We start from the raw sequence: 115,343 nt of genomic DNA on the forward strand, positions 1-115,343 counted from the left end.
GAGTGACACCTGCAACGCGGGGGCGGCGGTTGCATAGAAAATGTTTGTTTAACCGGGCAGATCTCAGCGGCTTAGCATGAAAATCCGCCACAAATAAAATATTGAGACAATAATATAGCAACAGATTAAATAATTACGCAGCACAATAAATTGCAAAAAAAGAAGCTATCACGCTGGCATTGAATTATCTCTATGAAATTGTTAGATTCACGCCAAATATTTACGCACCCCCTCCCGTTTTACTCGTTCAGGTCATAATGGAAAAAATACCTGTTCAATACCATGGCGTTGTGCAATACACATTTATAAGGAAATTTTATGTTTGATATCTACAAACCTATAATAAAGAAACTGGTTGTCGGCCTTGGCAAAATCGCCATCTTTTTCCTGGTCGTGCACTATTCTCTGCCCTACCTCGAACATATGCTGGGTGCGCGCCTGGACAGCATTCATACCTATTTCCCGTGGGTAATGGGTGCATCCTTAGCGTGGGTAATCCTTCGGTTGTTGCTGAATATTGTGACCAACTATGGTTTCAAGGATGGTATCCCACAATTTTCCAACGGAATAGCCGCCAACATTCGCTATCCGCTCAGAGATGACGCCGATGCGCTGGTGGTGAAGTTATCCGGGTTGATGGATATCTGTGATACCAGAAACAACCGCGCCGATCATGCCAGATCCTACCTCAACAGCCGCGAGGCCTACGACGTCAACATAGAGCCCAACAAAAAAGGCATTATTGATAATTCCGCGTTCGACTATCTGATGCTGAGCTATGACATCGAAAAACGCAGCGAATTGATCGAATTTATTGGCAAATTACTTCAGTCCTTACCGGAAGAAAACAGACCGGAAGCCACATCGGCCTACGGTGAAGCACTGGCTATTCTGGATAAATTTTCGGCGGTAACAGAAACACAGTTGGAAAAGCATCACGAAACTACCCTTCCCTACGTCGCCTTCAATTTACAACGTGCTGCCATGCTGGTCCGGTGGGGCTTCACCTGTAATATGATCAATGAAGAGGAGTGGGATCTGTTTAAAGCAGAAATTCACGCGGCCTATCAGACCTATTTCGGCGATACCGGTTTCGGCAAATTTACCTACGATTACCTGATTGCGGTTTATCTGTTCCACGCCAAAGATAATCTCGATATGGTTCGTGAACGCTTGTACGGGTTAACAGAATTACAGAAAAACAACTATCTCGATTTGTCATGGGAAGCGATCAACGCCCTTTCCAGCGCCAAATAATTAGCTGTTAATAGCCAATACCCTGTTCCAGAATTTGGAATAGGGTTTATTACCTATTCCCCTCAACCACCTGCCGCGCCATTATTACCTTATAAAGGCACTCCATCGCCTTACCCTCTAGAACATTGTGTACAGCCTTTACCTCTTATGTGAGATATAAAAACATGCCACTGCCCATTTCAAACGATACCATCCCCCTACTATCCCCAATATCTCCCCCTTCAGCACAAACCCCTTGTGCGACGCTTATAAAGGAAGCCATGAAGTCACTCCTGTCTTTTCAATTCGGTGATTTCCGCGCCAGGATTGTGGAAATATTCCGAGTGTTGACAGACACCCACGGTGAAAAGCTCACGTGCTCACAGCTTAATCTTCAGTTGGATGCGCTGTTTAGCAAAGAAGAGGGATGGACACACTTGAAAGGGACATCCACATATACCACCGTAGAGCAAACCGTCTATCGCAGCAGGCAGATCGAGGACACCACCTACCTGATAACTGCACCAGCCCACGATCTACTCGACGACCGTAGCAATGAAGCAATACGATCGGGTGGCCATTCAGCCGCCGCACTGTTGGAAGAAATAAAAAAAGAATTTACAAGAGGCAATGTAAAAACCTTAATGCCTATCGCACAAAGTAATCCGCTCGGATGCTTTGGGCTACGCGGCCACTTTGTGCTATGTGAGGTCGATATTCACGAGGGAAAAATCCAGACAATAACCCTGCATGACCCTAAAGCAGGATTAATTGATGGTTTTTATAAGGGTGACAAGCACCTTAATAGGCAGTTTCTCAACCATGAAAGTCTTGGGTTGGACAAAAAAGGTATCCTCACCGCACAGCATCACGGGCATCAGCACCTCTTGAATGGCAATGACTGTGGCCGTTATACCCTTTATTACGTGGACACCATTGTAAAGACCGGCTCTTTAACGCAAGCATCAGCAAAAGAGGCTATGGCATTTTTCACAGCACGGCGTTAAATACACTTACACGTCATTCGCTTGACCATGATTTGCGCAATGCAAATCAACCATGACAGCGCAATGTTTGCATACCAAAAACCCTAACTCTGCTATGGGATTGCAGTTTTCCCCTCGAACCAATAGTGGTATAACACCTTTATAGTGCTGTTATACCATTAAATAATAATATCTTTTTTTATTGTCACGTCAGGGGAATAATTATGGCTGCATCTGATTCCGCGCAGCAGCAAAGCAAACCCGCGTCAGCGCCCATTTCAGGTATCGCCCTGTTGGTAGCCAGCGCTTTCTTTATGGAGTTTCTCGATGGTACGGTGATCGCCACCGCATTGCCCGATATGGCGCGCTCGTTCGGCGTTTCTGCCGTTGACCTTAATATTGGTATTACGGCTTATCTGTTAACGCTGGCGGCGCTGATTCCTGCCAGCGGTTGGGTTGCGGAGCGTTTTGGTGCCAGAACCGTTTTCAGTGCGGCTTTGGCGATATTTACCTTTTCATCATTGCTATGCGGCCTGGCGGAATCCGCAACGCAGTTTGTGTTGTTACGCGTGGTGCAAGGCATTGGCGGTGCCATGATGGTGCCAGTTGGTCGTCTGGTGGTATTGAGAACCACGCCCAAAGACCAACTGATCAAGGCGATCGCCACGCTCACCTGGCCCGCACTGGTGGCACCGATCATCGGGCCGCCGCTGGGAGGGTTCATCACCTCCTACGCCAGTTGGCACTGGATTTTTTTTCTCAACGTGCCCTTGGGGATTATCGCCATTATTATCGCACTGCGTTTAATGCCGAATCAGAAACCGACAGAGAAGCTGCCGTTTGATGGTCGGGGCTTTCTCTCCACCGGGATCACCATGCTGTGCCTGGTTTCCGGGTTGGAAATGCTCAGCCAGCAGCAGAGTCACCCGGCTTATGCCTTTGCCGTCATCGCTGCCGGCATGCTCGCCCTGCTTTGGGCGATAAAACACCTGCGCACCGCGTCTACACCGCTGATTCGCCTCGACGCATTGAGCGTTCCCACCTTCCGCATCACCATGCGCGGAGGATTTGTTTTACGCGCCACCATCAGTTCCGTTCCCTTCCTGCTGCCACTGATGTTTCAGGTTGGATTTGGGATGGATGCCTTTCACGCTGGCGCATTGGTGTTGGCAGTTTTTGCCGGTAACCTGGCGATGAAACCCGCGACAACACCGCTGATCCGCTATTTTGGCTTTAAAAACTTGCTGATTGGTAACGGTATTCTGTGCGTACTGTCATTGTTAGGCTGCGCACTGTTAAGCCCCGATACACCGCAAATGGTCACATTGGTGGTGCTGTTTTTGGGCGGCCTGTTTCGTTCCATGCAATTCACCGGAATCAGTTCATTGGCCTTCGCTGATGTTCCCGCGCAAGAAATGAGCTCAGCCAACACGCTTTTCAGTACCTCGTTGCAGTTGGCTAATGGCCTCGGTATCACGCTCGGCGCGCTGTGCATTCGCTCGGGTGCCTGGCTCAGCGAGACGTTTATGCTGCCCGCCATACCAGGAATCAGTTTTCGCATCGGGTTTGCCCTGATTGCGCTGATTACCGCGCTGGCACTGTGGGATATCATCAAGTTAAGTGCGGACGCGGGCAACAATGTTTCTCGCAAAACTAAATGATTGACCTGCCAGCGAGCCTCTGGTTTTCCATATTGCGCTAGTTTTCGCCGTATTGATTGTTGTGGCCAATTAACGTTGGCCAACTATCAAAAAACGCGCCACATCCACAGTTTCCGTACGGAATAACGGAAATCATCTATTATTCATTTTAAGTATTAAAAAAGCTCTTTTTTTGGCCGATAGTGACTTCAAGGGTTTGTGTTCTGTGCGCATAAAGATAAGCTCGATGCAGTAGCGGGCAATGGCTAAAGCATCGATAACCAGCGGTTGCTGGGCCAGACGTCGCGTGCCTCAAAGCCCAACGCGTTGAGATTGCACATTAATATGTTAAGTGGCTGTTTTGTCAGAAATATTTTACTGACATTTTTATCTTTTTCGCTTTATTTCAAAGTGACGTGTTGGCATTAAATACTGCCAGTAATGAATATATAAAGGAGTTATATTGTGGTTATTCCAGATATTCAGACTCAAAATCTACATGGCGCCACTTTTCAACCTAACGTCTCTACCGTTGATGTGATCAAATCACCCAATGCGGTTGCGGCAGTCAATACTGAAAGTAAAACCGGATCGTCATCTACTGGCTCAGATCCTTCAGATACCTTCTCTCCGGCCAACAGCACCAAGGTGACCCTCTCTTCTGACAAGGCGCGCGCTGCCCGAGGCGATTCGGCTGAGAGAAAGCCGGCCGAGCATCAGAATGATGATGAAGAGGCTGCGGCGGGCAATGACTATTCACTGAGCATGACAGGCATTCCTCTGTTCGGTGGGAAGCTGGTTTCAGTGATCAAATACCCTGATGGTCAATCAGAAATGTTTGATACCCGGACGGGAAAACGTATTTCTCAACAAGACCTTGCATTGATCGGTGTGCTGCACGGTGTTGATCCCGAGGAGATACTGAATTTTGAGAGTAATGAATCTTACAGCGGGCTTACGGCCGCTGAAGTCTATCAGCGTATTCAAGAGTTGCTCGGCAAGGAAAACGGAAGCGACGTGTAATATCAATGACGGCTCAGGGCCCGCGCTGATATCTGCCTTGTCCGCGCGGGCTGCCGTATAACGTGATGAGGTTAATCCTGTACGTGACAGCAGGGGCACATATGCACCTCAGCGGCGCTGATTGCCGTGACGCCCGCACAATCCCACTCTACGCGCACCGCTTGTCCTTCAGGGAGTGAATGGTGCAGATATTTGCTGACCGCGTCCTCGGTCACTCCCGTTATCTGTTCCGTTGCCAGTAGCGTATCCCCGACATAGACGCGTGCCACCGCATGAGCCGGTTTTTTTTCATCACCTTGTAGCTGATACAGATGATTCACCGTTAATTTGATACTCGCCATCACGCGCCTTCCTGAGGGCTGGCGGTATCGTCATCCAGGCTGGGGTAATCGGTGTAGCCTGTTCGATCGCTGGTATAAATCGTTTGTGCGTTCAACGCATTGAGCGGCGCACCGAGGCGTAAGCGTTGCACCAGATCGGGGTTAGCGATGTACCACCGTCCAAACGACACGGCATCTGCGCCGCCTTCATCCAACAGCGCCTGTGCCGAGGCTAGCGTCAAACCATCATTGGCAATATAGGCACCGGTAAAATGCTTACGCACCAACGGGCCATAAAGCGTGCTACCCGCAATATCTTCACGGCCAAAGATAAAGGCCAAACGCCGTGTATCCAGCTGTTGGGCCACATAGGTAAACAGCGCCGCCGGATCGGAGTCCTTCATGGAGTGCGTATTGGACATCAGGTTCAGGTGCACGCCAACTCGGCCAGCGGGCCAGACGGTAAGCACCGCATCCACCGCGTCGAGCAGAAAACGTGCGCGGTTTTCAATGTTGCCACCGTAGCGGTCCGTCCGCTGGTTTGAGCCATCGTGCAGGAACTGATCGAGCAGGTAACCATTGGCTGCGTGTATTTCCACACCGTCAAAGCCAGCGCGTTTGGCATTGGCGGCCGCCTGACGGAAATCCTCAACAATATCAGGGATCTCATTGGTTTCCAGCGCGCGTGGTACTTCGTAGCTCTTATAGGGGCGAAGCGTAGCGACGTGGCCCTCCGGTGCAATCGCACTCGGCGCAACCGGCAGTTTCCCATCAAGGTAGACAGGATCGGAGATACGTCCGACATGCCACAATTGCAGGACAATTTTCCCACCGGCAGCGTGCACACCGGCGGTAATACGTGCCCAACCGGCAATCTGTTCATCAGACCAGATACCCGGCGTATTCGGATAGCCTACACCCTGCGCTGAGATAGAGGTGGCTTCACTGATGATCAGTCCTGCATTGGCGCGCTGTACGTAGTATTCCAGCATCAGCGGCCCAGGCGTTCTTTCGTTAAAGGCTTTCATGCGCGTTAACGGAGCCATCACAATACGGTTAGGCAGCGTCAGTTCGCCGATAGCGACGGGCTCGAATAGATTCGGCATAGCATTTTCCTTTCTCAGAAACCGGCCTCAAAGCTGGTTTAGGCAACCCTACTGTGTCTGGTGTTTTATCACGGCACTCATGTCCGATTCGCAGCAAATAGTGCGAGACAGATCACATTATAGAGGCAAAGTGCCCGTTTGGAGCCGCGATTATCCACGACGAGGATGAGAAGCATCGAAGGGGAAAATGAGTGAACAACAAAGCGTAAATTCGAATACTTTTTCTGGGTTGACACCCTTTCTCGCGTTTTCCTGTCAACCCCGCAATTATTGGTAGCATTAATCGCCACCGCATGCCTTTTTTTCCCTTAAAGACGCTTTCGAACAGGCTGCTTTTTAATGCTATTTATTGCATTTTCCTCCTTCCCCCTATTGATATTCAACCCCCACCAGGCGTAGATTTAGCGCCGATTCCATCATAACGGGCGCGCCCTGTTTATGACAGACGGAAGGCCCTCGCTCTGCGTCGGTTCGCAGGGGTAAATGCTTTCCAAAAAGACGCACAATCGGAATCGTTGCAGGCGTATGTTTGCTGGAGATGACAATCAGTGAAGTATTTTTTTATGGGTATCTCATTCATGCTGATGGTGTGGGCGGGTACTTTTATGCTGATGATTTAGTGACAGGTCATCGCGAGTTCGATACCAAACAGCATAAATAAATAAAATCGAAAAAAGAAATGAATAAGGGCTGAGTGAAGAATCACTCAGCCCATTTTGTTGGCGTCGTTGGTAAGAAAAATCAGAAAGAGAAACCGGGAACAAAAAGCAGAATACCGCCGCTTATCGCCAGCCAGGGGCCAAACGCCAGCGGCTGCTCGAAATCGCCACCGCGCCGCCATCGCCACAGACAGGTCATCACCAAGCCACCCAGCGCCGCTAACAGCACCAGTTGCGGCAGCGCTTGCCATCCAAGCCAGGCACCGAGTGCCGCCAGCAGTTTGAAATCGCCCACCCCCAACGCATCTTTGCCCGTCAGGGTTTTAAACAGCCAGTAGACCACCCACAGGGCAAGATATCCGGCCATGGCACCAATAACGGCACTCTCCAGTGGCACAAAGGCGTCACTGAGATTGATGAACAATCCGAGCCATAACAGCGGCAGCGTCAAGGCATCCGGCAGCAGCAACGTCTCGGCATCAATCGCCGCCAGCGCGATGAGAAAGGCAAGCAGTGTCAATGCCCCCAGCAACGATATCCCCGGCGGCCACAGGCTGCCGGCTGCCACAAACAAGAGCCCGGTTGCCGCTTCCACCAGCGGATAGCGCCAGGCGATAGGCTGATGACAGCAGCGACTGCGCCCGCGCAGCACCAGCCACCCCAGCACCGGCACGTTATAACGCAGCGCAATCGGCTGGTGGCAACGCGGGCAGTGGGAGCGCGGCCACCACAGATCGTAGCGAGCCTGCGCAACCTGCACGTCGCCGTCAGCGCTCAACGCGGCGTCATCGCGCCACTGCATTTCCAACATGACAGGCAGGCGATGAATCACCACATTCAGAAAACTACCAATAACCAGCCCCAATACCAAAAGCGCGCTGCACCAGAGCAGAGGATACGCTTCCGAAAACGCTACCAGTTGTTCCACGCCGTGCCTCGCATATCATCATCCTCGTAATGGTTGGCATCGCCTTTGCGCGCTATGGTTTCACACGCCACAAGCAGCAACAACCGGTAAAACATCCGCACATGCAAGCTTGTGCACGCGTACGCAGTTAAAGCGCCAAACGCCCCTGGAAACGCAACAAACGGCCACCTTGCGCATCGGCATTACCCTGCGTGGACAAGATGCGTCCAATCGCTTGCGGCATGGCATCACCGCTCGCCAGCCGCCCATCAAACTGGTATTCCCCGCTGGCAGCCAGACTTCCTTTGCCGGTAATTTGTACATGAGGCGATTGCTGGCGTAGCGCCATTTCCAACCGCCCTTCGTGGCAATTGAGCTGCACCTGGGGCTGAGCCAGCGCAACCGTGCCAAGCGGCGTGCCTAATGCAGCATCCTGCCAGTTCAACGTTGCCGACAGCGATTGGCATCCACGCGGATCGATAACCGCTTGTTGCAGTCGCAACTGCACGTTCCCTTGTGCGCTGACCGGGACAATCAGCGGCAATTTATGCACCACGTAAGCCGCCGGTACAGACACCTGCCACTGGAAAAGTTGCGCCTGCTGCCAGCCCCGGATCACGCCTTTACCGCTCGGCCCGTCGGGGCTATCGAACGTCAGCGCCAGCGCGGGCATCAGGTCAGAGAAGGTGACATCCCAGCTCACCGCGCCCACATTGCTACCGCGCCAGCGAACCACATCAACCTGCCCGTGCCAGACGGTGCCGCTAACACCGTTAACCGCCAGATCCGGCGGTAGCCATCGCGTCAACAGCCGCGCGGGGGCATCCAGCGCCAGGAAAAACAGATAGCCCAGCATCAGTAACAGGGCACCCAGCGCTTTCATTTTGAACGCTAGCCCCCTGTTTGCGTCAGTGTGGAGAGCATTAGCTTTCATTAACACGCTCCATCACCAGTTTGCTGATATCAACCCTGCCGGGCGCACCGTCCACGGCATTCACATCAAGCTGGAGCACGCTCACACCCAACTGTTCCATCTCACCCAACCACTGCATCAGCAAGGTGAAATCACTGCGCTCCAGCGTCACCGCTACCTGATTACCTTGCGGTTGCAGCCGTGCCGCTTTCAAGCCGTAACGGCTACTGCTTTGCGAAATCAGCACCGGCAAGCTGACATGACGCGACTCCTCGGTCGCTGATGTCGAGGGTGCTGCCGCCTGTGCGATACGCGGGGCTTGCTGGCGCAGCCAGGCGACCGTTTGTTGCTCCCTGACCAGGGTGCGCTGCCACTGCTCGCTGCGCTGCTGCCAGGGTTGCCACAGCAGGAAATAGCAGACGGCCAGCGCCAACGCGCTGCCCGCCAGCATCAGCAGCCGACGCTCACGCGGCGTAATGCTGAGCCAATAGCGGTGCCACTGCGTCATAACGGCGTTTCTCATGGCTGCCCCTTTAACGTCATCTGTGCTTCCACGCGTGCGCCATTCTGGCGAATTTCACCGTGTTGGATCTGGTAATAGGTTTCAGCCTGTTGCTGGAACTGTTCCAGTTCGGGATAAGCCGGTGCGCTGTAAGCCAGACGAATCTCCCGCCGGTTGCCGTCATAGGCCAGCGTGCTCAGGCGTATATCCTGATTTTCGCCCAGCAGCGCCTGTAAGCGGTTCATTGATTGCAACAGGCGCGGCGTATCGCGCTCGCCGCCTGCCTGCTGTAAATGCTGTTGCATCTGCGCCCGAGGATTCACCACCTGGGTTTCTGCGGGGAATATCTGGCGATAAACACGCACACTCTCTTGCTGCCAGTAGGTCGCTTGTTGATACAGTTGGTAATGCTGCCAGACAGCATCCGCCAGCAGCAACAGCAAATAGCAGCCAGCCAGCGCCGCCACCCCGCGCCAGGCATTCCAGCCGTTGCGCCATGCTCTCGCCGGTGCGAATTCCCCCTGATCCAGCCCTAAAGCCGACAGCCTCGGTGCCTGTGCAGCCAATTGCAGCAGCGGTGTGGCGGGTTGAGACGCCCAGATGCCAACGGAAGGTACCGGATGGCTGTAGCTGTCACCGTGCAGAACCGACATCTCTTGGTCAGTGTCATTCCCCGCTGCATCGGGTTCGTCATCGGGGTTGGCCTGTGGCAATGCGGCCAACAACGCGGCATGCCAGCTCTGCTCCGCCGCCAAACCCTCACCGGTTGTGTGGCGAAACAGCCACAGATCGCGGTGGCAGAGTGCGCTGAGACCAGAGATCGGCAGAGGCAGTGCCATCACATCCGGCAGTATGATGTCCGGTTTGATGGCCAGCGCGTCGCACAGCGCTATCCAGTGCGCCATCTTGCTCTTTGCGACGACAGCAACCGTAGCACGATCGCCTTCCCATGCCAGTACGGCGCAGTGTACGGTTTCCACATCAACCGCCAGACGCTCTTCCAGCATAAACGGCAGCGCCTGCTGTAGCTGGCGGCGGGCCTGTCGGGCAATGGTCAGCGAGTGAAACGTCACGGCGGTCGTCGGCACCAGCACGGTGGCAGAGTGAATACCGGGATACCCTGCCAGCAGCTCACGCAATTGCGCTACGCCGCCCTGCCCTTGCGTTACAACGCGTGCCTCACGGCCGTGCGCGATCAGCCATTCAACATCCGTGTCATCCCCCGCCAGTCGCAGGATCAGACGCGGCTTGTCAGAAGCCCGCACGCGGTCATTCGTCTGACGTGAAGAAGCCAGCGCGCGGCCGGGCAATATGCGTTGAAAATTAAACGTGTTCATACTGTTCCTGTTCATGGATTCACCGTGCGGTAACCGCCTGAGTACCGTCGTACCACGGACACCGTTTTTCCATCCCGATGCAGCAGGCTGGTTTGATAGACGTCGCCACTGTCACCCATGCGAACCCGCATATGGGCAAAAAACCAATCACTTCTCGCCACCAACACCCGCTGCGCGCTGCTTTTGTTTATCGAGGGAAAACCGTCTTGCGATAAAAACGCCGTGCCGCTCTGCCATCCCGCCACAGGGCGCTGCTGCAACAACATTTTTGCCTGCTCTGCGTTTAGCGTGTTGAGAAACAATGCGGAGAGCAGCGGTGCCTGATAGTCCCGCAAAGTATTAATATTTATCTGCAACTTTTGCGTCGGCAGTGCGCAGACGAACGGCAGCAGGCGCTGGTAAAGCGCAGCATCCACCCCTTGCACCATGCGCAATTCACTGATATCCACCATCGACTGGTTGGCCGCACGGTAGGGATCAGGCAATGCCATATAGGTTTCATCTTCAGCCCCGTTCGCCATCGGCTGGCTGTCTTCGTCGATCCAATCGCGCACCGCCGCCACAATGGTCACCGCCTGTGCCGGATCGACCCCGAGATTGATCAGCAGCCAGCGGAACACCAGCGCGGGATACGGCGTGCTGACCGCCGTGCTGTCGTCGCTGATGGTTTGGTTAATAGCATTCAGGTTGAAACACGCCAGCCCATCCTGCACATAGCCGAGGATCTCCCCGCCCTCAACCGGAAACTGACGTCCGCGCTGCGCCCAGCTTTGCGACAGCGTGGTGCGTTCCGGCGTGATCAGCGCATCACGCAGGATCACCTTACCGACAAAAGCCTCCGCACCAAGGGCATACCATTTAGCCTGCTGGTGCCCCAACTGGCGCTCGGTGCGCATAAACACCTTGCCTTGTCGTTCAGCGATGCTGGCGGCAACCGTGACCATCAGCGCCAGGATCAGCAATACCACCAACAAGGCGACACCGCGCTGGCGCGACCTCATGTTTTCTCTCCCGGCGCGATAAGGAACAGGCGTGACACTTCACCGTAATCGCGCAGCGTTACAATCACTTCAATCCCCTGCGGTAACTGCGAGGCGTTGCCCCACGATTTCTGCCAGCCGTTACTGCCGTAAAAACGTAAGCGAAAGCCCTCCACCTGGGTCAATATCGCTTTCTGCTCCGGCTTTTCACCGGGAATAGGATCGACGTAGCGATAAAACAGCCGCTCCAGTTGGTTATCACGCAAGCGATACGCCACGCCCTGTAATTCGCTGCGCGGTAAAATACCCAGCGGGTTAAGCCAGCCATTGCGAGTGAAACGCAGGTAGTCGTCCTCACTTTGCATCTGCTTGCTGCCGGTAAAAAAGAACGCGGCGCTGCCTCGACCATGGCGAGCAATGATGTGTGAAAGATCGTCTTCTACCTGACCAAACGCCCGCTGTAACTCCGACAATCGCTGCGCTTTGCGTGCTGAAATTTCATCGTTACGCATTACACCGTTCAGTATCTGGAATGCGCTAACGCTCAGCGCGGCAAAAATGCCGATAGCCAGCAGCATCTCTACCAGTGTAAAACCGCGCTGTGCACGCAACGGTATTGCTGTTACACCGTCAAGGCGGGCCGTTTCGCCCTTCATTGTTTCACCACATAACTGCGCAGCACGGCATCGGCCGCACTGCTGTTTTTGTCACGCCGCACTTCAACATCCAGCGCGCGAAACTGCGCATCACCGGTTTCAACGCCTTGCCAACGCCAAAACCAGCGCTCACCGCCCAGCGAACTGACACCGCTGACCCAGCGCGTTTCCGGCCAGCGTTTCTCCAGCTTTAACTGTACCTGCTGGTTTTCTGCCACCCAGCCGGCGAAGGTTTTCAGTTCCAAACGGTTCAGGGTGCTGACCTGGTAAATAGCCGTCCTCATCACGGCCAGCCCCGCCAACGCAAACACCGTCAACGCCACCATCACCTCGAGCAGCGTCATACCGCGCTGCGGTTTCATAACCGCGCCCCCTGAATATTTGTGCGTTTTTCTGGCGCATCCTGCGACGTCATGATGTTGCCGACGGCATCCACCTGCACCCAGGCGTTCTGCGTTTTCGGCTCGGCATTGAACACCAGACGAAACGGCGTCACTTCCCCGCCGGGCAAAATCAGGATGTCAGGCTCATCGTCACGCCCGTTAGACACCTCTTCGTGGGCATTGCGTTTCAGCGCTTTTTTACTTTTGATATCTTGCAGTTCAAGGCGCAAGCGTGCGGGTAACGTTGCTGAAGGCGTGATGCTTTGTGGTCGCCAGGGCTGCCAGTGATAGCCCAAAAACTGATCGCTGTGTGAGCGTGACGTCTCGCCACCGTCATTCGGCAATAATTCAATAAACTGCCACCGATTCTGAGAAATACGCACGCCAAGCACATGCTCGTTCAGTTGGCTCTCTTCCACGGCAAAATCGAGCTGCGCGCGGAAATAGGCCATCTGCCAGGCGCTGTCGCTCTGCCTGTCGGAAGGAAAGGCCATCATCACCAGGCTGGCAGCAATCCCTGCCAGCAGAGCAACCAACATCATCTCCAGTAGTGTGAACCCGCGTTGCTGTTCCATCCTGCCCTACCTTGCGTGACCCACGCTATTTGCCACCGATGTTCCAATTGCCGATATCGTCTTCGGTGCCCGGCATGCCATCCGGCCCCAGAGAGAAGATATCCAGTTTGCCGTGCTTACCCGGATTCAGCAGTTGATAATCCGCGCCCCAAGGATCTTGCGGCAAACGACGGATATAGCCGTCCGGCTGGTAATTCTTCGGTTCAGGCTGGATCACCGGTTTCTTCACCAATGCGGTCAATCCCTGCTCCGTCGATGGGTAGCGCTGGTTATCCAGACGATACATATCCAATGCGCTTTCGAGCGCCACAATGTCACTCACCGCTTTCTGGCGATCGGCTTTGTCTTTGTTCCCCATCAGGCTGGGCACCACCATGCTCGCCAGCACCCCGAGGATCACAATCACCACCATGATCTCCAGCAGCGTAAACCCCTGCTGAGCCGGACGACGCCGCCTTGACTGACGGTGGGTAGGGTTATGTTGTTGCATATTGTCTTCCTTATTCCTTACCCCCTTGAACGGGGATTACGTTACATGCTCATCATGGTATTCAGTTGCAACAGCGGCTGAAGGATGGCCAGCACGATAAACAGCACCACGGCGGCCATCGTCACCACCAACAGCGGTTCGAACAGCCCGAGCGCCATGGACATCTGCGCGTTGAACTCCCTGTCCTGATTATCCGCCGCCCGTTCCAGCATGCTGTCCAGCTCGCCGCTGCGTTCACCGCTGGCGATCATGTGGCGCATCATCGGTGGAAACAGTGCCGTTTGTTCCAGCGCCTTGTGCAGGCTGACACCCTCGCGCACTGCCTCTGTCGCTTGCGACAGGCGATGGCGCGCATAATCATTGCTCATTACATCGCCGCTGATGCGCATCGCCTGCAACAGCGGCACCGCGCTGGCGTTCAGAATGCTGAGCGTGCGCGCATAGCGCGCGGTATTGAGGCCACGCAGGATACGCCCGATCACTGGCACGCCGAGCTGGCGACGGTGATATGCCAGGCGACGCGTTTCCTGCTTGAGCAACGCGCGTGCGACCAGGGCACCGACCACCAGTGCAATGGCAATCCACGGCCCGGCGCTGCGCACCATATCGCTCAGGCCCATCAGCACACGGGTTGACAGCGGCAGCACCTGTTTCATGTGAATAAACTGCTCGACCACCTTCGGCACCACGACAGACAGCAAAATGCTGACCACGGCAATGGCCACCACCGTCAATACGCAGGGGTAGATCAATGCCTGCTGAATACGGCTGCGCATCTGCTGGCGCTGTTCGGTGTAATCCGCTAACCGGTTCAATACCGTATCCAGGTGACCCGAGGTTTCGCCTGCGGCGACCATGGCGCAATAGAGACGGGTAAAACAGCCGGGAAACGCTTTCATCGCCTCCGCCAGTGAATGCCCTTCCATCACCTTGCTGCGCACGCCGCTCATCAGGTTGCTCAACGCCGGCTTTTCACTCTGACGCGCCACCGCATCCAGTGCCTCTTCCAGCGGCAGCGCTGCGGCTACCAGCGTTGCCAACTGGCGCGTCAACAGCGCCAAATCCGCCGCGCTGATACGCGTGGTGCGGCGCAGCGAAAAACGCGGTGTCGCGGATGTGCCGTCGCTGCCTTGCCCCTCGCTTAACGCCAATGGCGTCATGCCGCGCTCGCGCAGTAGCTGTCGCGCGTGGCGAGCAGAGTCAGCCTCCTGACTGCCGCGACAGCGTTTTCCGTGCTCGTCCAATGCCTGATAGTGAAACAGCGCCATCTCACTCCTCCTGCGTTACTCGAATTACCTCTTCCCAGGTGGTCAAACCGGCCAACACCTTGTTGATGCCGTCCTGGCGGATGGTGAGACGTTCCGGCCCCAGCAGGCGGGCAATCGCCAGTTCACCGTCGCCACGGTGGATGGCGGCGCGAACGTCGTCATTCACCAGTAAAAGTTCATGGATCCCGGTACGGCCCCGGTAGCCGGTAAAGTTGCACTGTGTGCACCCAACGGCCCGATACACCGTGCTGTGCGGCGTAATGCCCATTTGCTGCGCCTGCACGGCATCAATCGGGTGTGCTTCACGGCAGTCAGGACACAGGGTGCGCACCAGTCGCTGCGCCAGCACCGCCAGCAGCGAGGTGGACAGCAGAAATGGCTCGATGCCCATATCCTGCAAGCGTGACAGCGCCCCCAGCGCGCTGTTGGTGTGCAAGGTGGAGAGCACCAGATGGCCGGTCAGTGAGGCCTGCACCGCTATCTGGGCGGTTTCGCCATCACGGATTTCACCGACCAGTACCACGTCCGGGTCCTGGCGCAAGATAGCGCGCAGGCCGCGCGCAAAGGTCATGTCCACCTTGGTGTTGACCTGCGTCTGTCCGATGCCTTCCAGTTCATACTCGATAGGGTCTTCCACCGTCATGATGTTGCGCTCGGTGGCATTCAAACGGCTCAGCGCCGCATACAGCGTGGTACTCTTTCCTGAACCGGTCGGACCGGTCACCAGAATGATGCCGTGCGGACGGTTGATCAGTGCGTCAATCTGTTGCCGCAACGCTTGCGACATCCCCAGCGCGGCGAGATCGAGCTGAACGCTGTTCTTGTCGAGCAGACGCAGCACCACGCGTTCACCATGGCTGGAGGGCAAGGTGGAGACACGCACATCGACGGCGCGTCCGCCAATGCGCAGCGCCATGCGGCCATCCTGTGGAATACGCTTTTCGGCGATATCCAGACGTGCCATGACTTTGATACGCGACACCAGCAGTGACGCCAGCTTGCGCTGCGGGCGCAGAATCTCGCGCAGCACGCCATCCACGCGAAAGCGAATCAGCAGGTGGCGTTCGTAGGTTTCAATATGAATATCCGAGGCTTTGTTTTTGATGGCTTCGGTCAGCATGGCGTTGATCAGACGGATAATCGGCGCGTCATCGTCAGCGTCCAGCAAATCGTCGCTGTCCGGTAACTCTTCCACCAAGGTGTAGAAATCCATCTCGTTGCCAATATCTTCCATCAGACGCCGCGCTTCATCGGAATCGCGCTGATAGCAGACGATCAGTTGCCGCTCGAACTCTTGCGCACTGACGCGCGCCACGGTGAAAGCGCTGCCCGCCACACGGCGCGCTTCCATCAATGCGGTTGCCGTCGTTGCCGCATCACACATCAGGCTGTGCTGCTGCGTTGCGCCATCCTGTAACAGCAGGATGTGATGGGTGCGCGCGTAGGCAAACGGCAGGAGTGGCCGCCATTCCGGCATGCTGGCGTTAAGCTCGCTCATCGGCCACCCGTGGGGTAGAGCGCGGTAATGGCGGTTTTCACCTGAAGGAAGGTGTGGGTGTTACCGCTGCCAGGTAAGCGCAACTGTTTGTCATGCAGCAGGTTATCGCGATTATCTCCTTCACGTTGCTGCCCGCGCTCTTCGCTGAATGAGCGGTATTTATCGCTGGACGCCGTCTGATACTGCTGGCGATCGCGGATGATGGTGGGGCGAATAAACAGCATCAGGTTACGTTTTTTGACCTGTTTGCTGTTGGAGCGGAACAGCGCACCAATCACCGGGATATCGCCCAATATCGGCACGCGTGACGCGCTCTCGGTGGTGCTCTTGTCCAGCAGGCCGCCTACCACTACTGTTTCGCCGTTGCCTACCAGCACCGCGTTGCTTACCGTGCGGGTGTTAAAGGTCACGCCCAATTCGGAACTGCTGCTGGAGGCGGAATCCGCCACGCTGGAGACCTCTTGTTCGATCTCCATCAGTACCGAATCCCCCTCGTTGATCTGCGGTTTGACCTTGAGTTTTATCCCAACCGTTTTGCGCTCAACGGTGTTGAAGATACGATCGCTGGCCGTGGTCTGCGATCCCGCCAGCACCGGCACTTCCTGGCCGACGTTGAAGTTGGCTTCCATGTTGTCCAGCGTGACAATGCTTGGCGTCGCCAGAATGTCGTTTTTGCTGTCGCTGGAAATGGCGGTCAGCAACATCGACCAGTTGCCCTGGTAGAATCCTGCCGCCAGACCGTTAACGCCGCCGAGCGCCGTACCCAGCGCGGTGGGGATGGTGCCATCTTTGCGGTATTGATCCACGCCGGTCACCACGGTGGAAAGCGGCAGTCCGGTGTTGGTGAACTGCGTCATTCCGGCGTGTTTATTCCCCCACTGAATGCCGAGATTAAGGCCATCGGCGTCCTGCACTTCGGCAATGATCGCCTCTACCAGCACCTGTGGACGGCGAATATCGAGGCGGTTGATCACCTGTTCCAGATCGCGCATCACATCCGGCGCGGCATTGACGATCAAGGCATTGGTCTGTTCATGCGACTTGATAGAGATATCGCGGCGCAGCGCGGTCCCCGGCTGCGTCGTTTGCTGATCTTTTTGCAAGCTGTCGCTGACGCCGGTAAGCACCTCCACTAAATCCGCGGCCTTGGCAAACTTGAGATAAATCACCTTGGTGTTACCCTGCGCCGCCTGCTGCCTGTCGAGCTGTTTGATCATGGCGATCACCCGTTCGCGCGATTTGGGTTCGCCGCGCACCAGCACCGCGTTGGTGCGCTCGTCGGCCACCACGTTGGCGGTCATCGCGCCCGGCAGCGCGGTTTTTTCATCAGACTTATTCAGCTCATTGACCAGTTTCACCACTTCGGCAGAAGAGGCATAGGAGAGCGGCACCGTCACCACGTTGCGATCGCCGGTGCGGTCGACGCGCTCAACAATCTCCATCAGGCGTTTCACTACCGCTGCGCGACCGGTCATCAGCAACACGTTAGACGGCTCGTAATGCACCACGCTGCCAGAGCCTGCATTGTCGTTGAGCTGGCGTAGCAGCGGTGCTAAATCACGCGCGGCAACGTTGTTCACCGGCACCACGCGCGTCACCACTTCATCACCGATACCCGGCTGCTTGTCCGTCGCGACCGGTATCGATGAGGTTTTGGCATCTTTGGCGGCAATCACCTTTAGCACACCGTTATCCATCGGCACCACGGCAAAACCGTACACGTCCAGCACGCTGAGGAAGAACTGGTAATACTGCTCTTCGTTCATCATGTCGTAGCTGCGCACCGTGATAGACCCGCGCACTGCGGGATCGATGATCACGGTTTTATTCAGATTCTTACTGACGGTATTGATGAACTCCTGAATATCCGTCCCTTTAAAGCTGGCAGAAAATTCCGCGCCCCAGCACCAGGCAGAAACCATCATCAGAAGGCCCGCCCCCGCCAACCGCAAGCCTGTCATCCGCCGCCCTTTGCTAAAAACACGTTGCGCCACCTGTTCGTCTCCCATTACGGCTCATCTCTGCCCGCGTGCTGTTCACTCTCATCGTCCGCCGCCCCATCAAGGGTCAGCGTAATATCCTGGCGCTGTCCGTCGCGCTCTATTGTCAACGTCAATTCGCTCAACTGCGGCAGTTGCGCCATGGCTTGCTGCCCTTGCTCCGCATCACGCAAATCCATGCCGTTAAGCGCCACCGCCAGATCGTTGTCATGCAGCCCCAGGCGGTAGAACAGTTCGGTTTTTTTCCCCGGATTCAGGCGATAGCCCGCCAGCGCGTTGTCTTTCATCTGCGGGGCGATCGAGAGGTATTCCATCACCTTCATCGGTTCTGATTTCAACGAATTACGCACTGTACTCAGCGCCGCCGCGGGCGGCTTGGACGCGCTGCTGCTGTTACTGCTGGCTGCGCCAACTTCATCACGGTACAGGTAGAGCGCTTCATAACGCCCCTGGTGTTCAAGTACGATACGATCGGCAGAGATGGTCACAATCCGGGCTTCATAGCCGGGAACGGCGTCACCGACGCCACGGCTGAATTGCCGACCATCTTTGGCGATAATCACTATGGCGCGATCGGTCTGTCGGCTTGCCAGAATGCCGGTCACGGTCAATTGCAGGGAAGAAACGGGGATATCCCCCGCCAATACGCCTTCTGGCACAGGCTTGAGTGAGGTAGCACTGGGAGAGCGACCGAACAGCGTATACACGGTGGTTTGTGACGGCGTTGACGTGGCATGCGCCGGTGAGAGCGAGACGGTGTTCGCGACAGGTTGCGCAGGCAGCCACACGCGCCAGGTCCAGACGGCGAGCTGTTGGCAAATCAGCAATAACAGCAGCCCCATCATCCCGAGCCTGAGCCAGGAGGAAGGCAGGCGCGCGCCGATAGACAGTAAACCTTGTACGCGTTGTTGTATCACCTGAGACATTCTCCTTTCCCCACGCCGGAGAGGCGTGGGGAATAGCGTTACACTACGGCGTTACTGCGTTGCTGCATCACGCGTGATGGTTTGCGAACCCGTCGTGGTGATGGTCTCGTCGTTCACGCTGTCTTTCAGCTTGACGTTAGACACCCCTTCACCGAAGCTCCAGGCCTGTGCACCACTCAATACGTTATCAAACGTGACGTTTTTGAACTGGCTGTCATGCAGGAAGCCAATGGCCGTCGCTTTGACGTTGCGGAACTTCACATCTTCAAAATCGAAGTTCTTATGATACGCGTCGCGGCCTAGATCAAACCCATACGCGGTATCCATTGCTGCCTGAGTCATACCATCCACCGCGATGCTGCTCTTCTTGTTGGAGCCATCGATAGTGATGTTGTACACGGTGATATCACGGAACTGGGCCGGTTCTTTGGCTGGCAGGGTATCGTTGGTATCCGCGCTGTAAGCGATGGTGAAAATAAACGGCTCGTTGCCGCCGATATCTTTCATCGCGTTATCACGGAACAGCACGTCACGCGCACCACCGCCGTAATACGGACGGCTCTTCATGCGCAGACCCACGTCAGTCAGGTACATAACGTTGTTTTCAGCCACAATCTTCTCGATCCAGGCACCGGTATGGCTTCCTGCAACCACCGCACCGTGACCTTCACGGAAGTAGTTGTTGAAGATCCAGGCACCGCTTTGGGCTTTCTGACCAAACTCAGCCACACCTGCACCATAACCTGCGGCGAAGTTGACGCTGTCATCCCCGGTATCGAAGAAGTTGTTATAAACCATGACGTTTTGGCTGTTACCGAACTCAATACCATCGGCGTTGTTGCCGTCATAGGTTTTGTGTTGCAGCCCGTGCATTACCACGTTTTCTGATTCCAACGCCATCACACCGTGATAGGCCGGGTTCAGCACCGTCAAGCCGCCGACATAGAGGTTGCTTACGCCACGCAGCGTCATCATGGATGAGCGGCGGTTTTTGTAGGCATCTTCCAGCGCCACACCTTCATCGACGGCAGCTTGCGTCTGGTTTTTCGCCAGAATACCGTCATCTTTGACTTTGCTGGCGCTACTGGCACGAATTTGCGGCAGTGCGTTGCCCATTTCATCGGTGAAGGTCGCCGCAGGTTTACTGGTGCTCAGCCCTGCCACCCAACCATTACCATCAATGCTGCCTTTACCCACGATACGGATATTTTTGAATGTTCCCGCTTCCGTATGACCGTGATCGTTAGCTTCCAGCACGTTAAGCAGAGAGGGAGGACGTTTGGTCAGCATCTCGCCTTGAATGCGGTACGGGTAAAGGTAATAGCCTTTCGCTACCGGATAATCCGCCGGATTTTCGGAGCCGAGCAGTTTGGTGCCTTCCGCAATTTCAAAGGTCATGTCGCTGTGCAGGAACAACGCACCGGTCTTGAAGACCCCGCCCCCACTCAGCAGCACCTTACATCCTTGCGGATACGCCTGAATGGTGCAGGAATCGATCGCTTGTTGAATGACCGCAGTAGCTAGCGTTGTACCATTGTCTGCCGCGCCTTCTACTTTCACGTCAATCACATGCGGCGTTTTGCTGGTGCGTTGCGTGAGGGTTTCACTGTCGACCGACTCTTTGCCATCGGCATAGACGGTACGCACCGTAAACTTATATTCGGTATCCGGTTTCAAACCGTCCGTGCTGTCGGCAGTGAAGTTGTGGAACTTGACGCGCACGTGCCAGTTATCCGCATCAAATTTGCTGTAAAAGTTATCGATGTACGGTTTGGCAGGCGAGTGTTTATCCTGGTTTTCCAGCGTGCTGCCGAGCAGTTTGCCGTTCATGTACACGTTATAGTCTTTGATCTCGCCGCTCGCGGTCGTGGGCTTTTCCCACGCCAGCGAGATAGAGCTGTCATCAAAGGCCAGCGTCGGCACCTGCAATTTCTGCGGTGCAGCGGAGCGGTCAACCGGCGTAGTGGTATGGCTGGAGTTATTATCACAGCCCGCTAACAGCCCCCCCAATACCAAGGTGGCGCACAACGTTAATCGGGTTCTGGGTAAAAATTGCGTCATAAAATCATTTCCCATGTAATAGTAAATATTAACTAGTGAATATTAACTGTTCTATTGCTAGCCTTGAAAACAGTGTTGAAAACCATCCCTGGCGAATAATCAGTCAGGCAGCGATATTGACAATTTTCCTGCGCCCGCATTTTCCAAAACATATTTTTCGACGGCTGCGATAGATTTACCCACGGCATAGGTATAAGGCGGTTCCCAATCAATATCATTGGTACAGGTTTCCAATGCCCAGTTTCCTGGTGCTTTACCTGCACTCTCCGCAGCGGTTTTTTCTTGTTCTTGCAATGCTGTGCATTTTTCAATGGCTACCTGGTTCAGGTTTTTAGCTTGTGCGCCATTAAACCAGGAGCCGTTATCTTTAAACTTGCTGCCTTTATAGGCACCAATAATGGTACTTTCCTCTGCACCCGCCCCTTGGAAATTAAACACGTTCCCTTCAGATAAAATAGAAGAGGCAAAACCCATACCGATGGAATAGAGAATCGGATAATCAGCATCGGTGGCACCACGGTGGTAGTTATTCACCAGATGCACCTGGCCAAAACGCACGCGCGGTGCACGTTGGGTTAAATTGCTCCACAGGTTGCCTTCAAAGGTAATGCGGTATTCGCCTTCATCGCTGTCACCTGACCCGATAATGGTAGTTTTATCGTGCTCTTCGAAAACGTTATAAGAGATGGTCAGGTAATCCGCGCCATCCTCAATATCCAGCAAACCGTCATGACGTTGAATGTGTTTACCAAACAGCACCGGCTCTTTGCTGTCTGGGTGCTCGCCGTCGGTAAAGGTACAGTGATCGATCCAGACATTTTTACTGGCATTGATAGAGACCGCGTCGTAACGCGCGTTCCAGTTACCTGATGCGCCATCACCGGCATCCCAGGCGGGTGCAAAGTCACGCGGTGCCTGGAAGGTAATATTACGGATAATGATGTTGCTGTTATCCGTCTTGTTGAAGGTATGGCTCAGGGTATTGATTGACAGATAACCCTCTTCCAGCTTTGCATCTTGTCCTACGCCCAAAATGGTGGTGTTGGGCGGCACCTGGAACTGGATCTGCGCTTTCTGGTTGTTGGCATACTGCGAGCGCTGGCCGTTCTGTTTTTTCAACAGCGTGAGTTCGGCTTGCGCCGTTACCGCCTCTGCACCACCGGCATTGATCGTCGCTTGCAACTGCGCCAGATAATCCTTATCGAACGCCTTTACATACAGGTCAAAATCAAAGGTGGTTTTATTGGGCTTGGTTTTGTAATAGGTGGCGTCCGCGTAGGTACCATTGCCCAAATCATCACCACGAATAGTGCCAACCCAATAGATAATTTTAGGCTCCAGCTTGGCAGCCAGTTCCGCCGTGGCATCTCCGGCAAGGTAATTCGGGCTGCGTGTATTGCTTAACGCCTCTTTCAGTTCCTGACGAGAACTCACGACGTAAATACTTTCCGCCCGCGCCCCTTCACCACCGGTTGTGGCCGCTGCGGTACCATCCACATCCTTATACTGTGCCGTCCAACCGAACGGTGCAGTTTTAACCGGTAGCGTTTCATCAGCCAGTTCGGTATGCGATGAACTGTTATCGCATCCGGTTAAAAATAAAGAAGACAATGCGACACAGAGAACGCTATAACGGAAACGCCGACTATTTTTGACTGACATAAAGTTTTATCCCTCAGTATTGTGACAAAAAAAGGCAACATAATGCCCTGCGGCTTTTTTTCACCGCATATAAAAATTATTCTTTAGATTCTTTGATATATTTTAATTATTTAGATAAAAAAACACCCTGACCAAGGGTCACCATGGCTTGTAGTTGTTAAATTTTATTTAACGTAAAAATTACTTACATTTTTACATGCAAATTTTTCACATCATTTATTGACCGCCATGTAGAAAATCACACAAAAGAAACGATATACCTTTATTAATAAAACACTATTTCATTAGCGGAGTCATTAAAGCATATCTGCGCCTTTTTTTTGAGACTGAGTTCAAGGTTTCATTAGTAGTGCAAAGGTAAATTATGACTTTTTCATGAAATCCAATTTCCGTCACAGAACCATCAGGTAAAAGCATTTAGCGCTGTTAATTTGCCATAAAATCGGGCATGTAAAGAAACCCTCAAGCCACATCTGTTGTGCATGCCGCCGTTGTCGCCCGTCTCGCATCTTGCCTGACGCGCAGCGGCACATGTTGACTGTAATAAGGAAAATCCCTCGTGGAACCGATAGCCAGCCCTCGCCTTGCGCCACGTATGCCCCTGACAGCGACCTATGCGATGCCGGGATATCTGTTGGCGACCTATGCGTTATTGCTGCTATCACTGGGGTGGTTTGCTCACCAACGCTGGATAGAAAGGCCCACGAGCGTTGTGGCATCGGCCACCCCAGCGCAACCGCACAGCGAAAATCCACCGAGCGAGAATACGCCGCCATTGGCACCCGCCGTTGCCCCGCCGCCGCCGCCAGCCGATCCGGCCCCCTCCCCAACGGTAACGCCAAAACCGGCCAAAGTAGAGAAGGGTCAGGTGCCGCCGCTGAGTTACAGCGCGCACGTGTTCACCTCGGATCCGTCCCGGCGCAGCGTGACGCTCAATGGGGTGCGTTATCAGGAAGGAGAGAGTCCGATGGAAGGGTTGGTTATCGAACAGATTCAGCAGGACATCACGTTATTCGATGCCAACGGCGAGATTTTCATTCTGGATGCGCTGTCCGACTGGCCGGGCGGCGATATCAAAGAGGTGGGCGCTGAGTAGCGCCCGGCGACGTAATGAGAAGCGTATTACCTGAAATCTTTTCTGATGAAGTCAAGAAACGGGGCCAGTGAGCGGTTGAACTCTGAACACTGCGCCTCTTTAGGCGTGCCATCCTGCAATAACCCTTGATACAGGTTTTCGCTGCGCGCGGCCAACGGCGTGAAATGAGCAGTGCTCCACCCTTTTTGCTGCGCCACGGCCAACGCGGCGCGTTGAAGCGTACCATCATCAGGAATATCACTGCGACTACATTGGGATTTCAAATAACGGCTTGCCGCCACCAACGACGCAATTTGATTCAGTTGTTCGGCGGTACTGACTGAAGACACCGACGATACCGGCGTACTGGAGCGCGTCGGTGCCTGGCAACCGACCAGCGTAATGCACAACAAGGTGACTGCTGAAAACGTCAACAAAGGGGACCGCATGACTACTCTCATCTTTTGTTGTAATGAAAACCGGAGGAGGAGTGTAGCAAAACCGCCCGCGAGATGGCGTAACGCCAAACCCACTTTGCTCACAAAATGAAAAAAAAGAGACGGGATGCGCAAAGGAAGCTCCCCGGCTGACACCGGGGAGAAAGAGGACAGGACTGTCAGGCTACCGATGATTTTCCGGCAGAGAGAAGCCCATCAGCACGAAACATGGCCTTGATACCGCGCACCGCCTGACGAATACGATCCTGATTTTCAATCAACGCGAAGCGAACGTGCGTATCGCCGTAATCACCAAAACCGATGCCGGGAGAGACGCACACTTTTGCCTCCGCCAGCAACCGTTTGGCAAATTCCAGTGAGCCAAGATGCGCATAAGGTTCAGGGATCTTCGCCCAGACGTACATGGACGCTTTGGGTTCATCCACCATCCATCCCGCTTCATGTAGCCCTTTTACCAACACATTACGGCGTTGACGGTATTGCTCGGCAATATCGCGCACGCACTGCTGATCCCCTTCCAGTGCCGCAATGGCGGCGACTTGCAACGGCGTAAAGGTGCCGTAGTCGTGATAACTTTTAATGCGCGCCAGTGCATTGACCAGCTCTTTATTGCCCACCATAAAGCCGATGCGCCACCCAGCCATGTTGTAACTCTTGGACAAGGTAAAGAATTCAACGGCGATATCCTTCGCACCTGGGACTTGCATGATCGACGGGGCTTTCCAACCGTCGTACACGATGTCAGCATAGGCCAAATCATGTATCACTAGCACGTTATACTGCTTCGCCAGCGCCACTACGCGCTCGAAGAAATCCAGCTCAACACACTGCGCGGTTGGGTTTGAAGGGAAGCCCAGAATCATCATTTTGGGTTTGGGAATACTTTCGCGGATGGCTCTTTCCAGTTCGTTGAAGAAATCAACGCCCTCCACCAGCGGCACAGAACGCACTTGTGCGCCCGCGATCACCGCGCCGTAAATATGAATGGGGTAGCTGGGATTCGGTACCAACACCGTGTCACCGTGATCCAGCGTTGCCAGCATCAGGTGTGCCAACCCCTCTTTGGAGCCAATGGTGACAATGGCTTCACTTTCCGGATCGATCTCAACGCCATAGCGTTCGTCATACCAACGCGAAATGGCCCGGCGTAAACGCGGAATACCGCGTGATGTGGAATAGCCGTGGGTATCATCCCGCTGTGCTACCGTACACAGTTTCTCGACGATGTGCGGCGGTGTCGGCCCATCCGGGTTACCCATACTGAAGTCAATGATGTCCTCGCCACGACGACGGGCGGCCATTTTCAGCTCAGCGGTAATGTTAAATACATACGGGGGAAGACGATCGATGCGCGCAAAGCGGCGCGGAGAATTGGAATCAGCCATAACATCCTCAAGATACGTGAGCGCCCGGACCATCCGAGCGACGCTTAGCCCTTGTGGGCTAATGGTTACGCTATCGTAGAAATTGTTGGCTGTCGAGAGTGCGAACAAGAAAAATGTAAAGTGAGATCGCCTATCACCAAATTTTATGCTGACATTTGCCATAACCCTTCACGGTTCAGCATATTGTTTCAAAGCATCGCAGATATTTCCCATTACTTTTTTTTGTTATCAACGCGATGGTATGAGTAACCTGAATAAGGCTCCAATAGCCGTTGAAAAATAATGACGCACTGCATTATTAGTGGGCCCAACTTTATGGCATTGCGCCAAAATGAAGCAGACAATAAAAAGTAAAAACCACTTAAAAAACAACAAAATAAAAAGAATAAGAAAACAGTATGGCCGTGCTTTTTTATAAAAAACCGAGGAAATAACAAAATAACGCACAACGCAGACCAAAAAACCAACTTAAAAAGCAATCACTTTATTTAATCGCCAAAAAAACCCACCACTACGACATATTACTCTAAAAACATCGCCATATTGACAATAAAAAGCCTATGAATATTATCAAAGGTAATCAGCTGTTATCCAGATAACAATCACTGACGCGCCTGATAGCGATTTATCATTTATTACGTCAAAATTTTAATGAGGAACAATAATGGATATCAAAAAGCCCTATTTGCTTTTTCTTGGTGATGCGCACGATCAGTTAGCCGCCAAGGTCGCTATCGGCATCAAGCAGTGGCACCCCGAATATTGTGTGGGTCAATACCGCATGGCGGACTGCCACGCGGATTGCGGCCTGCCCGATCTGGATATCGCCGCAGCACGCGCCGCCGGAGCACAAACCCTGGTGATTGGCGTGGCCAACCGTGGCGGCATTATCTCTCAACAGTGGATCGCCATTCTGCGTGAAGCGTTGGAAAGCGGTATGGATCTCGCCGCCGGGCTGCACAACAAACTTGCTGACGTGCCTGAATTGCGCGAGCTGGCGGCGAAACTGGGGCGTTCGTTGTTTGACGTGCGCCATCCAACGGAAACCTACCCGGTGGCAAACGGCCGCAAGCGCAGCGGCAAACGCCTGTTGCCCGTCGGCACCGATTGCTCCTGTGGCAAAATGTACACGGCGCTGGCTATCGAAAAAGAGATTCTGGCAAGCGGCGGCAAAGCAACGTTCCGCGCAACCGGCCAGACCGGCATTCTGATCAGCGGTGCGGGCGTCAGTATTGATGCTGTGGTTTCTGACTTTATCGCGGGAGCGGTTGAAGTATTGGCACCCGCCAATGATGCGGATCACTGGGATGTGATTGAAGGTCAGGGCTCACTGTTCCATCCGTCCTTTGCGGGCGTGACCACCGGGATTATTCACGGTGCACAACCGGATGCGCTGGTACTGTGCCATGAGCCGACACGCAAAACCATGCGTGGCGTTGACTACCCGATCCCCGATCTGGCGGCCTGCATGGCGCTCAACCTGTCAATGGCGCGGCTGACTAACCCTAACGCCCGCTTTGTGGGCATCTCGGTAAATACTTCCGCGCTGGATGAGGACGCCGCCCTCTCTCTGCTGGCAACCATTGAAGCCGAATTCGGCCTGCCGGCGGTTGATCCGGTGCGTCACGGTGTGGGCCGTATCGTTGAAGCGTTGGCCAGCCTATGACCGAACTTACCTTATCTCGTGAAAGCTGGCCGCTGCGTGAAGTGTTTACCATTTCGCGCGGTAGCAAACGACAGGCCGATGTGGTGGTTGCCGCCCTCCGCGCCGGTGAGATTACCGGCTACGGTGAGTGCCTGCCTTACGCGCGCTACGGTGAATCGGTCGAGAGCGTCACTGAGCAAATCGCATCGCTTGAGAGCGACTTGCGCAACGGGCTGGACAGACTCACGCTGCAATCTCGCTTGCCTGCGGGAGCCGCACGCAACGCGCTCGACTGCGCCCTGTGGGATTTGGAGTGCAAGCTGTATCGTCAGCGCATCTGGCAACGGCTCACTGTGCCGACGCCTCACACGCTGGAAACCGCCTATACCCTGTCGCTGGACACGCCAGAGCACATGCGCCAGGCGGCAGAGAAGCAGGCACACCGCCCGTTGCTGAAGCTGAAGCTGGCCGATCGGCACGATCTGGAACGGGTCGCCGCCGTGCGGGCGGGTGCCCCCTCAGCGCGCCTGATCGTGGATGCCAACGAAGGATGGGATGAAGCGCTTTACACCCATCTGGTGCCGGAGCTGGTCAAACTCGGCGTTACCATGATTGAGCAACCGATGCCCGCCGGAAAAGATGAAGCGCTGGCATCGCTGCCCCGCCCCATCCCGATCTGTGCCGATGAATCCTGTCACGACAGCCATTCGCTGGCTGCACTGGTGGGGCGCTACGACATGATTAACATCAAACTGGATAAAGCTGGCGGCTTAACCGAAGCGCTGCGTCTGCGTGATGAAGCAGTCAAGCTCGGGCTAAAAATTATGGTAGGCTGCATGGTCAGTACGTCGTTGGCGATGGCACCTGCGTTTATCGTGGCGCAGGGGGCTGATGTTGTTGATTTGGATGGTCCGCTGTTGCTGCAACGCGATCGCGATAACGGGCTGGACTACCAAGGCAGCATCATCAACCCGCCTTCAGCCGCGCTCTGGGGTTAGTGCTGATTCGCGTGTGGTCTGACATGCACTTTCACGGTCAGGCCATTTACCTTGTTTAGGAGTGTTGTAATGCAACGTATTGTGTATGTTGACGGTCAGTATGTAGAAGAGCAGGACGCCAAGGTTTCCGTTTTTGACCGCGGTTTTTTGTTCGCCGACGCCGTCTACGAAGTGACTGCGGTCATCAATGGGAAGCTGGCTGAATATGACGGCCACATCACGCGCTTGCAGCGTTCCTGCCGTGAACTGGCACTGCAACTGCCGGTCTCTATTGATGAGTTGAAAAAGGTCCATTTGGCGCTGATCGACAAAAATCAGCTGCACGAAGGGGCTATCTATTTACAACTCAGCCGCGGCAACGCGGGCGATCGCGATTTTCATTTTCCCGGTGCGGAAGTGAAATCCACGCTGGTGCTGTTTACTCAGGCGCGTTCGGTTATCGATAACCCGAAAGCGGAAACCGGCCTGCACGTCGTGACCTGCCCGGACATTCGCTGGCACCGCCGTGATATCAAGACCGTCAGCCTGCTGGCGGCCTGTCTGGCAAAAGAAGTGGCACACAGCAAAGGCGCGGATGACGCGTTTCTGGTGGAAAACGGGTTTATCACCGAAGGCAGTTCCTGTAACTGCTATATCGTGCTGGCCGACAACACCGTGGTAACACGCCAACTGAGCAATGACATTTTGCACGGTATTACCCGTCAGTCACTGCTTGAACTCGCCGCCAGGGACAATATCGCACTGGAAGAACGCCCGTTCACGCCGGAAGAGGCCTACCACGCCAGCGAGATTTTCCTCAGTTCAGCCACCACCTTTGTACTGCCGGTGGTTTCACTGGATGGCAAAACCATCGGCACCGGCAAACCCGGTCCGATCGCCAAACGACTGCGGGAAATCTACATTGCGCGGGTGAAAGCACAGGTCGAGTAACCGCGTTATTCAAACTAACGTCAAAGTCACTTGCCCCCTCGTCATCCTCGGTTTTCCCTCCTCGTCATCCTCGGCGAAAGCCGGGGATCTCTGGCAGAATAAATGCGTTTCGTCTGGCAGAGATTCCCGCCTTCGCGGGAATGACGGGGGTGGCGGGAATCTCGGGGTGGCGGAAATGACGCTGGGCGTTTTTGTTATTCCGGCAACAAGGTATTGTCCGAAGCATTTTCCAGCACCATCTTCTGCGGGGATGCCAGCGGGATGCTGGCAGTACGCAGGCGCTTGATAATTTCAAACAACAAGTCGCTTTTTGCCCCCGCGACCATGCGGGGACTGGGAACATAACCGGTCACACTCAGCACCATCCCGGTCGGCGTAAGCTGGCTAAAGGTTACCGAAGGCGCGGGCGTTTCCAGAATGGACTCATGATCGCCATAAGCACTGAGCAGGATATCCCGAATGATTTCAGGATCGGCATCCAGCGGGAAGGTTAAGGCCAACGTTGCCACCCCCATCGCATTCCCCATGGTGATATTGCGTACGTTTTGCGAGATAAACTGCGAATTCGGCACGATCACCGTGGAGCGATCGCCGAGTTGAATTTCCGTTGCGCGCACATTGATACGCCGGATATCCCCTTCTACCCCACTGATGTTAACCAAATCCCCAACTTTGACCGGACGCTCGGTAAGCAAAATCAGCCCAGAGATAAAGTTTTTAACGATCTCTTGCAGACCAAAACCGATCCCGACCGACAGTGCGCTGACAATCCACGCCAGCTTGTTCCACTGGATCCCTAACGCAGCCAGCGTCAACAGAATAAGCAGGATATAACCGATATTGGTAAACAGGGTGACCAGCGAGGCGCGAATCCCCTTTTCCAGCGTGGTCTTCGGCAGAAAATCATCTTCTAACCAACGCCGGGATGAACGCAACACATAGATGCCAATCACCAGACACGCCGCGGCGTTCACCAGATTGGCCGGGACGATGCTTAATGACTCCAGCCCCTTTCCGCCCCAGATTTCCACCGATTTTTGCAACAACTCGATCGGTGTCGTAGTGCCAAAAGTGCCGTTTAGCAACGCCACGGCACCCATCAGAATCAGAAAGACTTTCCCGCACACCGAGACCAGAGAGGTAGCCTGCGCCAGATGGCGATCGTCCAGATTCAGAGAGCGTTTAATACGTCGTCCGCTGGCGGTATTCGGCGAAAAAATGCTTTCACTGAGATCGGTCACCAGGGTTATCAGCAGATACAGGCAGGAAAGCACCATACCCACCCATATCAGCTCATAAATCAAGAAACGCGCCAGCGAGATATAGCCAATCGCCAGGGAAATCAGCACGGCAATCGCCGTTAGCAACGTAGCCAAATGCACCAGCCCTGACAGCGTGGAGCGCACTTCCGGCTGTTCGCCGGCTTCTACCATCTGCCGTCGCACCTGATTGCTGCGCAGCGCAATGGCTCCGACGGTTAACGCCAGCGCCAATGCAGACAGCCCGTTCCCAACGATGGTGACGGCAACGGAGGTGCCCACCGTGGTGTTAAGCTGTTCAAGCATGCCAAACACAAACATCAGGCTGGCGGCAATAATCGGGAACGGGTCCATCGCCTTGGCAACCGGATTAGCCATGGCAGGCAAACGCCAGGATGGACGGTGATTGGAAAGAAATGCCCGACCCAGCCCGGCAATCATGGCGCTAAACACGGCAAGTCGCACCAGATTATCGAGAAAACTCCCGATGGCGACCGGTATATCGCCAGGGCGCACCAACGTATAGTCCAGCAAATTAGCGGCAAGCCCGATGGTAGTGACGGAAGAGAGCACGGTAGCAGAGGCAAGGAAACTGCGGCGCAATCGCCCTTCCGGCAACCAGCGGATCCCGGCGCGTGCCAGATATTTCTCCAGTAGCCGCTGGCCCGCCGTGGCTAACGCCAGCGCCAACAGCAGATAAAACAGCGTTCCGTACCGCCAGTCGGGCTCCCAGGTCGCACTCAAGGTGTCGCTGAGCTGCGACTGAAATTGCGTCAACCGCTTTTCATCCTCGTCCTGAGACGCCAGCAACGGGGACCAGAAACGCCCCCCCAGAATGCTGCCCGAGTTAAGCGCCAGTTGCGTTTTTAGCGCATTGCGACGCAGCGTAACGATCTGCGCCGAAAGATTGAGGGCACCGGTACGAATCGCCTGAATCTGTTCCAGTTGTGCATCCAGTTTGGTTTTTTGCACATTCAAACTGGCACGTTTACGCGTGACCTCGCTGGTTTCCGTTATCGCCGCACCCGGCTCCGGGGCAGGTCCCAGCACATCCACCTGCGCCTGAAGCTGTGCCTGAAGCGGTGCCAACGCGGTTGCGAGATCGTTGGTGTTGCCGATCAACTGCTGCACGGCGTCATTCAATTCGCCGTATTTACTGTCACTGGCGGCGTTGGAGACCTGCTGCTTGATGCCATCCAACTGCTTTTGCAGTTTGGCGACTTCACTGTCTACATTGATTTTTGCGGCGGCAGCCACATCCACAGGCGTGGTGTTTTCAGCGGCCGTAGCCGGTAGCGAGGTGCACAACAGAGCAAATAATGCGGCAAAAATGACGGGAAGCCATACCTGCACGGCTCGTTGTGGCACTCGCATCAAAAGGTTTCGTTGCATCAATAGGGCTCTTCTCTTGGCAATTGTCAGACCTGCATGTGCTTAATACACAATAGATTGCCGTTGTACGCAAGGGGGATGTGTCAGCGCCGTAACGCCGTATGTGGGCAGATAAGGTTACAGCCTTATGAGTCAAAAGTTATCGACGACTAAGCATAGGGGAAAAAAAGAAAGAGAAATATATCACTCCAAAGAGTGGACTCACATCAATTAATATTGGTACACAACACAACAAGAAGAAACAATTAAGAATTTGATTACACTGAAAATACACTCCCCCATACCATAATCATAAAAACAAAGTGTTAGCAAATTTTTTCTATTAAGGGGCAAAAATAATTTTTGTCATCCTTTTTTAAAAAATCTAGTGGAGTAAACAATGAAAAAGCATTGCTTTGTTCATTTATCCCATCCCCAAAAAAAGCAAAATAATAATATTCGGTTGCTCCCCCAGGATGGAGCAGTGACAATATATAACGTTGTCTTAAAGATGCCTCTATTACGCTTGCTGTTAATCACAGCATTTTGCGTAAACGCCTCAGTGGCTCTCGCTGACGGTTCTGGTGCTGACAACCCTTTCCCGATTGATGGCTACGGAGGCAACGCGGGCGTAGGTGGTGGTGGTGGACGATTTGGCGCAGGGGGGCTGGGTACCGGTGCAGTAGGTTCTGGTGGCGACGGTTTGAGCAATGGGAATGGCGGTGCTGGCAGCGCAGGCCGTGCCGCATCCGGTGGTACGGCCGGGAGTGCGGGCACTGGCGGTGTATCGGGCACATCGATTAATCCTCAAGGAACTGCCGGTGGAAATGGCGGAAACTCCGTGTGCGGTGGCTGTTCGGGACCTATTGGTGCGGGCGGCGGTGGCGGTGGCGGTGATGGCTTGGTTGGTTCAATAAACGGTATTTCTGCCGTTATTCGCGGAGGAAATGGCGGGAACGGGGGTAACGCCACTGATGACGGAGGCAGTGCTGGCGCCGATGGCGGCGGTGGCGGCGGTGCCGGTGCGGGAGCAGTCATTATCGGAGGAGGAACAATGAGTTCCTCAAACAATATCTTCGGGGGCCGAGGGGGAAATGGCGGAAACGCATTTGCTCAAGGCGGTGCCGGGTTAGCTGGTGAGGGTGGTTCCGCGATTCGCGCACAAAACGTTACTCTCAATATCGGAAATCATGCGATTACCGGTGGTAATGGTGGCAATGGCGGTAATGGCGGCACGCCCAGCTTTAACCGGGGAAGGCGTGGCGCGAATGGCGGCGCAGGCATTAACGCGGAGAGCGCCACCATAACTAATAGCGGGACGATCACTGGCGGTAATGCAGGGACGGCAGGCAGTTTCCCCACAAGCGCCCTTCCTGTCGGAGGATTCGGCATTACCGGAAAGAATATCAACATTATTAATAATAACAACATTCAAGGTGGCTTTAATACAGATGGTTTAACCCGGGCAAATTCAGTTTATTTCACCGAAGGCAGCAATAGACTGGAATTGCAATATAATTGGTTTTTTAATGGCAATATTTCTGCTAATTCAGGCACCACTAACACATTCTTATTAGGGGGCACGACCAGCGACCTGGCGACCAACACCGCGGGGGTTCAACAATCGACCATCTTTGATGTCTCGCAATTCGGCAACAAATTCCAAAACTTCTCCAGTTTTTACAAAACCGGCTCAAGTACCTGGAGACTAATAAACACCACAACGGCCAATACGCCATGGACGCTGGCGGCAGGCATTTTGCAAATTGCCGCAGATGGCGCACTGGGTAGCACGGCAGGCACCCTGACACTTGATGGCGGTACGCTGCAATTCACCAGTAACGCCACCTTGTCGGCAGCAAGAGCGGTGAACATCACTGACGCAGACAGTGTTTTTGATACCCAGAATAACGCTGTTACCATCAACAGCACCATCACGGGAAACTCCCTGACCAAAAATGGCAGCGGCGTACTGACGCTTACCGGTGCCAATACCTATAATGGCACCGCCATCAATCAAGGTACCTTGGAGGTAGGCGGCAATGCAGGTTCAATCAGCGGTAATACGTCTGTTGCCAATAATGCATTACTTTCTTTCAACCGCTCCGGCACGCTGACCTACAGTGGCTTGATTTCTGGCGATGGCGCGCTTCGCAACACAGGCACAGGCACCGTCATACTGACGGGAAATAGCACTTATACTGGCGGTACCACGCTCTCTGGCGGCACGTTGCAATTAGGTAATGGCACAACATCAGGTTCCATCACCGGCAACATCATCAATAACGCAACGCTAGCTTTTAACCGCAGCAATGCGATTAACTATAGCGATATTATTTCCGGTAGCGGTGCAATCAGTCAAAACGGTAGTGGCACGACGACGCTGAGTGGCAACAATAGCTATAGCGGCAACACTTCTGTGAGTAATGGCAGCCTGTATATCAACGGTAACCAGACCAGCGCCACCGGAACAACCACAGTCAGTAATGGCGCAACGCTGGGTGGCAATGGCATTATTGGCGGCTCTGTCACCGTGGCGAATGGCGGTATCTTATCACCCGGTGCGGCCTCTGGAAGTGTTGGAACCCTGACAATTAACGGGAATCTCAATCTTAACAACACCTCGGTACTCAACTACACCTTGGGTGAAGCAGGCGTCATCAACGGCAGCAACAATGATTTGACCGTGGTTAACGGCAATCTCACGCTGGATGGTCTACTTAACGTCACTGAAACCGTTCCCGGTGCATTTACCCCAGGTCTTTATCGCCTTATCAATTACAGCGGCACATTAACCAATAACCAACTGAATCTTGGAACTCTCCCTGAGACGAGTGGCATGTTTATTCAGACATCCGTTGCCAATCAAGTCAATTTGATCAACAGCGCAGGACTCACACTGAATTTTTGGGACGGTGGCGCACTGGCCAATAAAAACGACGGCGTTGTTAATGGAGGAAATGGTATCTGGCAGGCTTCTACGCCCGGCAGTAACGATAACTGGACCCTCGATACGGGCACGATTAACACCCACTGGAGCAACGCTGCGTTTGCCATCTTCACGGCGGACCCCGGAATAGTCACCATTGATAACAGTGAAGGACAGGTTATCGCAGCGGGAATGCAGTTTGCGTCAGACGGTTATACCCTCAATGGCGCAGCGCTAACGTTAGTTGAAAGCGAAGCCGGTTCAGGAGAAACCATTATTGAAGTCGGCGATCATACCTCAGCAGGTGCCGGTTATGTTGCCACCATTGATGCCCTGTTGCAGGGGGCAACCACGTTAGTGAAGAGCGATCTGGGCACATTGATATTAAACGGACTCAATACCTATTCCGGCGGTACGGCGATCGAAGGCGGCACTCTGCAAGTCAGTACAGACAGTAACCTCGGTACCTTGGCGAGTAGCCTCAGCATGAACACCGGAACCCTCGCCACAACCGGGAGTTTTTCCTCAACCCGAGCAGTCACGCTGAGCATTGGCGGCGGCACATTTGCTGTAGCACCCACGACGACACTGACACTGAGTGGCGCTATCGGCGGTTCAGGCTCACTCACCAAAGACGGAAGCGGCACGCTGGCACTTACAGGAGCAAGCAACTATACAGGCCAAACCGATATCTTGAACGGTACGCTACAGCTAGGTAACGGTCTTGGCACAGGCTCCATTAGCAGTAATGTTGATATAGACACCAATGGCGTGCTGGCATTCAATCGTAACAACAGCCTCCTGTATGCCGGTATTATTTCGGGTAGCGGTCAGGTCAATCAACGCGGTAGTGGTGTTACCCTCCTGACAGGAGAGAATACTTACACTGGCATCACCACTGTCACTGCCGGAACGCTACAACTCGGTAATAACGGCAGCACCGGCTCAATAGCAAGCGATGTCAATGTGGCGAGCGGTGGCACACTGGCGTTTCAACGCAGCAATTTACTTACCTATGGAGGCAACATCTCAGGTAATGGCGCTGTATCTCAAACCGGTTCAGGAAATACGGTATTAACGGGCAGCAACACCTATCTGGGAGCAACCAACGTCACTGCCGGTGGGCTGTATATCAATGGCGATCAAACCGCAGCCACGGGCATCACCACGGTCAACAACGGCGCCACACTCGGCGGCACCGGTATTATCGGCGGTGATGTCACCATTGTCGACGGCGCTACCCTGTCCCCCGGCGCGGTGGGAGGGATCATTGATAAGCTGACCATCAATGGCAATCTCACGTTGAGCAGTGGTTCAATACTCGATTACAACTTCGGATTACCTTATGAAGTGGGGGGCCCCCTTAACGATCTGGTGGCAGTCAACGGGGATCTGGTTCTGGATGGGACCATCAACGTCACGGCCACGACAGGAGGCTCATTTGGTCCCGGTATCTATCGCGTCATTGATTACACAGGAACGTTGACCAATAACGGCCTGGAGCTCGGTGACATCCCTCCCGGCAGGGTTGAGTATGTGCAAACGTCGGTGGCGAATCAGGTAAACCTGGTGGATACCACTGGTCTGACGCTGAACATGTGGGACGGCGGCGCGGTAGGTAATAAAAATAACGGTGAAGTCAATGGCGGTAGCGGTGTCTGGCAAACCGCTACCGTGGGTAACGATAACTGGACGGTTTCCGATGGCATATTAAACGCCCCCTGGCAGGACGGCGCTTTTGCCATTTTTCAGGCGGAAGCAGGCGCTGTTACGATAGATAATAGCCTGGGTCAGGTTACCTCATCGGGGATGCAGTTCGCCTCTAATGGCTACGTTTTGAATGGCGCTGCGTTGTCGCTGGTAGAAACCGAAACCGGCTCAGGGCAGACCACGGTGCGAGTAGGCAATGGTAGCCTGCCAGGAGCAGCCTACACAGCCACCATTGATGCCATCTTGCAAGGCGACGTGCAGTTGGTGAAAGCCGATCTCGGCACACTGGTACTTAACGGATCCAACACCTATACCGGGGGCACGGCAATCAACGGCGGTACGCTGCGTATCACGAGCGACAGCAACCTTGGTCAGTCCGATGGGGGGTTATCTTTTAATGGAGGTACGCTCGCCACTGACGCTACGATGGCCACATCACGCGCGATCCAATTGAACGCCCTCGGCGGCACAATCGACATCGCCCTCGCCTCCCCGTTAACTACAAGCGGTATTATTTCAGGTGCAGGAACCCTGACCAAAATCGGTACCGGTTTACTTGCACTGACAGGAGAGAACACTTACACCGGAAATACGGCACTTAACCTGGGGACATTACAGATTGGCGATGGCGGCAGCACCGGTTCAATCGTCAGCAATGTGATCAACAAAGCTACGTTGGCGTTTAATCGTAACAACACGCTCGTCTACGATGGCGTTATTTCCGGCACCGGCGTGGTCAACCAAGTGGGTACCGGCTCCACCGTATTGACAGCAAACAATACCTACAGTGGCCTCACCACAATCTCTTCTGGGACTCTGCAACTGGGCAATGGCGGTAGCACAGGCTCACTCGCCAGCAACGTTAACAACAATGGAGTATTTGCATTCAATCGTAGCAATACGTTGATTTTCAACAACACCATCACCGGTAGTGGTTCAGTTGATCAACGAGGCAATGGCACCACCGTTTTAACAGGATCCAATAGCTATCTCGGCAACACGCTGATTTCCGCCGGTACGTTACAACTGGGCAACGGTGGCAGCACGGGCTCAATTCTTGGCAACGTAGAGAATTCGGGCACACTTGCCTTTAATCGCAGTGACGATTATTTCTTTGACGGCCTTATTTCTGGCAGCGGCGGAATACGGCTATTCGGCACCGGTATCGCCACGCTGACGGCCAATAATACCTACTCAGGTTCAACCGTTGTAGAAGCAGGTACACTGCAAGCAGGCGCTCTGAACGTATTCAGCCCAGATTCCATCATCACGGTCGGGCAATCGGCCACGTTGGCACTCGATGGGCTAAGCCAAATCATCGCCGGGCTCAATAATGCTGGCACGGTAAACATGACCGACGGCAGTGGTCCCAGCGCAACGCTGACAGTTAAAGGCGATTATGTTGGGAGTGGCGGGATCATTGTGGTCAATACGCAGCTCAGCGGTGATGCCTCCCCCTCCGATCGCCTGATCATTGATGGCGGTAACGCCTCAGGCAATACTTCACTTCTGGTGAAAACAGGCAATAGTTTGGGTGGGCTGACCAACAAAGGCGTTGCCCTGGTACAAACTGAAAATGGCGGCACGACCAGTGCGAGTGCTTTTCAACTTGATCCCAACTCCGACGGATATAACAGTACAGGAATATTGAACGTTGGCGCGTATAACTACAGTTTAAAACGCGGTGGTGATGGCGGCGAAGCGCAAGATTGGTATTTGGTTTCGCTACTTTCGCCTGTGGTTGGTTCATACCTGCAAGAACGCCAATCGGCGATGGCGATGCATAAACATACGTTGCACGACAGGCAGTGGCAGGTGCCGGGGCAAGAAGATTCGTATACCTGGTTACGCATGGAGGGCTCAATGGTTCAACACGATGGTGTTGATAACCAGGAAACGGAAGACAGGCGCTGGGTGCTACACGGCGGGAGTGACATCGCACGTTTCAGCGACGGGCACGACGGCAGCATTCGGGTTGGGCTGATGGCGCAATATGGCACCAGTTCCGGCAACAGTGAGGATGAGGTATCACGTTCATCCCACAGCGTTAAAGGCTACAGCGCAGGGATCTATAGCACCTGGTTTGCTCACCACGATCCGCAAACCGGCCCCTATATTGATACCTGGTTGATGCATGGGCGATTTGACAACGACGTGACAGGCCAGGGACAGCGTACCGAGAGTTATCGCTCACGCAATACAACAATGTCCATTGAGAGCGGATATAAACTCAAGATGGCTGAATCACCCACGGCACGGTATTACCTGGAGCCACAGGCTCAGATCATTTATTCCCTGTATCGCGCAAAAGATCACACAACGGCCAGCGGCTCCGTAGCATCCGATATGTCTGATAATAATGCCACTACACGTTTGGGGGTCCGGTTTTATGAAGACAGACTGGACAAGAATGGACAAACGTTGATGCAGGGGTTCATAGAAGCCAACTGGTGGCATGGGCCATCATCACAAACCATGCGCATGGATGAAACGACAGTACGGGAACCGATGCCTGCCGATCGGGCCGAATTCAAATTTGGCGTGAAAGGAAATGTGATGCATAACCTGAGTGTGACGGGCGCTGTCGGCGTAGATACCAATATGTCATCTTATAAGGCAGGACGGGTCTCACTCGGTGTGAATTATTCCTGGTAATCGCTCGCCGTTATCATCAGCGGTCATGATAACGGCTTTCCGACATAGCGTACTGAATGATGGACTCGCCAATGGAACTGTACAGTGATTCACCGTACGGCAGAAAATCAGGCGCAATGCGTTGACTCACTGAGGCGTGTGGGTATAATCCAGCCCACTATGGTTATCCACCATAGTGACATCGCAATATATGCGCCCTTAGCTCAGTTGGATAGAGCAACGGCCTTCTAAGCCGTAGGTCACAGGTTCGAGCCCTGTAGGGCGTACCATTTCGAAGTAAACAGACGTCAAGCGACGTCTTTTTTTATTCCTAAAATTCAGTGAATTAGCTATAAACTCGCTGTTTTCAGTCAACCAGACTCTACCGACATCTACGTACATCAAGTAGGATTTATTGGTATAAGTGATGGTACAAGCCCGTTCAATGAATTCTTATACCAACAGCCAGCGTATGCCGACACCTCAATATGGAGATCTGCTATGCCACTCACCGATGTAAAAGTCAGAAGTGCCAAACCAGAAGACAAGGCTTATAAACTTACCGATGGTGAAGGGATGCATCTGATGGTGTAAGTATCCCGGTAAACCGAACCATGCACTTTTAGAGATTTTCGCTACATGTAATCTTCTACAGCAAGGCTCCTCAACCATAAACCTGTACTATATATCTCCCGTGTCCAAGCATATCGCAGGGAATGCGGTGAATATGGCCCTTTTAATCCAGCAAGCACAGTTTGCGATCGTCATCAATTCATCGTGCTTTTTAGGCTAGGTTTATCGAACAGTGCTCTTGGCAGGCGTATTACGCTGGCGATGCACTGTGCCAAAATCCTCAATCAAGCCACTAAGGCGCTGCGCTTGTTAGCTCCCTAGCGGATTTCTATGGCATAGAAATCCGCTAGGGAGCATAGAAGTCTATCGGTGACAGAATACGTTCTCTGGAGATATTGCTATCGGTTGTATTTTCATTAATGCACTCCTCCATACTGATGGAGTGATCTCGAAAAATAGACCATGAATTATCGAACTCAATGAAGAGGGGTCTCTTTTAATTTGTCACCATCGAGCTCTCTGTCGCTCGCCCAAACACATTGCCCCACTAACTCGCCCCACGGTATTGGGTGAGTTGGTGGAGCGAGGCATGGGGCAGAAGAAGGTGGCCGCGTTGCGACCATGCGCCGGAAGGTATACCTCCCGGCTTGAATGGCTGTCCTTTAATCTACTGCACTATCGCCATCTTTCCTACGTTGCCTGTTGAGATAGCGTGAAGGCCAGATCGCTTCAGGACGTGTATGCAAGGCTTCTGCAATTAATCGTTCTCCCTTAGGCCAATGGCGCAATAGCGTATTTCCCAAAGTAGATGATGCCAGCCCGGCCTGTCGGGAAACTGCTGCCAGTGTTGTGCCCTTCTTTTTTAAACCAGCGATGATATCTGCCGGATGCCAATCTTGTTGTGCCATCGAAAGCTCCTTAGGTTGATGCCCGGCCAGCGTCAGTGAAATTGCTTATCTGACTAAGGCGTAGTATTTAGGCACTTCCGTTGTAGCATTCGCTAAGCGGTATTTTCTTGAGAGTTACTAAAGAGGGAAAACCGGGGTATTACTGATAGCTGATGTAAAAATAGCATCTCTCCCGCGTCCCACCATCACTGGCTTATGGTGGGACGCGGGAGATAAAAGCGGGCTCAAAATCATCAAACGAAGCCGAGGGCAGGCGAATTTATAACCGCTGGCTTAGATGCTTTGCCGGAACCTGGCTCTGGTGCAATATCGCCAATATCAGGATATCTGAACCTTCAGCAATGTAGTAAATCATATGGCTAACATGTGGGAAGCTGTATATTTCTTCATCGAATTCTTCGGTGCGGTTTTGCCCCATAGTTGGCATTTCAGCTAAGCGAATTAGCACTGTTCTTAGGCGAGCCAGGTAGTCTTTTGATTGCTTGGAACCCCAGTTCTTTAGGGTGTAATCACGGATACTGATAAGATCGCGTTGCGCTTCGCCAGTTAACCGGTAACTCACGCTTTAATCCTTATATTGATCCATTAATTCATCGAAAAACGCGTCGCCATCAACGACATTTCCTGCATCGGCATCATTGCGAGCACGCTGAATTTTGGCCTTTAGCAGTTGCAGCTTCATCGCTTCCATATGCTCATAATCTTCAACGGAAACGACGACAGCAACGGGTTTGCCGTTGCGGCTGATCTGTACTGGTTCTCGCTGTGCTTTGAGCAACATATCACCAAACTGAGTTTTGGCCTCATTGGCTGTGAGAGTATGCATGACATCACCAAATCGCATGAATCGTTCGATTCGTTCATTGTAGCTTTTGTCTAATTATTAGTCACCCTCTTTTGTCCTATAAAAGGCCACCCAACCTATCCGTTGATAGGTCGCGGTGTTGAGCACTGCATTCCGGCGTTGTATCGGCAATTACAGGCGGTAAACTGAGCAGAAGTAGCCTCCTATTGAGGAACCCGATAGGTCAGGATAGCTACACTGCTGCGGATAACATCCAGAGTCCGCGCTAATGAAAAAAGCCAACAAAACCACCTTCCCGCACGATGCGACATTTAAGCAGTTTTTGACGCATCCGGTGTCCGCCCGAGATTTTATACAACTGCATTTACCTGAAAAGCTGTTGGCGCTTTGCGATCTCACCACCTTGAAGCTGGAGTCCGACTCGTTTGTTGAGGACGACTTAAGAGCGTTTTACAGTGATGTGCTTTACAGCCTACAGACCTGCGTAGGAGCAGGGTATGTTCATGTGCTGATTGAGCACCAGAGCAAGCCGGACAAGCAGATGGCATTCAGGCTGATGCGCTACGCGATTGCCGCGATGCAGCGGCACCTTGATGCGGGAAACAAGAAACTGCCTCTGGTGATCCCGATACTGTTTTATGTGGGCAAGCCGAGCCCTTGCCCGAACTCCACCAACTGGCTACAACTGTTCGACGATCCGGCTTTAGCCAGGCAGCTATACAGTGAAGATTTCCCGCTGGTTGCTGTGACGATCATACCCGATGAGGACATCATGCAGCATCGCAGTATGGCCGCGCTGACACTGATACAAAAGCACATTCGCGAACGGGATTTGTCTGACTTGATGGACCGACTGGTAACGATTATGCTGACGACTAACATGACCAGACAACAGGTCATATCGCTGATAAATTACATGGTACAGGCAGGCAACACATCAAATGCTGAAGCTTATGTAAGGCAACTGGCACAACGTGTGCCGCAACATGGAGATGAACTGATGACCATAGCGGAACAGTTGGAACAGAAAGGTATTGAAAAAGGTATCGAGAAGGGTGGGCGCGAAGCAACGTTGAAAATAGCCAAAGCCATGCTGCAAAAAGGAATGGATTTCGCCACTATCATGGAAATGACGGGGCTATCTAAAGAGGACTTGGCTAAATTCGGCCATTGATACGCATTCTACTGGCGCATCTTTTACCGCCCAGAGGCGGCCTCTGCACTATGTGCAAAGGCTAATCTCAACCCTGTTCATTCAAGCTTCATCGAACAAACACACAGTCGCCCTCTAAAAGACTCCCCCTATCTGCCGCCTTCACAAAATCAGCCCACCATTGCATCAAGGGGCGGAGTTGTTCCAGATAGTCGCTGCGGTTATAGGCGCGGCGCACCTCGTTTTTATCCACATGGGCCAGTGCAGCCTCAATCACGTCGGGTGGATTTCCACTAACGAATGGAAGATAGCCGTGAATTGGATTACCGAACATTTAAACGCCTTCGAACCACAAACTGATTCATCTGAGCTCAATTCCCAGAATCAGAAGACCTGGGATAGCTGGTTTGACGGTGAAGATATAACGCACGATTTCATTCCGGAACGAGAACAACCAGACGCACAAACCAGAGATGACAACTGACACTCATGTCTTATCGTCTCCCTACCCTGCAACACCTTAACGTCGACACAAAACGACATGTTGGTATAAATGTTGGTATAAAATTTATCGAACACGATTTATTCATTTAAATTCAATGTAATGAATAGCCAATTCGAATCCTGTAGGCCACCTAATAAAAACCAATCAAATGACTACGCTCGGATGTCCTAACGGGTGCTATAGCAATCATAACGGACATGACGCTTCCCATGAAACTAACAGAATTCAACGGAACAAGAATCTGCGTGCTTGCCGACGATATGAACAACAGCGAATCGATTGAAATCGCTTTAATAGTGAATTAATTTTCGCTTACCCTTGTGTTACCGTCACTCGCAACACATAAGAAAAAGAATGCCACTAAAAATCACGGTTCTTCTTGAAAATCGTCGAGGGAAAGATTCCCAATTAATAGCTAAAGCTGGATTAAGCCTGCTGATTCAAGACCAAGATACCACCGTGCTCTTCACCAAAAATAAAGAAACTGTCTCTTGATATTGATTATTCTCCCTACCGAATGCAATTCTCTCGTACTCCATTGGACATTAGCCAATCGATAATGTGGTCTGGAGAGATTCATATAAACAAACCGCATGCCTATGGCGTATTAGCAGGAACACCAGACTCGCCTGATTATATTCAGGATGAAGGTGTGCTGATTTATAAATCTTCGCGAGGATTAGTGATTGTAACGGGCTGCGGGCACCGGGGAATTGGTGGGATTGTAGAACACTGTAAAAATATTACTGGCATCAACCAGGTTTACGCGTTGATCGGTGGTTTTCATCTTCGATGCGCTTCGCCCTCTACATTGCTCAGCACGAAGAAACTGATTGCCGAACAGCGAATCGAGAAAGTCATGGGTTGTCACTGTACCGGATTATGGGGACGACTGTGGATACCAAACATGACATCGCCAATGACGGGCGATGTCATTTATCTAGACTGATTGAATAAAGCGCACGCGCTCTGGAGCCTCAGCGCTTTAGCCAGCGTTCAAAATCGTCTTTCCAGTCAGGATGCCAGCGAGACAGTGCCGGACGGTTCTCAAGCATGTCCTGACAGGCCCAGAGAATACGTTTTGCATCTGTCTCGCAGCTGACGGCGTTATCGGGGCAAATAATATAGAAATCACCGTGTTCAAACCGGGGAACAAAGTAGTCAATGACCTGTGCCGCCGTCCATGCTTCATCAGGCTTGATCCCTTTGCGTTCGTCCATGCCGGGGTCATTCATAGCTGTCCACGTGTAACCCGGAACCAGTAAATGCGCGGTTAACCTGCTCCCGGTATCCATCAGTAACTGGTGTGATAATTGCTCTGTCAGTACCTTCACGGCAGCTTTTGAGGCATTGTAGGCGGCAAACCCAGGTGGCGTGGTAATGCCTTCCTTTGACCCCAGATTCACCACCGCACCGCGCTCCTTCATCTTAAGCATCTCTGGAAGGAACAGATGCTGGGTGGCCACGATTGAGGTTAGGTTAACGGCCATCTGATGTCGCCACCGATCAGGCGAATCGCAGGCACCTGCGGCAACTTTGGCACCGGCATTATTGAAAAGCAGATTAACTTTTCCGTAGGTACTGTAAGCCGTTTTGTGCAGTTGTCTCAGGTCCTCCTCCCGGGTGACATCACCGATGACCAATGTAATTTCAGTGTCAAGTTCATCGGCCAGCACCTGAAGAGCTTCCCGATCGCGGTCGAACAGGCAAAGCTTCATGCCCTGATGTGCAAACTCGCGTGCCGCTGCTGCGCCAATCCCCCTTGCGGCTCCCGTAATCACGGCAACGTTTTCTGATTTAATGACTTTTTCATTCATGATTAACTCCGTCGTGTGATGTAGACAGAAAGGGACATCAGGATAAGCGCAAGAAGGGAAAAACCCGCACCAACCCAACCGGTAGAAATCCAACTTCCTCCAGAGGCGATAACCAAACCACCTGCGGCTGCGCCCAGGGCGTTTGAAATATTGAAAGCGCTGTGCGTCAGCGATGAGGCCAGTGTCTGGGCCTCACCGGCAATGTCCATCATATGCGACTGGAGCGCAGGCACGAGAGCAAACCCGCCCCCCAGCAAAAACAGCACCATGAGCGTCGGCAGTTGTAGGGAGCCCGTCAGAGAAAACAGAACCAGAAAAACCACATTCCATATAATGATGCCAAAGATCGATGGGATAAGCGCTCTGTCGGCTAGTCGCCCTCCGATAATATTACCGGCAACCATACCCGCCCCCCAGAGAATCAGGATCCAGGGTACGGCTGACAAAGAGAAGCCAGCCATTTCGGTCAGCGCGGGGGTGATAAAGCTGTATACTGCAAACATACCCGCAAAACTGACTGAAGCCACCGCAAACGTCATCAGTATCTGGGGGCTACGCAGCGCCCCAAGCTCTTTAACGGGAGATGCAGTACCATCAGCAGCAATGGAGGGAACGCACAGCGAAACGATTGCTGCCGTCAGCACCAGTCCCGCAAACACGCCCCAGAAAGACATTCTCCAGCCCAGAATCTGTCCAACCCAGGTAACCAGCGGAACGCCCGCCACGTTTGCCACCGCAAGCCCAAGCATCACATAGCCGATATAACGTGCCCTATGCTGTGGTGATACCATAGAAGCAGCAACCAGAGCCGACACGCCATACCATGCACCATGAGGCATTCCGGAGAGGAAGCGAGCAGTCAGCATGGAGGGAGCGTTCCACGCCATGGCACTAAATGCATATCCAACCATGGCAATCATCAGCAGAATGAGCAGAAGTATTTTGCGTGGCAGTCGCGCACCCAGTACAGCGATAGCTGGAGCACCGATCACCACACCAGCCGCATACGCGCTGATGTAGCCACCGGCTGCTGGAATCGAAACATCCGTGCCCTGAGCGAGATCGGGCAGAAGGCTCATCGGGGCAAACTCCCCGGTACCGATGCATAATCCTCCGGCACCGAGCGCAAGCATTGCGGGCAAAAGACCTAAGGGTGGGCGGATACGTCCATCTGCCCCTATCATGCTGTTTTCTGACACTGAGTCTAACTCCTGAGAACGTGATTTGTACTGTGCAGGGTGATGAGTGTTATTTCTGACTGCTTGCCAAGGCGAAAGGGAAATCCGTTCCAAATCCCTGTACCGTTACTCACGTACAGCGTCATCGCTCCCAGAGGGTACTGGCCTGATACAAACCCGTTGTTGGCGGATCCGATGAGTTTATCGAGTCCGGAAATCATGCCTCCGTGAGTGTGACCAGAAAGCTGGAGGCTAACGCCCATCTCTTCGTTTTGTCGGGCGTTTCCCGGACGATGATCAAGCAGAATGACCGTGTCATCAGGACGGCGTGCTGCCAGGGCATCATTCAGTTGGGGACCCTGCAACCCATATTTCGGAGCGACAGCATCAGTAACGCCAGCAAGGTAGATTGCAGCACTCCCCTGGGTAATACGGGTAGCGGAATTGTTCAGGAAGGTTAACCCGAGTTTTTCGAATGTTTTCACCCAGTCCGGGGCACAAAAATAGTACTCGTGGTTACCTGTCACAGCCCAAACCCCGTGTTTTGCGCGCAGGTCGCCCAGAGGTTCAATGTCCCCATAGCGGGACATCACCCAGCCGTCAACCATATCCCCAGTGAGAACGATAAGATCGGCGTTGAGGGCGTTGGTTCGGGTGACCACGTCCTGTACCCAGTTCCGAGGCAGAAGTCTGCTGGAATGGAGGTCGGCGAGTTGAACTATCGAGAATCCTTCAAACTGAGGAGGCAGCCCCTTAAGCGTTATCCGGACGTGATTGACCTGCGGGGCCCTGATGCCCTGCCAAACAGCGACTGATGACAAAATGACGGCCACGGCCAGCAACAGCCCCCGTAATCCAGACTGGTGTGTGAGAGGCTGACCGAAAAGTATCCTTAAAATAAGGTAGAGTGCGTCACGGAGCAGGAGAAGCCCAGCCAGAAAAACGGCCACACCAAAGAGCCATCCCACCAGGATCATCAGCGGCCGAGACAACTCAGGAGAAAACATATTTCCAGTCAGAAGCCGAGTAAACCAATGGAACTCACACACTGCCGCAATCAATAAACCAATGATGATTTTCAGGACAAGTGAAATGGTTAGCGGCCTGACAAATCTGAAAAGCAGGTATAACGCAGGAAGCAGAGTCCAGATATGGAACACGTGAATCTCTCCAGGAGGTCTGATGAAAAAGCATCCCCCTGAGAAGATCGCTGGTGGGTTGCATCTCTATGTTGAATCCATCTAAACTTAACATTCCTTAAAGGCGATTTTGTGTCATTAAATTTAATGACACGTTGAAATCAACTCAACGGTCCATTATCTATGCCAGCCAAAACTCCCACCACGCTTACCCGCAGCGACCTTGCCGACCTCAATGCCTTTTTAATCACAGAAAGAATGCGCAGTTTTACCAAAGCAGCGGTTGAACTGGGGATTACTACTTCGGCCCTCAGCCATTCCATACGCAATCTGGAGACCCGCCTTGGCGTCCGGCTGCTTAACCGAACCAGCCGGACCGTTTCACCGACCGAAGCCGGGACCACTCTGGCACTGCGGCTTACCACTGGGTTCAGGGAAATTGGCGACGCCCTGGAAGAGATAAACCTTATGCGAGATCGCCCTGTAGGTCGGCTGCGACTTAACGTGCTGAGCGATGGTGCCCGTTTGGTTATTGCCCGACATCTTCCGCGCTTTATCAGCAAATATCCTGATGTTGAAGTCGAAATCAGCGTGGACGATCGCATGGTGGATATCGTGTCCGAGGGCTTTGATGCCGGGATACGTTTCGGTGGCACAGTACCTGAAGACCTGGTTGCCGTTCGTCTTGGCGGCGAACTTACATGGGTGGCGGTGGCTTCTCCACGGTATCTTTACCAGCACACTCCCCCTTCCATACCGGAGGATTTGCGACTTCATGACTGCATCCAGATGCGCACTGGGCAGGGGATTATCTACAGGTGGGAGTTCCGCCGGAAAGAGGATTATCGCGTGGTGGATGTAACAGGGCCTGTTTGTGTCAGCGAAACGGCGCTGGCTATCGAGCTGGCCCTGTCGGGAGTCGGTATTGCCTACTGTTTGAAAGACAGAGTGCGTGATTATATCCGCGATGGCAGTCTCAGGGTCGTCCTACCAGAATGGTCCCCCATCGAACCGCCGATGTATCTCTATTATCCGGGGCACCGACGACTGCCACAGGGTTTGAAAGAACTGATTGAGGTACTGCACGAAGAAATCACACACACAGACAGAAAAGGCTAACGGAACAGCAGACCACGGTTAAGGCCATGAGAATACGGTCAGAACAGTGGCCATGCCATAAAGTCCGATTCCATATACCAGATGCGTCACAAGGCTTAACAAGCGCGCCAACCACGGGCGGGAGGTGCGGGACGCCGCGATGCCAAAGCCAAACGCGGGCTGCAGCATCATGAACGGAGCCGGTAACGTTAACACACCGACCAGCAGACCCGTTAACAGACAAGGTTCATGAAACCAGCCTCCTCCGGCCAACATAAACGGTATAGACGCAAAAAGTATTCCGGTCAGGTAATGAAATGCCCAGCCAGTAAAAATCTCTCCTTGCATTCGGGACGTCGAGACGATTGTGTGATGCCAGAATTTTCCTCTGGGGAGCCATAAAATCCAGCGACCAACCAGCGCATAATTCAGTGGCGGAACGTTCAGTAGGTGTTTCTGACACCATGACCATAAATCCATGACCAACGTTGCGCCGATACCTGTTATGACCGTTTGAAGAACAAGAATCATATCCAATGTCTGCTTCCTTTTTTGATGACATACTAAACTGGGAACCAGTGTGCAACTTAAAGTAAGGTTCAAGTCAACAATGAAAGAACTGGATATCCGAGAGATTGCTAACCTTTCTGGCGTTACCCCCTCAGCGTTGCGGTTTTACGAAAAGAAAGGATTAATCACACCTGTTGGCCGCAATGGCCTGAGGAGGCAGTACCATGAAAACGTGCTGAATAAACTGCAACTGATTGGGTTAGGACAGGCCGCTGGGTTTTCTCTGGATGAAATGGCTACGATGTTCAATACGGAGGGTAAGGTTGCTATCGACCGCGAGTTGCTCCACCAGCGCGCTAAGGAGATAGACAACACCATTCGCAGGTTGCAACTGTTAAGTCGGGGGCTAAAGCATGCTGCCCGCTGTACAGAGCCGGAGCATACTCAGTGTGAAGAATTCAAGAAAATTGTCTCGAGAGGGCTTCGACTTCTCAGGTAAATATTTCTTAGCGGACAACCGATACGCTCCCCATCGAAAACGGTTAAGCAGAATGGAACGTGCCTGATGTCTAAAATGGCACTCCTCCTCAAGCATAAATTAACTGTGTCGCTCTGGTTTTACTTCCTTATTTATCCGCACCGTAGCACCCCGCAATTAAAACAGGAAAGCTAATGATATAAACATCTAAATAAATGAATTGATATACACACAACAAAACACCGAGGGACACATCGCCATATAAAAAACTCATTTACAGCGCATCTCGCAAAAAAAGAAAAAACAATATATTTTTAGTGACTTTATATTGCCAATATCTATTTTAAATAGCATGTATAACCGAGATAAGCGCCATACCTGCGTGCGCTCCTCTGCGCTTAAGCAAACGCTTAGCGAGTGATAGACAAAAGGAGATTGGCATCATGTCGTTACAAACAGGTCAAAACCAGATCCTTACAACCTCGCAGTTGACACTGAGAATAAAATACACCACTCCATCTGGCTTTCATGGACAGGTAGATAACACTGTATTTCTGATCAATAAGTACACCATGATCAACATGGATGAGGACATGGTATTTTTAAATCAACCTAACCTGCCCGATCACAATATAGCTCCAGAGGGTATTCCACATGAAAGCACTATCTCATTGGATCTCAGCAAAATTGACGCAGACGTCAGTAAAATTTCAATAATTATCGCTATCGACGGTGATGACGGTGAAGACATTTCTGCACTTAGTAGTCTGATGCTGATCGCGGAGAATATTGCTCAATTCAGCCCAGAGATTCAGCACTGTCACGAGCAGCTGATGGTACTTGCAGAGATTTATCGCCACGAGGGAGGGTGGAAACTGCATGCCGCGGGGCGGGCGCTCAGCAATGGGATTGAATCGCTGTTACAGAACGAGGAGATGCCCACGCAACCACCGGCTGTCATCAGTCTGGAGAATAGGCTGAGGGTAACAGCACCACGGTTGGTCCGCATAGCAAAAACGGTCATAGCCTGTCTGAGAAAGTGTGAACTGGAAACACTGAAAGCAAAAGTGGCCTTTGTGTTAGATGCCTCCGGCTCGATGAGTAGACAGTTTAGTCGTGGTTACGTACAGGCTGTACTGGACCGCATTGCGATACTGTCAGTCGAGTTCGACAATGATGGCTCAATGGATGTGTGGGCTTTTGGTCAACAACATGCAAAGTACCCGAATGTAACGCTCGAAAACCTTGACGACTACATCACCACGATACAACAGCAGGGAGAAAGAGTCGGAAGGGAGATCTTGCCGGGATTAGGAGGTAGGAATAATGAGCCGCCGGTAATGGAAGAGCTCATTGACACGTTCTATAACAGTAAATTACCCGTATATGTCGTCTTTATCACTGACGGTGGCATCAATAAAACCCGAGAGATCAAAGATGCGATCCGCCGCTCCGCCAACTACCCTATTTTCTGGAAGTTCGTCGGCCTCGGCGGCTGTAATTATGGCCTGCTGGAAGTTCTGGATACGTTTACCGACAGGCGACTTGATAACTCCCATTTCTTCGCCATCGACGACTTTGCCACGATGTCAGATGAGTGTTTGTTCGATCTTTTGCTGGAAGGGTTTAAACCCTGGCTAGATAAGGCAAAGGAGGCACAAATCCTTTAATCCTCCGCGCGCCATGGGACATTGATGCCAATCACGGCGATGAAATATTTTTATGAATAATATGCTATCGAATAATTCATCACCCATATCATCCTAAAGATTTGTGAGAAATAACCGTTAGTATTAAGAAGATAGAAATGATACGTCTCTCACATTCAAGCATATTTTCAGGACAGCGTTGTCAGATGCTCTGGCATCCTGATACTCAGGAGAACAAGGAATGATCGATAGCATAGCGACCTCTGGATTGCATAGCGTGACCTATTCAGGACAAAATAGCCGTACGGTAAACAGCCAACCTGAACAACAGAATATCGAGGATCGTCATTCGGTATCTGCTGGGGAAAAAAGCGATCTTCAGACGGTGCATATCAGCCAAGAGGCCCTTACTAAATTTCAGGCGTATGCGGAACAACAAAAGGCGGATGGTGCGGCATCCACCTGGCAAAGAACGGCTGAAGGTGCAGCCGTTGCTCAACAGGGCCCGGTTAGTGAAGCAGAGCAAACCGCACGGGAAGCGCTTATAGCCGCTAGCCATGAAGAAATGCGAGTCGAACACGCCAAAATGTCGTATCAGGTGTGGGGAAATCTTTCAGCGGTAACTGACGAGATTGATCAGACTTATTCCTCTTTCCTGGACCAACTTGCCGAAGACAACCCCGATTTAAAGGACGCGTATTTTGGATTTAGTGTTAATAAAGATGGAACACTATTTGTGACGCAGGCAGAAGGGTTGAATAAAGAACAAATTGAGCGGTTGAATAAGGCATTGAATGACGATGATGGATTAGTCAAATTGGCTAATGATCTAGCCAACGCACAAATTGCGGTATTCGACTTCGAGCGCGGATTCAACACGCAAAAGACATTTAATCGAGATAACTACGGTCAAACCATTGATATGGGTATTGATTTACTCACCAGGTATCTCGCGCGCTCCGCCCCTCATGATGAGTCTGCGTCAGACATCCATCAACGGAATTGGGATAGCAACTGGCTAAACCAATTGTAATACCGCTGCTGCCTAAGCAAGCGATAACGAAATGGCCTTAGAAACAAAAAGGGGGGGCTTTCGCTCCCCTTTCAGGCTGTTCCATCAACGATGATGAAATCATTTATACAGGATTGCTGTGCCACGCAGTTGATCGCCACCAGCAGCAGAGACAATCTTGTAAGACGTTGCGCCCGCGGCTTCAGCCTTGGCAGCCACTTGCGCTTCGAATGCGCTCAAGGTTTCTGCACCACTGACCTGAACGGTACCCACTTCTTGGGCAGCAAAGCTACCGAAAGAAACCAGGCCGAGAGCAACAACTGCGGCAAATTTTTTGATGGTATTCATGAGAGTAATCCTTCTGTTTGATGTTTGATTAAAAGGCTGTTTGCCTTCGATGTGATAAATCATAGCGCCATCATTCAGAAGTGAATATCAGATAAAATTGCCATAATTATTCAAATACATTGATTGATTTTACTCTCCTCTGTCGGTAATCGAAATGCCTGATATCAGTGCCAATCCGGGGATATGCAGTTCAACCTGAGTGATTGATGTTGGCGGCGCAACGAACCTTCCGCGCCAGGCACCCACGCGAGGATTTTTATTGCGGTCGTAGCTGAAATTCAATCTCAACGAGGTGGGGAGCTGCGCTTTTCCCGTATCACTCAGCGTAAAATGCTGTCCCTGTGCCTCGATATAAAAGGATGAATTCATTATGTCAGGCGTCATATTCTCATAGATGGTTTCGCCACCAAACGTATCTGCCGTGGTCTCAAACCGCAATTCGATCAGCAACTCTCCATTTTGGCGCACAGCACGCATCACCTGCGCCTGCGCATTGGTGCTTGGCGTCGCTACCGTCGGGTGGTCAGCCGCCAGCACCGCCGAGGTGCTCAGCAGCAGCAGACAAAGCCCTGCCACACTGTGCCGCCGAGCATCACGCCAATGCGCGTTTATCCATTTCTTCATCACGGCCAAATTCCTGTGTTCTGTCATAAAAATAACGCTGCGTACGGTTCGTGGTACACAGCGCAAGCAAGTGGTTTACTGGGGGTCTGCTGCGGTAATGCCAAAGGCATTCAGTGAGGCACGGAAAATATCCGTGTTATCAACAAACCGTTGGCTCTCTTCCGGCACATTGTAGGTTGCCAGCCCCTTGTTGGGTTTCGCCACTGAGCGCAAGAAATCCGCGCCGGCACCTTTAGCATAAACGGGGACCAGTTCACGCGTGTGGGTATCAGTGTGCCAGCGCACCAGCGGCAGCGCCCCGGCGCCCTGATTGACAATGTCGGAGAACGCGTCGTTATTTGAATCTGGTCCCTGCAATAACCCATTGCCGTGATCGGTGGTAACAATCACCAGCGTGTCATCCCAGGAGCTGTTCTTTTCTACCCAGGCTACCGCCGCTTCAACCGCGTGGTTGAAATCGATCTGCTCTTCAATCAAACGCGGCAGGTTATTGGCATGCGCAGCCCAATCCACTGCCCCACCTTCCACCATCAACATAAAGCCGTTGGGATTCTTGGCTATCAGGTTTAGCGCACCACGGGTCATGGTCGCTAAATCAGGCTGATTATCCAGCAACTCGCCAGCAGCAACGCCCACACGATTAAACTGCAACGTCGCATGGTTTTGCACCGTACCCACCAGCTTGGTTTTGTTAGCCATATTCAGTTTGCCATCCGCCAATGCGACAAAATCTGCTTTGGTTTCAATGTGCTTATAGTCGGTTTTGCCCGCCACCAAACGATCCCACACCGCTTTGCCGCCGACATAGCGGTAGGCCTTATCATCCTTCGGCGTCGTCGGTTTGCCGTTTTCGTCATAGGCAGGATGGCCGGAACCCATCACCACCGTTGCCAGCCCAGATTCCACGATCTCTTTGCCAATAGCGGCGTATTCGTTACGGCTAACGTTATGCGCAAGGAAACCCGCTGGCGTCGCATGGCTCCACTGCACAGAGGTGATCACCCCCAACGCTTTGCCGTTTTCTACGGCATATTCACCAATGTGCTTGAGCTTTTTGTCATCGTTGGACCAGTTAATGGCGTTGTTGTAGGTCTTGTGGCCGGAGGCCAGTGCGGTTGCTGCCGCAGCGCTGTCGGTAAAATCCGCGCGCAGGTATTCATAACCGGCAAAGTAGCCCGGATATTTACCCAAGCTGCCCTGAAAGGTGCTGTCTACTTTGTCTTTGTTCCAAATTTTATCGGCATCAAACGTAACAGACTTATCCATCGTGCGGGTTGGCACGTTAGAGGTGTTAAGCGGATAGGTGGAAGCAAACAGTTTGATATCAAAGTCATCATAGACTTCGTGCCCCAACGCACCGTGCCGATAATAGCTTGCAGCATGCCAGGTGTTGATCCCCGCGCCATCGCTGATAAGCAGAATCACATTTTTCGCTTTTGCGGGTGCCGAGCCCTGCGCAATCGCCCAGGGCGAGAGCACAGCGCTAATAGAAAGAACCAATAATGCGGTGGAGAGCTTTCGCATGGAGAAATTCCTTGTGTAATGATATAACGTAACAATTGGAAACTCTCCGACACATTACCTGCACTTTATGACATTTTCTTGACGCGCATAACGATAGTTTGCGTTGACATTGAAATTTCATCCCTTAATTCGAGCCAGGTGGAAAAATGGCTGATACAAAAACAATTATCATTTGATAAATAAATTGTGTAGATTAAGCACATCGTTATAAATATAATTACATAACGATGTGCTGTATTTCAACCCACGCTATTTATGATCATCATCAATATTCGTTAAAATAATCTCGTCTGAAATTCCGTGTCCGCCCCTCCCTTCAATCAGATAAATCACCGCCACAAGGGAGAAAAACGAGATATATAGAAAATACTAATAATGGCATATCGAAAAAATCCATTATCCTTATACAGTATATGGATATAGTATTTTTTTAACTTAAATAACAGCGTTGATAGATTTTAACAAACAAACAACAGATAAATAAAAAACAGCCAAAGACACATACAAAAAAAATAAAACCATGCTTTTTTTTACTAAATTTTTTTCATATTTTCCTTATAAGCCAGCACGAGGTGAATGTTATTAATACTTCGTTCAATGATGACATTGTCGTAACGTCTGATTGTATCCGAAATAAAAGCCGGAGAGTCGAATGTCGGCTATGCACAGAGGCATGTTCATCTGCGGCTCTGTTTATCACCCACGCTGGTGTGGTCAACATTATTCCTGATGCCTGCTCAGGCTGCGGCGGATGCATAGCAGCGTGTCCAGTAATGGCGATAACAGGCTCATTTCCCGAACGTCAAACTGTTGATGACCATTTATATTTGGATGCGATTACCGCCCCGTCGGTGAAAGAACTTTTACTCTATTATCGTGCAGGGTACCGTACGTTGGTTGTAGATGATAATCATTTCTCATGGTGTGATGTCGTCGACCGCACAAATAACCTGTTACGCGCATGTCACCAAGAACCCTTCTCACTGAATCATTACCGGCATGATGATAATCATGCCAGCGCAGAACCAGTAGACGCAGTTATCGCGCGGCGTCGTTTTCTACGTATTGGTACGGTTCAGCGGTATTTACGAAAAAAGAGAGCGCCAACAAACCGATTAATCAGCGATATTTTCCCTGACTATCAACTGTTCAGTATCAATATCAATAAAGATACCTGTTCATTATGCAGTAGCTGCTTGAAATTATGTCCAACGGGCGTTTTCCATTATCAAAACAAGCAATTGGTTATTGAATCAGGCAAGTGCGTTGGGTGCCAACTCTGTCAGGCAAGCTGCCCGGAATCCGCTATTGAGATGAGAGAAGAAATAACAAAAAAAACACAGACGCATTATTCCTTTAACGCTGCATGTTGTCCTCGCTGTCAACAACCGTTCCCATCGTTGAATCCAGGTGAGCACCTGTGCCCGGCCTGTTCCATGCAAGAAAAGCTCCGTTTCACTGGGGATCGTATCGGCATGAAAAGCCTGAATTTCTCTGCGTAACGGAGGATGAAAAATGAACATCATCAATAGCACGACCTTTCCGTGTATTAACGATCCTGATTTCGCACAGTACGCTCAACGTTATATCGAGATTGAGCAAAAGACCTTACAGGCCATCACACGGTATGGTCTGCCGTTTGAATCCACCGGCGAAAGCAGCGATAACGCACTTGCCCTAAAACACCAACTGCGCGCCATGGGAGCCCAGTTTTCCAACAATGACAAAAGCATTCACATCAACTGGATTTCTGATGCATGCGTTGCCTGCCGCACGGGAGCAGGGAGTTACACCGCGTTCATTTCGCTAAAATGCCATCGTCAATGCTATTTCTGTTTCAATCCCAATCAACAGGATTATGACTACTACCAACACCATCTGCGTCAGGCAGCAACGGAAGTTGAACAGATTGCTGCCAGCGGAGAGCCCCTGCAATTTGCGGCGTTGACCGGGGGAGAACCACTATTACACAAAGCGGAAGCGACCGGTTTCTTCAAACAGGTTCAGCACCATTTTCCTGATATTCACGCCCGGCTCTACACTGCCGGCGATCCCCTGGACGAGCAAACCGCACAACAGCTGCAACAAGCCGGGCTGAAAGAAATTCGGTTTAGCATCAAAATTGACGATCCGGCAGAGAAGCAAGCCCGCATACTGCGGCGCATTCGCCTGGCAAAAAAATATATTCCCACTGTAATGGTGGAAATGCCGGTTATTCCCGGCAGCGGCGAACAGATGAAAGCGTTATTGCGCGAACTTGATGCCCTCGGCGTTGACGGTATCAACCTGCTGGAGTTTTGTTTTCCTCTGGCGAATGCCGCCGCGTTTCGCGAACGCGGTTTTACCCTGAAATATCCCCCCTATCAGGTGTATTACAATTATTGGTATGCCGGCGGGTTAGCCATTGCCGGTAGCGAAACATTGGCGCTGGAATTGATGCTGTTCGCGTTAGAGAGCGCGTTGAGGCTGGGCGTACACTATTGCTCTTTGGAAAATAAACATACCGGCCAAGTGTTCCAGCAAAACCACCTCAGCCCGGTTGACAACACCTACTATTTTTCTCCCCGAGACGCTTTTTTCAAATGCGCTAAAGTATTCGGCTCGGCCATTACTGCCGTGAAAACCCTTCTGGCCCAACACCACATTCCCGTCAGACACAGTCAGCAACATCACTGTATTCAGTTTCACCCCTCGGCCATTTCCTTGCTTGGTGCATTGCCCGTTGAGGTTTGTCTTTCACTCAACGTTATTGAACACCTTTCAGAAACCGAGCGTTACGTGAAGGAAGTGCAATTACAACACGTAACGCCATCCACCTTTTCACTGGCCGACATTTAAAGGATATGACGATGACCCCTCATCAATTCCCGCAATACCTCATCCAGCGCACCGTGGGTTACGATCTTTTACGCCGGTTGCTGATCGAAGAGCCCACGCCTGCACTGTTGAATTTTCTCCAGCAGCAAGATCTGGCGACGCTGTTCCCTGCGATCGCTGACGCGAATTTCTCTTCAGCAGTAGAAAGTGTGCAGCACGCGCTGGCAGGAGAACCCTTTATCACCGGTGAGAGCGCCTTTGAAAATCTGCATTGGGATTTCACCCGCTTGTTTATCGGCCCTGAGACGCCCCCTGCACCACCGTGGGAATCCATCTATGTATCGCGCGATAAGCTGTTGTTTCAACGTTGCACCCAAGAGGTGAAGCAGGTTTATCAATCCTGCGGGTTGACCATGTCTGACGATGACGGCGAGGCCCCAGACCACATCGGGTTCGAGCTCGATTTTCTTTATCAGCAAAGCCAGTCCGTTGCCGAAGCGTTGCACAGCGGCGCGGCGCTTCAGAACGTCATGCTTTCTCTGCTAAGGCAACGTGATTTTCTCCAGCAGCATACGCTGGCGTTCTGTGATGCGTTTTCTCATAACGTAAAAACACACGCAGAGACCGATTTCTATCGCGGCATCGCTCAGCTATTGCCGGTGTTTTTAACCCACGATGCACAGCAACTCAATCAGGTCGTTGACATGGAGACTGTGCAGGCAACGTCATAACAAAAACGATAACACGCTATGCCCACCGCCATGTCGGCAATGCCGTATTGGCAGATCCGACGGCGGCAGGGTTTTTATGCAATGTGAAAGTAGGAGTATTACATGATCAATAATTTACTTTCTGGAATCAGTCGGCGTGCGTTTATCCAGATAAGCTCCGCGGCAGCCGCTATCGCAGCGTTGCCCATGAGCCGCGGATTACGCGCTGAACCGACTACCGCCCAGCCGGCAACGGCTGTGACGGACAAAACAGGCACCTGGAAACCCGCAGCATGCTGGCATAACTGTGGTGGCCGCTGCTTGAACAAGGCGTTGGTGGTAGATGGCGTAGTAGAACGTCAAAAGACGGATGATACTCACAGTGACACCCCTGATAATCCTCAACAACGGGGATGTCTGCGCGGCCGCTCCCAGCGTAAACAAGTCTTTGGTGCCGACCGTATCCGTTATCCCATGAAGCGTAAAAACTGGGCCCCTGGCGGCGGTGATAAATCGCTCCGTGGGCGTGATCAATGGGTACGCATCAGTTGGGACGAAGCGCTGGACATTGTGGCCAGCGAAACCAAGCGTATCAAAGAAAAGTATGGCAATGAGTCAATCTGGCTCACCGGCTCTAACGGCACGCATTACCTTAATATGTACGCTAACTACGGCGGTTATACCTCAGACTGGGGAACGACGTCCTGGGGAGCATGGAAAGACACACCGGAATATATCGGCGTTCATGATGGGTGGGTCCGTTTCGGCACCAACGATCGTCTGGACTTACGCAAATCTCAGCTTATCGTCCTGTGGGGAGCCAACCCCGCCTGGAGTAGCCCGGGCAGCCCGACCTATCACTATCTGCAAGCGAAAAAGGCCGGTGCGCGCTTTATCTGTATTGATCCGAGCTACCATGCAACCTGTGAGCTGCTCGATGCCGATTGGGTTCCGGTCAACCCTGGCACAGACCATGCGCTTGCACTAGGCATTATGTATGCCCTACTGGAAGAGGACGATCCGCAAAACAACCCGCTGATAGATTGGGATTTCCTGAACCGTTGCTGTGTTGGCTTCGACAGGGAGCACATGCCTGCAAGCGCTAATCCCGATGATAATTTCAAAGATTATCTGTTGGGCACCTTTACCCACGAGCCCAAGAATCCTGAGTGGGCCGCCGAAATCTGTGGTGTTGCGCCAGACACTATCCGTAGCCTGGCAAGACAAATCGGTGGCACTCGCCGCGTCGCCCTGCTCACTGGGTGGGCACCAGCCCGTATTCACAATGGTGAAGGATGGGTTCATGCGTTTTCAACGCTCGGTTTTATGACCGGGCATATGGGCCGTTCTGGCCGAATGACTGGCGTATGCTGCCATTACACGGCTGGCAACGGCGGTACACGTTTGGTTAACGGCGGCGGTACAGGGCTCCCCAACTTCCCAAACCCGATCAGCAGCACCATTAATCACAACGAGATCAACAGGGCATTGACCGAAGGCAAATTTCGCCAGCGCGGTAAGGGCGAGAAACAGGTGGATATCCAGATGATGTTCCACACCTTCAATGCCACGATGCAAACGCGAGCCAATATTACGCAAGGCATCGCTGCGCTAAGGGAGAAGGTTGAGTTCATCGTCTCTCCCACTTATGTGTTGCACACCAGCGCCAAGTATTCTGATGTGGTCTTGCCGGTCACGACCGAATGGGAACGGGAAGGCACCATTTTAAACCCCAGCAACCGCGACGTGCTGATTGTGGCAGTGAATATTGTTAAACCGCTTTATGAAGCGAAAAGCGATCAATGGATTGCAAAAGAGATCGGCAAACGTCTGGGCGTTGATGTTGATAAAATCTTCCCGATTTCTGAAAAGCAGCAGTTTTTCAATACGCTACAAGGGGCTAACGTCATTGATGAAGACGGTAAGACCAAGGTTCCCTTGTTAACCATCACTGAGCAGGATCTGGCAGCATGGGGGGTTAAGGGGAAAACGCAGCAGGGCAAAACCTCTCTGAATGCATTCCTGACCCGTGGCACCTATCAGGTAGAGCGCACCGAAGGGGATAATTACGGCTATATCGCCTATAAAGATTTTGTCCAGGCCCCAGAGAAGAATCCACGCGACACGGATAGCGGGAAGTTTGAAATTTATTGCGAGAAACTCAAACGAATCAGCCATGAGTACGGCTGGAATGAAGTACCTCCTATTCCTGCCTATACCGCCAAGCCCAAAGGGTATGAAGAAAGCTTCTCAGATTGGAACGCTAAAGTGAAAGGCGAGTATCCCTTCCAGGTTTACAATCCGCACTATTTAAGACGTTCACACAGTACGTTGGATAACGTGCCCTGGCTTAGAGAAGCCTGGCCCTCACCCGTCTATCTCAATAAATCTGATGCCACCCGCCTTGGCATCCGCCACGGTGAAACCGTGCTCATTACCAGCGCCTCAGGAAAAACGCTGCGCCCGGCCTGGCTGACCGAAACGTTGAAACCCGGCGTTGTCGCGCTGCCTCACGGCAGTTGGTTCGAGCTTGATGAGGCCAGCGGCATTGATTTGGCCGGGGCGGATAACGCTATCTCGGAACAGGTCGCGACCGGGTTTGGGACATCGGGCTGGAATACCGTGCTGTGCGACGTGAAAAAGTGGCAAGGCCCGGCATTGATTCCTGATGTAGACAGACCACAACGTATCATTTTTGGTGAGGAGCGATAACGATGGAACAGGTTGGATTCTATTTTAATGCCGCCGCGTGCATCGGTTGCAAAACATGCGTCATCGCTTGCAAGGATAAAAACGATCTGGAAGTGGGACGTAATTTTCGACGGGTCTACGACTTTGAGGAAGGTACGTTTCCCAAGCCGAAACGTTGGCATCTTTCTATCGCGTGTAATCATTGCGACTCGCCTGCCTGTGTCAGCCATTGCCCCACCAAGGCGATGCATAAGCGCGAAGAAGATGGGGTGGTCGTGGTCGATCACACACTGTGCGTCGGCTGCCGCTACTGCACCTGGGCATGTCCTTACGAAGCACCGCAGTTTGATGAGGCGTCTGGCATGATGACGAAATGCGATACCTGCCTGAATCTGCGCGCCAAGGGGGAAAACCCAGCCTGCGTGGATGCCTGCCCCATGCGAGCCTTGGATTTCGGTCCCATCAGTGAACTGCGGAAAAAATACGGCAACAATGCGGATATCGCAGGTCTGCCCGACTCATCGCTAACCCGACCCAACTTGATCGTGGGTACTAAAACACAGCGAGGATACTGACATGCACGAATGGCCATTGATCTTTTTTACCTTGCTGATGCAAATCACTGTCGGTTGTGTCGTCACCGTTTGGTATTGCCATACATTCATTTTCACTACGTTGACCGATGATAAACGGCTGAAGCTGGCGAGTCCCGCACTCTTGTGTGCGTTACTGTGCGGCGGCGTTGGCTTATTGGCATCCGTTGCGCATCTGGGTAACCCGTGGCATGCGCTATTTACACTTAGCCATGTCGCCTCATCCTGGATGAGCCGCGAAATCCTGTTCACAGCGCTGTTTATGGGCTTGCTATTTTTGACACTGGTTTATGCACTGGTGAAAAAACAGCTACCTACCGCACTGCTGGGGCTCACCGCGTTGGTCGGCGTGGCGGATATCTTCGTCATGTCAGCCATTTACGACCATAGCCGTTTTATCCTTTGGCAAGGATGGGGAACCTATGCGGGCTTTTATGGTTCGGCGTTTATGATGGGCAGCCTGTTGTATGCGCTGTGCCTGTGGCCCCGGTTACACCAACTGGCAGAGGATGAGAGTGCGCGTGCCATGACACCTTTGCTTCGCTTCTACCTGCTGGGTTTTGTGCTGGCTACGGTTGCGGTCATTGTCATGTTTTCTGCCGTTGCCCCCAACCTTGCGCAAGGAATCAGCATTAAAACCGCTGCGGTGAATGTCGGAACACTGACGCTGTGGCGTTACCTGCTGCTGGGCATCGCACTGGTCCTGCTGGTGACCTATGTCACCCGATTGCCACGAAAATCATTGCCTGCCCTGCTCTCAATGGCGTTGATGATAACCATCACCGGCGAGTTCTTGGGGCGCTACGCGTTCTTTAGCGTCGGAGGGTGATCGTGCGCTAACCATCAATGGGCTGGCTAACAGCCCTTTTTTTATGGCGCAGAACAGGGGATGATTACGCGTTTTTTTGTTTACGGATGAAATCTATCAACATTTCAGCGCTGGGCAGCAAAGGACGCGCGGGTAACCACACGGCCCCAATATCCATCGAAGGGATCACGTTACTCACATCCCGCCGGACAATACGATTGCCTTCCAACGACCAGGGGCGATACACAAAATCAGACAAAATGGTGACACCGTGGCCTTGCGCCACCATACCCCTTATCGCCTCAATGGAGGTCGATTTAAATTTGATGCGTGGTTGCAGATTTTGCTCAGCCCAGTAATGATTGACGGTAGGGATATGGTCATCCATATCGAGAAGCAAAAAATCTTCTTTCGCAATGCTCTCTAACGTAATCGTCGGCGCATCCTGTAATGGGTGGCCGGCACAGGTCCATAATCGCCGAGTCGAACGAATGAATATCTCTGTCGCAAAATCCTCTGGCAGCATGATGTTAGACACCAGCATCAAGGCCAGATCAACCATCCCGGCCCTTATCGCCTGACACAATCGGGGAGAAGGATACTCAACCAGGCTAAATTGCAAAGAAGGAAAGCGCGCCGTAATCGAGCTCAGCAGCGCAGGCAGCATATAGGCCGAGAGGGTTTCAGTGACACCAATGCGCAGCGTTCCACTCAGATCGTTAGACGGAATCAGCATATCATCCGTCGCGAGCTGAACGGTGTTTAATACCTTTCTGGCATGGCGTAATAGACGCTCTCCGGTTTCCGTCAGGCGTATTCCTTTGGCATGGCGGGTAAACAGCGACCTTCCGCATTGCTCTTCCAGATTTTGCAGCGCAACCGTCATTGACGATTGGGAAACATTGCAAAACAACGCTGCCTTAGAGATTTGTCCGGCATCGGCAACAGCGACAAAAAATTCAAGTTGGCGCAGCGTAAATAACATCGAAAATCCATAGCATAAATGTGGATAATCCATATTATCATTCATCAGCCGCGATGAATGTCGATGAGATCAGATCATTCCAGCAAAATGACCTCATGCTGCCCCTTTAACAGCGGCCCGCTTAAAATCTTGTATCCGTCGCGATCAAAACCGTGAGCGACCTTGGTCAAGCGTGCTGCATCAGCGATGTCTTCTACGGATCCGAGGTAATACCAGTTGTTGATAACATGAATCTGCCGCACATCGCCGTGCTGCTCCACCAGCCCGACGGCGCCCGAGTAAGGCCAGTTGAACACGCGTAGCTGTTGCAGCCCATCGAGCAGACGCAGTTGATGCTCTACCACCGGTTCCTTGCCACAACAGGCACCTGCGCATCGCCCCAGTTGATGTCTGAAACAAGCACGGCCATGCGGCTTTTTTTCCAAACCTAACAGCCCGTAACACAGCAACTCACTGTCGGCGATATCCAGCAGCGCTTGCTGCGCAGCGCGCCGGTTGGAGAACAAGCCGTATAAATCGGGCGTATGGGAAAAGTCGATCTCTTTTGCCGAGACAATATGGGGAGCGCCGTTACGCAAATGCAACGAGCAGAGCTGGCGACTGCGCCGCAGCCGTTTATTGTGCAACGGCTGTAGCTGTTTGATCATTTGCGCTTCCAGCAACAGCGCGCCAATCTCACCCGCCGTCAAATGATAGCTGATGCGGCGAGACTGGTGCAGCATGCGCGCCTCGGAAACGGTCCTGAAATGCGACATGACACGACTGCGGATATTGACGCTTTTACCGATATACAGCGGCATGACATCGCTATCGCTATGGAAGACATAGACGCCTGGTGCTGCGGGCAATCCCTCAAGAAACGGGCGCAGGTGCTCAGGGTAGTGATAGGCCTCCATGGCATCTAACGGCTTATCCATAGAGGCTTGATACGGATTCACGGGGATACTCGCCATTACTGTAATTGCATACAGTGTAGCAAATTTTCACCCGTTGAAAAGTCCCCACTCAACCATAGCGAAACTCAACCCCCTGGGTCCCGATGGGAAAGCTCCATTTCTCCAGAATGGTGTTCCCGCACAGCACGCGGCAGGTACCGCACTCCAAACACCCTGCGGAATCAAACAGATATTGACCTTGCTCATCCTGTTTATACAGCCCTGCCGGACAGGCTAACATCAGCTTGTTGAACGCCACCGGGTCAGGGTTGGCAATCAGTACAATGTGCGGATTGCCCTCATCAACATAAAACTTGTTAACCCCCAGCTTGATATCCACATTGACCTTACTCATAACCAACGCACTCCTTTAAAACCATCTTTCAGGATGTTCATTACCCCGACGTTTCCGATGCGGGAGAACATCTTGTTACGCAGAGGACGTTGCGGACCGTTGATGGTAAACAGATCCTGCATCATGCCCGTCATCATCGTCGGATAAGCGCTGAAAAAACGTGGATTGTCTAAAAACGCTGGCAGATTTTTATACAGCTTCATGTCTTTGAGAACGAAGCTTTCATCCAGCAGCATCTGATAGCCTGACAACCCCTGTCGGCTGAAATCGTCACGCTGTTTGGCCGCGATAACCGCTTTGGCGGCAGCGTCTCCGGAAGCAATAGCCAAATCCATACCACGTACCGTATAGCCGACGTTCAGACAGAACCCAGCGGCATCACCGGCAATCAACACACCATCACCGATCAGCTCCGGTACCATATCCAAACCGCCTTCAGGCACCAGATGCGCCGAGTATTCCAGCAGTTTGCCATCACTGACCAACGGGGCAACCAGCGGATGTTGCTTGAAATCCTCCAGCAGTTGCGGCACGCTTTTGCTCAGCTTGTCTACGTTGTGCAAACCGAGCACCAAACCTAATGAAACGGTGTTCTTGTTGGTATACAGGAATCCGCCCCCCATCAGGCCCTCAGAAGGCGTACCGGCAAACAACCAGGCCAGTCCATCATCTCCAGCACAACCAAAACGCTCGGCCATCTGTTCCGGGGTAAATGCCAGCAGTTCTTTAACCCCCACCGCCACTGTATGGGGATTGACATGGCGCACCATACCCAGCTTTTCCCCCAACAGTGAATTAACCCCGTCAGCCAGAATCACAACGCGCGCTTCAATTTCGTCTTCGCCCGCTCTGACGCCACACACCTTCCCTTCTCGCACGATCAATTCGTCAACGCGTACGCCGGGGATCAATTGCGCGCCCGCAGCCTCCGCCTCCCCCATCAACCAGGGATCAAACGTGGCGCGTAACACGGTGTAGGAGCGCTCTTCGGGCAGCGCAGAAGCCGCGTGCTGGTAGTCCAGCGTGACGCCGCTATCCGCTGTCAGCATGGATATTTTCTCTCGAGTGACCTGACGCTCCAGCGGCGCGCGTTCGGCAAACCCCGGCATGATGCGCTCCAGGCTGTGGGCATAGAGCCGCCCACCCGTCATGTTTTTTCCACCCGAGACATTGCTGCGTTCAATCACCAGCACATCCAGCCCGGCTTGTGCCAATACGTAGGCGGCTGTGGCACCGGCCAGCCCTCCCCCCACGATGATGGCGTCAAAAATATCGTCTGCCATAGTGTGTTAATCCTTTACCTTGCGTTAACGGTTTAACCGGGCGGTTAACGCCGGCAGAATTTTATAAAGATCGCCGACAATACCGTAATCAACGCTGTTGAAAATCGGGGCATTCTTGTCTTTATTGATGGCAACCAGCGTTTTGACGTTGTTCACACCGACCATATGCTGGATCTGCCCAGACACACCGGCGGCAATATAAAGATCAGCGTGCAGCGTGGTGCCGGAAACGCCGATATAGCGCTGATGTTCCATCCAGCCTTCCCCCTCTGCAATGGGGCGCGAACAGCCCACTTCCCCGTGAATCGCCTGAGCCAATGCGCTCGCCAGTGCGATATCCTGCTGTTTGCCAAAGCCCCGTCCGACGCCAACCACGCGCTTCGCCTTGGCGAGATCGACCGTGCTACCGGGTTTGGCCCGACGCGCAATCAGTTTCAGCGGATGCGCTGGCGGAACAAACGCGCCCGGCTTTACACTCGCGCTGGCCGCACCGTTAACGCTTTCCTCAGCGCTACTGCCACAGGTGACCACAGCGTAGGGCGAGAGCAACTGTTGCGTCTCATGAGCCAAGCCGCCATAGAACGGATGAGAGGCAAACACGCCGTCTTCTTCTACTCGCAAGCGAATAACATCATTGACCACCGCAGCATTAAGTTGTGCACCCAGTCGCGCGGCGATGGCTTTGCCGCGTTTGCTGGCCGCCAGCAACACCAGCGCCCGAGGTCCTGATTCACGAATAATGCTGACAAACGATGGCACATAGTCTTCGCTGACAACGCCTTCCTGCGGCGTGAAGTGATACACGATATTGGCGCCGAGATTGACGCACGCCTTCACCTGCTGTTCATCCCCCACAAATAAAACGTTAACTTCCTCGCCCCACTGGCGGGCGTTGGCAAGTAGACCGGCAAGACGATCCGTATTGTCGGCGTAAACAAAAACGAGCGGTAATAGCGTAGCCATGATGGATTCCTTGCGTAGGGTTATTGATTCAGCGCTTTACGAAGATGATCGGCGAAGGCAGCGATATTGTCGTCAGAATCGCCTTCGATGCAGATGCCAAGCCTGTCAGCTTGTTCCGGCGCACAGGCGCTAACGCGGATCGCTGTTACCGGGCCAGAGTCACAGACCACATCGGCCAGACTCCACTGGGTCACCGTTTTTTTACTCGCCGCCAGAATCGCTTTCATTGACGGCAGGCGCGGCGTGTTGATATCCGATGTCACGGAGATCACCGCAGGCAAGGTCAGTTCCAACTCTTCCACCACATCTTCGAGGTCACGCTCAACGCGCACTTTATCGCCGACAACGGTGATTTTGCTGACCGCATTGACGCAGGGCAGATTGAGCCGCTCGCCTATCTGGATACCGGTTTGTTGTGCATAGAGATCGCCAGAACCTTCGCCACAGATAATCAGATCGAAGCCTAGTTTCTGCGCGGCACAGGCCAGAATCTGTGCTGTTTCGGTTGGATAGATCCCGTCACAGGCGTCATCGGCGATCACCGTTAACGTATCAGGCCCACGAGACAGCACGTCCTTACGAATTCGGGCGTTTTCCAGCAGGGTCTTACTGCCCACGCTGAGCGCCGTCAGTTGGCTGCCGGGCTGTTCGCTTGCCAGCACCGTTGCAGCCTCTAAGGCATTAAGATCGTAGAGGCTGATTTTCAGATTGGCATTATCCACACACAGCGAGCGATCCGCGTTGGTGGTGATGTCTTGCTCGTCATGGACGATTTTGCAGCAGGCGATAAGTCTCATAGTGAGCGCTCTCCCTAAAGATGCCTGAAAAAAGAAGGTGGTTGAAGCGGGCCACAGAGCGCAACAGATCGCTGTGGCCAACAGGTCAGTGGCCTGATTCAGGCCAAAATATGTTTAGCGATCACCATGCGTTGTACTTCACTGGTGCCTTCGAAGATCTCTGTCAACTTCGCTTCCCGCATCAGTCGTTCAACCGGATACGACGAGGTGTAGCCCATGCCACCGTGCAGTTGCACTGCTTTTTGGGTGACATAGGTGGCAGTTTCAGAAGCATAGAGCTTGGCTTGTGCGGCTTCGCGCGTGTAGGGGTGTCCGGCCATTTTGGCGGCAGCGGCACGATAGACCAGCATACGGGCACAATCGACCTGGGTAGCCATCTCTACCAGCATCCACTGTACCCCTTGATTAGCGGCAATGGGTTTACCGAACTGGATACGCTCTTTGGTGTAGGTGAGCGTGGCATCGAGTGCACTTTGGGCAATGCCCAGCGCAATGGCCGAGCAACTTAGCCGACCGCCATCCAGCGTTTCCATGGCGATAGCAAATCCTTTCCCTTCCGCGCCCAAACGACAACTGGCTGGCACCACACAGTCGCTGAAGCTGACGGCACAGGTATCGGAACCGTTCATCCCCATTTTCTCTTCCGGCAGGCCGATGCTAATGCCGGGGTTATCGCGCTCAACCAGAAACGCGGTAATGCCCTTTACCCCTTGGCTTTTGTCGGTCATGGCAAACACGATAAAGAATGCCCCCTGCGGTGCAGCGGTGATCCAAAGCTTGGAGCCGTTGATGATATAGTTATCGCCCTGACGCACTGCGGTGGTCTGCTGTGCGGCAGCATCACATCCGGCGCTCGGCTCCGACAGGCAGAAACAGCCAAGGCTTTCCCCCGTCACCACCTTCGGCAGCAAACGTTGCTGTGTCTGCGCGTCGGCGTATTTCTGAACGATCGGCCCGGTCAGGGAACATTGCGATCCCATGATCATGGCATGAGCAGCACTCACCTTTGCCATTTCTTCCGTCGCCACTATATAGCTGATCGCATCAGCATCGCTGCCGCCGAATGCCTCGTTAATATTAAAACCAAACAGGCCTAATTCAGCCATTGGCGTAATACTTTCCTGCGGGAAACGGTGCTGTTTATCAATAATAGCGGCAATGGGTTTAATATCGCTGTCCACAAACTCTCTGACCATATTACGAATCAGCGTTTGTTCTTCGTTAAGTTCGAAATTCATTTTTACGTCTCCCGATAATCTTGCTGGAATAAATAGTTATTCCCTGGTGTTTCATATTTTTTCGGTACGCGGTTACAAGATAATTACCGCGCACCGGCGTAGATCACGTCCTGAATAACAGAGGTGGTTATCCACCGAGCATAGTGATAGAGGCGGGCAACACAGCGTAAAGCAGCAACATAAAGGCCATGGCAACCAACGGAATGGCTAACGTCAGCATACCGACCGGACCATAGGCTTGTTTATGGCTGACACCGCACACACTCAGTACGGTAATAATCAATCCGTTAAAGGGCGGCGTGGTACTCATGCAGGCCATGGTCGCCACGCGGTGCAATGCACCCTGATCCACCACCGCAGCCGGAAACATAGAGGCAATCAGCGGCATGGCGATACTGAGTGCACCCGAGCCGGAACCGCTGATAAACACCAACGCACCGACGGCAATGGCGGTCACCATCAATGGGCTCAGCCCAGAGTGTGCAATCGCCTGAAAGGATTCCTGAAACGCAGGCAGCTTCATGACCAGCGCGCCAAAACCGACGATGACCGCCGTGTTAAACAGAGACACCACGCCCTCCATGGTGCCTGCCGCCAGGTTGCCGATAATCTCTTTCCAGTTGAGATAGCGAGCGTAAATAATCAGTGCCGAAACGATGGCGCAAAACAACGCAATTGCCGGGTCCCATTTCAAAATATTCAGCACCGACAGCAACAGCAGCATCGGCAACAGCGCAATGATCACATGGGGCTGCGGCTTATCTTTTGCCGCACTCTGCGGAGCATTGCTTTTCCCGGCGGCGGCATCGTCATCCACCCACCCTTCTCCGCTGGCTTTCACTTTGCGAAACAGCCATGACAGATAGAAGATCACCAATGTCGCCTGAAAAGCGGCCGTCAATAATCCTGGCACTAACCCCGCAGTGGCTGATGTGCCGAGAAACTTCATCGGTATCAGGTTCTGGATTTGGGGAGAACCCGGCATGATCATGACAAAGGTGCCCGCACCGGCAAAATAGACAGCGGGGATCAGCCTGCGCGGCAAATTGGCTTTTTTGAACATGCTGACCATCATGGAGTAGACGGTAAACAGCGCCACAAACACCGAGACACCGCCATAGGCCAGAATGGCACAGGCTGCCACCAACGAGGGGATTACCGCCCTTTCACCAAATTTACCGATGATGAACGATGCCACGCTGTCAGCCGCACCGCTGATGGCCGTCAGCTTGCCGAATATCGCCCCCAGTACGAAGATAAAAAAGAAGGCGCCGAAATAGCTGCCAAGCCCCGTGGTGTAGATTTTTAATATCGCATCCAGAGGATTCAGACCATCTGGCGCGGTTAACCATGCCGTCACGGCTAAAAACAGGCTGGCGGTAAAGACAGAAATAAAGATGTGTATGCCTTTTATACACATCACCATCAAAATAATTAATCCGAGAATCAAACAGAAAATACCCATGATATTCTCTCTTCTATTTATTTATCAGCGTCAGAGATGATTAAATTAAACAACCATTCGCCTTGGTTGAACGCGGTGTAATATGCCGCGCTCAACCCAGTTTCATTAATTTACCAATCGTCGCATATTCATTTATGCTGAAAGCACATCGGCAAAAGTCTGTAATGCCGTACGCGCCTGCTCGTAACTTTTTGTTTGTTGATCGATTTCAATAATAATGGAGGGAATACCTTCCTTATCGAGCTGCTTTTTGATAATGGGTGCATCAAACTCTTCCGGATCGCAAAACTTGGTTAACAGATACACCACGCCCTGCGCATTATTTTTCCGCACCATATCAACCAACACACTGCCGCGTTTCTTCTCGGGATCGTGTAGCAATGAGCACCCTTCGAGCTGGGCAATCTGCAAGGCCAGGCGACGGTAGGGATCGCTGTCAGGAGGAACGTCTTGCCGGAATTGGCGGGATTCGTGAGCCACTTCATCAGCCACGATCGCCATATGGTTGTCAGCAAAAATTTGCAGAATGGCAGGGCTGTCCGCGATGATGCCGGTCACCACAATGTTATGACCCTCCCACTGCTCGGTTGGCAATTGTGTGCACAGTGCGCTGATCTCACGCACACGCTGGGTATGTTCCACCACGTCCATGAAATAGCCGCTTTTTATCACGGTATTACGCATCAGCGGGCTAATGGTACGCGGGTAGCGAGCGGCAACCTGTGAGAATTCACGCAGCGCGGCACGATGCTGATTAAACAGTTCAATGGCGCGATCGAGCGCTTGCGGCGTGACAGGCTGCCCGGATATCTGCCCTAATTGCTGGGCGATACGCTGATACTGTTCAGTCAAAAACGCAATACCAGCCGGCATAGCGCGATTCTGTGGATGCACCAGTTGGATAAAGGGCACCTGCGGCACCCCCACCTTCCAGTTTTGCCCCAGGCATTTAAGGGTGTCACACAGCACCGGAATCATCACCGCCGACAGTTTATTCAGTGCATGATCCAGACCCAGTTCCAGCGTGGACAGCGCCAGCGCGCAGTAAAACGGCGGGAAGTATTTCTTGGCCTCCGAGATCTCCTTCCCTTCTGCCCCCCACAGGCCGAACGGTACCATGCCTGCCGCATAAACGATTTCATTCGGGGTATATTCCGGAAAACAGCCGACAACTTGCTTACCGCTTTTCAGCAGCGCATTAAGTTGCTTGCCGGGGTTATTAACGATCTCCTGCAACTGTTCAATTTTTTGATTTACGCGTTCCATCACAAGCCCCCTTTGTGCGCAGCCGCTTTATTGGCAGCCATAATTTCCGTTAGTGCCTCAATGCGAGTCACGTATTGCGCTTCAGAGAAACCGCGCGGATCGGCCTGATCGCCATCAAACGTGACAGTAGGGATGTTCAGTTCGTGACGAATGCGGCGCTCAATCTCTGGCATGATGCCGCTCCACAGCTTGCAACTGCGGTTGACGTGAATGACCGCGCCATCAATGTGGTTCTGGCGGCCCACATCAATACGCATATCTGCCGCACGTTCCAGCGATACGCAGTTAGGCACGTAGGAGTAAGCGCGCATCATTTCGTCGCTGTTTTGGTAAATCACGCCAAACGCCGTGGCATATACCGTGGCGGTAACGTTTATTCCCTGCTCTTTCAACGGCGTGGACGTGGCGCGCAAATAGGGCCAGCAGGCGATGCCTTCAAACAACACGCGATATTTCTCTTCACCACGGTAGGTGGACTGCTGCTCTTGAATATTGTGTTCCATCTCTTCACACAACTGCTCAAAGGCTTCTGCCGCTTCCAGTCGCCCGCGCGCGCAGACGGCCACCGCCATGTGATTAAACAGATCGAAACCGTTCATGGGTGAAGGTTGATACTGACAATATTCCGCCGCTTTCAGCCAGGCGCGGCCAGTGCGTTGCGAAATTTCACACACTTCCTTGAACCGCTCCTCTGAGTACGAGCGCCCGGTGATTTCGGCCAGGCGCGTAAAAGCGTCGTCAAACTGCGCCTTGATATAGCGCACCGTGGCGTCATCGGTGTCGTAGTCATTTTTGAACGGGATATCGATCAGGATCAGCGGGATATGCAATTCATAGGCAATATTTTCATACCACTTGATCATGCAATTGCAGATGTTGTTACAACACAGTAGAAAATCCGGCTGCGGCATATCCATCTCTTCGCAGTGCTTGATATCCGCGTAGGAGAGGCTGATGCGGGCATAGGCACAAATATCGTTGGAATATCCCAGACTCTCGGCATGTTCACACATGCGCAGGCCACCACCTTTCGCCGCGATTGCGGCCGCCTGATTTTCTGGGTACACCACCGGGATATCCAATGTTTCCGCGATCTCCTGCGGAAAGTTGGAGGCGCACCAGCCGATTTTTTCACCGCGATTTTTCGCATCCCAGGCCCGTTGATAAGCTTGAGCCGCGATGTTCTGCAATTTTTTCTTTGCCGGAACCGGTTCCGACGTTTGAGGGGTTACATTGCTCATAGATGTGTTCCTGAAAGAGGTGCGTCGCTCGCGAGTAACGCGCTGCACGCTTCAAACGCATAAATAGCCGCTCCTATCGCCCCGTTATATTGTGATAATGGCGATGTCTTGATGGGAGCACCCAATTCCTGACTGACATAGCGAACCACTTCAAAATTCTTCGCTACGCCGCCGGTCATGATGACCGGTTGTTCAATACCGACGCGTTTTGCCAGCCCGGCAATACGGCTGGCAACGGATTTGTGAATACCATTGATGATGTCGGGAATGGTTTCGTTATTGGCGAGATGTGAGATCACTTCGGATTCGGAAAATACCGTACAGGTTGAACTGATGGTGACGCGCTTTTGTGACTGCGCACCGAGCGCTGCAAGCTCATCGATGCGTGTCTCCAGCACCCGCGACATGACATCGAGAAAACGCCCGGTGCCCGCGGCACACTTATCGTTCATGACAAAATTAAGCAGGCGCCCCTGCCCATCCATATGCAGGGCTTTGACATCTTGCCCACCGATATCAATGACCGTTTTAACGCCGGGAAACAGATAGTTGGCACCTTTGGCATGGCAACTGAGCTCGCTAACCTCTTTGTTGGCTTCCTTGAGGGAATGACGGCCATAGCCGGTGGCACACACCCAACGGATAGCACTGCGGGCACCGCCATACAGGCGCAACACTTCCGCTATCGATTTTTCCGGTCCTGACGTACCCGCCCCAACCGCAAACAAGGATTGTGCGACGATCTCTGTTCCGTTACGCATGATGATGCATTTCGAGGCGGACGAACCGATATCCACCCCCATGGTAAGTATCTCTTGCATACAGCCTCTCTTCGGTACTGACCTGTTCCGATGACACAACCGCCGCGTTAGCTATTCCCGCCAAATGCCGACATCTTTGCTGGCTTCCAGCTTGGCAACCTCATCCGCGCTGTAACCGAGTTCCTGTAGAATGGATGGCGTGTCTTCACCCAGCAAAGGGCCTCGCTGATAGTCCGGCAGGCCGCTTTCCAGCAAGCTGATGGGGGGGCGTACCAGCGCCTTTTCGCTACCGTTGGCGTACTGCATGCGATAGAAGGTATCGATGGCCCAGGCCTGCTTATCTTCCAATACCTCTTCCCACAGTTGCGCCACACTGAAGGGAATGTCGTTAACCAGAAAAATTTCCCGCCACTCATTGACGGTCTTCTGCGCCATCTGCTGCCAAATGATGTCGTAGAGTTCGGGCGAACGTTTGTGTTTGGCGACCTCTTGCAGGTGGGTGTAGCGCGGGTCTTGTGCCAGATCCTCACGGCCTATACAGGTGATAAATTTGCTGTAATAGGCGTCATACACCGGCATGCAAATCTGGATAAAGCGATCATCTTTGGTCTTGTAGGCCAAAATAAACGGGCTGGTAGTCGTGCGGCGATCGATAGGATAAGGCTGACCATACTCTTTATATTGCGCGGCCTGGATCATGATCGCCTGCGTGTAGATCGAGGTATGCAGCAAGTTGGTGGATACGTACTCCCCTTCACCGGTATTTTTGGCATGGATATAGGCGGCTAACACCCCAGACACCAGCGCCATAGCGCACTGGTGATCGCCTAAGCCGGGGATCACGTTCATCGGCACCGTGCCTTTCTGATACAGCGATCCCAAAATACCGCCACGCGCATAAAACGCGGTGTAATCAAAGCCGGGCAAATCCTGATCTGGGCCGGTGTCGCCATAGCCAGTGACGCAGGCATAAACCAGATGGGGGAATTTTTGTTTCAGGGTTTCATAATCCAAACCAGCACGATCGCGCGCTTTTGGCCGCCAGTTAGTCAGGAAAATGTCTGCTTTTTCCAGCAGTTGAAATAATATTTTTTGCCCGGTGGCCGTTTTGGTGTTCAGCGCAATGCCGCGTTTATTGGCATTCTCCAGGTCAAAGGTAGTGTTTTCATGCTGATCTAAGGGACGGCCTTCCGTTGGCGCGGTGTAACGTAAATTATCCCCGTCCAGAGATTCTATTTTAATTACGTTTGCCCCCATGTCTGCCAGAATACGTCCGGCAGCAGGAACGGCGATAAATGTCGCCAACTCTACTACGGTAACGCCCGCCAATGCTTTTTGCTTCGCCATACTTTTCTCCTTAATCGATTATTTTGGCTCACGGCATAATGTGGGAAATCGCGTTATTTCCCACGGCGAATTGATTACTCTTCGCTGACCTCTGCGGCATGGGTTAATAATTTCAACTGCTGGACATCAATTTTCCCGCAGGGGGTATAAGGAAACTGTTCTAAAAAATGAAATTGCGCGGGGATCTTGTAACGCGCCAACTGTGGCATTAAAAAGTCACGCAGTATTGATTCCGTGATGTGATAGCCAGGTTTAATGCAGAGAGCGGCAATAATTTCCTCTCCCAGCGCCTCCGATGCAATGCCAAATACCTTAACAATCTCAACGCCTGGATATTCTAAAATCGCTTCTTCTATTTCTCGTGGACTGATATTTTCACCGCCGCGCACGATGATCTCTTTTAGGCGATAGGAGTAATGTAAATACCCCTCGGCATCCATAAAGCCAACGTCACCGGTATGTAACCACCCTTCACTATCAAGCACGGCTCGTGTTTGTTCCGGGGCATCGTCATACCCCTGCATCACATGAAACCCTCGTGAACAGATTTCACCCGAAACCCCGCTGGGGCAAAGCGCACCGGATTTGGTGTGAATAATCTTTATTTCAACAAAAGGCAGCGGTTTGCCAACAGAAAAGCATTTAACGACTAGCGGATCGTTAAACAGCGTTTGGGTACAACAGGGTGACGTTTCTGTCTGACCATAAGAGACGGCAAGATGCCGCATGCCAAGATGCTGCGTAATATCCGATATCAGGCGCGGTGAGCAGTAGGCACCCGCCACAATGCCTTTATCGAGGCTGGAAATATCATACTGAGTGAACGCATCGTGCTGCATAAGGCGGCTGAAAATGGTCGGAACGCCATGCAAAATCGTACAACGATAGTGCTCAACGGCCTTCAGCACCGCCTCGGCGCTGTAGTTATTCAGCAACACAATTTTGCATCCCTGATGCAGGGCAAACAACAGCCCGGAAGAGAGCCCGAAACAATGAAACAGCGGCACAGCCAGACACAGTGTATCCGCGTGTGTCACCCCCAAACGCTGGGAAGAGAACAGCGCATTATTAATAACGCTATGATGACTGAGCATCACCCGCTTGGGTGCCGCAGTACTGCCGGAAGTGAGCTGTAATGTCAGCAGATCGCTGCTTTGCACTTGCGTCTGCGCCTGCTGATAATCCCTCGATGACAATGCCGTACCGAGCGCTTTTATTTCGTTGAGCGACAATGCACCAGGAAGCGTCTTATTTTCCAGGGCGATGGTTAAGCGCAAATGCGATAGTGATGTCTCTTGCACCAACTCAGCAACCACGGCAGCGAAGTCGTTATCCCGAAAACCATCTGAAAAACACAACGCATCAATCTGGGTTAAGCGGATTAAATTGAGAATTTCCCTTTTCTGAAACTGAAAATTAAGACCAATGACCACCACACCGATGTTAGCGGCAGCTAAAAAACAGATGATCCATTCAACGCTGTTTGCAGACCAAAGTCCCAGACGGTCACCTTTTTTTAACCCGGAAACCAATAATCCGCGAGCAACCTGATGAACCTCATCATTTAATTGCTGCCAGGTAAGCGATGCTCCGCTCTGAGAGGTAATCAATGCCACACCGGATGGATTGCGCATCGCTGCTTTATTTAAGCATTCGCCAACGGTGGTCGTTAATAGATGCATAAAAACCCTATTCAGTACTGTTCTAATTGCGCGGTGAGGTTATTTACCAACCCGTTTTAATGCGTTCATTGTGAAAGTGTGCACGGGTAGATTCTTGGTAAATTGCGAACTTTTTTTCGTCATTTTCACCAAAGGATGAAAATTGTGATTTACCTCTACCTGTGATTTTCACTGAAGAGAAAAATGAATAAAATAGGCGATGTGTGGTTTTCGAGTGAGTGAAATGAAGCAGCTCAGTGAGCGTAATGTGAAAGGTTTGTAATAAATAACATGGCGGGAATTTTATTAATTTCCAACAAAGGTTAGACATAAAAGGAAATAAATAACCACACGTTTGACTTTATGAGACGACGATTCATTTTTAAGGTATGTGTGCTTGATTTTTGTTCTGAATGACGATAGACCACATAAAGAATATGTCTTTTATGAAGGCAAACGTGATGAGAAACATTTTTACAACGCAGGATATTCCTGACCTTGAGCGTTTCGGTGCGTTCAGAGATATTGTGAAGGGCCGTTTTCTCTCCTCGTACGAGTGCGGAATGAGTGCCCCTCCTTCCCAATCGCGCTTTTACGCCAATATAACTGAACGACGGGTGCTCGATCTTCAGTTTCTGCAACTGGAATCAAATGGCCACCGCGCTACCAGTACGCCGCGTTCACAGGGGATGAGCCAGGAGGGCGATTTTTACATTGAACTACAGCGCTTCGGCACCAGCCAACTGTCGCAGGATGGCCGCACCGCCTTTTTACGTCAGGGGGATTTTTGCTTTTTTGATATGTCGAGGCCGGTAACCTGGTCTTTTGATGATGACTATTCGTTATTCAAGATTCTGATCCCGAGAGAAAAATTTTCCAGTCGACTGGGCAATACGCAGAATCTCACCGCCAAAGCGATACGCGGTAACAGCGTCACTGGCGCGCTGGTGTACAGTTTTATTCTGAAATACGTGCCTTTTCTGGATGCGATCCCGCCGCTGCATGCGCAACATCTGGCGGATATTTTGCTGAATTTGATCGCCACCTCGCTGAGTGAACTGAGCATGACAGCGCCGACCCAGAGCCTGGGGCACTCAACGCTGTTTTATATCGCGCAGCAGTATCTGGAAAAGCATCTTTCCAACCCGCAACTGAGCGTCAATGAATGTGCCAGTGCCTGCGGCATTTCGGTACGTTCGTTGCAAAAACTGTTTCAGGAACAGGGCACATCAGTAAACCGTTGGGTACAGCAACAGCGATTGGAGCGCTACAAAGCGGCGTTAATGAACCCACTAATGGCAGATAAAAATATCACTCAAATCGCTTACGACTGCGGGTTTAACGATATCTCAAACCTTAGCCGTCGCTTTAAGGCTGAGTTTATGGTTACGCCGTCGGAGTACCGTAAGATGCACGCGGTGCGTCGGCCGCACCGCGCAGCGGCCATGGCCTAGGTTTTGCCATAACGCCACCGGTTCTGACTGCTCACAAATAAAACGAAATGGGTGCTACCACCTGCACCTGACCCTCACTGTTCAGCGCATGCGGCGGCGGTGCCGGCAGCGGCGCAGCGCGTTTAACGATGTCCAGCGCTTCGCTATCCAGAATGCGGTTGCCGGACGTCGTGACAATCGCGGCGTCAATCACCTCACCTTGCGCATTCAACACCATGCTGACATGGCTAATTCCCGTCGCCCGATAGCGCAATGCGGCGCGAGGATAACGTTTGAATTTCGCTAAATGCGTATGCAACAAGCTCTCCCAGCCCACCTGCCCGCTGATCGCTTGCTGAGCCGCGCTGGTGAAATTGGCAGCGCTGCGCGTTGCCTCTCCGGCGCTGTATGCCGAGGTTGCAGGTGCACTTTCCGCGACCTGAGGCGCCGGTTCACTACGCACCTCCGGCTGTATCTCTTTTTTCTGCGGGCGCGGCTTTTCGCGCACTTTAACGCGTTTTTCCAGCGTCCCTTGCGCCACTACCGGTAAGGTATCCAGCACGGGCTCGTCGGGTTGTTCCTGCTGCTGGCGCGGTTCGGGCGTTGAAAAGACCTGCTTGGGTCCTTCAACCACCTGAGGCGGCGCTTTTTCCAATTGGTAGGCACCCAACTGTACGCTGACCACCGGTGGCAGCGCGCCTTTCTGATTTTGCATCACGCGCGTTGACCAGACGACCGCGATCGCCACCACGCTCAAATGAAACAGAATACTGGCGGCAGAACCACCAAGATAAAAACGTCGGGGAAGGGGGAAAACACCTATGCTGCTCATTGCCTCTGCTCGCCATGCCACATTATCCGGTACAGCAACAGGGAAACATGTTGCTACAGCGTAAGGGCTTAATACTTTCTTTACAGAAGATTATAGACACAACGCGAATGCAAATGATATTTATTATTTATTACGTACAACACCCAAAAAAAATAAGAAACGATCGCCATTCGTGCCAAAAACGGCACGCTAGCAATGTAGTAGAGCTGATTTTTCACGCATTTTTAATATTTTACCCTAAATAATTCGGGTTGCAGTAAGGCGGCAAGTTAGTGATTCGGGTAAGCCAACTCACCTGCAACTTGAAGTATGACGGGTAACACCAGGCACATGACTATAAACAAACCATTGCGGCATTTTATCGGCAATGCCTATCAATCAACCTATCATCAATTGGAACGTTTTTTCCAGAAGCGTTTGGGAAACCGCCATGATGCCAGCGATCTGTCGCAGGATGTGTTCGCTAAGTGGCTCAACCGACGGGAGGATACGCCGGTTCAGGAATCCCGCGCGTTTCTGTTTAAAATCGCCAACAATGTACTGATTGATTACTGGCATCGCCATCAGAAACAAGAACAGTTGCAATCGCCCATGGAGGAAGAGGCGCACCTGAACCACGCGGGTTCTGTCTCTGACGATCCCGCCGAGGTGCTAAATCACCAGCAGCGCTTACAGCGTTTGTATGATGCCATCGAGACGCTGCCACCGCGCCAGCGGGAAGCGTTTGTGCTTTGCCGGTTTGATGGCCTGTCACAAAGTGAAATTGCTGAAAAAATGGATATTTCTGTCAGTATGGTAGAAAAACATATCGCCAAGGCCATGTTGCATTGCAAGCGCTATGTGGAAAATGCGGTACACAGTGAGGAAGAACAATGAGCACAGGGCCTGACGTGCAAACAGACCCGCTATCGGTGGCGGATATCGATGAGCAAGCGGCGCTGTGGTTTGCCCGTAGCCAAAATCGCCACCTGCCACGCACGCAGCGGCAGGCGCTGGAAGCCTGGCTGGCGAACTCGGCGCAACACCGGCACGCTTTCGAGAGTATGTTTACGCTCTGGCGCGATGCCGCCGAACTCCCGCGCCCGGCGTTGGCTTCCCGCCCCGCCCCCCGGCGGTTTTCCTGGGGATATCGCCCGTTCAAGCACCTGGCAGCGGGTCTGTTGATGCTGTTCGCACTGGTGTTGCCTTACAGCCAGTGGCCTGCCCTGCTGCAAGATAATATGACATTGGCGACGTCCGACCAGCCGAAAACCTTTCAGCTCTCTGACGGCAGTCGCATCATGCTTAACCGAGATTCACACCTGCGCATCGCCTATCAGCACGATCAGCGCCGGCTGTGGCTTGAGGCGGGCGAAGCCTACTTTAGCGTTAGCCCCGATCCGCAGCGCCCTTTTTACGTTGAGATTGACGGGCGCCAGGTGAAAGTGGTCGGTACCGCTTTTGATATCCTCAAAGCGGGAGAACGGGTATCCGTTGCCGTCTCTCAAGGTGTGGTGGCGGTTACCACTGCGCTCAATGCCCCTCAGACCTTACTGCACGCGGGTGAGAGTGCAACCAGTTACTCACGTGGCGATCGTCTCAGGGTAAATCCGGTTGAACTCGCCGCAGTGGGAGAATGGCGCTTCGGCCAGCTCAGTTTTGATAATCAACCGTTGCGCGAGGTGCTTGCCACGCTGAAGCCCTATTATGCGGTGAATGTCACGTTGTCGGACGCCGCGTTGGGCAACCTCCCCCTTTCCGGGCAAGTCAATCTGGACGATCCAACCGCCTTTTTTAATGCGTTACCCCTGCTGTTGCCCGTTAATGTGGTTTGGCAGGATCAGAACAATCTATTGATAAACAAAGAAAAGAAAAAATAATGCAAAAATTTGTGTTTTTCTAGGTGAGGATAATTCTCATTCTTAAGTCTTCCTTCATGACTCTTTTATTTTGGCATGATGCTGAGACCGAAAAACATGATAACAAGAAACCGTTTCCCCTCTTTCAGGCCGCAGAAACTGACCATCGCCGTCTGCGCCGGCCTGCTTTGGTGTGGACAGACTTTCGCTAAAGACGTACAGGTAGCCCTGCCAGAACAATCGCTGGCAACATCGATCAACGCCATTGCCCGCCAGGGCCAAATCCAAGTGCTGTATGACGCAACCGCAGTAAAACAGCTGCGTGCGCCCGCACTCAACGGCACTTTCACGCCGGAGACTGCGCTGCAAAAAATTCTGCTCGGCACCGGGCTGGAAATGGTGCCACAGGGTTCGGGCTTTGTGGTTCGCCCACAAAAAACCGCGCGTGATGCGCTGGTGATCCCGGAAACCAGCGTGCAAGGGGTGGTAGGCCGCCATCCAGCCACCGATGTGATGTCCGCGCCGCAATACCTGACTTCCGAAGAGATTGCCCAACGCAACACCGGTGATGGCAACGTGACGGACCTGCTGAAAACCAACCCGGCAGTGCAATTTGCCAACGGCGACAGCAGCTCACTCAATCAGGGCGAAATCAAGCCGTCGCGCATTTCCATTAACGGTGCCTCCAGTTTCCAGAACGCCTACAAGCTCGACGGCGTGAACTTCAACAACGATTTCGATCCGGCTAAAAACGACAATGGCGAAACGGAAACCCGCATCGACACCGGCGATCAGGGGATCTACATCGACAGCCGGTTGATCGATAGCGTTGCCGTGTATGATAACAACATCCCGGTGGAGTACGGCGGATTTACCGGCGGCACCGTTGATGTGACCAGCCGTCGCTGGCGCGGAGAAAACAGCGCCCACGCTTACTATCGCACCACGCAATCCAGTTGGACCAAGCTGTTTAATGACGACGCCCAGGCGATAGACAGCAGCAAGAATGACACCAGCAACCCGGCGCGTTTCCAGAACCGCTACAACAAGGAAGATTTCGGCGGCTGGTTTGAAACTGGCGTAACCGACAATTCCGGGCTGCTGTTCTCCGTCTCACGGCGCAGTTCCACTATCCCCATGTACACCACCGGCGGCGAAGGCGTGATCCTCAATGACGCCGGTGAGTTTGAGATGATTGAAAGCGCGGCGGGTCGTCGCAATCAAAAACGGGTTTCGGACAACTTTTTCCTCAAGTATTCGATGAACCTGAGCAGCGCCACCACGGTGGATATTTCCGGTAACTACGCCGACTACCAGAGCCGTCTATTCTCCAGTTCAGTGCTCAACTCCGGCTACGACAACGCCCACACCGGGCTCGGTTTTACCAGCACGCTAAAGCACCGTATGGCGTTGGGTGAACTGGAATTTACCGGCAGCTACCAGAAACTGAAGGATGAGCGCACGGCCGATCAGGGCAATTACGTTGAGGTCCAAGACTATCCCTTTTCTGTGCGTAGCGGTGGACCGGGTAATCTGATTTCCGAGCAGGAAAACCTGTCGGCTAAAAGCGTGATGCGCTTTAACGAAACGGAGTGGCTCGGCATAGCACACCAGCCAAGCGTAGGCTTTGAAGTCAACAATACCGAAGGACGCTATATTCGTCGCGATGATTATTATCGCTACCGACTAACGTTATCCCAATGGGGTGATTCGTTATTGGTCAACCGTTTCCTTGCGGGCACCTATAGCGCCAATTATACCAGCTACGCGCTGTTTGCCGATGATACCCTGCGCTACGGGAAATTAACCGTGCGCCCCGGTGTGCGCCTCGATCGCGATGATTTCGTTGAGCAAACCAACATTGCACCGCGTCTGAGCGCCACTTACGATCTGTTTGGCGACAACGATACCTTGCTGATCGGCGGCCTGAACCGCTATTACGGGCGTTCGATGCTGACGTACGCCTTGTACGGTGCGCAAAATGCAGGGTTGCAGAACTGTCATTATTGTTCTCTCGACCCTAACGATCCCGGCAACGAGTGGGAACAGCAAAAAGACTTCGAGGGCATGGAGTCGCTCTCTACACCGTATAATGATGAACTCTCTCTCGCGGTTCAGCAACGGGTGCTGTCCACCACCTGGCGCTTGCAGTATGTCCATCGTGAAGGTCATGATGAGGTGCGCAGCCGCACCAAGTATCCCGGCACCAGGGGCGATCAGGGTAAAATTCGTACCTTCGATAACGGCGGTCGCAGCTCGCACGATGCGGTGACCTTATCCGTGCGTAACAGCCAGCCCTGGGAATGGGCCGATGCCACTCACGTGCTGAATGGCTCTGTCTCCTGGCAGCAAAGCAAAAACAACACGCCGAGCGATCAGGGTTATTCTTTCTTCGATCCCAGCACGCGTCTGAACTCCGATAAAGTCTGGTACAACGGCAAAGTCATCGATGCCAAAGATTTGCCGTCCACCAACTATAACTCGCCGCTCAAGTTCAATCTGGAGTTGACCAGCGAATGGCAGGAGTACGGGTTAACCCTGTACAACCGTCTGCAATGGTGGGGTTCGCGTCAGCAAGCGGTGCGCTACGGCAACGAATACTACAACGATGCCGAATACGGACAACTGCGCAAATACAGCAAAGAACATTTTGCCAGCCGCTATACCTGGGATGGTCGCGTCACCTGGAAACCCGATTTTGCCTACGGTGCCAGCGTCTCCGTCGAGGTTAATAACATTCTCAACAACAAAAATGTCGCAGACACCCTTGTCTACAGCGATCAGGTGTTACGCGTTTACGATCCGGGTCGTCAGTTCTGGTTACAGATGAATTATGACTTTTAATCTCAGCTAAACAGAACGCCGATCATGACAACAATCAGACAGTTCATTTATTTAGTCAAACCTTTCTGGGGGAGCCGCGGCTCCCTGTTTTGCTGGTTTCTATTGCTGCTTTCGCTGGGCTTAACGCTCTCCTCCGTGTGGTTCAACATTCAAATGAACCAGTGGAACGGCAGCTTTTATAATGCCTTGCAGCAGTTGGATGGACAGCACATTTATGTTCTGCTGCGCCGCTTCGTGGTTCTGGTCACCGGGTTGATTTTGGTTATCGTGCTTGGCGCGTATTTTCAACAGAAATTACTGATCCGCTGGCGCGAACGGATGACTGCCGATATTACCCGACGCTGGCTGTCTGACCACAGCCGCCACTATCAGCTCAAGCTGGCTGCAACAGAGCCGGATAACCCCGATCAGCGTATTGCGGAAGATATTCGCCTGCTGGTGGAATCGACGCTAAAGCTGCTGGTGTCTTTCCTGCATGCCACACTGACACTGATTTCGTTCACCGCCATTCTGTGGCAACTGTCCGGCAGCCTCTCTTTCTCGTTGGGCACTAGCAGTTGGCACATTCCCGGGTATATGTTCTGGGCGTGTATCCTCTATACCCTGTTGGGTATGGCAGTAACGCAGTGGATAGGTTCACCGCTGCGTCATCTCAACATGGAGCGGCAGCGCCACGAAGCCAACTACCGCGCTGCGCTGCTGATCCGCCGCCAGCACAGCGATGCGATTGCCGGGCAACGGGGAGAAGGCGGCGAGCGCCACACGTTGATGCAGCATTTCATCCATGTGATGGGCAACTGGAACCAGCTGATTCGCTACGAACGTAACCTGTCGTTTTTTACCGTCGGCTATCAGCAGGTCACCGCCCTGGCCCCCATCTTGTTCGCGCTGCCGAAATTTCTGGCCGGTGAAATTATGCTTGGCGGGTTGATGCAATTGCGTCAGGCGTTCGCCAGCGTCGCCACATCGCTGAGTTGGTTCGTGTTTGCCTATAAAGAGATTGCCGCCTGGCAGGCCACGGTGGCGCGGCTTTACCACTTCGTCGTATTGTTGGACGGCGAGGAGACGCCATCAGCACAGGCTACGGAGGGCGCGGCACGCTTGCGTGCGCAACTGACGGTGATGACACCGAACAAAGCACCGTTACTGACCGGCGTTACGCTTAAGGTGCAAGCCGGTGAGTTACTGCTGCTTACCGGGCCATCGGGTCTGGGAAAATCCACGCTATTACGCACCCTCAGTGGCCATTGGCCCTACTATACCGGCAGCGTACAACACGATACTCACACCCGTTGGATCCCTCAGGGCAGCTATCTGCCTCCCGGTCGTTTGGATACGCTGCTCGCCTATCCCCGTTCGAACCAGGTATTCAGCGTTGAGCAATACCGCAATGCACTCAGCCTTGTCGGGTTGATGCCGTTGTCCGACCGATTGGAACAGGATATCGACTGGGCACAACAACTGTCTGGCGGTGAGCAGCAGCGCGTACTGTTTGCCCGGCTGCTGTTAAACCAGCCGAAATTACTGTTGCTGGACGAAACCACCTCGGCACTGGATGAAACCAGCGCACGCACGCTGCTGCGCCAGCTTAAACAGCACCTGCCGGACAGCGCCATCGTACTGGTGAGTCACCAAACTTTTTTACGGGAAGAAGCCGAGCGCGTTATCGATTTAACCGGATACGCCCCCGTTGCAGAGCAACTCCCGTTAGCAGAAGGAACGCTTCATGCGTCATAACCCATTCACTTATCGCGTTGCCATCGGCATCATGAGTCTGACGTTGCTGAGCTGCGCCAGTACCGATCGCCACTCGGCTGCCAGCGCTGTGCCGACGCGCACGGACATGCAACATTTCACACTGGACAACGGGCTTGATGTCTATCTGCTGCCACGCGCACAGAAAGGCATCGAGATGCGCCTGCTGGTGAAAAGCGGCTCGCTACAAGAAAACGAACAGCAGCGCGGGTTGGCGCACTTCACTGAACACATGGCGTTCAAAGGCACCACCCATTTTCCCGGCACCAGCGGGTTTAAACAGCTTGAGCAACAAGGCATCAAGCTGGGCAATCACGTCAACGCCGTGACCAGCTTCAATTCCACCACCTACAAGCTCTCGCTGCCACAGGCTACCCCTGAACAGACCGCAACCGGCCTGCAACTCCTGTCCGACTGGGCACAGGGCATCACATTCGAGCAGGACGCGTTTGAAAAAGAGCGCGGAGTGATCGTCGAAGAGTGGCGAGTACGTCAGGGCGTAGGTTTTCGCATTAATCAGGCACTGGAACAGTTGCGTTATCACGGTAGCCGCTATGCTGAACGCGACCCTATCGGCCTGCTGGATATCGTTCGTCAGGCACCGGTAGACGAGGCAAAAGCGTATTATCACACCTGGTATCAGCCTGAACGTATGGCGCTGGTGATTGTCGGTGAACTGGATCAATCCGCGATAAAAAGCGCGATTTCGCGTTATTTTTCCGCTAAACCCGTTCAACCCGCCACGCCGGATAATCCAGAATGGCAGCGCTTTGCGCCACAATCCGCCCTGTTGGTCTCCCCTATTTTTGATCGTGAATATGGCGATCGGGTGATCCAGTTTTCCTTGCAGCGCGATGCCGTCGCACCGCTGAATACCGCCGCCGGGCAGCGTGACGATCTGTTGGATAATCTCTGGATACCTATCCTTAACCAACGCCTTGGCGTATTGGTAGACAACGGCGAACTCCCTTCCGCCTCGGTCAACGAGCAAGGGGCATTGCTCGATGAAAAACGGCGCCAGCAACTGATGATTGTGCGTCCTTCAGGGCAAGATTATCAGGGCGCGTTGCGCTTACTCTGGACGGAAGTGCAGCGCATGGCGACATCCCCCGTCAGCGATGACGAACTGAACGGTGTGCGTCAACGCCTGCTCGCCAAGCTCAGCCAGCAGGCCGCCACCCAGCAGCGTTATCAGAATGACTATTTGGCCGATCAGATAACCACGGCGTTAGCCTTCCAGATGCCATTGTTTGACAAAAAGCAGCAGCTTTTTATGACCCATGCGCTGATCAAAGACGTTAAGCCCGCCGATCTGCAACGCCATATCGCGGCGTTTCTCGATAGCGCATCGCCCCGTTTGGCCCTTATCGGCCCGGATAGTGACAGCGCTACATTTCAGCCCCAGGCGTTCACCACGCTCTGGCAGCAAATTCGCCGCTCTCAGCCGGGTCCGTTTGCATTGCAAGCCCGTGCGGTTACGTTAAATCTGCCCGCCCCCACCGCCGGAACTGTCAGTGAACGTCAGCCACTGCCGCTGGACAATACCGAACAGTGGACACTGAGCAACCGCATTACGGTTATCGTGAAAAGTGATAAGGCGCTGCAAGACGACGTGCAAGTGTCGTTGCGCATTCCCGGCGGCCGTTCTCTGGAAACCGAGGCAACCCCCGGATTGGTGGAATGGGCGCTGAAACTGCCGGAAAGCAGCGGATACGGGAGCTACAGCAGTCGAGAACTGGCGCTGTTCAGCAAGCAACACAGCCTCACGCTCCAGCCCTACAGCGAGATGTTGTATCACGGCTTTCGCGGCAGTGCGCCGGCCGATGAACTGGAAACCGTGCTAAAACTGCTTTACCTGAAAATCACCCAGCCCCAGTTTAACGGGCAAAAACTGGAACAGTACAAGGCCAGCTTTGCCTCCTCGCTGAAACAGATGCCGGTAGAACGTCAGTTTCTGGATAACATTAATCGGGAAAGCTACCTGCATGGCGATCGCCTGACCATCAGCCCCGAGGGTAACTGGCGGCAGTTTACCGCCTATCAGCTTCAGCAAAGCCATCAGCAGTTGTTGGGGGCTACGCAAGATATGACGCTGGTGATTGCGGGTGCGGTAGATGTGCCAAAAGTGAAAGCAGCGGTGGAACGCTGGATTGCGGCGCTACCGGCTACGGATCAACGTCTGCATTGGCGCGATGTGGGCATCCGTCCCAAAATGAGTACGCTGACCAAGACCTATCCGCTCGCCAGTTCGGATAAAAGCATGATCAGTATCCAGTTCGCCGCTCCCGCCCAGTGGTCAGCGCAAGAGGCTGTGGCGCTGCAACTGCTGGATACTATCGTGAGTCAGCGTTTGCGGTTTGCGCTGCGTGAACAGGCAAGCGGTATTTATGCGCTGGGATTTTCTTCCATGCTCGCCAAGCTGCCTGTGCCCTACTACACCGGTCGATTGAATTTTACCACCGCACCGCAACGCGCAGAGGAAATGAAACGGCTGACCCAGACGGTGATCGCGTCATTACGCCAACACGGTGTGACGGAGAAGGAGCTTAACGAAGCCAAAAACATCTGGCGTACCGAAAAGCAACCCGCCTGGCAGAGCGCAAGCTTCTGGGCTGATACGCTGGCACAAACGGCAGCCGATGATAAAAACTTTGCTCGTCTGGATCAGGAACTCGCCCTCTGGAACCGCCTTACCGTGGCTGATATCAATCGGGTGGCGGCACGCTATCTGGGACAGAATGAAAAAGTCTTCATGCTGACCCCGCCGTGAGACAGCAAGGCCATGACGATTTATCTCAAATAGCGACGGTGAGGGGTTTTCAAGATTGACGAAAATCCAAATATGGTCCACATTCAGACCATGTTTGGGTTTATCCGTCACTAGGCATCGCGTGATACAGGATCGCCCTGTGATACGTTCCGCGATATTACAAGTAAACCACAGGAGTCGCCATGAGAGTCGAAACCATCAGCTATATTAAAAAGCACGCGGCTGCACTTGAACTTTCTGAGCCGATTTTGGTTACCCAAAATGGCATGCCTGCTTATGTCATTGAGTCTTTTGAAGAAAGAAAGCAACGCGATGACGCGATCGCACTGTTAAAACTGCTGACGATTTCCGAAAAAGATCTCGCCGAAGAGCGGGTATTTGCACGCGACGAATTATTGGACGGCATTTAACGTTGCAATGACAGGGAGTCAGTATGACCACACTGCACGAGACAGGGATCGATGTCACCTATACGGAAACGGCAAAGTTCTGTGTAAACAAAATAGCGTTCTTCCTGCGCAGTAACAACATCGATCCCCGCCCTGTGTTACGGCTTGCGATCCAAGAGTTTGAAAATAGAGTCACGGCTTTCCCTTCAAGCTGCCCTATCTCACCGCAGCTATCTAAATTGGGCTGCATGAAATACCGTGAATGTAATACAGAAAGCGGTTATCGGTTCTTTTATTCCATCAACAGCGAACAAAACAGGATTGTCGTGCATGTCATTCAGGCACAGCGCGAAGATATCCAACAGCTTCTTTTCGATCGCATCATCGCACGCTAAGGCCGGTGTCCGGATCGCGCTACCAAAAGAAATCCACTTTCTGTTTTAACAGGCTTCTTGGCATATAGTCATTCAACCCAACCATCATGCAATATTCGATCAAGCCACTGAGCGAGGTGGTTTGCGCTTTAATGTATATGCCGTTTAAGCGATTTTGCACCGTGCGATAGGAAAGGCACAGCCTGCTGGCAATCTCTTTTGCCGAGAGCCGTCGGATAGCGAAGGATATTATCTCTAACTCTCGCTGAGTAAAAATATCAACGGGTGGGGTGAGTGTTATTACGGAAGGTTTACTATTATTGAAAAACTCATATACCGAATAGAAGTTGAATGCTTTGGCATAAAACATTGTCCCTAACACCGTGCCATCGCTATGGTATATCGGGAATTTTGCACAGTGCCACGGCGCAAGTATCGCATCACGACCAAAATACGCCGTTTCGATAACATCGGCCCCCTCTTTACTCTGTTCGGCTTTTCTATCGTGCGCTTGTAATTCGGGAGCCAATTCACTCCAGGAGACCGGAATCTCTGAATCCAGCCGACCTTCAACATCAAACCCTTTAGGGATGTTGCAAAAATTCATTGCAGCTTGATTCATATAAACAAATTTTGATTCGTTGCTTTTTATTCCCCAAGGGATCGACGCATGTTCCATAACAGAAACAAGGGGAATATTGTCGAGGGCACTATGCACGATGGTTTTCTTCTCTTTATTTTTGCCATCATTCATACTGTCCTCTGTTGCAGAGTCAATCAACACGCCATCTCACATTATAAAAATTATGATTATTATTCAGAGTGATAAAAGAGTCCCTGGTGTCAGCCTATCGCCTTTGACCAGGGTATTATACGCCTCATAGGATAGAGTACAATATACTCTAGTTGAACGAGAGGTATCAAACAGGTGCAATTAGCTTACCCGTGACTGAGGTTATTTTGCTGTTGACCGGGAAAAACATATTTAAATGAATAATTAGACTAAATAATTAATAGCTTATAAATAATATAAAACAAAAGGTACTGGGTATCCAATAAGGGCAGGCCAAACCTGCCCTTATGCAGTTATTTCAATAACCGCGCTTTGCAGCTTTTTCCTTTGATTTTTCCTTTAAGCAGTTGCTGCAACGCACGTTTGGCGCTGGCCTTGCGAATGGCCACGTAAGCATGTACCGGGAACATATCAATTTTACCAACTTCTGCCGCCGTCAATCCCGCATCGCCGGTTAATGCCCCAAGAATATCACCGGGCCGAATCTTGGCCTTTTTGCCGCCGTCAATGCACAGCGTCATCATCTCCGGCTCAAGCATCGCTTCCGCGTTGCGCGTGAGGGAACCCGCAGACGCCCACTGCACTTTCATGCCGAGCATGTCCTCCAGCAGGTTCACACGCGCCATTTCCTGCGGTGTACACAAGCTAACCGCCACGCCTTGCTGACCGGCACGCCCGGTACGACCGATACGGTGCACATGCACTTCTGGATCGAACGCCAGTTCAAAATTGACCACCAGTTCCAGATCTTTAATATCCAGACCGCGCGCCGCCACATCGGTCGCGACCAGCACACGGCAACTGTGGTTGGCAAAGCGCACCAGCACCTGATCGCGATCGCGCTGTTCGAGATCGCCGTGCAGCGCCAGCACGCTAATACCACGCGCTTCCAGCGTTTCGAACACGCTCTGACAATCACGCTTGGTATTGCAAAACACCACGCAAGAACGGGGTTGATGATGATTCAAAACGGCCACTAACAGCGGCAAACGCTGTTGCGGGGTGGTCTCGTAGAAATGCTGTTCAATCGCAGGCGCGACTTCATCGTCTGTCACGTCCACGCGCAGCGGCTCGCGCTGAACGCGGGCGCTGATCTGTTCGATCTCCTGCGGGTAGGTGGCGGAAAACAGCAGGGTTTGTCGCTCGGGCGAGGTATAGGAGATCACGTCATCAATCGCGTCGCTAAACCCCATATCCAGCATACGATCGGCTTCATCCAGCACCAACACCTTGAGGTTGTCCAGCAACAGGGACTGTTTGCGCAGGTGTTCCTGAAGCCGTCCCGGCGTTCCCACCACAATGTGCGGCGCATGCACCAGCGAGTCAAGTTGTGGCCCCATCGGTTGGCCGCCGCACAGCGTGAGGATTTTGATATTCTGCGTAAAGCGCGCCAGACGGCGCAGTTCTTTACTGACCTGATCCGCCAGTTCACGCGTGGGGCACAGCACCAGTGCCTGCGTGGTAAAATCACTCACCACGATGCGATTCAACAAGCCAATACCAAATGCCGCCGTTTTTCCGCTGCCGGTCTTCGCTTTGGCACGCACATCCACACCGCTTAACACGGCAGGCAGCGCAGCCGCCTGAACGGGCGTCATTGCGCTATAGCCCAGTTCATCAAGATTAGATAGCTGCTCCGCAGGCAGCGCCAGAGAAGAAAAAGAAGTTGTACTCACAGTGATTGCTCTACCAACGACGACAAAGGAAAGGCACGCTGTCATCAGGCACAGCGCAGGTGAGCCGCAATCATAGCAGAATTTGTCACGATTAACCGATTTACCGCGTCAGGCCAGTGCAGTAAACCCGTTACTTACCAGAAAATCCTGTCCTTGCGGTGACAAGATGGTGTCTGCCAACAGACGAGCTTCCGACCTGACCGGGTTCAACAGTGCCAGCATGTATTCCGCGGTGATGTTGTAGGGCGCTGGCACGACCACCACGTGTAAATCCGGCTGGTTCAGCAATAGCGGCAAGTAACTGGAATAGCCGATGTGCATATCACTCAGCCCACTTCGGATCAGATAGCTCCCAGCGGTCATCCCCGGTGGGACATTGTGCGTCATTGAGCCGCCCACCAGCGGTTTGGCCCTGTCGCGCAGTAACCTGCCAGTACCAGGATGATAGTGTTCTATACGATCAAACAGTTGAAAAGCGTAATCGCCACCGGGATCGTTTCCTGGTGTTGACGTTGAGAGCACAAACCGGGCATCGCACAGTGCGGACAGCCAGTGCTGCGAGGTCAATTCCGGTACATTACGCATCGCAATGCACAGGTGATTGCGGGTAAAGACCATCGTGTGATGCGCCAGCCCCAGCGTTTTCAAGCGCAGAGGGTGAGCGCAGTTTGCCGATGCAAAGAGATCGACCTCATCCTCTTGCTCGATTTTCTCACTCAACAGCCCTGCCGGGCCGAACGTTGCCATCACCTGCAACGAATGGCTTTCAGAAAATGCAGCCAGCAGCGGTGTCAATGCGTTACGCAGGCTGCCCGCCGCATAGAGGCGTATAGGAAGGGTCATCGCGGCTCCGTTACGGTAAAGAGGGGGATCAGTGCCTGATAAGGCGACTGCGAAGGCGTCTCGAGCGTAACCTGTCGCACCGGAATACCGTACAGGCGGGTTAGATTCTGTTCTGTCACCACCGTATCGCGGCTGCCATAGAGGTAGTGTTTGTCGGCCATCAGCAACAACGCCTGCTGCGCGATCGCCAGCGCATGAGACGGGTCGTGCGTAGTGAGCAAAATACACAGCCCCTGCTCACGCGCCAACTGAGTCAGCAATTGCAGCACCTGCGCCTGATTGTGCAAATCAAGTGCGGCGGTCGGCTCATCGAGGATCAGCGTCTGGCATTCCGAAGCCAGTGCGCGCGCTATCAACACCAGTTGCCGCTGCCCGCCTGACAGCGCGCTAAAATCACGCTCGGCCAGCGTCGCGATGCCCAGCATCTCCAGCGCACGCTGCGCTGCGGCAATATCGTGCGCCGTCGGCAGGGAAAACAGCGAGATACGCCCTGCTCGCCCCATCAGTACCATATCCAGCACGCTGTAGGAGAAAGGCGGCATAAAAAGCTGCGGCACAAAACCTATTGCCCCGTCCCGTTGCACCGTCCCGGCTAACGGCGGCAGAAAACCCAGCAGCGTGTGCAGTAATGTGGTTTTTCCCCGACCATTGGCCCCCAAAATGGCGGTGATTTCCCCAGCCCGGCAGCACAGTTCGAGCGGCGGGAAAAACGGCTCTCCCGCGTGATAGCCATACGCCAGCGCCTGTGTGGATAATCTCATCAGTGACATAGCATCAACCTCTGCGCTGCCGTTGTGTTTTATACAGCAGCACGGCAAACAGCGGTGCGCCAAACAGTGCAGTAAGGATCCCCAACGGGATCTCCGCATCACTGAGCGTACGCGCCAAATCATCCACCAGCACCATAAACCCACCGCCAAGCCAGAACGATACCGGCAATAAACGTCGGTGATCGGCCCCCACCAGCATGCGCGCAACGTGGGGGATCACCAGCCCAATCCAGCCAATGCTGCCGCTCACGGCCACCTGTGCAGCCACCACCGCCGCGCACAGGCTCAGCACCAGCCAGCGCACCGGCTGCACTGCCATGCCCAGCGTGCGCGCATCCTGCTCTCCCATCGATAGCACGTTAATGTGCCAACGCAGGCGCAACAGCAGTCCTCCCGCCAGACCGAGTGGCAGCGCCAGTGTGACCAGTTTGTCCCAGTGGGCGGTGGCGAAACTCCCCAACAGCCAAAACACAATACTTGGCAGTTTTTCTTCGGTATCAGCCAGATACTGCATCAGGCTGACTAACGCACCGAAAAAGCCGCTGATAATGACACCCGCCAGTATCAGGATCAGGACATTCTGCTTGCCCAACGCGGCAGCCATCATGAACACCAGCAGCAGGGCGGCCATGCCAAACGTGAACGTCGAGAGCAGCAGAAACAGTGGTGTCCAACTCAGCAAGATCGCCAGCGTGCCGCCAAACGCCGCACCGGCAGAGACGCCAATAATGTGTGGATCAACCAGAGGGTTGCGAAACACGCCTTGCAGCGTGGCACCGCTCAGAGCTAACCCTGCTCCAGCACACAGTGCGAGTAGCACCCGAGGTAAGCGCACACTCCACACCACCTGGCGTTCAATGTCACTCAACGTCGGATTGCTGTCAGACAACGGCTCGACCAGTATCTGTACAATACGCCACGGGGAAAGGCCATAGCGCCCCAACCCCAATGAGCACAGGGCAATCAGCAAGGTCACCACCACCACGGCCAACAGCGTAATACGATAGCGTTGCGCCGTCATTGTGCTGCTGGATTTTCCGCGCGGTAATCCATACGGTAGAAGCGCTGGTAATAGTCATTCGCGGCTTTTTGCATATCCACATCGGCAAAGCGTTCCGGATAGAGCTTTTTCGCCATCCACAGTTCGCCAATGGCTAACGCTTCTGGCATCGGGTATCCCCAGGCTTTGGCGTATTCCGGCATCAGATAGACCCGATGCTGTTTCACCGCATCGATGGACTGCCAGGCCGGGTCGTTGATGATGTGCTGCACCACGTCCGGGTAGCGATCTTGCACGAAAATAACCTGTGGATTCCAGGCCAGCACATTCTCAATCGAGACCTGTTTGAAGCCTTTGATGGAGGCTGCCGCCACGTTCATGGCACCGGCGTGGGACATCATCAGACCGGTATATTTTCCTGAGCCGTAGGTGGTCAGATCGGGGTTAGCCATATAAACACGAATGCGCTTCTCTTCAGGGATAGCCGCGATGTGGGCACTGACTTTTTCCCGTTCGCTGAAGGTATAGTTGATAAGCGCTTCCGCCTGTTTCTGGCGCTCCACCACGTCACCGATCAAGCGGATGCCGGTTTTAAGCCCTTCGTTATACGCGGTATTTTCATCGCTCATGGTCGGGTTGATTTTGTCAGCCTCGCCAGGCTTGTCCTGACGCAGGGAGACAGCCACCACCGGGATACCCGCGCGTTCAATCTGCGAGATCATCTCCGGTGGTGCATAGTTGGCGACAAACACGACCTGCGGTTCGAGTTTCAGCAGGCTTTCAATATTCACCTGTGTCAGATCGCCCGGCATCGGTAAATTTGCCAACTGAGGGGCAAGGCGCAGATAGCTGTCCCCTAATTGCTTTTTCCAACTGGACAGCACGCCGACCACACTCTGTTGCGCATCCAACTGCACCAGCAGATTCAGCGTTTGATGCTGCAAGACCACCACGCGATTAACGTGATCGGGGATGGTGACGTTGCGCCCTAACTGATCGGTAACCTGACGCGCCGCCCACGCAGAGGAAAACGCCATAAGCAGCCCGACAACCCCGAGTGTGTAACCTATTTTCTTTATCATGTTGATGTCCTGGTGTTTCGATATATACAGAACAATACAACGACCGCGTTCAAGAAAATACTGATCTCGCTCATAATGCGATTTCATTACCACCAGAGAGGTAGTGCCGGAGATTCGCTAACCAGAGACCCCCGGCTTACGCCGGGGTGATGAGGGGACGTGGGTTGCGCAGGTTAGCGCGCAACCAGTTGGCTAATACTTTCTGCCAGAAAATCAATTTCTTGCGGCGTATTGTAAAAGGCCAGAGAGGGTCGTACGGTTCCTTCATGACCAAAATGACGCAAAATGGGCTGTGCACAATGGTGCCCTGAGCGAACCGCAATCCCAGCCTGACTGAGATGACGCCCAACCGCCTCATTCTCATGCCCGGCCAACACAAACGACAGTACGCTGGTCTTCTGCGCTGCGGTGCCAACCAGCGTCAAACCGGGAATGCGTGACAGCTTTTCAATGCCATATTCCAGCAGTGCATGTTCGTACTGGGCGATATTTTCGATACCGAGCGCCGTCACATAATCGATCGCCGCCCCCAGCCCGACAGCATCGGCAATATTTCCGGTGCCCGCTTCGAACTTGTTCGGCGCAGGTTGATAGCGCGTCAGTTCAAAGGTCACATCGGCGATCATGTTACCGCCCCCCTGATAGGGTTGCGCCTCGTCCCACACGTCCTGCTTGCCATACACCACGCCGATCCCGGTTGGACCGAAGATCTTGTGGCCGGAAAACACGAAAAAGTCGGCATCCAGCGCCGTGACGTTCACGGGAATATGTGAGACAGATTGCGCCCCGTCAATGGCGATACGCACGCCAAAGCGGTGTGCAATCGCCACCAGTTCCTGAATCGGCGTCACGGTTCCCAGCGCATTCGAAACGTGGGTCGCCGAAACAAACCGGGTTCTGTCGTTAAACAGACGCACGTACTCCTCGACGATCAGTTGGCCTCGTTCATCCACCGGTGCCACACGGATCACGGCACCCGTTTCCTGCGCCACCAACTGCCACGGCACAATATTGGCGTGATGCTCGAGCAGCGTGAGGATGATTTCATCCCCCGGTCGCAGTAACGGCTTCACGTAGCTGTGCGCAATCAGGTTGATGCCTTCCGTGGTGCCACGCACAAAGACAATGTTCTCGGGCCCCGGCGCGCCGAGAAAACGCGCCACTTTTTCGCGCGAGGCTTCATAGGCGTCAGTGGAGCGAGCCGCCAGCGCGTGCGCGGCTCGGTGCACGTTAGAGTTTTCATGCAGGTAGTAGTGGCTGATGCGCTCAATCACCTGACGTCGCCGCTGCGTGGTGGCAGCGTTGTCCAGCCACACCAGCGGTTTACCGTCCACCTGTTCAGACAGAATGGGAAAATCCGCACGGATACGCTCCACCGGCACCAGCCCGACACGCGCCAACGGCGCTGGCGTCCAGAGTGATGATGCGCCCGCCGTGGCGGGGGTAATCGCACTCGATGGCGCATTCGCTTGCCCCAAAGGCAGCACGCGAGGCGTATACGCGGGGTCAATATCACGCGGCACAGGAGTTCCACTGCCCAACAGCGCCAGCAGATCGCGCTCGTCTGGCAATCCGTAATCCCGCGCGGAAGGCGGCTGCCCCCAATGGTCTGACCGCGCGTCGGGCAAGCCCGGCGGTGTCAGGGCGCGGTGATTAAGCGCCGGGTTATTGAGAGTCCGGTTATTGATAGTCATAGTATTCACCCACTTCAACGTCCTCCAGCACGGCGATCGCATCATCCGCCAAAATCGCCGCAGAGCAATAAAGTGAGAGCAAGTAGGAGGCAACGCCGTTGTCATCGATGCCACGGAAGCGCACGGAGAGTCCACGCGATTGTTCGTTGGGCAACCCGGACTGATAAAGCCCCAACACGCCGCGTTTAGCCTCACCAGAGCGAATCAGCAGGATATTGGTTTTACCGCCCTTGCCTTTCGGGTTCTTTAAACCGTCAACAAACAGCTTGTCGGAAGGAATCAGCGGAATGCCGCGCCACAAGATAAAGGTGCCACCGTGCAGGTTAACGGTAACCGGCGGCACGCCGCGACGCGTGGCCTCACGCTGAAACGCGGCAATGGCACGCGGATGCGCCAGGAAGAAAGAAGGCTCTTTCCACACCTTGGCGATCAACTCATCCAGATCGTCTGGCGTTGGGCGTCCATTGCGCGTCTGAATGCGCTGCGACTCAGCGATATTATTCAATAAGCCGTAGTCGTCATTATTGATTAACTGGCTTTCCTGACGCTCTCTCAGGCTCTCAATCGCCAGCGCAATCTGTTCTGACGCCTGATCGAACGGGGAACTGTAGAGATCGGCAATCTTGGTATCGACGTTAACGATGGTGGCAATCGAGTCCAACTGATATTCACGCGGCTGCGTCTGGTATTCGATATACCCTTTCGGGATCTCGATACGGGTTGGGTCCTGGCTGCACAGCACATCCAGCGGTGTATCCCCCTCCACCACTTTGTTAACGCGATAGATGCCCGACTCCAGCCCCTTATAGTCGAGGAAACGGCTTACCCAGCGCGGCGTAATGGCGCCGAATTGCGGCGCAGTTTTGGTGACGTTAGCCAGTTGGTAGGCGGCTTCACGCCCCAATGCATTAATGACTTTTTGTTCTGCCATGATGATACCTTCGTCTTATTTGCCGGAAATAAAGGGGATGACTCTCAGTACTGAGGCAAACGGGTATCCACATCCCGCGCCCAAGCGTTAATGCCATCTTTCAAATTCAACACGCGGCCCTGATAGCCAGCGCGCTGAAGCGCACGGATGGCGAAAATACTGCGCTGCCCAATCTTGCAGAGGAAAACCGCATCCACCGCAGGATCAAATTCATCGATACGCCGCACGATTTGACCGAGCGGCATCACCTTAGCCTGAGGAAATTTCACAATCGCCCGTTCATGAGGCTCACGGATATCAATCAGTTGCACTGGCTTGTCTGATTCCAGCCACGCCTGTAGCTCCTTGGCGGTAACGCTCTCGATCGGTATTCCGTCGTTTGAGGGTTTAAGGCCGCAAAATTCCTCGTAATCGATCAGTGCGTGAATCGTTGGGTGCTCACCACACACCGGGCAACCCGGATCTTTCTCCAACCGCAGTTCACGCTGTTTCATTTGCCACACATCCAGCAGCAGTAGGCGACCAATCAGGCTATCGCTACCGCCGACAATCAGTTTGATCACCTCGGCGGCCTGAATGGTGCCGATAATGCCGGGCAGTACTCCAACCACACCGCCCTCGGCGCAGGAAGGCACCAGTCCAGGCGGTGGCGGTGCCGGGTACAGGCAGCGGTAGCACGGTCCCGCTTTGGCATAGAACACGCTGGCCTGCCCTTCGAACTGGAAAATAGAGCCGTAAACGGTGGGTTTGCCCAACAGTACGCAGGCGTCGTTGATCAGATAGCGGGTGGGATAGTTGTCGGTGCCATCCACCACAATGTCGTACTCCCGAATAATATCGAGCGCATTCTTGCTGCTCAGCGAGGTGTTGTAGGTCACCACCTGAACATCAGGGTTGATGGCTTTGATTTTGTCTTTTGCCGACGCCACCTTCGGACGGTCGATGTCCTTGGTGGTATGAATAATCTGGCGTTGCAGGTTAGAAACCTCAACGAAATCAAAATCCACAATCCCCAATGTGCCAACGCCTGCTGCGGCCAGATAGAGCGCGACCGGCGCGCCTAATCCACCGGTGCCGACCAACAGCACCTTCGCGCTTTTCAGTCGCTGCTGCCCCTCCAATCCCACTTCCGGCAGCAGTAAATGGCGGCTGTAGCGCGCAATCTCGGCGTGAGATAATTCGGTCAGGCGGTCATCGGGAATGATACTCGGTGTACTCATAGCGTTGCCTCAGAGCCACCGGCAATCGCAGGCACCAGCAACACTTCATCCCCCGGATTGATGGGCGTTGCCAGACCGCCGCTGTGTTTGATATTGGTGTCACCCACATACAGGTTGATAAAGGCGCGTAGTTCGCCTGCGTCGTCATACAGGTGCTGCTGAATATCGGGATAACGCGTTGCCAGCGCGGCAACCAGTTCCCCGACGGTGCTCCCTTCCAGACTGACTTTTCCCTGCCCCTCGGTAAAGGCGCGTAATGCGGTAGGAATCAATAATGTAGCTGCCATCGCTTTTCTCTCTCTGTCTGTTCTATCGGGTGATAACGCTGTGCATTTGCTGTTCGGCATGTCCTATCACGGCGCCGTTTGCACACGTTCTTGTTCAAAACGTTGTCGGCTCTGCGTCAACCGCCAACTGGTCAGATCCCCGGCCTGCCGTTCGGCAACCGCGACGATGATGTAGGCGTAAAACGGCAGAGCGTGCTCGCGGTCATACTCGGACGGGATGGCCGGATGATCCGGATGCGAGTGGTAAAACCCCACCACATCAACACCCTGCGCCAATGCAGTGCGCTCAGCGCGCAATGAGTCATCGGCGGTTATCACAAAGCGGTGGTATTGCTCTTCGGATTCCCGCGCATTCACGATGGGTAAAATCGCCGTAACCCGCGCATCACCGTTGGTCGAAAAATGGCCCAACAGCGCCCCGCAGCACTCATTGGGATAGGCTTTTTCACCTTCCTGGCGGATCTGGTGTGCAATTTCGGTGGTTAACTCAATCATCGGTTTCATTCCAAAAAGGGTCTGCAAGGTAGCGGGAGCCGGTATCGCACAACAGCGTTACCACCACCGCGTCGGCGGGTAAGGTGCTCGCCAGTGTAGTGGCCGCCGCAACGTTAGCGCCGGAGGAAACCCCAACAAAAATGCCCGCCCGGCGTGCCAATCGCCGCGTGGTGGCGTAGGCCTCTTCGGTGGTGACGGTGATAACGCCATCTTGCAAGGTTTCATCCAGAATGCCGGGCTTGATGCTGCTCGCCATATGCTTGGTGCCTTCAATACCGTGAAACGGCGAGGCGGGCTGAACAGCCAACGTTTGCACCAATGGGTTTTCCTGTTTGAGCCGCTGAGCAATGCCGACAAAACTGCCCGAGGTACCCATGCTGGCAATAAAATGGGTGACGCGCTGCTGCGTTTGTTGCCAGATTTCCGCCCCCGTGGTGGCAAAATGGGTCGCGGGATTGACCGGGTTGTTGTATTGGTCAGGATAGAAATAGCGCGCGGGATCGGATGCGACCTGGGCTTTAACGGCCAGATAGGCACCGTCAGATCCTTCCAGCGGATCGGTTTCCACAATCGCTGCGCCATAGTGGCGAATGATCTGTTTACGTTCTGCGCTGGTGTTCTGCGGCATATACAGCACCACCTTATAACCCAACGCCGCGCCCATCATGGCGTAAGCAATGCCGGTATTACCGCTGGTGGCATCAATAATGGTTTTTTCTGGCGTCAGTGCGCCACGCGCAATGCCATCCAGCACCATGGCTTTTGCCGCACGGTCTTTTACCGAACCACTGGGGTTCATAAATTCCGCTTTCGCCCATAGCGATACCCCAGGCGCAACGTGAGAAAATAACGGCAAGGCGATTAATGGGGTATTGCCCACCCTATCCAAAATAGTCATGATTACATCCGTATGCAGGGTGCATAATTATTATTAGAAAAATAATTTCAAAAATAATGAGCGATATAAGTAGACCCGCGACGGCTTATTCTTATTTTTCATAATCCATAACCGGATTAAATAATCATCTTCGTCGCTGATTATTATTTTGCTGCGTCTATATGCTGATTAAATGCCGTCGCCATCGCGGTACTGCGATTGCAACAGGCTGGCCTGACGTACATTGCTGTCCGGCGGTACGTCGCGCGTCAGCCAGACGTTTCCGCCAATGCTGGAGCGGGCACCAATGGTAATACGGCCTAATAGTGTGGCACCGGCGTAAATCACCACATCGTCTTCCACGATCGGATGTCGGGGATAGTTCTTTTGCAACTGGCCGTTATTGTCAGTGACAAAGCGTTTGGCACCGAGCGTGACCGCCTGATAAAGCCGCACGCGTTTGCCAATAATCGCCGTCTCGCCGATCACCACGCCCGTGCCGTGATCGATAAAAAATCCTTCGCTAATTTGTGCTCCGGGGTGGATATCAATACCGGTTTCGCCGTGCGCTTTTTCGGTCATGATGCGCGCCAACAGAGGCAACCCCAATTGATACAGTTCATGAGCCAGCCGGTAATGCATCACCGCATGAATACCGGGGTAGCACAGCAGTACTTCATCCTGGCTGCGCGCGGAAGGATCGCCCTGATAGGCGGCCTGAATATCACTGTCCAGACGTTGTCGAATCGCTGGCAAGCGCGTGGCGAACTTGCGGATGCGTTGTTCTGCGTCCTGCGCTTCGGGTGAGGTGACGCCGTGCGGCGTTGAGGTGCCTGCGAGGTAGTGCAATTCAAGCGCGGCCTCTTCCGCCAGCGCATCGAGCGCCGTGCCCAGCAGATAGCCGACGTAGTAATCTTCCCCCTCTTTACGCAGATCGGTAGCCCCCAATCGCATGGGATACAATACCTTAATCAGCGTATCGACAACGCTATGGATACTCTGTTTTGAGGGCAGTAACCGTTTATTCTGATAATCGCCCTGAGAAAAACTGTCGCGCCATTGCTGTCGCACGCGACGTAATTCATCAACAACCCCATCCAGATGCCAATGATTATTTCGTTGAGAAATAAACACTAATTCTCCTAATTCCGACATAATGTTTTTCCCCTCGAATACCTGCAATGGATTTAGACAAATTGCTTTTCTCAATTTTTATGCGTGATTCCCCAACAAAACAAATACTGTTATCGGCTTTGTATAGCCAAGAAATGGATAAACCAAACTGAACAAAAAAGCTGAATGTGAAACAGCACTAAACCTAACCTGGCACATTCCAGTATGATCGGGTGATTGAAAACCACAGGATGCTTGCTATGAATACCGTCGCATCGACGCTTTGCCGTTCTCGGCGATTTCACCGTTTGCCCTATGCTTTAGGGATACTGACCATGCTGTTGCTGCCAACCGTGCAGGCCAGCGAAGCGCTTTGCAGCAAGGTGAGCGCGCCCTCAACCAAGGCATTATTATCCACGGTCGCGCATCCACCCGCCTCCAAACCGCAAGCGATACCGATCGTGCACACGGAAGGCACCTTGCCGCATCAGGGCATCTACGATATGTCTAACGCGGCACGGCGTGATTTCAGCTATATGCGCGATCTGGCCTTAGCCTGGCAACGGACTCAGGATGCTGCGCTGCTGTCACGCTTGACGATCTATCTGGATGACTGGATGAAAACCTATCAACTGAGTTTTAACCCTATCGACGAAACCAGCTTTGACGGACTGATTGAAGCATACCGGTTGACCCACAGCGCCCTGCCGGAAGCCACGCGAGAGCGCACCCGCGCCTTCCTGCATGCAATGGCGACCGGGTATTTGCAGAAGATGGCCGAAAACCAGAACAGTGCCAAAAAAATCTGGAGCAACAACTGGCAAAGCCATCGCGTTAAGTTAGTCGCCATGAGTGCGGCGGCGATAGATGACGATGCGTTGCTGACAGAGGCCAAAGCGGCGTTTATCCGTCAGTTAGATGCCAATATTCACGCTGATGGCGAAGTGATGGATTTCACCGAACGCGACGCGTTGCACTACGTGGTCTACTCACTGGAGCCGCTGCTGCGCGCCGCCATGGCAGCGCAATTGCAAGGTGAGCACTGGATTGATCTGCAAGGCCGCCATGGGCAGAGCCTGCGTACCGCGCTGGAATGGCTGAAACCCTATGCCGACGGTGAAAAAACGCACCAAGAATTCGCCAATACCAAGGTGCGTTTCGATATCGAGCGTCGCGCAGCTGGCGTTAAAGGGTTCGATGGACAGTGGCAACCCAGCAATGCCGCGAATGTCTATTGGTCTGCCAGCGTGCTGGATCTCCGCTATCTGGAGACAGCGCGGCAGCTCAACAAGACGCCGGCGCGCTGGTTGTGGGCCATTACGCCCTGCCAGTGATGCAAGCCTACGATCGTTGCAGCGCTCGCCATACCCGTTCCGGTGTGGCGGGCAACTCAAGCAAAACGTGGGGCTGCGCGTCATCCCGGCGCGCCACCGCATCCTGCAATGCACACCAGACAGCAATACCCAGCATAAACGGCGGCTCACCCACCGCCTTGGAACGAAACACCGTGTCTACCGCGTTATCCGTGTGCGGCAACAGTTGCACGCGAAAGTCATGCGGAATATCCGCCACGGTCGGGATCTTGTAGGTGGCACCGCTATCGGTCAGCAAACGCCCTTGTGCGTTCCACACCAGTTCCTCGGTGGTAACCCACCCCATTCCTTGTACAACCCCCCCCTCTACCTGACCGATATCCAGCGCCGGATTCAGTGAAGCCCCCGCATCATGCAAAATGTCCACGCGCTTTACCTGATACTCACCGGTCAGCGTATCGACCACCACTTCGGCGCAAGCTGCACCATACACAAAGTAGTAGAAGGGTTGTCCACACCCGGCGTCACGATCGTAATGGATACCCGGCACCCGATAAAACCCCGTTGCCGACAGTGACACCTGATTGAGCCATGCCAACTGCGCGACCTGCGCAAAGGTAAAATGCTGCTCACCTGCACGCACCACGCCATTGCAAAAGGCGATATCGTCGGGAGCGCAGGAGTAAAGGCGACACAGCAAGTCGACCAGGCGCTGCCGAATGACTTCCGCTGCCTGCTGCGCGGCTTTGCCGTTCAAATCGGCACCGCTGGACGCCGCCGTCGGGGAGGTATTCGGCACCTTACTGGTATCGGTAGCGGTGACCTGAATCGACGCGCTATCAATTTGCAGCACCTGTGCCACAATCTGCGCCACCTTGGTATTCAGCCCCTGCCCCATCTCGGTTCCGCCGTGATTAACCTGCACGCTGCCATCGGTATACACCAACAGCAAGGCACCCGCCTGGTTGAGAAAGGTCGAGGTGAAAGAGATACCGAACTTGATTGGCATCAGCGCCAGCCCGCGCCGCAGCACAGGATGGTGCGCATTGAAATCCTCAATCTCGGCACGACGTTGATCGTACTGGGCGCTGCGCGTCAGCCGTTCGGTGATGTCATCCAGCAGATTCTGTCCCACCGGTTGGTGATAGTGGGTGATATTGCGCGCGTTAATACCGCCGTCGCGCGTGCCATAATAGTTGCGCTTGCGCACTTCCAGCGGGTCCAAATGTAACGTACGTGCAATGTGCTCAATCACCTGCTCGATGGCAACCATGCCCTGAGGGCCACCGAAACCGCGAAAGGCCGTGTTGGAAACGGTATGGGTGCGACAGCGATAACCGGTGATACACACATCCCCCAGATAATAGGCATTGTCAGCGTGGAACATGGCGCGATCGACAATCGATCCCGACAAATCCAGTGAGTGGCCGCAATTCGCGGCTAAATCGATCTTCACCCCGCACAAGACCCCGCGCTCATCAATGCCGACCTGATAGCGCACAAAAAAAGCGTGGCGCTTGCCGGTAATACGCATATCGTCACGCCGCGACAGGCACATTTTCGCAGGCCGTCCGGTCAGCCGCGCCGCCAGCGCGCACAAGCAGGCAACGCTCGCCCCCTGAGACTCCTTGCCGCCAAATGCGCCGCCCATACGGCGCATCTCTACCGTTACCTGACTCTGGCTGACACCTAACACCGAGGCAACCCGCTTTTGTACTTCGGTGGGGTTCTGGGTGGAGGCATGGACAGTGACCGTTTGATGCTCGCCGGGATAAACCAGTGCCGCCTGCGTTTCCAGATAAAAATGCTCTTGCCCACCGATATGAAATTCCCCCGTCAAACGCTGTGCCGCGCGGGCCAGCGCCGCATCCACATCACCACGCTGTTGCACAAAGGGGCGTTCAACGTAATGCTGCTTTTCCAGCGCTTCACGCACATCCAGTATCGGTGTCAGCACCTCGTAGTCGATGATTGCCGCCCGCGCGCCCAAGCGCGCCGCCTCACGGGATTCTGCCGCTACCACCAGCACCATCTGCCCGGCATAGTTCACTTCCTCATCGGCCAGCAACGGATCGCCCGGAGCCAGTGCCCCGATATCCGGGTTACCTGGGATCTGCTGCCGGGTCAGCACCGCCACCACGCCGGGAATGCGATAGCAGGGTTCAACATCAATCTTCAGAATGCGGGCATGGGCGTGATCGCTCAGGCGCGGGCAGAGGTGCAGCAGCCCCTCCGGTTCGGGTCGATCGTCGATGTAACGTGCTTCCCCGCTGACGTGCAGGGCGGCACTTTCGTGAATACGGCTGTGCCCAACAGCGCCAGACAGCGGCTGAGAGAATTGCGCCTGCAACGCCGTTTGGGTGAGTGTAGGCTGCAAGATGTTATGCGACTCGGTGTTATTCGACATGGTGTTATGCGACATGGTGCGTAACCTCCATGGTGACGTCTTCACCTTGTAAGCAGAAGAAGTAACGCAGCAGCAAATTCCTGGCGAGCTGCATGCGGTAATCGGCGCTGGCGCGCGCGTCACTGAGTGGTGTGAAATCCTGCGCCAGCACCTGACTGGCCGCCATAATCGTCTCCCGGTTCCAGGGCTGATGCAGCAGCGCACGCTCACAACGTTCAGCTCGCCGTGGGATCGCATCCATGCCACCGAAAGCGACGCGCGCCTGCACAATACGTCCCTGTTCGATATGCAGAGAAAAAGCGCCGAACACGATAGCGATATCGTCATCGGCCCGTTTGGATACCTTCCACGCGCGAAAGTTGTCCAGCAGCGCCCCACGCGGGATCAGGATCTCGCGAATAAATTCGCCCGGCGCTAACGCCGTTTTGCGGTAAGCCAGGAAGAATTCTCGCAACGGTATCGTGCGAAGATCGCCCCCCCGCTGTAGCAGCAACCCAGCATCCAGCGCCAACAGCATGGGAGGGGTATCGCCTATCGGTGATGCGTTGGCGATGTTGCCCCCAAGCGTAGCGCGATTACGGATCTGGCGTGATGCAAAGCGCTGCAACGCCTGAGCAAAAGCCGGGAGCGCGGCGTGTAAGCGATGTTCGCACTGAGTAATGGTTAATCCGGCACCGAGATGGATATGGTTGTCATCCGTATAGGCGTCACGCAGTGTCTCCACCTGTTCCAACGCGATCGCGGAAGGAGGAGCCGATCCGGCTTGCGCCATCTCCAACATCAGATCGGTTCCCCCCGCCAGCAAGCGCGCCTGTGGATATCGCAGATAACAGGCCGCCAACTGTTCCAGCGAGGTTGGCATAAAGCAGCGCTGCTCCTCACCGAACGGCACCTCGGTGACCTCTCTCGCCAATGCATTCAACCGTGCGACGGTATTCGCTTCCTGTCGGGTGAAACTGTCCTCTGTCGGGTGTTCGCACAACTGGCGCGCCGTGTCCATGATCGGTCGATAGCCGGTACAGCGGCATAAATTTCCTGCCAATGCCTGCTCCGCCTGCTGACGATCCCATCCTATGTGCTGTTTTTGCAGCACAAACAGCGACATCACCATACCCGGCGTACAAAAACCACATTGTGACGCATGCAGATCCACTACCGCCTGCTGCACCGGATGCAGTTCTCCCTCCTGCCGCAGATCTTCTACCGTGATGAGCTGTTTACCCTGCAATGCGCTCAATGGCGTCAGGCAGGCACTGGCAGTTTCATAACAGATACGTCCCTGCTCCACGCGGCCCACTACGACGGTGCAGGCGCCGCAGTCGCCAGAACCGCAGCCTTCTTTGGTTCCGGTGCGACGCTTACGCTGGCGCAGGTAGTGCAATACGGTCAGCGCAGGATCGCCATCCCGCTCCACGACTACGGTATCGTTGAGTAAAAAAGCGGTCATGCGGCCACCTCCTGACAGTCAGCCTGCCAAACGGGACGCCCATTGACCCAGGTGGCAACCACATTACGATCGTCACCCAGCGTCATCAGTACAAACAGCCGCTCCATAATGTCCTGACACTTGTCATCACGCAGGCGTTGTAAGGCGGTGACCGCAGGATCGATAACCACGAAATCTGCGGTTTTCCCTGCCGCAAAATTGCCGATTTCATGCTCCAGATCGAGCGCACATGCGCCTCCCAACGTGGCGTGGTAGAACGCCTCACAGGCTGACAGCCGGTACTGTTGTAACTGCCCGACTTTGTAAGCATCTCCCAACGTTTGCAGCAGACTGAACGATGTTCCCGCACCGACATCAGTACCCATGCCGATACGCACGCCCTTGTGCCAGCTCTGCTGCAAACGAAACAGCCCGCTGCCGAGAAACAGGTTAGAACTGGGGCAAAACGCCACGGCAGATTGCGTCTGGTGCAGACAATCCCACTCCGCCTCATCGAGGTGGATAGCGTGCGCAAACACGCTGCGCCGACCGGTCAACCGGTAGTGGTGATAGACATCCAGATAGTTGTCCCGATCGGGATAAAGCTCGCGTACCCAAGCCACTTCCTGCGGGTTTTCGCTCAAGTGTGTTTGCAGCCAGGTATCGGGAAATTCTTCGCGCAGGCGCTGCGCGGCACTCAGCAGCTCCGGTGACGATGTCGGCGCAAAACGTGGGGTGATGGCATAGCCCAGACGTCCACGACCGTGCCAACGCCGGATCAACGCCTGACACTGGCGATGGCTGCTTTCTGCCGTCTCAACCAGATTGTCCGGCGCGTTGCAATCCATCATCACTTTGCCCGCAATCAATCGCATCCCCAACCCTTGCGCAGCGCTAAACAGTGCCTCTACGGATTCAGGATGCACGGTGGCGAATACCATGGCGCTGGTGGTGCCGTTACTCAGCAGTTGTTGCAGGAAAAACGCGGCCATCCGGGTAGCATAGTGCATATCGCCATAGTGGCTTTCGGCAGGAAAAGTGTAACGCTCAAGCCACTCCAGCAACTGCTCACCGTAAGCACCAATAATTTCGGCCTGTGGAAAGTGAATATGGGTATCGATAAAGCCCGGCAAAATCACTTTTCCGCGATAATCGATCAGCGACCAGCCCGTTTTGACACGCGCTTCACCTTGCTGCCAGGGCACTAAATCGACGATTTTTCCCTTATCAATCAGCAATACGCCGTCTTCAATATAACGGGCATGCTCAACGATCTGCTGCGGATTCTCTGCGGGCGCGACAATATCGAAAAAAGCGCTGCGGATAGCGTAACGGTTGCATACGGTCATGCTGTTTTATCCTGAGTAATAAACGAAGGGTTATTTAATAAACAGCAATTCCCGTACCACAATAAAACCGGCCCGGTGGTCATTTATTTTTTATGATATGCAAACGGTTGCATTTTTAAGCAAACGATTACCTTGTCGGAGCCACGTTATTACACATCGCTGACGCAATAGATCTATTTCTAATAATGCACCATGAAACAGCAAAAATAGCTCCCCATGCCCTTATAAAGTGCATGGTTATGACATTTGATTTGTGTTTTATTTGTCTATTGAACAGGAGGAGAGATCTGTTCACTCAAGATTATCGGCACGTATTGCAAATACCATGAGATGATGAATTAACGGTAAACCAACTCAAGACGCGTTCCAAAGCTCTTTTTGGATATTGACCAACTCATAATATTCGCCCTTTAACCTTGAGAGCGCATCGGGCGTCCCTTGCTCTACAAGAACCCCGTTTTTCATCACAATCACTTTCTCTGCATTCTTAACGGCCCCCATTCTGTGTGTTACCGTTATGGAGGTTTTTCCTTTGGTGCTTTGATAAAAACGCTTAAAGAAATCTGCTTCAATGCGCGGATCCAGTGCGCTGGTGGGTTCATCTAAGATAACAATGCCACTGTTCGATGAATATAATGCCCTGGCAATAGCAAGCCGTTGCCATTGTCCGCCAGACAGGTCCGTCCCGGAAAACTCTTTCCCCAACAGATCGGTATAATCTACTCCTGCGGGTAATGTAAACCCTGCCTGCAAACACACACGTTCTAGCGCCTCTCTGTTACCCCCATTAGCCACATCCCCCAGGTAGATATTCTCCTCAACACTGAGCACATAATGACCAAAATCTTGAAAGATAGCAGATATATACTCGCGCCAAACGGTGATATCAATCTCATTAATATCTATACCTCCCAGAGTAATTCGCCCCGATGTCGGCGTATAGAGTCGGCATAATAATTTAACAAGAGTGCTTTTTCCCGCACCGTTCTCTCCGATTAAAGCGATATGCTCACCTTCTTTTATTTGAAAGCTGACATCACTCACGGCACATCGCTGCTCTCGATACGAAAAAGAGACATTTTCAAATATTATTGTCTTATCATCAGGTAATGTAAAATACATGGCACGCTCATCCTGACACAGGTTTTCAATGTCATAGAGTTTTCTAAAATACTCAAAACAGACGGACAGGTAAGCTAACGTATAGACCCCCCATTGACATGTCAGGCCAAAAAAAGTGATAGACTGAATGACGCCAAGTAACTCGCCTGTTGAAATTTCCCCCTGTGAAATATGGTTTGAAAACCAATACATTACCGATGAGGCGCTAACAAGATAAAGTAAGTTCCAACCTTGTGGTCTTAATATCTGTTTTTTCCTGATCTCATTTAAATCACATTCAAGCTGGTGAAAACTTTCTCGATGTTTAGACATGAAAAAATTTGACAAATTAAAAACTCTTATTTCTTTAGCTAGCGTAGTATTCAACAAAACCGAAATAAAATATTTGATTAATCGTGACGCACCACTCTTATCCGCAAAAGCGTTGAATATATCTTTTTGTGATTTTGAAACAGCAAGAGCAACCGGATATGCCGGAAACAGCAATGCAAAAGGCAGCCACCAAACAATAGTCGATATCAATAAAGACAGAGAAACTAATGTTATCGAGTCTCTGAAAACACTCACCAAGTTGACTAATAAATTCAGTGGTTTATTTGATGCTTCTCGTGACAAGGTTTCAAAATCATTGTGAATCTTTTCTGTCTCTATCACATTCAGATCATTTATTCTGGAAACGGACAACATTATCTTTTTTTGCGTTAAAAAGGTTGCTTTCTGATTCAAAACACTTTGCAGCGTGCTGACTATCGGGGCCAACACACCAGGAATAACAAAGGTCACTACCCAGGCAATAGAGGTAATAAAAATGTCAGTTTGGTTAGCATGGCCGATAAGATTCCCTAGCCTAATGCCCAACATAACACTTAATGTCGGCATAATGCCTTGAATTACGACCAAAAAAACAAATAACACTGATAGCAGTGGTGAGGATGAAAATAAAAGAAAAATCGAATAATTAAAGAGCTTATAAAACTCCACAAGCTTATTCATCACACCGCCCAGTGTTAGAAAACGTCACGCTTCATGCAGGAAGCGACTTACCATACCACTCGTAAATAACATTGCAATCAGTACGTTATGCCTAATTTTCAGAAGTATAGATGAAAAGTGCAAAGCAGACATAAGTTAAGGGTGCATTTGGGGAGAAGATAAGGTATCCGCCATGGATACCTTTTCAAAAAAACAACATCAGAAATTATATTGCAGAGAAACACGATTCTGCCAAAACGAATAATCGTAAACCGGCGAGGTTTGTACCCCAAGGAAATTAGACAAACTTAATCCTTTTAAGGCACCATCAAACTGGTAAATACCAAAGACCACATATTCAGACTGATTACGGCTGGGCGCGCTGGCTGAACTTTTCAGGTCCATAAAGGAATAGTAAGTCCCGATGCTCAATGCAGGCATAATCTGATAGCTGATACGTGTGGAATAGGCATTGCCGGTACCGAGATCCTGGGTGCTGGTAAAATACGGCTGTGCGAAATATTTACCCGACGAGGTGCTGCTGGAATACGGTGTTACCAGCGCCCCATTCAGGTAAGCCTCAGGGTTGGAGACAATGTGGTTGTAGTTGATAGACCACTTCACGTTGCTGGTCGGCGTCAGGGCCAATTGCACACCGTAAGAGGTGCTATCGACTTCGCCGCGCAAACGCTCACCCTCGCCGCTACCGCGAATAAATTGCACGCCGATATCCGGCTGCCACGGCGCGGCTTTCCACTGACTGTGCGCTTCGCTATAAAAAATATTCACGTAGTCATCATAACTTTCATACCATAACTGGCCAGTCAGGGTCATGTCGCCCACCTGCTTTGAACGACCCGCCCCCACGGCCCAAGCGCCGTTGGTTTCTTCTTTAATCGCGCTATAAGCACTGGTTGCCAGGAATTTATCACTGCGCCACGGCTTGTAGCGGTATATCTTGGTGGCGTGTACGAAATCGGTTTTATCGCCCCAATGCATATCCACAGCGCGAAACAGAATGGGCGTAATACGCCAGTCATAGTCGCTCATAAAGGGAATATCGATGCGCTGATCGCCCGCCGTAAAGCGGAAATCCTGATACTGCCAACGCAACCAGGCTTCGCCAAAACCGTTTTGATTGGTCGCCAATTCCGTCACACCACGCCCAGCGCCCGGTGAACGCCACTGTTGTTGATAAATCCCACCAACGCCTGCGCTAATACCGTAATACGGTGCCGTTTGGAACAGAATATTACCGCCATAGCTGGCCGTATCCTGATTATTATTCCTGACGAAATAGGCATTCTTGGTGGAGTAATACAGTGAGCGTAACGAACCATGAACAGAACCGCAGCGTAATGCATCAAGCGCATTATCTACGCCGTAGGCATTTTGTGTGCAGGTTTGTCCCAGATTACTGCTCAGCGGTTTTATTGCTGCTGGCGATTCGGCAAACGCGAATGCGGGTAATAACAGTGCGGCTGCGGCGGTACTGATGGAAAATAAACGACCTGTGCGAATATCCCCGGGGAATAAAGATACAATGCTATGTTTCACAGTTAGGTTCCTACTACAGAATTAAAGGAAGCCACCTTGTAACAAGGAATAGCCAAATATACCCGTCATACTTCAAGTTGCAGGTGCGTTGGCTACGCTCATTCACCCGAATCACTTACTTGAGTAAGCTCATCGGGATTCATTCGCTTGCCGCCTTCCTGCAACTCGAATTATTTAGGGTATAGAACAACAGCGATGACGTTATTTACGCAGGCTAATTATTATGTTGATGATCACCCTCCGCAATTGCGGAGGATGAAGAATAATTGAGAGTCTTTTTTTATTATTTCAACCGTATTTTTATTTTATTACGCGAGATTATCCATACGTTGCCATAATTTCTCCGCGGCCTGACGTGCGTGGAAATAAATCTCCTCGACGTCAAACGGGAAACAGCGATTTTCATACACCAGATTCCCTGCCACCATCACACTGTGCACGCTGGCGGAATTCAGTGCGAAGGCCAAATGCCCGGCCAGATTTTCAGCACACAGCGGCGTCGGGGAGTGGTAATCGCAAATGGTTAAATCAGCCTGATAACCCGCAGCCAATGCGCCAAACTGCGCACCGAAGTTACGTTCCAGCAACAGGTTACCGTTATGCAGAAAACGCAGGAAACTGTCTGGCCACAGCGTGCCACCTGCATCGCGGTGCTTGAAGCAAGCGAATTTCAACTCTTCAAACATATCCGCACCGATACCGTCGGTTCCTAAGGCCACATGGCGATACTCCGCCAGGCGCGGGTTGTACCCCACCTGATTGTTCATGTTGGAACGGGCGTTATGCACCAGACAAGCATCAAACTCATTGATCACCGCCACGTCCTGCGCCGAAAGAAACAGGCCGTGCGCGATCAGGCTTTTCTCGTTCAGCAATCCCGCCCGCGCCAGTCGCACCATCGGATCAACACCATAATGGTGATGACTGTGAGACACATCATAGCGGTCTTCCGCAACGTGAATATGCAGCCCGCTCCCCGTGCTCTGAATCGCATCGGCCAACAGTTCCAGTCCGGCATCGCTCAGCGTGAATGGCGCGTGAGCCCCAATATGCGCCTCCACCAGATAGGGCGTTTTGCCCGACTTTTTATCCAGATCGATACGGTGAGCAAAACGGATATTTTCTTCCACGCCGCGCCGCAGTTCATCCAGCCCGCCATTGCGATCGGTGGTTTCATAGCAGGTCATACCACGCAAACCGGCAGTGAGAAAGCCACGGCGTAAAATATCCAGCGATCCGCCGATCAGCGACGGGGAGGCATGGTGATCGATAACCGAGGTGCAACCTTGTTTAATCGCTTCCAGTGAGCATACCAACCCGCTGTAATACAGCGACTCTTCATCCAGCGCGCGGTCCAGTTTCCACCACAGGTTCTTTAGCGTGGAGATAAAATCCGGACAGGGGTCAATACGCGCCAAAATGCCACGTGCCAGCCCGGAGTAAAAATGGTTATGGGCGCAGACGATGCCCGGCATCACCAGCCGCCCCTGCATCTCTTTCACTGTCGCCGCCGGATAGCGCGCCGTCAGGTTTTTTCCCACCGCCACGATCGCCGTGCCGTCAATGGCGATATCCACGCCCTCATCCACCCGAGCGGGCTCAAACTGCACCGCCGTTGCGTTACGCAAAATCAGCATGAATTACGCCTCCACCGCGCCAAGTAAATAGTGATGATGTTGATAAACCGTTGAAATAATGCGGCACATGTCTGCCAGCTCCGGTGGGGCACTGGCAATATGGCCGTGCGGGTCAATCGCCAGGTGATAGACCTGCTGCTCATGGCGTACCAGAATGCCATCTTCATCCAACAGGAAACCAGGATTGCTGCTGGCGGCAAAGTCCTCACGCAAATTGAAGATGGTGACTTTATCGCGGTAAGGTTTGCCGTCCCACGGGCAGAACTGGGCGCAGTTACCGCATTCATTGCAATAGGCATCAATATGCAGCGTTTGGAACCGGTCACGAAAACCGGGTACCGCAATGGAGATATTGGCGCGGTTAGGGCAAACATCCACACACTTGGCGCACACATAGTTACACGACAGGCACCGCTGTGCTTCTTGCTGGGCAAACGCATCCTGCTCATCCGTTGCGATCAGTTGGACGTCTATCGCCCCTTTGCGGCGATAGATATCCGCCGGATCGGTATTCAGCCAGCGTTTGGCCGCATGATCGTCACGAATATTCTCACGCAGCAAAATCGCATCCGTCGCGCGTCGCGCCGCACCGATTGCCGCCACAATGGAAGCCGGACCGCTTTGCGCATCACCAATCAGAAACACATTATTGCGCTGCGTTTCCTGCGTTTTGCTATCCACCACCGGGGCACCCTTGGCCGACAGGGGAATCCCCATCTGTGCCAGCGCCGCATAATCCGGCTCTTCCCCAACGGCGGAGATAAGGGCATCCAGATGCAGCACGTCGGTGCGCTCGGTCGCCAGCGGACGGGCCCGCCCCTGCGCATCGGGCTCGCCGGGTTGCATCACCCGTAGCGTCACAGCACCGTCGCTATCAAACCGTTCCGGATTCACCCAAAAGCGGAATTCAACCCCAGCGTGACGCGCCTCTTCCACTTCTTCGCGCCAGGCAGGCATATCGTGCTCACCGCGACGGTAGAGAATGGTGACCTGCTCAACGCCGGGTACACGCAGCGCGGCGCGCGCGCAATCCATCGCGGTATTCCCCGCGCCGACAACACCCACGGAGCGCCCGAGCGTGAGTGATTCAGCCCGGTTGAAACGCCGCAGAAACTGAAATGATGACCACACTGCGGGGTTATCCCCGGCCAGCGCCACATCGCGGCTACGGTAGGCCCCGGTACCGACACAGACATAGGAAAAGCCGCGCTGGTGCAACGCCTCAATCGTCAGTCCGCTGTCGCAACCATATTCAAATTGCACGCCGTGCTGCGCGACAAAATCAATATCGTGTTGGATCTTTTCCGCCGGAATACGGAACTGCGGCACCACGTGGCGTACTACGCCACCGGCACTTTGCTCACGCTCGAATATCGTGACCGGATGCCCTGCACGCGCCAAAAAATACCCGGTTGCCAGCCCTGCCGGACCGGCACCGATCACCGCCACCGGATGACGGTTGCCAGAACCGGCCGGTTTGCACCAGCGCTGCTGATATCCCGACCAGCCTTTTTCCAGCGCAATACGTTTCACTTCACGGATATTTAACGCACTGTCGTAATCCAGTCGGGTACAGTTGGACTGGCACTGGTGATCGCAAATGTGACCGGTAATGGCTGGCAGCGCGTTACGCTGATAAATCAGTTCCAGCGCCTCGGTATAGCGCCCCGCGCCGGCCAGACGCAGGTATTCGGGAATATCCTGATGGATAGCGCAGGCGCTGACACAGGGGGCGACGTAACAATCGGACGGCGGTAAAACGCCACCGGCATCAATGGTCTCTTC

The 115,343-nt window shown here is 53.0% G+C and carries 94 protein-coding genes, 1 tRNA gene and 2 pseudogenes (1 of these 97 running past the window's edge); 32 read left to right on the forward strand and 65 right to left on the reverse strand.

Translation table 11 applies throughout. The features are described 5' to 3' along the window. The first annotated feature begins 318 nt into the window (after positions 1-318). From J5069_RS08835 to J5069_RS08850, 4 genes are all read left to right on the forward strand, one after another. The gene (locus J5069_RS08835) at positions 319-1,257 is read left to right on the forward strand and encodes a DUF1266 domain-containing protein (protein WP_264643458.1); all 939 of its coding nucleotides are present in this window, start codon (positions 319-321) and stop codon (positions 1,255-1,257) included. Between the two features lie 260 nt (positions 1,258-1,517). Next, positions 1,518-2,243, forward strand: a complete 726-nt coding sequence (locus tag J5069_RS08840) for a hypothetical protein (RefSeq protein ID WP_264643459.1) — start codon at positions 1,518-1,520, stop codon at positions 2,241-2,243. Positions 2,244-2,446: 203 nt separating this feature from the next. After that, positions 2,447-3,883 carry an MFS transporter gene (locus tag J5069_RS08845; RefSeq protein WP_264643460.1) on the forward strand — a complete coding sequence of 479 codons (1,437 nt, stop codon included), beginning with the start codon at positions 2,447-2,449 and terminating at the stop codon, positions 3,881-3,883. A 444-nt stretch (positions 3,884-4,327) separates the two neighbouring features. Next, positions 4,328-4,885 carry a hypothetical protein gene (locus J5069_RS08850; RefSeq protein ID WP_264643461.1) on the forward strand — a complete coding sequence of 186 codons (558 nt, stop codon included), beginning with the start codon at positions 4,328-4,330 and terminating at the stop codon, positions 4,883-4,885. 71 nt (positions 4,886-4,956) lie between these two features. On the opposite strand, the gene J5069_RS08855 is transcribed toward J5069_RS08850, so the two are convergent. Both J5069_RS08855 and J5069_RS08860 read right to left on the reverse strand, forming a co-directional pair. Then, the gene (locus J5069_RS08855) at positions 4,957-5,226 is read right to left on the reverse strand and encodes a hypothetical protein (protein WP_264643462.1); all 270 of its coding nucleotides are present in this window, start codon (positions 5,224-5,226) and stop codon (positions 4,957-4,959) included. Further along, positions 5,226-6,311, reverse strand: a complete 1,086-nt coding sequence (locus tag J5069_RS08860) for an alkene reductase (protein WP_264643463.1) — start codon at positions 6,309-6,311, stop codon at positions 5,226-5,228. Before J5069_RS08860 ends, J5069_RS08855 begins: the two co-directional genes overlap by 1 nt. Before the next feature lie 548 nt (positions 6,312-6,859). Here J5069_RS08860 and ypdK point away from each other — a divergent pair. Continuing rightward, entirely contained in the window at positions 6,860-6,931 is a 72-nt protein-coding gene (gene ypdK, locus J5069_RS08865; RefSeq protein WP_195314225.1) for a membrane protein YpdK, read from the forward strand. Between the two features lie 121 nt (positions 6,932-7,052). Here the strand turns inward: ypdK and J5069_RS08870 are convergent, their stop codons facing one another. The 15 genes from J5069_RS08870 to J5069_RS08940 form a co-directional block, all read right to left on the reverse strand. Next, positions 7,053-7,898, reverse strand: a complete 846-nt coding sequence (locus J5069_RS08870; protein WP_264643464.1) for a prepilin peptidase — start codon at positions 7,896-7,898, stop codon at positions 7,053-7,055. Between the two features lie 127 nt (positions 7,899-8,025). Then, a complete protein-coding gene (locus tag J5069_RS08875; protein ID WP_264643465.1) occupies positions 8,026-8,811 on the reverse strand; it encodes a type II secretion system protein N in 786 nt (261 codons plus the stop codon). Further along, entirely contained in the window at positions 8,801-9,313 is a 513-nt protein-coding gene (locus tag J5069_RS08880; RefSeq protein WP_264643466.1) for a type II secretion system protein M, read from the reverse strand. Before J5069_RS08880 ends, J5069_RS08875 begins: the two co-directional genes overlap by 11 nt. After that, a complete protein-coding gene (gene gspL / locus J5069_RS08885) occupies positions 9,310-10,629 on the reverse strand; it encodes a type II secretion system protein GspL (protein WP_264643467.1) in 1,320 nt (439 codons plus the stop codon). Before gspL ends, J5069_RS08880 begins: the two co-directional genes overlap by 4 nt. A gap of 11 nt (positions 10,630-10,640) precedes the next feature. Beyond that, positions 10,641-11,630 carry a type II secretion system minor pseudopilin GspK gene (gene gspK / locus J5069_RS08890; RefSeq protein WP_264643468.1) on the reverse strand — a complete coding sequence of 330 codons (990 nt, stop codon included), beginning with the start codon at positions 11,628-11,630 and terminating at the stop codon, positions 10,641-10,643. Then, positions 11,627-12,265: a type II secretion system minor pseudopilin GspJ gene (gene gspJ, locus J5069_RS08895; protein ID WP_264643469.1), complete on the reverse strand. Its 639-nt coding sequence runs from the start codon at positions 12,263-12,265 to the stop codon at positions 11,627-11,629. Before gspJ ends, gspK begins: the two co-directional genes overlap by 4 nt. Continuing rightward, positions 12,262-12,627, reverse strand: coding sequence for a type II secretion system minor pseudopilin GspI (gene gspI / locus J5069_RS08900; protein ID WP_264643470.1), 366 nt, complete (start codon positions 12,625-12,627; stop codon positions 12,262-12,264). The genes gspJ and gspI overlap by 4 nt, the downstream gene beginning before the upstream one ends. Continuing rightward, complete coding sequence (gene gspH, locus J5069_RS08905; RefSeq protein WP_264643471.1) at positions 12,624-13,223, reverse strand: type II secretion system minor pseudopilin GspH; 600 nt, start codon at positions 13,221-13,223, stop codon at positions 12,624-12,626. Before gspH ends, gspI begins: the two co-directional genes overlap by 4 nt. A 25-nt stretch (positions 13,224-13,248) precedes the next feature. Beyond that, entirely contained in the window at positions 13,249-13,713 is a 465-nt protein-coding gene (gene gspG / locus J5069_RS08910; protein WP_264643472.1) for a type II secretion system major pseudopilin GspG, read from the reverse strand. A gap of 41 nt (positions 13,714-13,754) precedes the next feature. After that, positions 13,755-14,981: a type II secretion system inner membrane protein GspF gene (gene gspF, locus J5069_RS08915; RefSeq protein ID WP_264643473.1), complete on the reverse strand. Its 1,227-nt coding sequence runs from the start codon at positions 14,979-14,981 to the stop codon at positions 13,755-13,757. A 1-nt stretch (position 14,982) separates the two neighbouring features. Further along, positions 14,983-16,479 carry a type II secretion system ATPase GspE gene (gspE, locus tag J5069_RS08920; protein ID WP_264643474.1) on the reverse strand — a complete coding sequence of 499 codons (1,497 nt, stop codon included), beginning with the start codon at positions 16,477-16,479 and terminating at the stop codon, positions 14,983-14,985. Beyond that, positions 16,476-18,404: a type II secretion system secretin GspD gene (gene gspD / locus J5069_RS08925; RefSeq protein ID WP_264643777.1), complete on the reverse strand. Its 1,929-nt coding sequence runs from the start codon at positions 18,402-18,404 to the stop codon at positions 16,476-16,478. Before gspD ends, gspE begins: the two co-directional genes overlap by 4 nt. 83 nt (positions 18,405-18,487) lie before the next feature. Then, entirely contained in the window at positions 18,488-19,405 is a 918-nt protein-coding gene (gene gspC / locus J5069_RS08930) for a type II secretion system protein GspC (protein WP_264643475.1), read from the reverse strand. Between the two features lie 51 nt (positions 19,406-19,456). Beyond that, complete coding sequence (locus J5069_RS08935; protein WP_264643476.1) at positions 19,457-21,466, reverse strand: glycoside hydrolase family 28 protein; 2,010 nt, start codon at positions 21,464-21,466, stop codon at positions 19,457-19,459. Between the two features lie 99 nt (positions 21,467-21,565). Further along, positions 21,566-23,128: a polysaccharide lyase family 1 protein gene (locus J5069_RS08940; protein WP_264643477.1), complete on the reverse strand. Its 1,563-nt coding sequence runs from the start codon at positions 23,126-23,128 to the stop codon at positions 21,566-21,568. Positions 23,129-23,687: 559 nt separating this feature from the next. Between J5069_RS08940 and gspB the strand changes: the two genes are divergently transcribed. Continuing rightward, the gene (gspB, locus tag J5069_RS08945; protein WP_264643478.1) at positions 23,688-24,224 is read left to right on the forward strand and encodes a type II secretion system assembly factor GspB; all 537 of its coding nucleotides are present in this window, start codon (positions 23,688-23,690) and stop codon (positions 24,222-24,224) included. Between the two features lie 26 nt (positions 24,225-24,250). On the opposite strand, the gene gspS is transcribed toward gspB, so the two are convergent. Then, complete coding sequence (gene gspS, locus J5069_RS08950) at positions 24,251-24,652, reverse strand: type II secretion system pilot lipoprotein GspS (RefSeq protein WP_264643479.1); 402 nt, start codon at positions 24,650-24,652, stop codon at positions 24,251-24,253. A 167-nt stretch (positions 24,653-24,819) separates the two neighbouring features. Continuing rightward, a complete protein-coding gene (gene alaC, locus J5069_RS08955; RefSeq protein WP_264643480.1) occupies positions 24,820-26,046 on the reverse strand; it encodes an alanine transaminase in 1,227 nt (408 codons plus the stop codon). 664 nt (positions 26,047-26,710) lie between these two features. On the opposite strand from alaC, the gene dgcN reads away from it, so the two are divergent. The 3 genes from dgcN (at position 26,711) to J5069_RS08970 (ending at position 29,619) form a co-directional block, all read left to right on the forward strand. Continuing rightward, complete coding sequence (dgcN, locus tag J5069_RS08960; RefSeq protein WP_264643481.1) at positions 26,711-27,712, forward strand: N-acetyltransferase DgcN; 1,002 nt, start codon at positions 26,711-26,713, stop codon at positions 27,710-27,712. Then, complete coding sequence (dgcA, locus tag J5069_RS08965) at positions 27,709-28,689, forward strand: N-acetyl-D-Glu racemase DgcA (RefSeq protein ID WP_264643482.1); 981 nt, start codon at positions 27,709-27,711, stop codon at positions 28,687-28,689. Before dgcN ends, dgcA begins: the two co-directional genes overlap by 4 nt. A gap of 69 nt (positions 28,690-28,758) precedes the next feature. Then, complete coding sequence (locus J5069_RS08970) at positions 28,759-29,619, forward strand: D-amino-acid transaminase (RefSeq protein ID WP_264643483.1); 861 nt, start codon at positions 28,759-28,761, stop codon at positions 29,617-29,619. 194 nt (positions 29,620-29,813) lie between these two features. On the opposite strand, the gene J5069_RS08975 is transcribed toward J5069_RS08970, so the two are convergent. Then, positions 29,814-32,252: a DUF3772 domain-containing protein gene (locus tag J5069_RS08975; protein ID WP_413542223.1), complete on the reverse strand. Its 2,439-nt coding sequence runs from the start codon at positions 32,250-32,252 to the stop codon at positions 29,814-29,816. Between the two features lie 559 nt (positions 32,253-32,811). On the opposite strand from J5069_RS08975, the gene J5069_RS08980 reads away from it, so the two are divergent. Beyond that, positions 32,812-39,543 (forward strand): autotransporter-associated beta strand repeat-containing protein, encoded by a 6,732-nt coding sequence (locus tag J5069_RS08980; RefSeq protein WP_264643485.1) that lies wholly within the window; start codon positions 32,812-32,814, stop codon positions 39,541-39,543. 192 nt (positions 39,544-39,735) lie between these two features. After that, positions 39,736-39,812: transfer RNA gene (locus J5069_RS08985), tRNA-Arg, on the forward strand. 945 nt (positions 39,813-40,757) lie between these two features. Here J5069_RS08985 and J5069_RS08990 read toward each other — a convergent pair. The 3 genes from J5069_RS08990 to J5069_RS09000 form a co-directional block, all read right to left on the reverse strand. Beyond that, positions 40,758-41,003: a helix-turn-helix domain-containing protein gene (locus J5069_RS08990; protein ID WP_264628260.1), complete on the reverse strand. Its 246-nt coding sequence runs from the start codon at positions 41,001-41,003 to the stop codon at positions 40,758-40,760. Positions 41,004-41,262: 259 nt separating this feature from the next. Further along, positions 41,263-41,565: a type II toxin-antitoxin system RelE/ParE family toxin gene (locus tag J5069_RS08995; protein ID WP_264643486.1), complete on the reverse strand. Its 303-nt coding sequence runs from the start codon at positions 41,563-41,565 to the stop codon at positions 41,263-41,265. A gap of 3 nt (positions 41,566-41,568) precedes the next feature. Next, positions 41,569-41,829 carry a type II toxin-antitoxin system Phd/YefM family antitoxin gene (locus J5069_RS09000; protein ID WP_264643778.1) on the reverse strand — a complete coding sequence of 87 codons (261 nt, stop codon included), beginning with the start codon at positions 41,827-41,829 and terminating at the stop codon, positions 41,569-41,571. Positions 41,830-42,076: 247 nt separating this feature from the next. On the opposite strand from J5069_RS09000, the gene J5069_RS09005 reads away from it, so the two are divergent. Further along, on the forward strand, positions 42,077-42,982 hold the full coding sequence (locus J5069_RS09005; protein WP_264643487.1) for an Rpn family recombination-promoting nuclease/putative transposase: 906 nt from the start codon (positions 42,077-42,079) through the stop codon (positions 42,980-42,982). An 88-nt stretch (positions 42,983-43,070) separates the two neighbouring features. Here J5069_RS09005 and J5069_RS09010 read toward each other — a convergent pair. After that, positions 43,071-43,253 (reverse strand): annotated as a pseudogene (locus J5069_RS09010) (integrase); the annotation flags it as partial. Positions 43,254-43,820: 567 nt separating this feature from the next. On the opposite strand from J5069_RS09010, the pseudogene J5069_RS09015 reads away from it, so the two are divergent. Further along, positions 43,821-44,415: pseudogene (locus tag J5069_RS09015) on the forward strand (MBL fold metallo-hydrolase). 28 nt (positions 44,416-44,443) lie between these two features. Here J5069_RS09015 and J5069_RS09020 read toward each other — a convergent pair. From J5069_RS09020 to J5069_RS09030, 3 genes are read right to left on the reverse strand one after another with little or no spacing between them, the layout of a single operon-like run. Beyond that, a complete protein-coding gene (locus tag J5069_RS09020; protein ID WP_264643488.1) occupies positions 44,444-45,283 on the reverse strand; it encodes an SDR family NAD(P)-dependent oxidoreductase in 840 nt (279 codons plus the stop codon). A 2-nt stretch (positions 45,284-45,285) separates the two neighbouring features. Further along, positions 45,286-46,467, reverse strand: coding sequence for an MFS transporter (locus tag J5069_RS09025; protein ID WP_264643489.1), 1,182 nt, complete (start codon positions 46,465-46,467; stop codon positions 45,286-45,288). A 20-nt stretch (positions 46,468-46,487) separates the two neighbouring features. Further along, complete coding sequence (locus J5069_RS09030) at positions 46,488-47,621, reverse strand: metallophosphoesterase (RefSeq protein WP_264643490.1); 1,134 nt, start codon at positions 47,619-47,621, stop codon at positions 46,488-46,490. Positions 47,622-47,783: 162 nt separating this feature from the next. Between J5069_RS09030 and J5069_RS09035 the strand changes: the two genes are divergently transcribed. Then, positions 47,784-48,719 (forward strand): LysR family transcriptional regulator, encoded by a 936-nt coding sequence (locus tag J5069_RS09035; protein WP_264627611.1) that lies wholly within the window; start codon positions 47,784-47,786, stop codon positions 48,717-48,719. A gap of 18 nt (positions 48,720-48,737) precedes the next feature. Here the strand turns inward: J5069_RS09035 and J5069_RS09040 are convergent, their stop codons facing one another. Next, positions 48,738-49,229: a DUF2938 domain-containing protein gene (locus J5069_RS09040; protein WP_264627614.1), complete on the reverse strand. Its 492-nt coding sequence runs from the start codon at positions 49,227-49,229 to the stop codon at positions 48,738-48,740. Between the two features lie 79 nt (positions 49,230-49,308). Here J5069_RS09040 and J5069_RS09045 point away from each other — a divergent pair, with 79 nt between their 5' ends. The 3 genes from J5069_RS09045 (at position 49,309) to J5069_RS09055 (ending at position 52,368) form a co-directional block, all read left to right on the forward strand. Continuing rightward, entirely contained in the window at positions 49,309-49,707 is a 399-nt protein-coding gene (locus J5069_RS09045; RefSeq protein WP_264627610.1) for a helix-turn-helix domain-containing protein, read from the forward strand. A 422-nt stretch (positions 49,708-50,129) separates the two neighbouring features. Then, on the forward strand, positions 50,130-51,356 hold the full coding sequence (locus tag J5069_RS09050; RefSeq protein WP_264643491.1) for a VWA domain-containing protein: 1,227 nt from the start codon (positions 50,130-50,132) through the stop codon (positions 51,354-51,356). A 220-nt stretch (positions 51,357-51,576) separates the two neighbouring features. Continuing rightward, a complete protein-coding gene (locus tag J5069_RS09055) occupies positions 51,577-52,368 on the forward strand; it encodes a hypothetical protein (RefSeq protein WP_264643492.1) in 792 nt (263 codons plus the stop codon). A 99-nt stretch (positions 52,369-52,467) separates the two neighbouring features. On the opposite strand, the gene J5069_RS09060 is transcribed toward J5069_RS09055, so the two are convergent. The 3 genes from J5069_RS09060 to J5069_RS09070 form a co-directional block, all read right to left on the reverse strand. Continuing rightward, positions 52,468-52,695: a YdgH/BhsA/McbA-like domain containing protein gene (locus J5069_RS09060; RefSeq protein ID WP_264643493.1), complete on the reverse strand. Its 228-nt coding sequence runs from the start codon at positions 52,693-52,695 to the stop codon at positions 52,468-52,470. Between the two features lie 129 nt (positions 52,696-52,824). Beyond that, positions 52,825-53,319, reverse strand: a complete 495-nt coding sequence (locus tag J5069_RS09065; protein ID WP_264643494.1) for a hypothetical protein — start codon at positions 53,317-53,319, stop codon at positions 52,825-52,827. A 75-nt stretch (positions 53,320-53,394) separates the two neighbouring features. Continuing rightward, complete coding sequence (locus J5069_RS09070) at positions 53,395-54,843, reverse strand: alkaline phosphatase (protein WP_264643495.1); 1,449 nt, start codon at positions 54,841-54,843, stop codon at positions 53,395-53,397. A 710-nt stretch (positions 54,844-55,553) separates the two neighbouring features. Between J5069_RS09070 and J5069_RS09075 the strand changes: the two genes are divergently transcribed. The 6 genes from J5069_RS09075 (at position 55,554) to J5069_RS09100 (ending at position 62,483) form a co-directional block, all read left to right on the forward strand. Continuing rightward, entirely contained in the window at positions 55,554-56,345 is a 792-nt protein-coding gene (locus J5069_RS09075; RefSeq protein ID WP_413542207.1) for a 4Fe-4S binding protein, read from the forward strand. A 13-nt stretch (positions 56,346-56,358) separates the two neighbouring features. Beyond that, positions 56,359-57,681, forward strand: a complete 1,323-nt coding sequence (locus J5069_RS09080; RefSeq protein WP_264643497.1) for a radical SAM protein — start codon at positions 56,359-56,361, stop codon at positions 57,679-57,681. An 11-nt stretch (positions 57,682-57,692) separates the two neighbouring features. Then, positions 57,693-58,391: a molecular chaperone gene (locus tag J5069_RS09085; protein ID WP_264627979.1), complete on the forward strand. Its 699-nt coding sequence runs from the start codon at positions 57,693-57,695 to the stop codon at positions 58,389-58,391. A 102-nt stretch (positions 58,392-58,493) separates the two neighbouring features. Beyond that, complete coding sequence (locus J5069_RS09090; RefSeq protein ID WP_264643498.1) at positions 58,494-61,082, forward strand: molybdopterin-dependent oxidoreductase; 2,589 nt, start codon at positions 58,494-58,496, stop codon at positions 61,080-61,082. A gap of 2 nt (positions 61,083-61,084) precedes the next feature. Beyond that, positions 61,085-61,636 carry a DMSO/selenate family reductase complex B subunit gene (locus J5069_RS09095; protein ID WP_264643499.1) on the forward strand — a complete coding sequence of 184 codons (552 nt, stop codon included), beginning with the start codon at positions 61,085-61,087 and terminating at the stop codon, positions 61,634-61,636. A gap of 1 nt (position 61,637) precedes the next feature. Next, positions 61,638-62,483 (forward strand): dimethyl sulfoxide reductase anchor subunit family protein, encoded by an 846-nt coding sequence (locus tag J5069_RS09100; protein ID WP_264643500.1) that lies wholly within the window; start codon positions 61,638-61,640, stop codon positions 62,481-62,483. 64 nt (positions 62,484-62,547) lie between these two features. Here J5069_RS09100 and J5069_RS09105 read toward each other — a convergent pair whose 3' ends face one another. From J5069_RS09105 to J5069_RS09165, 13 genes are all read right to left on the reverse strand, one after another. Beyond that, on the reverse strand, positions 62,548-63,447 hold the full coding sequence (locus tag J5069_RS09105; RefSeq protein WP_264627965.1) for a LysR family transcriptional regulator: 900 nt from the start codon (positions 63,445-63,447) through the stop codon (positions 62,548-62,550). 74 nt (positions 63,448-63,521) lie between these two features. Beyond that, a complete protein-coding gene (cho, locus tag J5069_RS09110) occupies positions 63,522-64,364 on the reverse strand; it encodes an excinuclease Cho (protein ID WP_264643779.1) in 843 nt (280 codons plus the stop codon). An 88-nt stretch (positions 64,365-64,452) separates the two neighbouring features. Next, on the reverse strand, positions 64,453-64,737 hold the full coding sequence (locus J5069_RS09115; RefSeq protein WP_264643501.1) for a ferredoxin family protein: 285 nt from the start codon (positions 64,735-64,737) through the stop codon (positions 64,453-64,455). Further along, complete coding sequence (locus tag J5069_RS09120; protein WP_264643502.1) at positions 64,734-66,020, reverse strand: FAD-dependent oxidoreductase; 1,287 nt, start codon at positions 66,018-66,020, stop codon at positions 64,734-64,736. The genes J5069_RS09115 and J5069_RS09120 overlap by 4 nt, the downstream gene beginning before the upstream one ends. 24 nt (positions 66,021-66,044) lie before the next feature. Then, positions 66,045-66,983: an FAD-binding protein gene (locus tag J5069_RS09125; protein ID WP_264643503.1), complete on the reverse strand. Its 939-nt coding sequence runs from the start codon at positions 66,981-66,983 to the stop codon at positions 66,045-66,047. A gap of 20 nt (positions 66,984-67,003) precedes the next feature. Then, positions 67,004-67,780: a putative electron transfer flavoprotein FixA gene (gene fixA, locus J5069_RS09130; protein ID WP_264643504.1), complete on the reverse strand. Its 777-nt coding sequence runs from the start codon at positions 67,778-67,780 to the stop codon at positions 67,004-67,006. 98 nt (positions 67,781-67,878) lie between these two features. Next, positions 67,879-69,018: an acyl-CoA dehydrogenase family protein gene (locus tag J5069_RS09135; RefSeq protein ID WP_264643505.1), complete on the reverse strand. Its 1,140-nt coding sequence runs from the start codon at positions 69,016-69,018 to the stop codon at positions 67,879-67,881. Positions 69,019-69,145: 127 nt separating this feature from the next. Beyond that, on the reverse strand, positions 69,146-70,483 hold the full coding sequence (locus J5069_RS09140; protein WP_264643506.1) for a GntP family permease: 1,338 nt from the start codon (positions 70,481-70,483) through the stop codon (positions 69,146-69,148). A 132-nt stretch (positions 70,484-70,615) separates the two neighbouring features. Then, entirely contained in the window at positions 70,616-71,749 is a 1,134-nt protein-coding gene (locus J5069_RS09145; protein ID WP_264643507.1) for a 2-hydroxyacyl-CoA dehydratase subunit D, read from the reverse strand. Beyond that, complete coding sequence (locus tag J5069_RS09150) at positions 71,749-72,990, reverse strand: 2-hydroxyacyl-CoA dehydratase subunit D (RefSeq protein WP_264643508.1); 1,242 nt, start codon at positions 72,988-72,990, stop codon at positions 71,749-71,751. Before J5069_RS09150 ends, J5069_RS09145 begins: the two co-directional genes overlap by 1 nt. Further along, the gene (locus J5069_RS09155; RefSeq protein ID WP_264643509.1) at positions 72,987-73,811 is read right to left on the reverse strand and encodes an acyl-CoA dehydratase activase; all 825 of its coding nucleotides are present in this window, start codon (positions 73,809-73,811) and stop codon (positions 72,987-72,989) included. The genes J5069_RS09150 and J5069_RS09155 overlap by 4 nt, the downstream gene beginning before the upstream one ends. Before the next feature lie 51 nt (positions 73,812-73,862). Then, positions 73,863-75,098, reverse strand: a complete 1,236-nt coding sequence (locus J5069_RS09160) for a CaiB/BaiF CoA transferase family protein (RefSeq protein WP_264627900.1) — start codon at positions 75,096-75,098, stop codon at positions 73,863-73,865. Positions 75,099-75,172: 74 nt separating this feature from the next. Beyond that, positions 75,173-76,780: an AMP-binding protein gene (locus tag J5069_RS09165; RefSeq protein WP_264643510.1), complete on the reverse strand. Its 1,608-nt coding sequence runs from the start codon at positions 76,778-76,780 to the stop codon at positions 75,173-75,175. A gap of 440 nt (positions 76,781-77,220) precedes the next feature. Here J5069_RS09165 and J5069_RS09170 point away from each other — a divergent pair, with 440 nt between their 5' ends. Then, positions 77,221-78,213 (forward strand): helix-turn-helix domain-containing protein, encoded by a 993-nt coding sequence (locus J5069_RS09170; RefSeq protein WP_264643511.1) that lies wholly within the window; start codon positions 77,221-77,223, stop codon positions 78,211-78,213. A 31-nt stretch (positions 78,214-78,244) separates the two neighbouring features. Here J5069_RS09170 and J5069_RS09175 read toward each other — a convergent pair whose 3' ends face one another. Then, on the reverse strand, positions 78,245-79,024 hold the full coding sequence (locus J5069_RS09175) for a TonB family protein (protein ID WP_264643512.1): 780 nt from the start codon (positions 79,022-79,024) through the stop codon (positions 78,245-78,247). Between the two features lie 330 nt (positions 79,025-79,354). Between J5069_RS09175 and J5069_RS09180 the strand changes: the two genes are divergently transcribed. The 7 genes from J5069_RS09180 to J5069_RS09210 all read left to right on the forward strand — a co-directional run bounded on the left by J5069_RS09180 (position 79,355) and on the right by J5069_RS09210 (position 89,015). Continuing rightward, positions 79,355-79,900: an RNA polymerase sigma factor gene (locus tag J5069_RS09180; protein ID WP_264627668.1), complete on the forward strand. Its 546-nt coding sequence runs from the start codon at positions 79,355-79,357 to the stop codon at positions 79,898-79,900. Next, the gene (locus J5069_RS09185) at positions 79,897-80,883 is read left to right on the forward strand and encodes a FecR family protein (RefSeq protein ID WP_264643513.1); all 987 of its coding nucleotides are present in this window, start codon (positions 79,897-79,899) and stop codon (positions 80,881-80,883) included. Before J5069_RS09180 ends, J5069_RS09185 begins: the two co-directional genes overlap by 4 nt. 96 nt (positions 80,884-80,979) lie before the next feature. Continuing rightward, entirely contained in the window at positions 80,980-83,706 is a 2,727-nt protein-coding gene (locus J5069_RS09190) for a TonB-dependent receptor (RefSeq protein WP_264643514.1), read from the forward strand. Positions 83,707-83,730: 24 nt separating this feature from the next. Further along, on the forward strand, positions 83,731-85,443 hold the full coding sequence (locus J5069_RS09195) for an ABC transporter ATP-binding protein/permease (protein WP_264643515.1): 1,713 nt from the start codon (positions 83,731-83,733) through the stop codon (positions 85,441-85,443). After that, positions 85,433-88,231, forward strand: a complete 2,799-nt coding sequence (locus tag J5069_RS09200) for a M16 family metallopeptidase (RefSeq protein WP_413542208.1) — start codon at positions 85,433-85,435, stop codon at positions 88,229-88,231. The genes J5069_RS09195 and J5069_RS09200 overlap by 11 nt, the downstream gene beginning before the upstream one ends. 182 nt (positions 88,232-88,413) lie before the next feature. Beyond that, on the forward strand, positions 88,414-88,641 hold the full coding sequence (locus J5069_RS09205; RefSeq protein WP_264643516.1) for a type II toxin-antitoxin system Phd/YefM family antitoxin: 228 nt from the start codon (positions 88,414-88,416) through the stop codon (positions 88,639-88,641). Between the two features lie 23 nt (positions 88,642-88,664). Beyond that, complete coding sequence (locus J5069_RS09210; protein WP_264643517.1) at positions 88,665-89,015, forward strand: type II toxin-antitoxin system RelE/ParE family toxin; 351 nt, start codon at positions 88,665-88,667, stop codon at positions 89,013-89,015. A gap of 19 nt (positions 89,016-89,034) precedes the next feature. On the opposite strand, the gene J5069_RS09215 is transcribed toward J5069_RS09210, so the two are convergent. The 13 genes from J5069_RS09215 to epsC all read right to left on the reverse strand — a co-directional run bounded on the left by J5069_RS09215 (position 89,035) and on the right by epsC (position 101,790). Continuing rightward, positions 89,035-89,748 carry a helix-turn-helix transcriptional regulator gene (locus J5069_RS09215; RefSeq protein ID WP_264643518.1) on the reverse strand — a complete coding sequence of 238 codons (714 nt, stop codon included), beginning with the start codon at positions 89,746-89,748 and terminating at the stop codon, positions 89,035-89,037. 332 nt (positions 89,749-90,080) lie between these two features. After that, complete coding sequence (gene dbpA, locus J5069_RS09220; RefSeq protein WP_264643519.1) at positions 90,081-91,463, reverse strand: ATP-dependent RNA helicase DbpA; 1,383 nt, start codon at positions 91,461-91,463, stop codon at positions 90,081-90,083. Positions 91,464-91,571: 108 nt separating this feature from the next. Continuing rightward, positions 91,572-92,306: a molybdate ABC transporter substrate-binding protein gene (locus J5069_RS09225; RefSeq protein ID WP_264643520.1), complete on the reverse strand. Its 735-nt coding sequence runs from the start codon at positions 92,304-92,306 to the stop codon at positions 91,572-91,574. Beyond that, a complete protein-coding gene (locus tag J5069_RS09230) occupies positions 92,303-93,076 on the reverse strand; it encodes an ABC transporter ATP-binding protein (protein ID WP_264643521.1) in 774 nt (257 codons plus the stop codon). The genes J5069_RS09225 and J5069_RS09230 overlap by 4 nt, the downstream gene beginning before the upstream one ends. 4 nt (positions 93,077-93,080) lie before the next feature. Further along, positions 93,081-94,097 (reverse strand): FecCD family ABC transporter permease, encoded by a 1,017-nt coding sequence (locus J5069_RS09235; RefSeq protein ID WP_264643522.1) that lies wholly within the window; start codon positions 94,095-94,097, stop codon positions 93,081-93,083. Then, positions 94,094-95,158 carry an ABC transporter substrate-binding protein gene (locus tag J5069_RS09240; RefSeq protein ID WP_264643523.1) on the reverse strand — a complete coding sequence of 355 codons (1,065 nt, stop codon included), beginning with the start codon at positions 95,156-95,158 and terminating at the stop codon, positions 94,094-94,096. The genes J5069_RS09235 and J5069_RS09240 overlap by 4 nt, the downstream gene beginning before the upstream one ends. Positions 95,159-95,331: 173 nt before the next feature. Continuing rightward, on the reverse strand, positions 95,332-96,852 hold the full coding sequence (locus tag J5069_RS09245; protein ID WP_264643524.1) for a cysteine desulfurase: 1,521 nt from the start codon (positions 96,850-96,852) through the stop codon (positions 95,332-95,334). Beyond that, positions 96,839-97,783: a family 2A encapsulin nanocompartment shell protein gene (locus J5069_RS09250; RefSeq protein WP_264643525.1), complete on the reverse strand. Its 945-nt coding sequence runs from the start codon at positions 97,781-97,783 to the stop codon at positions 96,839-96,841. The genes J5069_RS09245 and J5069_RS09250 overlap by 14 nt, the downstream gene beginning before the upstream one ends. A gap of 44 nt (positions 97,784-97,827) precedes the next feature. Beyond that, positions 97,828-99,003 (reverse strand): molybdopterin-synthase adenylyltransferase MoeB, encoded by a 1,176-nt coding sequence (gene moeB / locus J5069_RS09255; RefSeq protein WP_264643526.1) that lies wholly within the window; start codon positions 99,001-99,003, stop codon positions 97,828-97,830. Further along, positions 99,000-99,290, reverse strand: a complete 291-nt coding sequence (locus J5069_RS09260) for a MoaD/ThiS family protein (protein WP_264643527.1) — start codon at positions 99,288-99,290, stop codon at positions 99,000-99,002. The genes moeB and J5069_RS09260 overlap by 4 nt, the downstream gene beginning before the upstream one ends. Positions 99,291-99,356: 66 nt before the next feature. Further along, a complete protein-coding gene (locus J5069_RS09265) occupies positions 99,357-99,785 on the reverse strand; it encodes a M67 family metallopeptidase (RefSeq protein ID WP_264643528.1) in 429 nt (142 codons plus the stop codon). After that, positions 99,778-100,683, reverse strand: coding sequence for a PLP-dependent cysteine synthase family protein (locus tag J5069_RS09270; protein ID WP_264643529.1), 906 nt, complete (start codon positions 100,681-100,683; stop codon positions 99,778-99,780). Before J5069_RS09270 ends, J5069_RS09265 begins: the two co-directional genes overlap by 8 nt. 168 nt (positions 100,684-100,851) lie before the next feature. Next, positions 100,852-101,790, reverse strand: coding sequence for a serine O-acetyltransferase EpsC (gene epsC / locus J5069_RS09275; RefSeq protein ID WP_369076104.1), 939 nt, complete (start codon positions 101,788-101,790; stop codon positions 100,852-100,854). Between the two features lie 245 nt (positions 101,791-102,035). Between epsC and J5069_RS09280 the strand changes: the two genes are divergently transcribed. Next, the gene (locus tag J5069_RS09280; protein WP_264643531.1) at positions 102,036-103,109 is read left to right on the forward strand and encodes an alginate lyase family protein; all 1,074 of its coding nucleotides are present in this window, start codon (positions 102,036-102,038) and stop codon (positions 103,107-103,109) included. A 7-nt stretch (positions 103,110-103,116) separates the two neighbouring features. Here J5069_RS09280 and xdhB read toward each other — a convergent pair whose 3' ends face one another. The 7 genes from xdhB to ygfK all read right to left on the reverse strand — a co-directional run. After that, positions 103,117-105,510: a xanthine dehydrogenase molybdopterin binding subunit gene (gene xdhB / locus J5069_RS09285; protein ID WP_264643532.1), complete on the reverse strand. Its 2,394-nt coding sequence runs from the start codon at positions 105,508-105,510 to the stop codon at positions 103,117-103,119. Next, on the reverse strand, positions 105,500-106,942 hold the full coding sequence (xdhA, locus tag J5069_RS09290; RefSeq protein WP_264643533.1) for a xanthine dehydrogenase small subunit: 1,443 nt from the start codon (positions 106,940-106,942) through the stop codon (positions 105,500-105,502). The genes xdhB and xdhA overlap by 11 nt, the downstream gene beginning before the upstream one ends. Further along, positions 106,939-108,270: a guanine deaminase gene (gene guaD, locus J5069_RS09295; RefSeq protein WP_264643534.1), complete on the reverse strand. Its 1,332-nt coding sequence runs from the start codon at positions 108,268-108,270 to the stop codon at positions 106,939-106,941. Before guaD ends, xdhA begins: the two co-directional genes overlap by 4 nt. Before the next feature lie 354 nt (positions 108,271-108,624). Then, positions 108,625-110,385 (reverse strand): ABC transporter ATP-binding protein, encoded by a 1,761-nt coding sequence (locus J5069_RS09300; protein WP_264643535.1) that lies wholly within the window; start codon positions 110,383-110,385, stop codon positions 108,625-108,627. A gap of 198 nt (positions 110,386-110,583) precedes the next feature. Further along, positions 110,584-111,921: a TonB-dependent receptor gene (locus J5069_RS09305; protein WP_264643536.1), complete on the reverse strand. Its 1,338-nt coding sequence runs from the start codon at positions 111,919-111,921 to the stop codon at positions 110,584-110,586. Positions 111,922-112,229: 308 nt separating this feature from the next. After that, positions 112,230-113,558: a putative aminohydrolase SsnA gene (ssnA, locus tag J5069_RS09310; protein ID WP_264643537.1), complete on the reverse strand. Its 1,329-nt coding sequence runs from the start codon at positions 113,556-113,558 to the stop codon at positions 112,230-112,232. Positions 113,559-113,561: 3 nt separating this feature from the next. Beyond that, on the reverse strand, positions 113,562-115,343 hold the 3' portion of the coding sequence (gene ygfK, locus J5069_RS09315; RefSeq protein ID WP_264643538.1) for a putative selenate reductase subunit YgfK. The gene runs 1,326 nt beyond the window's last position; only the last 1,782 of its 3,108 coding nucleotides appear in the window; its start codon lies off the right edge, out of view; its stop codon occupies positions 113,562-113,564.

Source organism: Candidatus Symbiopectobacterium sp. NZEC127 (assembly GCF_025962675.1).
GTDB lineage: Bacteria > Pseudomonadota > Gammaproteobacteria > Enterobacterales > Enterobacteriaceae > Symbiopectobacterium.

Excerpts from the sequence above, each read along its gene's own strand:
- J5069_RS08880 (WP_264643466.1), bottom strand. The coding sequence starts at position 9,313 with ATGAGAAACGCCGTTATGACGCAGTGGCACCGCTATTGGCTCAGCATT.
- J5069_RS09300 (WP_264643535.1), bottom strand. The coding sequence starts at position 110,385 with ATGAATAAGCTTGTGGAGTTTTATAAGCTCTTTAATTATTCGATTTTT.
- gspF (WP_264643473.1), bottom strand. The coding sequence starts at position 14,981 with ATGGCGCTGTTTCACTATCAGGCATTGGACGAGCACGGAAAACGCTGT.
- J5069_RS09070 (WP_264643495.1), bottom strand. The coding sequence starts at position 54,843 with ATGCGAAAGCTCTCCACCGCATTATTGGTTCTTTCTATTAGCGCTGTG.
- J5069_RS09280 (WP_264643531.1), top strand. The coding sequence starts at position 102,036 with ATGAATACCGTCGCATCGACGCTTTGCCGTTCTCGGCGATTTCACCGT.
- J5069_RS09005 (WP_264643487.1), top strand. The coding sequence starts at position 42,077 with ATGAAAAAAGCCAACAAAACCACCTTCCCGCACGATGCGACATTTAAG.
- J5069_RS08970 (WP_264643483.1), top strand. The coding sequence starts at position 28,759 with ATGCAACGTATTGTGTATGTTGACGGTCAGTATGTAGAAGAGCAGGAC.
- cho (WP_264643779.1), bottom strand. The coding sequence starts at position 64,364 with ATGGATAAGCCGTTAGATGCCATGGAGGCCTATCACTACCCTGAGCAC.
- J5069_RS08845 (WP_264643460.1), top strand. The coding sequence starts at position 2,447 with ATGGCTGCATCTGATTCCGCGCAGCAGCAAAGCAAACCCGCGTCAGCG.
- J5069_RS09190 (WP_264643514.1), top strand. The coding sequence starts at position 80,980 with ATGATAACAAGAAACCGTTTCCCCTCTTTCAGGCCGCAGAAACTGACC.
- J5069_RS09230 (WP_264643521.1), bottom strand. The coding sequence starts at position 93,076 with ATGTCACTGATGAGATTATCCACACAGGCGCTGGCGTATGGCTATCAC.
- dgcA (WP_264643482.1), top strand. The coding sequence starts at position 27,709 with ATGACCGAACTTACCTTATCTCGTGAAAGCTGGCCGCTGCGTGAAGTG.
- guaD (WP_264643534.1), bottom strand. The coding sequence starts at position 108,270 with ATGACCGTATGCAACCGTTACGCTATCCGCAGCGCTTTTTTCGATATT.
- J5069_RS09260 (WP_264643527.1), bottom strand. The coding sequence starts at position 99,290 with ATGGCAGCTACATTATTGATTCCTACCGCATTACGCGCCTTTACCGAG.
- J5069_RS09155 (WP_264643509.1), bottom strand. The coding sequence starts at position 73,811 with ATGCAAGAGATACTTACCATGGGGGTGGATATCGGTTCGTCCGCCTCG.
- gspD (WP_264643777.1), bottom strand. The coding sequence starts at position 18,404 with ATGATGGTTTCTGCCTGGTGCTGGGGCGCGGAATTTTCTGCCAGCTTT.
- J5069_RS09165 (WP_264643510.1), bottom strand. The coding sequence starts at position 76,780 with ATGCATCTATTAACGACCACCGTTGGCGAATGCTTAAATAAAGCAGCG.
- J5069_RS09240 (WP_264643523.1), bottom strand. The coding sequence starts at position 95,158 with ATGATAAAGAAAATAGGTTACACACTCGGGGTTGTCGGGCTGCTTATG.
- J5069_RS09150 (WP_264643508.1), bottom strand. The coding sequence starts at position 72,990 with ATGAGCAATGTAACCCCTCAAACGTCGGAACCGGTTCCGGCAAAGAAA.
- gspE (WP_264643474.1), bottom strand. The coding sequence starts at position 16,479 with ATGAGCGAGCTTAACGCCAGCATGCCGGAATGGCGGCCACTCCTGCCG.
- J5069_RS09000 (WP_264643778.1), bottom strand. The coding sequence starts at position 41,829 with ATGCATACTCTCACAGCCAATGAGGCCAAAACTCAGTTTGGTGATATG.
- gspG (WP_264643472.1), bottom strand. The coding sequence starts at position 13,713 with ATGCAACAACATAACCCTACCCACCGTCAGTCAAGGCGGCGTCGTCCG.
- J5069_RS09020 (WP_264643488.1), bottom strand. The coding sequence starts at position 45,283 with ATGAATGAAAAAGTCATTAAATCAGAAAACGTTGCCGTGATTACGGGA.
- J5069_RS09055 (WP_264643492.1), top strand. The coding sequence starts at position 51,577 with ATGATCGATAGCATAGCGACCTCTGGATTGCATAGCGTGACCTATTCA.
- J5069_RS08860 (WP_264643463.1), bottom strand. The coding sequence starts at position 6,311 with ATGCCGAATCTATTCGAGCCCGTCGCTATCGGCGAACTGACGCTGCCT.
- gspH (WP_264643471.1), bottom strand. The coding sequence starts at position 13,223 with ATGGAACAGCAACGCGGGTTCACACTACTGGAGATGATGTTGGTTGCT.
- J5069_RS09205 (WP_264643516.1), top strand. The coding sequence starts at position 88,414 with ATGAGAGTCGAAACCATCAGCTATATTAAAAAGCACGCGGCTGCACTT.
- J5069_RS09195 (WP_264643515.1), top strand. The coding sequence starts at position 83,731 with ATGACAACAATCAGACAGTTCATTTATTTAGTCAAACCTTTCTGGGGG.
- J5069_RS09225 (WP_264643520.1), bottom strand. The coding sequence starts at position 92,306 with ATGACCCTTCCTATACGCCTCTATGCGGCGGGCAGCCTGCGTAACGCA.
- gspI (WP_264643470.1), bottom strand. The coding sequence starts at position 12,627 with ATGAAACCGCAGCGCGGTATGACGCTGCTCGAGGTGATGGTGGCGTTG.
- J5069_RS09035 (WP_264627611.1), top strand. The coding sequence starts at position 47,784 with ATGCCAGCCAAAACTCCCACCACGCTTACCCGCAGCGACCTTGCCGAC.
- J5069_RS09140 (WP_264643506.1), bottom strand. The coding sequence starts at position 70,483 with ATGGGTATTTTCTGTTTGATTCTCGGATTAATTATTTTGATGGTGATG.
- xdhB (WP_264643532.1), bottom strand. The coding sequence starts at position 105,510 with ATGTCGCATAACACCATGTCGAATAACACCGAGTCGCATAACATCTTG.
- gspK (WP_264643468.1), bottom strand. The coding sequence starts at position 11,630 with ATGAGGTCGCGCCAGCGCGGTGTCGCCTTGTTGGTGGTATTGCTGATC.
- J5069_RS09105 (WP_264627965.1), bottom strand. The coding sequence starts at position 63,447 with ATGTTATTTACGCTGCGCCAACTTGAATTTTTTGTCGCTGTTGCCGAT.
- moeB (WP_264643526.1), bottom strand. The coding sequence starts at position 99,003 with ATGAGTACACCGAGTATCATTCCCGATGACCGCCTGACCGAATTATCT.
- J5069_RS08840 (WP_264643459.1), top strand. The coding sequence starts at position 1,518 with ATGAAGTCACTCCTGTCTTTTCAATTCGGTGATTTCCGCGCCAGGATT.
- J5069_RS09095 (WP_264643499.1), top strand. The coding sequence starts at position 61,085 with ATGGAACAGGTTGGATTCTATTTTAATGCCGCCGCGTGCATCGGTTGC.
- J5069_RS09250 (WP_264643525.1), bottom strand. The coding sequence starts at position 97,783 with ATGGCAGAACAAAAAGTCATTAATGCATTGGGGCGTGAAGCCGCCTAC.
- J5069_RS09050 (WP_264643491.1), top strand. The coding sequence starts at position 50,130 with ATGTCGTTACAAACAGGTCAAAACCAGATCCTTACAACCTCGCAGTTG.
- gspC (WP_264643475.1), bottom strand. The coding sequence starts at position 19,405 with ATGTCTCAGGTGATACAACAACGCGTACAAGGTTTACTGTCTATCGGC.
- J5069_RS08940 (WP_264643477.1), bottom strand. The coding sequence starts at position 23,128 with ATGTCAGTCAAAAATAGTCGGCGTTTCCGTTATAGCGTTCTCTGTGTC.
- J5069_RS09270 (WP_264643529.1), bottom strand. The coding sequence starts at position 100,683 with ATGACTATTTTGGATAGGGTGGGCAATACCCCATTAATCGCCTTGCCG.
- J5069_RS09085 (WP_264627979.1), top strand. The coding sequence starts at position 57,693 with ATGACCCCTCATCAATTCCCGCAATACCTCATCCAGCGCACCGTGGGT.
- J5069_RS09080 (WP_264643497.1), top strand. The coding sequence starts at position 56,359 with ATGAACATCATCAATAGCACGACCTTTCCGTGTATTAACGATCCTGAT.
- J5069_RS09040 (WP_264627614.1), bottom strand. The coding sequence starts at position 49,229 with ATGATTCTTGTTCTTCAAACGGTCATAACAGGTATCGGCGCAACGTTG.
- J5069_RS08835 (WP_264643458.1), top strand. The coding sequence starts at position 319 with ATGTTTGATATCTACAAACCTATAATAAAGAAACTGGTTGTCGGCCTT.
- J5069_RS09245 (WP_264643524.1), bottom strand. The coding sequence starts at position 96,852 with ATGACTATCAATAACCGGACTCTCAATAACCCGGCGCTTAATCACCGC.
- J5069_RS09200 (WP_413542208.1), top strand. The coding sequence starts at position 85,433 with ATGCGTCATAACCCATTCACTTATCGCGTTGCCATCGGCATCATGAGT.
- J5069_RS09065 (WP_264643494.1), bottom strand. The coding sequence starts at position 53,319 with ATGAAGAAATGGATAAACGCGCATTGGCGTGATGCTCGGCGGCACAGT.
- J5069_RS09145 (WP_264643507.1), bottom strand. The coding sequence starts at position 71,749 with ATGGAACGCGTAAATCAAAAAATTGAACAGTTGCAGGAGATCGTTAAT.
- gspS (WP_264643479.1), bottom strand. The coding sequence starts at position 24,652 with ATGCGGTCCCCTTTGTTGACGTTTTCAGCAGTCACCTTGTTGTGCATT.
- J5069_RS09170 (WP_264643511.1), top strand. The coding sequence starts at position 77,221 with ATGAGAAACATTTTTACAACGCAGGATATTCCTGACCTTGAGCGTTTC.
- J5069_RS09090 (WP_264643498.1), top strand. The coding sequence starts at position 58,494 with ATGATCAATAATTTACTTTCTGGAATCAGTCGGCGTGCGTTTATCCAG.
- J5069_RS08935 (WP_264643476.1), bottom strand. The coding sequence starts at position 21,466 with ATGACGCAATTTTTACCCAGAACCCGATTAACGTTGTGCGCCACCTTG.
- J5069_RS09125 (WP_264643503.1), bottom strand. The coding sequence starts at position 66,983 with ATGGCTACGCTATTACCGCTCGTTTTTGTTTACGCCGACAATACGGAT.
- J5069_RS09100 (WP_264643500.1), top strand. The coding sequence starts at position 61,638 with ATGCACGAATGGCCATTGATCTTTTTTACCTTGCTGATGCAAATCACT.
- J5069_RS09175 (WP_264643512.1), bottom strand. The coding sequence starts at position 79,024 with ATGAGCAGCATAGGTGTTTTCCCCCTTCCCCGACGTTTTTATCTTGGT.
- dgcN (WP_264643481.1), top strand. The coding sequence starts at position 26,711 with ATGGATATCAAAAAGCCCTATTTGCTTTTTCTTGGTGATGCGCACGAT.
- J5069_RS09045 (WP_264627610.1), top strand. The coding sequence starts at position 49,309 with ATGAAAGAACTGGATATCCGAGAGATTGCTAACCTTTCTGGCGTTACC.
- gspJ (WP_264643469.1), bottom strand. The coding sequence starts at position 12,265 with ATGAAGGGCGAAACGGCCCGCCTTGACGGTGTAACAGCAATACCGTTG.
- J5069_RS09215 (WP_264643518.1), bottom strand. The coding sequence starts at position 89,748 with ATGAATGATGGCAAAAATAAAGAGAAGAAAACCATCGTGCATAGTGCC.
- J5069_RS09060 (WP_264643493.1), bottom strand. The coding sequence starts at position 52,695 with ATGAATACCATCAAAAAATTTGCCGCAGTTGTTGCTCTCGGCCTGGTT.
- J5069_RS09210 (WP_264643517.1), top strand. The coding sequence starts at position 88,665 with ATGACCACACTGCACGAGACAGGGATCGATGTCACCTATACGGAAACG.
- fixA (WP_264643504.1), bottom strand. The coding sequence starts at position 67,780 with ATGAGACTTATCGCCTGCTGCAAAATCGTCCATGACGAGCAAGACATC.
- J5069_RS08875 (WP_264643465.1), bottom strand. The coding sequence starts at position 8,811 with ATGAAAGCTAATGCTCTCCACACTGACGCAAACAGGGGGCTAGCGTTC.
- ssnA (WP_264643537.1), bottom strand. The coding sequence starts at position 113,558 with ATGCTGATTTTGCGTAACGCAACGGCGGTGCAGTTTGAGCCCGCTCGG.
- J5069_RS09135 (WP_264643505.1), bottom strand. The coding sequence starts at position 69,018 with ATGAATTTCGAACTTAACGAAGAACAAACGCTGATTCGTAATATGGTC.
- J5069_RS09235 (WP_264643522.1), bottom strand. The coding sequence starts at position 94,097 with ATGACGGCGCAACGCTATCGTATTACGCTGTTGGCCGTGGTGGTGGTG.
- J5069_RS09120 (WP_264643502.1), bottom strand. The coding sequence starts at position 66,020 with ATGGCAGACGATATTTTTGACGCCATCATCGTGGGGGGAGGGCTGGCC.
- J5069_RS09185 (WP_264643513.1), top strand. The coding sequence starts at position 79,897 with ATGAGCACAGGGCCTGACGTGCAAACAGACCCGCTATCGGTGGCGGAT.
- J5069_RS08855 (WP_264643462.1), bottom strand. The coding sequence starts at position 5,226 with ATGGCGAGTATCAAATTAACGGTGAATCATCTGTATCAGCTACAAGGT.
- J5069_RS09160 (WP_264627900.1), bottom strand. The coding sequence starts at position 75,098 with ATGGCGAAGCAAAAAGCATTGGCGGGCGTTACCGTAGTAGAGTTGGCG.
- alaC (WP_264643480.1), bottom strand. The coding sequence starts at position 26,046 with ATGGCTGATTCCAATTCTCCGCGCCGCTTTGCGCGCATCGATCGTCTT.
- J5069_RS08975 (WP_413542223.1), bottom strand. The coding sequence starts at position 32,252 with ATGCGAGTGCCACAACGAGCCGTGCAGGTATGGCTTCCCGTCATTTTT.
- gspL (WP_264643467.1), bottom strand. The coding sequence starts at position 10,629 with ATGAACACGTTTAATTTTCAACGCATATTGCCCGGCCGCGCGCTGGCT.
- J5069_RS09265 (WP_264643528.1), bottom strand. The coding sequence starts at position 99,785 with ATGATTGAGTTAACCACCGAAATTGCACACCAGATCCGCCAGGAAGGT.
- J5069_RS08990 (WP_264628260.1), bottom strand. The coding sequence starts at position 41,003 with ATGGCACAACAAGATTGGCATCCGGCAGATATCATCGCTGGTTTAAAA.
- J5069_RS09025 (WP_264643489.1), bottom strand. The coding sequence starts at position 46,467 with ATGATAGGGGCAGATGGACGTATCCGCCCACCCTTAGGTCTTTTGCCC.
- xdhA (WP_264643533.1), bottom strand. The coding sequence starts at position 106,942 with ATGACCGCTTTTTTACTCAACGATACCGTAGTCGTGGAGCGGGATGGC.
- J5069_RS09115 (WP_264643501.1), bottom strand. The coding sequence starts at position 64,737 with ATGAGTAAGGTCAATGTGGATATCAAGCTGGGGGTTAACAAGTTTTAT.
- J5069_RS09180 (WP_264627668.1), top strand. The coding sequence starts at position 79,355 with ATGACTATAAACAAACCATTGCGGCATTTTATCGGCAATGCCTATCAA.